General features: G+C 61.8%; 88 protein-coding genes, 3 tRNA genes, 1 other RNA gene and 1 CRISPR repeat array (2 of these 93 only partly in view). Of the genes, 57 read left to right on the top strand and 35 right to left on the bottom strand.

Annotated elements, in window-relative coordinates:
* On the bottom strand, positions 1-472 hold the 5' portion of the coding sequence (locus tag ACEW7X_RS12730) for a hypothetical protein (RefSeq protein ID WP_415358499.1). Its footprint begins 8 nt before the window's first position; the window shows 472 of its 480 coding nt (coding positions 1-472); the start codon lies at positions 470-472; its stop codon lies beyond the left edge, outside the window.
* Between the two features lie 326 nt (positions 473-798).
* Here ACEW7X_RS12730 and ACEW7X_RS12725 point away from each other — a divergent pair.
* From ACEW7X_RS12725 to rfaE1, 8 genes are all read left to right on the top strand, one after another.
* Positions 799-874: transfer RNA gene (locus tag ACEW7X_RS12725), tRNA-His, on the top strand.
* Positions 875-1,357: 483 nt separating this feature from the next.
* Positions 1,358-1,678 (top strand): H-NS family nucleoid-associated regulatory protein, encoded by a 321-nt coding sequence (locus ACEW7X_RS12720; RefSeq protein ID WP_068366493.1) that lies wholly within the window; start codon positions 1,358-1,360, stop codon positions 1,676-1,678.
* Positions 1,679-2,109: 431 nt separating this feature from the next.
* Positions 2,110-2,739, top strand: coding sequence for an L-threonylcarbamoyladenylate synthase (locus ACEW7X_RS12715; RefSeq protein WP_130486628.1), 630 nt, complete (start codon positions 2,110-2,112; stop codon positions 2,737-2,739).
* 158 nt (positions 2,740-2,897) lie between these two features.
* The gene (dapA, locus tag ACEW7X_RS12710; protein WP_068366487.1) at positions 2,898-3,803 is read left to right on the top strand and encodes a 4-hydroxy-tetrahydrodipicolinate synthase; all 906 of its coding nucleotides are present in this window, start codon (positions 2,898-2,900) and stop codon (positions 3,801-3,803) included.
* Between the two features lie 19 nt (positions 3,804-3,822).
* Positions 3,823-4,974: an outer membrane protein assembly factor BamC gene (bamC, locus tag ACEW7X_RS12705; protein WP_068366484.1), complete on the top strand. Its 1,152-nt coding sequence runs from the start codon at positions 3,823-3,825 to the stop codon at positions 4,972-4,974.
* Between the two features lie 204 nt (positions 4,975-5,178).
* A complete protein-coding gene (locus ACEW7X_RS12700) occupies positions 5,179-5,502 on the top strand; it encodes a LapA family protein (protein WP_127774973.1) in 324 nt (107 codons plus the stop codon).
* Between the two features lie 60 nt (positions 5,503-5,562).
* Positions 5,563-6,807, top strand: a complete 1,245-nt coding sequence (gene lapB, locus ACEW7X_RS12695; RefSeq protein WP_134838762.1) for a lipopolysaccharide assembly protein LapB — start codon at positions 5,563-5,565, stop codon at positions 6,805-6,807.
* On the top strand, positions 6,804-7,742 hold the full coding sequence (gene rfaE1, locus ACEW7X_RS12690; RefSeq protein WP_068366475.1) for a D-glycero-beta-D-manno-heptose-7-phosphate kinase: 939 nt from the start codon (positions 6,804-6,806) through the stop codon (positions 7,740-7,742). Before lapB ends, rfaE1 begins: the two co-directional genes overlap by 4 nt.
* Positions 7,743-7,870: 128 nt before the next feature.
* Here rfaE1 and ACEW7X_RS12685 read toward each other — a convergent pair whose 3' ends face one another.
* Entirely contained in the window at positions 7,871-8,962 is a 1,092-nt protein-coding gene (locus tag ACEW7X_RS12685; RefSeq protein WP_068366472.1) for a branched-chain amino acid aminotransferase, read from the bottom strand.
* A 663-nt stretch (positions 8,963-9,625) separates the two neighbouring features.
* Between ACEW7X_RS12685 and ACEW7X_RS12680 the strand changes: the two genes are divergently transcribed.
* Together ACEW7X_RS12680 and cysM are read left to right on the top strand one after the other, a co-directional pair.
* Positions 9,626-9,871 (top strand): ComEA family DNA-binding protein, encoded by a 246-nt coding sequence (locus ACEW7X_RS12680; protein ID WP_420177280.1) that lies wholly within the window; start codon positions 9,626-9,628, stop codon positions 9,869-9,871.
* 281 nt (positions 9,872-10,152) lie between these two features.
* The gene (gene cysM, locus ACEW7X_RS12675) at positions 10,153-11,058 is read left to right on the top strand and encodes a cysteine synthase CysM (protein WP_068366467.1); all 906 of its coding nucleotides are present in this window, start codon (positions 10,153-10,155) and stop codon (positions 11,056-11,058) included.
* A 111-nt stretch (positions 11,059-11,169) separates the two neighbouring features.
* Here the strand turns inward: cysM and mltB are convergent, their stop codons facing one another.
* Positions 11,170-12,393: a lytic murein transglycosylase B gene (gene mltB / locus ACEW7X_RS12670; protein ID WP_068366464.1), complete on the bottom strand. Its 1,224-nt coding sequence runs from the start codon at positions 12,391-12,393 to the stop codon at positions 11,170-11,172.
* A 10-nt stretch (positions 12,394-12,403) separates the two neighbouring features.
* Between mltB and ACEW7X_RS12665 the strand changes: the two genes are divergently transcribed.
* The 7 genes from ACEW7X_RS12665 to ACEW7X_RS12635 all read left to right on the top strand — a co-directional run bounded on the left by ACEW7X_RS12665 (position 12,404) and on the right by ACEW7X_RS12635 (position 20,058).
* The gene (locus ACEW7X_RS12665; protein WP_068366462.1) at positions 12,404-13,330 is read left to right on the top strand and encodes a histone deacetylase family protein; all 927 of its coding nucleotides are present in this window, start codon (positions 12,404-12,406) and stop codon (positions 13,328-13,330) included.
* A gap of 170 nt (positions 13,331-13,500) precedes the next feature.
* The gene (locus ACEW7X_RS12660) at positions 13,501-14,250 is read left to right on the top strand and encodes an electron transfer flavoprotein subunit beta/FixA family protein (RefSeq protein WP_068366459.1); all 750 of its coding nucleotides are present in this window, start codon (positions 13,501-13,503) and stop codon (positions 14,248-14,250) included.
* 2 nt (positions 14,251-14,252) lie between these two features.
* The gene (locus tag ACEW7X_RS12655; RefSeq protein ID WP_068366456.1) at positions 14,253-15,182 is read left to right on the top strand and encodes an electron transfer flavoprotein subunit alpha/FixB family protein; all 930 of its coding nucleotides are present in this window, start codon (positions 14,253-14,255) and stop codon (positions 15,180-15,182) included.
* 340 nt (positions 15,183-15,522) lie between these two features.
* Positions 15,523-16,350: a 3-deoxy-8-phosphooctulonate synthase gene (kdsA, locus tag ACEW7X_RS12650; RefSeq protein WP_068366453.1), complete on the top strand. Its 828-nt coding sequence runs from the start codon at positions 15,523-15,525 to the stop codon at positions 16,348-16,350.
* Between the two features lies 1 nt (position 16,351).
* Positions 16,352-17,074, top strand: a complete 723-nt coding sequence (gene kdsB / locus ACEW7X_RS12645) for a 3-deoxy-manno-octulosonate cytidylyltransferase (RefSeq protein ID WP_068366450.1) — start codon at positions 16,352-16,354, stop codon at positions 17,072-17,074.
* Between the two features lie 18 nt (positions 17,075-17,092).
* Positions 17,093-17,677 (top strand): hypothetical protein, encoded by a 585-nt coding sequence (locus ACEW7X_RS12640; RefSeq protein WP_153044037.1) that lies wholly within the window; start codon positions 17,093-17,095, stop codon positions 17,675-17,677.
* Between the two features lie 194 nt (positions 17,678-17,871).
* Positions 17,872-20,058, top strand: coding sequence for a TonB-dependent copper receptor (locus tag ACEW7X_RS12635; RefSeq protein ID WP_083969331.1), 2,187 nt, complete (start codon positions 17,872-17,874; stop codon positions 20,056-20,058).
* 123 nt (positions 20,059-20,181) lie between these two features.
* Here ACEW7X_RS12635 and ACEW7X_RS12630 read toward each other — a convergent pair whose 3' ends face one another.
* The 6 genes from ACEW7X_RS12630 to ACEW7X_RS12605 all read right to left on the bottom strand — a co-directional run bounded on the left by ACEW7X_RS12630 (position 20,182) and on the right by ACEW7X_RS12605 (position 26,648).
* Positions 20,182-21,666, bottom strand: a complete 1,485-nt coding sequence (locus ACEW7X_RS12630; RefSeq protein ID WP_068366444.1) for an ABC transporter substrate-binding protein — start codon at positions 21,664-21,666, stop codon at positions 20,182-20,184.
* Between the two features lie 27 nt (positions 21,667-21,693).
* Positions 21,694-22,599, bottom strand: a complete 906-nt coding sequence (locus tag ACEW7X_RS12625) for an ABC transporter permease (RefSeq protein ID WP_083969330.1) — start codon at positions 22,597-22,599, stop codon at positions 21,694-21,696.
* Entirely contained in the window at positions 22,596-23,546 is a 951-nt protein-coding gene (locus ACEW7X_RS12620; RefSeq protein WP_068367670.1) for an ABC transporter permease, read from the bottom strand. Before ACEW7X_RS12620 ends, ACEW7X_RS12625 begins: the two co-directional genes overlap by 4 nt.
* A 206-nt stretch (positions 23,547-23,752) precedes the next feature.
* Positions 23,753-24,988, bottom strand: a complete 1,236-nt coding sequence (locus tag ACEW7X_RS12615; RefSeq protein ID WP_068366442.1) for an MFS transporter — start codon at positions 24,986-24,988, stop codon at positions 23,753-23,755.
* Positions 24,989-24,992: 4 nt separating this feature from the next.
* Positions 24,993-25,616: an isochorismatase family protein gene (locus ACEW7X_RS12610; protein ID WP_068366439.1), complete on the bottom strand. Its 624-nt coding sequence runs from the start codon at positions 25,614-25,616 to the stop codon at positions 24,993-24,995.
* Positions 25,617-25,757: 141 nt separating this feature from the next.
* On the bottom strand, positions 25,758-26,648 hold the full coding sequence (locus ACEW7X_RS12605; protein ID WP_068366436.1) for an AraC family transcriptional regulator: 891 nt from the start codon (positions 26,646-26,648) through the stop codon (positions 25,758-25,760).
* A gap of 277 nt (positions 26,649-26,925) precedes the next feature.
* On the opposite strand from ACEW7X_RS12605, the gene ACEW7X_RS12600 reads away from it, so the two are divergent.
* Both ACEW7X_RS12600 and ACEW7X_RS12595 read left to right on the top strand, forming a co-directional pair.
* Positions 26,926-27,573, top strand: coding sequence for a peroxiredoxin (locus ACEW7X_RS12600; RefSeq protein ID WP_068366433.1), 648 nt, complete (start codon positions 26,926-26,928; stop codon positions 27,571-27,573).
* A gap of 253 nt (positions 27,574-27,826) precedes the next feature.
* Positions 27,827-28,687: a M23 family metallopeptidase gene (locus ACEW7X_RS12595; RefSeq protein ID WP_068366430.1), complete on the top strand. Its 861-nt coding sequence runs from the start codon at positions 27,827-27,829 to the stop codon at positions 28,685-28,687.
* A 19-nt stretch (positions 28,688-28,706) separates the two neighbouring features.
* On the opposite strand, the gene ACEW7X_RS12590 is transcribed toward ACEW7X_RS12595, so the two are convergent.
* Positions 28,707-29,510 (bottom strand): alpha/beta hydrolase, encoded by an 804-nt coding sequence (locus ACEW7X_RS12590; protein WP_193755130.1) that lies wholly within the window; start codon positions 29,508-29,510, stop codon positions 28,707-28,709.
* 510 nt (positions 29,511-30,020) lie between these two features.
* Between ACEW7X_RS12590 and ACEW7X_RS12585 the strand changes: the two genes are divergently transcribed.
* From ACEW7X_RS12585 to ACEW7X_RS12540, 10 genes are all read left to right on the top strand, one after another.
* Positions 30,021-30,425 (top strand): hypothetical protein, encoded by a 405-nt coding sequence (locus ACEW7X_RS12585; RefSeq protein WP_068366427.1) that lies wholly within the window; start codon positions 30,021-30,023, stop codon positions 30,423-30,425.
* 170 nt (positions 30,426-30,595) lie between these two features.
* Positions 30,596-31,012, top strand: coding sequence for a 50S ribosomal protein L19 (gene rplS / locus ACEW7X_RS12580; protein ID WP_068366423.1), 417 nt, complete (start codon positions 30,596-30,598; stop codon positions 31,010-31,012).
* Between the two features lie 524 nt (positions 31,013-31,536).
* On the top strand, positions 31,537-32,799 hold the full coding sequence (locus ACEW7X_RS12575) for a class I SAM-dependent methyltransferase (RefSeq protein WP_068367666.1): 1,263 nt from the start codon (positions 31,537-31,539) through the stop codon (positions 32,797-32,799).
* A gap of 535 nt (positions 32,800-33,334) precedes the next feature.
* Positions 33,335-34,381, top strand: coding sequence for an ABC transporter substrate-binding protein (locus ACEW7X_RS12570; protein ID WP_083969328.1), 1,047 nt, complete (start codon positions 33,335-33,337; stop codon positions 34,379-34,381).
* A 149-nt stretch (positions 34,382-34,530) separates the two neighbouring features.
* Positions 34,531-35,388, top strand: a complete 858-nt coding sequence (locus ACEW7X_RS12565; protein WP_068367661.1) for an ABC transporter permease — start codon at positions 34,531-34,533, stop codon at positions 35,386-35,388.
* Entirely contained in the window at positions 35,385-36,671 is a 1,287-nt protein-coding gene (locus ACEW7X_RS12560; protein WP_068366420.1) for a quaternary amine ABC transporter ATP-binding protein, read from the top strand. The genes ACEW7X_RS12565 and ACEW7X_RS12560 overlap by 4 nt, the downstream gene beginning before the upstream one ends.
* Positions 36,672-36,750: 79 nt before the next feature.
* Positions 36,751-37,497 carry a spermidine synthase gene (locus ACEW7X_RS12555; protein ID WP_068367660.1) on the top strand — a complete coding sequence of 249 codons (747 nt, stop codon included), beginning with the start codon at positions 36,751-36,753 and terminating at the stop codon, positions 37,495-37,497.
* A 288-nt stretch (positions 37,498-37,785) separates the two neighbouring features.
* Positions 37,786-38,754, top strand: a complete 969-nt coding sequence (locus ACEW7X_RS12550) for an ABC transporter substrate binding protein (RefSeq protein WP_127774954.1) — start codon at positions 37,786-37,788, stop codon at positions 38,752-38,754.
* A gap of 116 nt (positions 38,755-38,870) precedes the next feature.
* A complete protein-coding gene (locus tag ACEW7X_RS12545) occupies positions 38,871-39,761 on the top strand; it encodes an ABC transporter permease (protein WP_134838753.1) in 891 nt (296 codons plus the stop codon).
* 1 nt (position 39,762) lies between these two features.
* Complete coding sequence (locus tag ACEW7X_RS12540; protein WP_068366411.1) at positions 39,763-40,557, top strand: ABC transporter ATP-binding protein; 795 nt, start codon at positions 39,763-39,765, stop codon at positions 40,555-40,557.
* 210 nt (positions 40,558-40,767) lie between these two features.
* Here ACEW7X_RS12540 and ACEW7X_RS12535 read toward each other — a convergent pair whose 3' ends face one another.
* Positions 40,768-41,994: a phospholipase A gene (locus tag ACEW7X_RS12535; RefSeq protein ID WP_068366408.1), complete on the bottom strand. Its 1,227-nt coding sequence runs from the start codon at positions 41,992-41,994 to the stop codon at positions 40,768-40,770.
* A 297-nt stretch (positions 41,995-42,291) separates the two neighbouring features.
* On the opposite strand from ACEW7X_RS12535, the gene ACEW7X_RS12530 reads away from it, so the two are divergent.
* Positions 42,292-42,368 (top strand) — tRNA-Arg (locus ACEW7X_RS12530).
* A 15-nt stretch (positions 42,369-42,383) separates the two neighbouring features.
* The gene (locus ACEW7X_RS12525) at positions 42,384-44,075 is read left to right on the top strand and encodes an NAD+ synthase (RefSeq protein WP_068366405.1); all 1,692 of its coding nucleotides are present in this window, start codon (positions 42,384-42,386) and stop codon (positions 44,073-44,075) included.
* 87 nt (positions 44,076-44,162) lie between these two features.
* On the opposite strand, the gene cls is transcribed toward ACEW7X_RS12525, so the two are convergent.
* The 3 genes from cls to ACEW7X_RS12510 form a co-directional block, all read right to left on the bottom strand.
* Entirely contained in the window at positions 44,163-45,626 is a 1,464-nt protein-coding gene (cls, locus tag ACEW7X_RS12520; protein ID WP_068366400.1) for a cardiolipin synthase, read from the bottom strand.
* A 293-nt stretch (positions 45,627-45,919) separates the two neighbouring features.
* The gene (locus ACEW7X_RS12515) at positions 45,920-48,124 is read right to left on the bottom strand and encodes a TonB-dependent siderophore receptor (protein ID WP_420177279.1); all 2,205 of its coding nucleotides are present in this window, start codon (positions 48,122-48,124) and stop codon (positions 45,920-45,922) included.
* Positions 48,125-48,143: 19 nt separating this feature from the next.
* Complete coding sequence (locus ACEW7X_RS12510) at positions 48,144-48,647, bottom strand: ester cyclase (protein WP_167731905.1); 504 nt, start codon at positions 48,645-48,647, stop codon at positions 48,144-48,146.
* Between the two features lie 342 nt (positions 48,648-48,989).
* Between ACEW7X_RS12510 and ACEW7X_RS12505 the strand changes: the two genes are divergently transcribed.
* The 3 genes from ACEW7X_RS12505 to ACEW7X_RS12495 all read left to right on the top strand — a co-directional run bounded on the left by ACEW7X_RS12505 (position 48,990) and on the right by ACEW7X_RS12495 (position 51,155).
* Positions 48,990-49,931, top strand: coding sequence for a LysR family transcriptional regulator (locus ACEW7X_RS12505; protein ID WP_420177278.1), 942 nt, complete (start codon positions 48,990-48,992; stop codon positions 49,929-49,931).
* A 280-nt stretch (positions 49,932-50,211) separates the two neighbouring features.
* A complete protein-coding gene (locus ACEW7X_RS12500; protein ID WP_130486654.1) occupies positions 50,212-50,616 on the top strand; it encodes a hypothetical protein in 405 nt (134 codons plus the stop codon).
* A 14-nt stretch (positions 50,617-50,630) separates the two neighbouring features.
* Positions 50,631-51,155, top strand: coding sequence for a Fur family transcriptional regulator (locus ACEW7X_RS12495; RefSeq protein ID WP_068366385.1), 525 nt, complete (start codon positions 50,631-50,633; stop codon positions 51,153-51,155).
* A 273-nt stretch (positions 51,156-51,428) separates the two neighbouring features.
* Here ACEW7X_RS12495 and ACEW7X_RS12490 read toward each other — a convergent pair whose 3' ends face one another.
* From ACEW7X_RS12490 to urtA, 9 genes are all read right to left on the bottom strand, one after another.
* Positions 51,429-53,852, bottom strand: a complete 2,424-nt coding sequence (locus ACEW7X_RS12490) for a PKD domain-containing protein (protein ID WP_420177277.1) — start codon at positions 53,850-53,852, stop codon at positions 51,429-51,431.
* Positions 53,853-53,946: 94 nt separating this feature from the next.
* Positions 53,947-56,721 (bottom strand): TonB-dependent receptor domain-containing protein, encoded by a 2,775-nt coding sequence (locus tag ACEW7X_RS12485; RefSeq protein ID WP_420177276.1) that lies wholly within the window; start codon positions 56,719-56,721, stop codon positions 53,947-53,949.
* 118 nt (positions 56,722-56,839) lie between these two features.
* Positions 56,840-57,832, bottom strand: a complete 993-nt coding sequence (locus ACEW7X_RS12480; protein ID WP_420177275.1) for a FecR domain-containing protein — start codon at positions 57,830-57,832, stop codon at positions 56,840-56,842.
* 10 nt (positions 57,833-57,842) lie between these two features.
* Positions 57,843-58,337: a sigma-70 family RNA polymerase sigma factor gene (locus tag ACEW7X_RS12475; protein WP_068367653.1), complete on the bottom strand. Its 495-nt coding sequence runs from the start codon at positions 58,335-58,337 to the stop codon at positions 57,843-57,845.
* Positions 58,338-58,492: 155 nt separating this feature from the next.
* Positions 58,493-59,191, bottom strand: coding sequence for an urea ABC transporter ATP-binding subunit UrtE (gene urtE / locus ACEW7X_RS12470; RefSeq protein WP_068366375.1), 699 nt, complete (start codon positions 59,189-59,191; stop codon positions 58,493-58,495).
* Between the two features lie 106 nt (positions 59,192-59,297).
* Positions 59,298-60,173 (bottom strand): urea ABC transporter ATP-binding protein UrtD, encoded by an 876-nt coding sequence (urtD, locus tag ACEW7X_RS12465; RefSeq protein ID WP_130486658.1) that lies wholly within the window; start codon positions 60,171-60,173, stop codon positions 59,298-59,300.
* Positions 60,166-61,302, bottom strand: coding sequence for an urea ABC transporter permease subunit UrtC (urtC, locus tag ACEW7X_RS12460; RefSeq protein ID WP_130486659.1), 1,137 nt, complete (start codon positions 61,300-61,302; stop codon positions 60,166-60,168). The genes urtD and urtC overlap by 8 nt, the downstream gene beginning before the upstream one ends.
* On the bottom strand, positions 61,299-62,966 hold the full coding sequence (gene urtB / locus ACEW7X_RS12455; RefSeq protein WP_130486660.1) for an urea ABC transporter permease subunit UrtB: 1,668 nt from the start codon (positions 62,964-62,966) through the stop codon (positions 61,299-61,301). The genes urtC and urtB overlap by 4 nt, the downstream gene beginning before the upstream one ends.
* Before the next feature lie 260 nt (positions 62,967-63,226).
* Positions 63,227-64,489, bottom strand: a complete 1,263-nt coding sequence (gene urtA, locus ACEW7X_RS12450; protein ID WP_068366366.1) for an urea ABC transporter substrate-binding protein — start codon at positions 64,487-64,489, stop codon at positions 63,227-63,229.
* A 473-nt stretch (positions 64,490-64,962) separates the two neighbouring features.
* On the opposite strand from urtA, the gene atzF reads away from it, so the two are divergent.
* The 3 genes from atzF to ACEW7X_RS12435 are packed head-to-tail and all read left to right on the top strand — an operon-like array spanning position 64,963 to position 71,220.
* Positions 64,963-66,801 carry an allophanate hydrolase gene (gene atzF / locus ACEW7X_RS12445; protein ID WP_420177274.1) on the top strand — a complete coding sequence of 613 codons (1,839 nt, stop codon included), beginning with the start codon at positions 64,963-64,965 and terminating at the stop codon, positions 66,799-66,801.
* A gap of 17 nt (positions 66,802-66,818) precedes the next feature.
* A complete protein-coding gene (gene uca / locus ACEW7X_RS12440; protein WP_257740332.1) occupies positions 66,819-70,454 on the top strand; it encodes an urea carboxylase in 3,636 nt (1,211 codons plus the stop codon).
* A gap of 4 nt (positions 70,455-70,458) precedes the next feature.
* A complete protein-coding gene (locus ACEW7X_RS12435; RefSeq protein WP_153044036.1) occupies positions 70,459-71,220 on the top strand; it encodes a GntR family transcriptional regulator in 762 nt (253 codons plus the stop codon).
* Positions 71,221-71,603: 383 nt separating this feature from the next.
* On the opposite strand, the gene ACEW7X_RS12430 is transcribed toward ACEW7X_RS12435, so the two are convergent.
* Positions 71,604-71,680 (bottom strand) — tRNA-Met (locus ACEW7X_RS12430).
* A 332-nt stretch (positions 71,681-72,012) separates the two neighbouring features.
* Between ACEW7X_RS12430 and ACEW7X_RS12425 the strand changes: the two genes are divergently transcribed.
* From ACEW7X_RS12425 to ACEW7X_RS12400, 6 genes are all read left to right on the top strand, one after another.
* Positions 72,013-74,094, top strand: a complete 2,082-nt coding sequence (locus ACEW7X_RS12425; protein WP_202969511.1) for a TonB-dependent receptor domain-containing protein — start codon at positions 72,013-72,015, stop codon at positions 74,092-74,094.
* A 211-nt stretch (positions 74,095-74,305) separates the two neighbouring features.
* A complete protein-coding gene (locus tag ACEW7X_RS12420; protein WP_420177273.1) occupies positions 74,306-78,463 on the top strand; it encodes a cobaltochelatase subunit CobN in 4,158 nt (1,385 codons plus the stop codon).
* Positions 78,460-78,978 carry a MotA/TolQ/ExbB proton channel family protein gene (locus ACEW7X_RS12415; RefSeq protein ID WP_068366349.1) on the top strand — a complete coding sequence of 173 codons (519 nt, stop codon included), beginning with the start codon at positions 78,460-78,462 and terminating at the stop codon, positions 78,976-78,978. Before ACEW7X_RS12420 ends, ACEW7X_RS12415 begins: the two co-directional genes overlap by 4 nt.
* Positions 78,979-78,981: 3 nt before the next feature.
* Positions 78,982-79,305 (top strand): DUF2149 domain-containing protein, encoded by a 324-nt coding sequence (locus tag ACEW7X_RS12410; protein ID WP_068366344.1) that lies wholly within the window; start codon positions 78,982-78,984, stop codon positions 79,303-79,305.
* A 281-nt stretch (positions 79,306-79,586) separates the two neighbouring features.
* Positions 79,587-80,117 carry an RNA polymerase sigma factor gene (locus ACEW7X_RS12405; RefSeq protein WP_068366342.1) on the top strand — a complete coding sequence of 177 codons (531 nt, stop codon included), beginning with the start codon at positions 79,587-79,589 and terminating at the stop codon, positions 80,115-80,117.
* A 105-nt stretch (positions 80,118-80,222) separates the two neighbouring features.
* Entirely contained in the window at positions 80,223-81,263 is a 1,041-nt protein-coding gene (locus ACEW7X_RS12400) for a FecR family protein (RefSeq protein ID WP_167731902.1), read from the top strand.
* Between the two features lie 51 nt (positions 81,264-81,314).
* Here the strand turns inward: ACEW7X_RS12400 and ACEW7X_RS12395 are convergent, their stop codons facing one another.
* The 5 genes from ACEW7X_RS12395 to ACEW7X_RS12375 all read right to left on the bottom strand — a co-directional run bounded on the left by ACEW7X_RS12395 (position 81,315) and on the right by ACEW7X_RS12375 (position 90,880).
* Positions 81,315-82,040, bottom strand: a complete 726-nt coding sequence (locus ACEW7X_RS12395; protein ID WP_420177272.1) for a hypothetical protein — start codon at positions 82,038-82,040, stop codon at positions 81,315-81,317.
* Between the two features lie 537 nt (positions 82,041-82,577).
* Positions 82,578-84,740, bottom strand: coding sequence for a hypothetical protein (locus ACEW7X_RS12390; RefSeq protein WP_257740337.1), 2,163 nt, complete (start codon positions 84,738-84,740; stop codon positions 82,578-82,580).
* Positions 84,741-84,745: 5 nt separating this feature from the next.
* Positions 84,746-86,248, bottom strand: coding sequence for a porin family protein (locus ACEW7X_RS12385; RefSeq protein ID WP_068366335.1), 1,503 nt, complete (start codon positions 86,246-86,248; stop codon positions 84,746-84,748).
* A gap of 159 nt (positions 86,249-86,407) precedes the next feature.
* On the bottom strand, positions 86,408-87,226 hold the full coding sequence (locus ACEW7X_RS12380) for a hypothetical protein (protein WP_257740338.1): 819 nt from the start codon (positions 87,224-87,226) through the stop codon (positions 86,408-86,410).
* A 228-nt stretch (positions 87,227-87,454) separates the two neighbouring features.
* A complete protein-coding gene (locus ACEW7X_RS12375) occupies positions 87,455-90,880 on the bottom strand; it encodes a TonB-dependent receptor (RefSeq protein ID WP_257740340.1) in 3,426 nt (1,141 codons plus the stop codon).
* 284 nt (positions 90,881-91,164) lie between these two features.
* Here ACEW7X_RS12375 and ACEW7X_RS12370 point away from each other — a divergent pair, with 284 nt between their 5' ends.
* Positions 91,165-91,377, top strand: coding sequence for a hypothetical protein (locus tag ACEW7X_RS12370; RefSeq protein WP_257740342.1), 213 nt, complete (start codon positions 91,165-91,167; stop codon positions 91,375-91,377).
* A gap of 111 nt (positions 91,378-91,488) precedes the next feature.
* Here ACEW7X_RS12370 and ACEW7X_RS12365 read toward each other — a convergent pair whose 3' ends face one another.
* Positions 91,489-92,046 (bottom strand): DsbA family protein, encoded by a 558-nt coding sequence (locus ACEW7X_RS12365; RefSeq protein ID WP_253596349.1) that lies wholly within the window; start codon positions 92,044-92,046, stop codon positions 91,489-91,491.
* Positions 92,047-92,155: 109 nt separating this feature from the next.
* On the opposite strand from ACEW7X_RS12365, the gene ACEW7X_RS12360 reads away from it, so the two are divergent.
* From ACEW7X_RS12360 to cas2e, 9 genes are all read left to right on the top strand, one after another.
* Entirely contained in the window at positions 92,156-92,698 is a 543-nt protein-coding gene (locus tag ACEW7X_RS12360; protein ID WP_253102546.1) for a flavin reductase, read from the top strand.
* A gap of 208 nt (positions 92,699-92,906) precedes the next feature.
* Positions 92,907-95,516 (top strand): CRISPR-associated helicase Cas3', encoded by a 2,610-nt coding sequence (gene cas3 / locus ACEW7X_RS12355; protein ID WP_253596342.1) that lies wholly within the window; start codon positions 92,907-92,909, stop codon positions 95,514-95,516.
* The gene (gene casA / locus ACEW7X_RS12350) at positions 95,513-97,060 is read left to right on the top strand and encodes a type I-E CRISPR-associated protein Cse1/CasA (protein ID WP_253102542.1); all 1,548 of its coding nucleotides are present in this window, start codon (positions 95,513-95,515) and stop codon (positions 97,058-97,060) included. The genes cas3 and casA overlap by 4 nt, the downstream gene beginning before the upstream one ends.
* A 1-nt stretch (position 97,061) precedes the next feature.
* Positions 97,062-97,583, top strand: coding sequence for a type I-E CRISPR-associated protein Cse2/CasB (gene casB / locus ACEW7X_RS12345; protein ID WP_253596334.1), 522 nt, complete (start codon positions 97,062-97,064; stop codon positions 97,581-97,583).
* 13 nt (positions 97,584-97,596) lie between these two features.
* Entirely contained in the window at positions 97,597-98,730 is a 1,134-nt protein-coding gene (gene cas7e / locus ACEW7X_RS12340; protein WP_253102538.1) for a type I-E CRISPR-associated protein Cas7/Cse4/CasC, read from the top strand.
* A gap of 2 nt (positions 98,731-98,732) precedes the next feature.
* Entirely contained in the window at positions 98,733-99,395 is a 663-nt protein-coding gene (cas5e, locus tag ACEW7X_RS12335; RefSeq protein ID WP_253102536.1) for a type I-E CRISPR-associated protein Cas5/CasD, read from the top strand.
* Entirely contained in the window at positions 99,370-99,981 is a 612-nt protein-coding gene (gene cas6e / locus ACEW7X_RS12330) for a type I-E CRISPR-associated protein Cas6/Cse3/CasE (protein WP_420177271.1), read from the top strand. The genes cas5e and cas6e overlap by 26 nt, the downstream gene beginning before the upstream one ends.
* Before the next feature lie 3 nt (positions 99,982-99,984).
* Positions 99,985-100,899 carry a type I-E CRISPR-associated endonuclease Cas1e gene (gene cas1e, locus ACEW7X_RS12325; protein ID WP_264622975.1) on the top strand — a complete coding sequence of 305 codons (915 nt, stop codon included), beginning with the start codon at positions 99,985-99,987 and terminating at the stop codon, positions 100,897-100,899.
* Positions 100,899-101,198, top strand: a complete 300-nt coding sequence (gene cas2e / locus ACEW7X_RS12320; RefSeq protein ID WP_253102530.1) for a type I-E CRISPR-associated endoribonuclease Cas2e — start codon at positions 100,899-100,901, stop codon at positions 101,196-101,198. The genes cas1e and cas2e overlap by 1 nt, the downstream gene beginning before the upstream one ends.
* A 62-nt stretch (positions 101,199-101,260) precedes the next feature.
* Positions 101,261-105,382: direct repeats of the CRISPR family, unit length 29 nt; unit sequence GTGTTCCCCGCGCATGCGGGGATGAACCG.
* 434 nt (positions 105,383-105,816) lie between these two features.
* Here the strand turns inward: cas2e and ssrA are convergent.
* From ssrA to ompA, 5 genes are all read right to left on the bottom strand, one after another.
* Positions 105,817-106,180, bottom strand: a transfer-messenger RNA (tmRNA) gene (gene ssrA / locus ACEW7X_RS12315).
* A gap of 100 nt (positions 106,181-106,280) precedes the next feature.
* Complete coding sequence (locus ACEW7X_RS12310) at positions 106,281-107,219, bottom strand: DMT family transporter (RefSeq protein ID WP_068366284.1); 939 nt, start codon at positions 107,217-107,219, stop codon at positions 106,281-106,283.
* Between the two features lie 89 nt (positions 107,220-107,308).
* Positions 107,309-107,989, bottom strand: a complete 681-nt coding sequence (locus tag ACEW7X_RS12305) for an HAD family hydrolase (RefSeq protein ID WP_238591267.1) — start codon at positions 107,987-107,989, stop codon at positions 107,309-107,311.
* On the bottom strand, positions 107,986-108,714 hold the full coding sequence (ubiG, locus tag ACEW7X_RS12300) for a bifunctional 2-polyprenyl-6-hydroxyphenol methylase/3-demethylubiquinol 3-O-methyltransferase UbiG (protein WP_134838728.1): 729 nt from the start codon (positions 108,712-108,714) through the stop codon (positions 107,986-107,988). Before ubiG ends, ACEW7X_RS12305 begins: the two co-directional genes overlap by 4 nt.
* A gap of 162 nt (positions 108,715-108,876) precedes the next feature.
* Complete coding sequence (gene ompA, locus ACEW7X_RS12295; RefSeq protein ID WP_068366279.1) at positions 108,877-109,488, bottom strand: outer membrane protein OmpA; 612 nt, start codon at positions 109,486-109,488, stop codon at positions 108,877-108,879.
* A gap of 493 nt (positions 109,489-109,981) precedes the next feature.
* Here ompA and gyrA point away from each other — a divergent pair, with 493 nt between their 5' ends.
* The 4 genes from gyrA to ACEW7X_RS12275 all read left to right on the top strand — a co-directional run.
* Positions 109,982-112,699: a DNA gyrase subunit A gene (gyrA, locus tag ACEW7X_RS12290; RefSeq protein ID WP_415358508.1), complete on the top strand. Its 2,718-nt coding sequence runs from the start codon at positions 109,982-109,984 to the stop codon at positions 112,697-112,699.
* Between the two features lie 6 nt (positions 112,700-112,705).
* Positions 112,706-113,836, top strand: coding sequence for a 3-phosphoserine/phosphohydroxythreonine transaminase (gene serC, locus ACEW7X_RS12285; RefSeq protein WP_134838727.1), 1,131 nt, complete (start codon positions 112,706-112,708; stop codon positions 113,834-113,836).
* The gene (gene pheA, locus ACEW7X_RS12280) at positions 113,829-114,932 is read left to right on the top strand and encodes a prephenate dehydratase (RefSeq protein WP_068366269.1); all 1,104 of its coding nucleotides are present in this window, start codon (positions 113,829-113,831) and stop codon (positions 114,930-114,932) included. The genes serC and pheA overlap by 8 nt, the downstream gene beginning before the upstream one ends.
* A 79-nt stretch (positions 114,933-115,011) precedes the next feature.
* Positions 115,012-115,343, top strand: the beginning of a protein-coding gene (locus ACEW7X_RS12275; RefSeq protein WP_420177270.1) for a prephenate dehydrogenase. Its footprint extends 580 nt past the window's final position; 332 of the gene's 912 nt are visible here — the first part of the coding sequence; its start codon is at positions 115,012-115,014; its stop codon lies off the right edge, out of view.

Genomic DNA, 115,343 nt, shown 5'->3' with positions numbered 1-115,343 from the left:
GTGGGCAAGCGCCCAGGCGTTGTGCCTGATGCCGGAAGCTCAGGTTGCCGCTGCCGGTCAGGAAATTGGGTGCGGTAGCCACGACCTGGATTTCATTTTTTCCTAGCCGTTGTACCAGATAGCTGATTTGCATGGCGGGCACGGCAATGCCCGGCATGATCTGCATGGCAGGGCATTGGCTGCTCAATTCGGCCCGGTCCGCCGTATCGCTTTGTACTTGTATGGCGCATTGCGGCGCATTTTTCTGGATTTCCTGCATGGCGCGTTCCAGCGAGCGGGCAATGTCAACGCAGCGGCGCTGGTCCTGGTCAGGAATGACGGGCTGGCGTGGCTGAGTGGTCATGGTCCAATGCCACAAGCCGTTTTCCAGTCCCTGGAAAGCCTGGAGATCGGCAAATGGATATTGGGCGGCTTGCCCCTGGCTGCTCAGGACAGCCAGGGAAGCAGCGACGGCGAATTGGGAGAGTTTCATGAGGCTCCTGACTGAAATAGGAAAAATCGTGGTGATTGGAGGGGCGTGTTCGCCTTGTTACACCGGCACCTTGCCGCACGCCGTACGTGATCTGGAACACGCATTGTGTCCGGTAAGGATGCGAGGCATGCCATTTTTCGGGCGGCTGGTCAGTGGCTTAGTGTGCCGGCGCAGGCCCTGGTTCCCTGGCGCGTGCCGGATGTGCGCTTCATCAGGGCGAGGGTTTCCGGGGTTGGCGCATCGTGCAGCATGCTGAAAATAATGCGACATGCGACTGTAGTATTTGCCAAAACCAAAAAACGTGCTATAGTTCTGTTTCTGCGGTGGTGGCCGTAGCTCAGTTGGTAGAGTCCCGGATTGTGATTCCGGTTGTCGTGGGTTCGAGCCCCATCGGCCACCCCAGATTTCCAAGCCCTTGCATAGTCAAGGGCTTTTTTGCGTTATTTTCCCATATCTATCCGGCCATTCGGCCCAGGCTTGTTGCCTAATTCTTTCATTTCCCAGTCAAGGTTTCATTGAATTGTCGGCTGCGCTAATTGTTTGGCGGTCGTCGGCAGTTCGCAATGGCCATTCTTGTCATATGACATGTTTTATGCCTGGGAATGAATCTCATCTCGCTTTGCGCTGCAACATCGCCCCCCGATTATTCTCAGCCTGACTTCCGGAGGGTTCTATTCTGGACGTCTTTCGACTATCTATGCAGGCCATTTGTTCATATTTGGCAAGTGTTGAGAGACAACAGATAGCGCTGATTGTTTCGGATGCTTTCGATTGTCTCTGTTTGAATAAGGACTGTCTGGTTTTGGGTGGAATTGCGTACCAAGCTTAGTAGTTGTTTATGCTAGAATAAAATCCTCGTTAACTTACGTGTTGATTAATACATATATGGCTACCTATCTCGAACTCAAAGCACAGGCAGAGAAACTGCTCGAGGAGGCCGAGCATCTGCGTCGGCAGGAGATCGCTGTCGTGATTAACGATATCAAGGCCAAGATTGCTGAATATGGCCTGAGCGCCGCTGATCTTGGTTTTGCCAATGTCGCTTCCGCCCGCAAGGCAACTGCTGGTCGCAAAGCCGAACAAACGGCTTCTGTGGTGCGCTATCGCGGACCGAACGGTGAACCCTGGTCCGGTATGGGCCGCCAGCCCCAATGGTTGAAAAATGCACTGGCTGAAGGCAAGAACAAGGAAGATTTCCGGGTGTAAGGAATTTGCTTTCTTTAGCAATCCTTCCCGCCCGCTGCATCACAGTCCAGGCAATGGCAGGTTTTATCACTGCCCTGGAAAGCCCCTCTTCGTAGAGGGGCTTTTTCTTTTCTGGCGTTTTGCGTAGAAGGGTGTTCAGAGTTTCTTGACTGTTCTTGAGGCAATGTAGGTGGATTCTCCATTTTTTGGTATTTCCGAATCTTTGAATATGGGAATTTTCTTGAATTTATTGCACTGCAATGACGCAGGGTTTGTCGCAAAAGGTGACTAGGTATTCATAAATGATGGGCAAATGGATAGGCCCTGAAAAAACCTGCAATAAACGTCTTTGAAGTGCTTTATAGGTGCTGTTTGAAGCACGCTGCGTTGCATCTCGTGCACAGAGTTGTGGTAGATTGGAAGAACTATTTAATGGCTCAGTATTCAGGAATATGGCACAAATTTTTTCTGTTCATCCCCAGAATCCCCAGCCCCGCCTGATTGCCCAGGCTGCCGATTTACTGCGTAATGGCGGTTTGCTGGCAATCCCGACGGATTCCGGTTATGCCGTCGTGGCGCGCCTCGACGATAAATCCGCAGCCGATGATTTACGGCGCCTGCGCGGTTTGACCGACAAACATCATCTGACATTGCTGTGCCGTGATCTTGCGGAAATCGGGCATCTGGCCAAAGTCGATAATTCACAGTATCGACTGCTGAAGGCCGCCACGCCGGGTCCCTGGACTTTCATTCTGGAAGCCAGCCGCGAAGTGCCTCGGCGCGTGTCCCATCCTTCGCGCAAGACCATCGGCATACGCGTGCCGTCGCATACGGCAGCGCTGGCGCTGCTGGAAAGTGCGCAGACGCCGCTGATTTCCGCCTCGTTGATTCCCCAGGGCGAGACCGATGCACTGACCGAAGCGGAAGAAATAGAAGCGCGCTATTCCCACCAGCTGGCCGGCATCATCGACGCCGGTGTCTGCCCAAGTTTGCCGACTACGGTAATAGATATGTCGGGGGCGACGCCGGTGATCGAACGCCTGGGGCAGGGGGATCCGGCAACATTGGGTCTTGCCGTCTGATTGCCAATTTTCTATGCTGCGTTCCTGCGCGCCAGTCCCTGATGGGCTGGTGCGCGCCGGTTTGCGCTCTTTTTTGAAATTGCCCGGCCGGCATCCGTTAAACTCAGTAGTTTGATACGTTACCGTGGCCCATGCCGGGCACGGCTGGAGCTTTCAAAATGGCAGAGAACGCGACTGCATCCCAGAACCCGGTCTTCCGCGGTAGTCTGGTCGCGCTGGTGACGCCCATGCATGCCGACGGCAGCCTGGATTACGAGACATACCGCGCTTTGATTGATTGGCATATCGCCGAGGGCACCAATGCTCTCGTGGTTGTCGGGACTTCTGGCGAATCCCCGACCGTGAATGTGGACGAGCACGCGGAATTGATCCGCGTGGCGGTGGCCCATGCCGCCGGACGCATCCCCGTCATCGCGGGTGTTGGCGCCAACTCCACCCGCGAAGCCATTGAACTGGCCAAGCATGCCAAGGCCGTCGGTGCGGATGCAGGCCTGTCCGTTGTGCCTTATTACAACCGTCCTTCCCAGGAAGGTCTGTATCAGCATTTCCGCTCCATCGCCGAAACCGTCGATCTGCCTACCGTTCTCTATAACGTGCCTGGCCGCACGGTTGCCGACCTGAGTAACGATACCGTCCTGCGTCTGGCGCAGGTGCCCGGCATCATCGGTATCAAGGACGCCACCGGCGATATCGGCCGTGGCGCGTTGCTGCTCAACGAGGTGCCGGCAGGCTTCCAGGTATTCAGCGGTGACGATGCCACGGCCGCCGCCCTGATCCTGCTGGGGGCATCCGGCAACATTTCTGTCACGGCAAATGTGGCGCCGCGCGCCATGAGCGAACTGTGTGCTGCCGCACTGGCCGGAGATATTGCTCGGGTTCGTGAACTAAATGGACGTCTGGGGCGTCTGAACAAGGCATTGTTCGTAGAAGGAAACCCCATCCCCGTCAAGTGGGCCATGGCCGAACGTGGTCTGATCCCGCCTGGCTATCGTCTGCCGCTGGTTACCCTGTCGCCGGAGTATCACTCCACGGTGCGGGACGCCATGCAACGAGCGGGCCTGTAATTGAATGAAGAGGTTGCGAATGAATAAAGGCCGATTGGCCGTCCCGGCATTGACCCTCGTTGTCCTGCTGGCAGGTTGCAGCAGTGTCAATGAATTGCTGGGCAACGAAGAGTCCATCGACTACAAGGGGGCTGGCGCCAACCGGACCAAGCCCCTCAGTATTCCTCCCGACCTGACCCAGGCGGCGAGCGATCCGCGCTATCAGATGCCGGCTTCCGGCTCCACGACGTTTACCGAATTCCAGCAGCAAGGCGCTGAAGCGGCGGCACAGGCCAAGCCTGTGGGCCCCAACGTGCTGCCGGAGTTCCCCGGCTTGCGCATTGTGCGTGATGGCGATCGCCGCTGGCTTGAGGCCGACGCGCCTCCCAGCGAGCTCTATCCGCGCATCGTGACTTTCTGGGAAGAGCAGGGTTTCCCGATCGCCAGCAACAATCCGACCGTCGGCATCATCCAGACGGGCTGGGCGGAGAACCGTGCGAAGATTCCGGAAAGTGGTCTGCGTAATCTGTTGGGCCGCATCATCGACCAGGCCTGGGACAGCGGCGAGCGCGAGCGCTTCCGTACCCGTCTGGAGCGGGTGGATGGCCGTACGGAAATCTTCATCAGCCATGACCACATGTTCGAGCGCCGCATGAACTACGATGACTCCCGCATCACCTGGGAGGTCGGTCCGGAGTCGCCCGAACTGAATGCCGCCATGTTGTCGCGCATGATGGTCTATCTGGGGGGCGGCGACGAAGAAGCCGTCAAGAAGGCAGAGCAGGCCAAGGCCGAGCAGGCAGTCGTTGACCGTACCGGAGAGATTCAGCCGGCAGCCGTGTCGCTGACCAGCGGCGCAGACGTGCTGGAAGTGCCCGAGCCCTTCGATCGCGCATGGCGCCGTGTGGGCATGGGGCTGGATTCTGCCGGTTTCACGGTAGATGACCGCGATCGCGCAGCGGGCGAGTACTTCGTGCGCTATGCCGACATCGACAGCGGCATGAAGAACGAATCGGCCAATTTCTTCACGCGCCTGTTCCGCACTTCTCCTGATCTCGACGTACAGGTCTATCGCCTGCGCCTGCAGCAGGTCGGCGACCTGACCCAGGTCTACGTTGTGGACGACAAGGGCGAAAAGGTGTCCGATGGCGCTGCCCGGCGTCTGCTGACGGTGCTCAAGGATAAGCTCTGATCCTGAACGCCAGGGCCGCCAGGCCTTGAAAGAACGCCGCCTTGCCTTGCCGGCAAGTGCGGCGTTTCTGTTGGTTCTGCCCGGGTCTGGCATGGGCACGGGGAGGTCGCTTCAGGGTTGCCCCGTAGCAGGGCGAATGAAGAAACCCCGGCATCCATAGCAGATTACAATAAACAGTACCCCATCCATTGCGGAGCTTGTCTCATGCGCTATTTCGTCTGGTTCCTTCGTGCGCTGGTTTTCATCGCGGTATTGATGTTCGCGTTGAAGAATACCGAGCCTGTTGCCGTGAAATTCTATGGCGATTACGTGGCTGACCAGGTGCCGCTGATTGTCGTGATGCTGGCCGTGTTCGTGCTTGGCACGCTGTTTGGCCTGTTGCTGATGGTGCCGGCTGTGCTGCGCAACCGCCGCGAGGCGGCCCGCCTGCGGCGCGAACTTGAAAAAGTGCGGGAAATCGTCGCTCGCGACCATGACCAGCAAGCTGTCGTTGCGCCGGAAACCGTCGCACCGCTGTCGCCGTTGTAATTGCCCGGCCGCCGCGGCGGCCCGGCTTGTTGATATGTATTTTTCTGGCGGATTCTTCGCGTGAACTTCGAACCTTGGTGGCTCATTTTCGTGCCTGTCCTGTTTGGATTGGGCTGGGTGGCGGCGCGTGTGGATATCCGGCAAATGCTGCGCGAGACGCGCCAATTGCCGGATTCCTATTTTCGTGGGCTGAACTTCCTGCTCAACGAGCAGCCTGATCGCGCCATCGACGCATTTGTCGAAGTCGCCAAGCTCGATACTGAAACCATAGAGCTGCATTTCGCGCTGGGGAACCTGTTCCGCCGCCGTGGAGAGATCGAACGTGCGATCCGCGTGCACCAGAGCCTGCTGTCGCGGGCAGACCTGCCTGCGCTCCAGCGTGAGCAGGCCCTGTACGAACTGGCGCAGGATTTCCTGAAATCCGGCATGCTGGACCGGGCCGAAGAAGCCTTCCGGCAATTGCAGGATACGCGCTACGCCCAGCAGGCGCTGCAAGCCCTGATCCGTATCTATGAAGCTGGCCACGACTGGCCCAAGGCGATTGAAACCGTGCGCATGCTGCGTGCGATGACCAATGAACCGGTGCCCGAACTGGCACACTATTATTGTGAACTGGCGCAAATGGCCTTGCAGGCCAAAACGCCGGATCTGCTGGGCGCCCAGGAAGCGCTGGATGCGGCGGAAGCCGCCTTGCAACGGCAGGGCGGGGAAGATGGCACCGTGCAACGGGGGGCTGCTGCGGCCGTGCGTGTCGCCATGCTGCGCGCCCAGATTGCCGCGCGCCAGGACGACGCCAAGGCGGAGCGCCTGCACCTGGAATCCGTATTGCGCGAGCATCCCGCGTATGCGGGCCTGGTGGCCGAGGCCCTGTTGCAGAACTATCGCGCCGCCGGGCAGGCAGCCGAGGGCTTGGCACAGTTGCAGGCGCAGTATGTCAGCCAGCCGTCTCTGGACCTGTTCAATATCGTATTTCGTGAATTGCGCGCCCAGCAGTCCGAAGGCACGGCATGGAGTTTTGCGCGCAGTGCATTGTCGCGCCGCCCATCTTTGCTGGGCCTGGACCGCCTGCTGGAAATCGAGCTGGCCGCAACCAAGGACGCGCCTGAGGGTTCCGTGGCCGCTGTCATCGGCGGCCAGCATGAAGACCTGGCGCTGCTGCGGACGTTGATTCACAAGCATACCCAGCGGCTGGATCGCTATGGTTGCACCGCCTGCGGTTTCCAGGCCCGTCGTTTCTATTGGCAGTGCCCGGGATGCAATGCCTGGGAGACATATCCGCCCAGGCGCCTGGAGGAGGCGCAATGAACGTTTTTCCTGTCGATGCAGTCAAGCGTGCGCGTATTCTGATCGTTGGCGATCTGATGCTGGACCGCTACTGGTTTGGCGAGGTCGAGCGTATCTCGCCGGAGGCGCCGGTACCCGTGGTGCGGGTGGCGCGGCGCGAGGACAGGCTGGGCGGTGCTGCCAACGTGGCGCGTAACGTTGCGGCGCTGGGCGCCCAGGCTTGCGTGGTGGGCGTGGTCGGCGAAGATGAACCCGGCAGGCGCATCGCAGGCCTGCTGGACGAGGCCGGGATTGCATCGGCGCTGGTTAGAACGCCGGACTGCCCGACCACGCTGAAGCTGCGCGTGCTGGGCCGGCAGCAGCAACTGCTGCGCATAGATTTCGAGGAAACCCTGGGCGTGTCGGTGTTGCGCGGGATTCGGGATCAGGTCGATACGCTGCTGGCCGGCTATGACGTGCTGGTATTGTCAGACTATGCCAAGGGGGCGCTGGCCGAGGTGGAAGTTCTGATCGAACGAGCCAGGGCTGCGGGCGTTCCCATCCTGGTGGACCCCAAGGGTGACGATTTTTCCCGCTATCGCGGCGCTGACCTGGTGACGCCGAACCGCCAAGAATTGCAAGTGGTGGCTGGTGCCTGGCGTACCGAAGAAGACCTGACGCGGCGAGCGCAGGCGTTACGCCAGCAGCTGGGCCTGCGTGGCCTGATGCTGACGCGTTCGGAACAGGGCATGTCCCTGTATACGGATGAGGGCGAGGACCACGTGGCCGCCCAGGCGCACGAGGTATTCGATGTCTCGGGTGCCGGGGATACCGTCCTCGCTACCTTGGCGGTCATGCGCGCTGCAGGCATGGACTGGCACCAGGCCATGCGTTGGGCCAACAAGGCTGGTGGCATTGTCGTGGGCAAGCTTGGGACGTCCATCGTGACTGCCGAGGAGATGGCGGCAGCTGTCTGATCCCTTGGCCAGCCAGGCGAGCAGCTGGCAAATAGACAAACGCAAAAATTGAAACGGCCGGCCAGCATGATTGCTGGCCGGCCGTTTTATTGCCGGCAGGGCCGGCGAGGCAATGCGATAGCGCTGCCTTAGATGGCGACGGGGCGAGCCCAGCCTCGGGTGTCGGCGACACGGCCGCGCTGAATGCCGGTCAGTTCTTCACGCAGGCTTTCCGTCAGCGGGCCGGTCTGGCCGTCGGCGATCTTGAAGCTGCCGCCGGCATAACGCACTTCGCCAATGGCGGCCACAACGGCAGCTGTACCGCAGGCGAAGGCTTCCTTGATCTTGCCGCTGCGGGCATCAGCTTGCCATTCCTCGAAGGAGTAGCGCCGTTCCTCGACCTTCAGGCCGCGCGCGCGGGCCAGTTCGAGCAGCGAGGCGCGGGTGATGCCGGGCAGGATGGTGCCGGCCAGCGGCGTGGTCAGAAGGCTGCCGTCTTCCAGGACGAAGAACACATTCATGCCGCCCAACTCTTCGATCCAGCGGTGTTCGGCAGCATCCAGGAAGACAACCTGGTCGCAGCCGTTATCGTAGGCTTCTGCCTGCGCCACCAGGCTGGCGGCGTAGTTGCCACCGCATTTGGCCGCACCGGTACCGCCTTGTGATGCACGCGTGTATTCCGTGGAAACCCACACCGACACCGGCTTGGCGCCGCCCTTGAAATAGTCGCCCACCGGCGAGGCGATGACACAGAAGGTGTAGTGATGGGCCGGGCGCACGCCCAGGAATGCTTCGCTGGCGAACATGAAGGGACGCAGATACAGGCTGCCGTTGCCGCCGGGGATCCAGTCCTTGTCGGTCTGCACCAGCAGTTCGACGGCTTCCAGGAAGGTTTCCTCGGGCAGCGTGGGCATGGCCATGCGTTCGGCCGACAGGTTGAAGCGGCGCGCATTCTGGTCCGGGCGGAACAGCGTGATCTTGCCTTCGGGCGTGCGGTAGGCCTTCATCCCTTCGAAAATTTCCTGTGCGTAATGCAGCACGGCCGCGGCGGGGTCCAGCAGGAAGGGTTCACGCTTGCGTACTTCGGCCTTGTGCCAACCCTTGTCCTGCGACCACTCGATGGTAACCATGTGATCGGAAAAGACGGTGCCGAAGCCGCCTTGGGCCAGCAGGGCTTCACGCTCGGCGGCAGGAGTGGGGGTCGGGTTGGGAATATGCGTGAAAGACAATGCAGCGGACATGTTGTTCTCTGATAAACGAACCCCGCGCAACGGACGAACCATTGCCGGCGGAGGTAGCACACGAGGATGGGTAGCTAGGTAATCTCGCGGCGAAGGCGGTAACTGGCACGCTGCGCAGGTGTCATGAGGCCGCCATCCCGTAGTTCATACATGATAACCATTGTTGGGCGCAATGGCGTGGACATTGTGTCATGGGCATGGGGCCAACGGCTTGCACGCCGGTTTTTCCCCATGACCAAACCCGTGCCGCAGGGCTGTCGCCGGCGAGCTGCGGCGGTGCATGATGTGCTCTGACGCAGGCCGATGTTTCCAGCCTGCGCCGCGCCCTGGCCGGGCTTGCGCGGGCCAATGGCGCTTGGCGCTGGGGGCAATCCTGCCCCGGCACGAGACGGCAACCTTGACGGAGAGGATATGAACCCATTTCTTGCGCCTGCACTGGCATGGCGAACATTGCGGGATAGACCGGATGCAGCCCGGGTGCCGGCATGTTGTAGCAGGGCCACGGGCCGGCCAGGGCCGGATGCCGGGCAGGAGGTTGGGGGCGGGCAGCGGCCTGCGCCGGCCACCCAACAACCGGACAAGCAGGCCAGGGCGTGGCGCCGTGGCCTGGCCTGGACGGCGCTGGCGGTTTCCGGTGCCTGCGCAAGTTTCGCCGCTGGCGCTGTGGATGCGAATTCTGCGACCGTGGCGGAGCTGATTTCGGTGCGCGGCATCGGGCCGAAAACCGCGTTGCTGATCGTTCGAGAGCGTGAGCGTGGCGGTGCTTTCGAGTCCTTGTCCGATCTGGCGGACCGGGTTCGGGGAATAGGTCCCAAGCGGGCCCGGGCCATGCAGGCGGGCGGGCTGGAGGTTCATGGGCAACCAACCGGCGCTGCGGGTAGCGGCGTGGCGGCAGGTAGCGGCAGGTAGCTGTAGGGGGCAGAAGGGGCAGAAGGGCGGGGCGGTGTCGGGGAGGATCACCAGAGGGTGCCTGGGTTGCTCGGGGCCGCCAGGAGGGGGGCGGCCGCGCGGAAAGCCTGTTGTGAAGGGGGCGCTTGCGTGCGCCTGGGGCGATAGGCGTATGATGGCTGTTTTTTCTACGCGGATGCCCTGGCGCTTTGCGCCGCATGACGCACCCTGTCAGCAGGTGTCTGGCCCGGTGGTGCGCCGTGCCTGTTCCGAGGGCGCAGGCTCGTGATTTCCGGTGGCTTATGAAGAACTACCCTACGATTGAAGAAACCGTTGGCAATACCCCGCTGGTCAGGCTGCAGCGCATTCCCGGTGATGCCATCGCTGCGCGCGGCAATGTGCTGCTGGCCAAGCTGGAAGGTAACAATCCCGCTGGTTCGGTCAAGGATCGTCCAGCACTGTCCATGATCCGCCATGCCGAGGCGCGTGGGGATATCCGCCCTGGCGATACCCTGATCGAGGCCACCAGCGGCAATACCGGCATTGCCTTGGCGATGGCGGCAGCCATGAAGGGCTACCGCATGATCCTGATCATGCCCGACAACTTGACGGTGGAGCGGCGCGCGGCGATGACCGCCTACGGGGCGGAGCTGATCCTGACGCCTGCCGACCAGGGCGGGATGGAATATGCACGCGACCTGGCGCAGTCCATGCAGAGGGAAGGCAAGGGCAAGGTGCTGGACCAGTTTGCGAACCCGGACAATCCGCGGGCGCATATCGACACGACCGGTCCGGAAATCTGGCGCCAGACCGACGGGCAGGTGAGCCATTTCGTCAGTGCGATGGGCACTACTGGCACCATCATGGGGGTCTCGACCTACCTGAAGAGCCAGAATCCAGGGATACGCGTGGTGGGTGCGCAACCGGCGCCCGGTTCGCAGATCGCCGGCATACGCAAATGGCCGGAAGCCTATCTGCCTGCCATCTACCAGGCGGATCGCGTCGATGAATTTGAACTCATCGAGCAGTCTGCGGCGGAAACCATGGCACGCCGGCTGGCTGCCGAGGAAGGCATTTTTGCGGGGATTTCATCCGCCGGCGCATTGATTGCCGCGTTGCGGGTGGCCGAAAGGGTCGAGAACGCGACGATCGTGTTCATCGTCTGTGACCGGGGCGACCGCTACCTCTCCACTGGCGTGTTCAACTGACACGCTGCAGGCATGCCGGGCAGACCCCGGCGTGCCTCTCGTATGGCGCTTTTCGCACGGCCTTCAGGCAGGCCGCCGAGCAGCATGCTCAGAAAATCCGCCAGGTTGCGTTCACGGTTGCTTCAGCAGCGCCTGTGACAGGTCGCTCACGGCAGTGGCGTAGAAATAGCTTCGGTTGTATTGCGTCAGCGCGAAGAAGTTCGGCGTTGCAGTACGGAACTCGGTGACGCCGCGGGCTTCATCCTTCAAGTCTATGACACCCAGCGGGTGCTGCAGCCAGGCGGCCTGGGCGGACGCGCCCGGGGCCAGGCTGGCACCTGCTAGTTGCAGCGATTGCCAATCCTGGCGCGGTACCAGGCCGCCATCCGCCAGCGTTTGCGCTTGTTGGCTCAGGCGTGCGGGCGCGAACACGGGCAGTCCGGGCACCCAGCCGTGCTGGCGCAGGAAATTGGCCACGGACAGGATGGCATCGGTGCTGTTGTTCTGCAGGTCGACCAGGCCATCGCCGTCACCATCCACTGCGAACTTGAGGATGCTGGTCGGCATGAACTGCGGCATGCCCATGGCGCCGGCAAAAGAGCCGCGCGGGGCAGCCGGGTCCTGACCCGATTGATAGGTCCAGAGCAGGAAATCGGCCAGTTGTTCCTGGAACAGGCTGGCGCGTTCGGGCCGGTTCGGGTCGGGGTAGGCGAAGGCCAGCGTGGCCAGCGCGTCCAGCACGCGGAAACCGCCAGTCTGTTCACCATAGAGGGTTTCGACACCGATGATGGCGGCGATGACGTGTCCGGGAACGCCGTATTCCGTTTCAGCGCGTTGCAGCGCAGCCCGGTTTTCCTCCATGAAGGTGCGTCCCTTGCGGATGCGGATGGGTTCGACGAAACGTCCACGGTAGGTAGTCCAGCTGCGCACGACAGGCTTGCCGCCGCGCGTGGGGGCCATCAGGCGCGCCACTTGCGGATGGTATTGCGCTTCGGCCATGGCGCTTTCGGCCCATTCGGCAGGCAGGCCGCGCGAGCTGGCGGCGGCGTGGGCGAAGGCAGCCCCGGTTTCGGGAGAGAAGCCGCCAGGGATGCTGGGAAAATCAGGTAGCGGGCCAGGGGCGGCGAGCGGTCTGGCAGCAGGTGCAGGCGCGGCCGCCGGAGCGGGCGGCGCAACCGTGTCGGCCGGACGCAGGGGAAGCGGCTGAACGCCGTCCGCGGTGATGCGGGCGGCCTGGAAGGCTTGCGGCGCGACGCCGGTGGCGGGGGCGCTGGCGATGGAGCTGGCCGTATTGGCGCAGCCCGCAAGCATCATGGCAAGAAATCCCAGTTGCGGGAAACGCGAGGTGGCGAACATAATGAACCTTATGGAGACACTATATATTACCCACCCCTCAGGCTGGCTGCATGAGATGGGGCCGTATCATCCCGAATGCCCCCAGAGGCTGGGTGCGGTTTCCGACCAGTTGCTGGCCAGTGGGCTGATGACCTGCCTGCGGGAAATGCAGGCGGGGCCCGCCAGCGACGAGGCGCTGGCGAGCGTGCATGATCCGGCATATATCGCCCGGCTGCGCGACATCACTCCGTCCGAAGGCTATGTGCGCCTGGACCAGGATACGCAGATCAATCCCTACACCTTCAACGCTGCTCGCCATGCTGCCGGCGCCGGCATCGCCGCCGTCGACGCGGTGATGGGGGGCGACGAAAGCCACGTGGCCTTTTGCGCCGTGCGTCCGCCGGGGCATCATGCCTTGCCGGACCAGGCCATGGGCTTCTGTTTCTTCAACAATATCGCCGTGGCCGCCCGCCATGCGCTGGATGCGCATGGCCTGGAACGCGTGGCGATCATTGATTTCGATGTGCACCACGGCAATGGCACCGAGGCCATGTTCGCGGGCGACGGGCGCGTGCTGATGTGCGGGTTCTATCAGGAAGCCCTGTTTCCTCACCGTGGCGAGGCGCCGCAGGCGCCCAATATGTGCAACGTGCCGCTGCCTCCCTGTAGCGGGGGCGACGCGGTGCGGGAACTGGTTGAAACACAATGGTTGCCGCGCCTTGAGGCCCACAGGCCGCAGTTGCTGCTGATCTCCGCCGGATTCGATGCCCATCGTGAAGATGACATGGGGGGCATGAAGCTGACGGAAGCGGACTTCGCCTGGCTGACCCGCGTGCTGGTTGACGTGGCCGACAGGCATGCGCAGGGCCGCATCGTCAGTATGCTGGAAGGCGGCTACGAGTTGTCCTCGCTGGGGCGCAGCGTGGTGGCGCACGTACGTGCGTTGTCGAAGCTGTAGAATCGCAAGGTTTGGGCCTGACAGGCCCAGGTGTGGCGCGTTTCCCGCATGGCGGGCTGCAAACGCAGAGTATCGGCGCGTCCGCCGTGTCGTAAATGAAGGACGCCGGCAATGGGGCCGGCATGCTGCGCGGGGAAGCCTGCCCGTTTTGATTTTTTGGAGATTGCTGGATGAAGGTTCTCGTACCCGTCAAGCGTGTCGTTGACTACAACGTCAAAGTACGCGTGAAGTCCGACCAGTCGGACGTCGATATCGCCAACGTCAAGATGTCGATGAATCCCTTCGACGAAATCGCCGTCGAAGAGGCCATCAGGCTGAAAGAAAAGGGCACGGCGACGGAAGTCGTCGCGGTATCGTGCGGCGTGGCCCAGTGCCAGGATACGCTGCGCACGGCGTTGGCCATCGGCGCCGACCGTGGCGTGCTGGTGCAGACTGACGTCGAACTGCAGCCGCTGGCCGTGGCCAAGCTGCTCAAGGCCGTGGTGGACAAGGAAGCGCCGCAACTGGTGCTGCTGGGCAAGCAGGCCATCGACGACGATGCCAACCAGACCGGCCAGGCGCTCGCGGCGCTGCTGGGCTGGAGCCAGGCCACTTTCGCAAGCAAGGTAGAAATCGACGGCGAGCGCGCCATCGTTACCCGTGAGGTCGATGGCGGCCTGGAAACCGTTTCCGTCAAGTTGCCGGCCATCATCACGACCGATCTGCGTCTCAACGAGCCGCGCTTCGTGACTTTGCCCAACATCATGAAGGCCAAGAAAAAGCCGCTGGAAACCTTGACGCCCGACGCACTGGGCGTGGACCCCACGCCGCGCCTGAAGACGTTGAAGGTATCCGAACCCGCGCCGCGCAAGGCAGGCATCAAGGTGTCGGATGTGGCCGCGCTGGTCGATAAACTCAAGAATGAAGCGAAGGTGGTTTGAAGATGGCTATCCTGGTAATTGCTGAACACGACAACGCCCAGCTGAAGGGCGCGACCCTGAATACCGTGGCGGCGGCAGCTGCCATCGGCGGCGATGTACACGTGCTGGTGGCGGGCTCCCAGGCGGCGGAAGTGGCTGCGCAGGCGGCCAAGGTGGCTGGTGTCTCCAAAGTGTTGCTGGCCGATGCGCCGCAACTGGCCGATGGCTTGGCTGAAAACCTGTCGGAACAGGTTCTGGCGGTGGCCGGCGGCTACAGCCATATTCTGTTTCCGGCAACGGCATCGGGCAAGAACGTGGCGCCGCGCGTGGCCGCTCGGCTGGATGTGGCCCAGGTGTCGGACATCATCGCGGTCGAATCCGCCGATACGTTCCAGCGCCCCATTTACGCCGGCAACGCGATTGCCACGGTGCAATCGGCTGACACCGTCAAGGTGCTGACCGTGCGCACCACGGCATTCGATGCCGCGCCTGCGGATGGTGGCAGCGCCGCCGTTGAAACCGTGGCTGCGGTTGCCGACAGCGGCCTGTCGCAGTTCGTGAACCGTGAAGTGGCGGCCAGCGAACGCCCGGAACTGACGGCTGCCACAGTCGTCGTGTCTGGTGGCCGTGGCCTGGGGAGCGCCGAGAATTTCAAGCTGCTCGAACCGCTGGCCGACAAGCTGGGTGCAGCGCTGGGTGCCTCGCGTGCCGCTGTCGATGCGGGTTATGCGCCCAACGACTGGCAGGTCGGGCAGACCGGCAAGATCGTCGCGCCGCAGCTTTATGTCGCGGTCGGTATCTCCGGCGCCATCCAGCACCTGGCAGGCATGAAGGATTCCAAGGTGATCGTGGCGATCAACAAGGACCCGGAAGCGCCGATCTTCGGCGTGGCTGATTACGGAATCGAAGCGGATCTGTTCCAGGCCGTGCCTGCGCTGACCGCAGCGCTCTGATGTTTCCGTCTGCCGTGCCGGGTGTCCCGGCCGGCAGGCAGGCGGCAGGCGAAGCCTGCTTCCCGGCGCCCCATGGCCTGCCGACACAGGCAGCCATGGGGCGTTTTTTCGCCCGGTATCAGGCCGCAGGGCATGGGCCAGGCGGGTGAGGGCAGGCATTGCTGTCCCGCTTGCCTGGCAGCCTGCCGCAAGCAGATGGCAGGATTCCATGCCTGTTGCAGTGGGGATGCTTGGGAGCAGCTGGCGCTCTCGGGTATCATCTCGGCTTGCCGAATATGACTTTTGCGCGACTATCATGACCGCTACTACGCCCCCGATCGCCGTTGAAATCATCCCTGGAATGGTTTGCGCCAATGACAGGCCCTTCGTACTGTTCGGCGGCATCAATGTGCTGGAGTCGCGCGACCTGGCATTCCGGGCTTGCGAGGCCTACCAGACGGTGACTGCCAAGCTCGGCATTCCCTATGTTTTCAAGGCCTCGTTCGACAAGGCCAACCGTTCTTCCATCCATTCTTTCCGAGGGCCAGGCTTGCACGAAGGCCTGGAGATATTCCGTGGAGTCAAGGAACGCTTCGGCGTGCCGGTGCTGACCGACGTGCACGAGCCCGAGCAGGCTGCGGTGGCCGCCGAGGTGATTGACGTGCTGCAACTGCCCGCCTTTCTGGCGCGCCAGACCGATCTGGTCGTGGCGCTGGCCCGGACGGGCCGGGTGGTCAATATCAAGAAGCCGCAGTTCCTCAGCCCGACGCAGATGGCGAACATCGTGGAAAAATTCCATGAGGCGGGCAACCAGCGCTTGCTGGTCTGCGAACGCGGCAGTTGTTTTGGCTACGACAATCTGGTGGTCGACATGCTTGGTTTTGGCGTCATGAAGAAAGTGACGAACAACCTGCCGCAGATTTTCGACGTGACTCATGCGCTGCAGCAACGCGACCCCATGGGCGCGGCATCCGGTGGCCGCCGCGAACAGGTTGCTGACCTGGCGCGTGCGGGCATGGCGATCGGGCTGGCGGGCCTGTTCCTGGAAGCGCATCCGGACCCGGCACAAGCCAAGTGCGATGGCCCCAGCGCGTTGCCGCTGGACCAGCTGGAACCCTTCCTGGCCCAGCTCAAGGCGCTGGATGATCTGGTGAAAGGGTTTGCGCCCCTGAACATTGCCGGAGCTTGAGATGCGTATCGCCATCGTCATTCCGGCGCGCTACGCGTCGTCCCGCCTGCCGGGCAAGCCGCTGCTGGATATTCACGGCAAGCCCATGGTGCAGCATGTCTACGAGCGCGCCAGCCAGGCGCGCGGGGTCGATCATGTCGTGGTGGCGACGGACGATGCGCGTATTTTCGATGCCGTGCGCAGCTTTGGCGGCCAGGCGGTCATGACGCGTGACGACCATCCTTCCGGTACCGACCGCCTGGCGGAAGTCATGGCCAAGCTGCCGGCCGAGGTCTACATCAATGTGCAGGGCGACGAGCCCATGATCCGGCCTGGCGACATCGAGATCCTCGCCGATGGCATGCGCGCCGATCCGGCGATTGCCGTCGCTACGCTGTGCCATCCGATCAGTGTGCAGGACGCCGAGGACCCGAACCAGGTCAAGGTTGTCCTGGCGGACAACGGCGACGCGCTGTATTTCAGCCGTGCCCGCATTCCTTATGTACGGGATGCGGATACGGCAGTGACCTATCTGAAGCATATCGGCATCTATGCCTATCGGCATGATGTATTGCGCGATTACGCGCGTCTGCCGCGTCCTGTCATGGAGCGTGCCGAGCAACTCGAACAGTTGCGCCTGTTGGCAGCCGGCCTGCGCATCCGTGCCTGGCAGGTCGAGGCCGTCGGGCCAGGGGTGGACACCCCCGAAGGCCTGGAGCGCGTCCGGGCGCTGATGGCGGGGTAAGTCTTGCCGCGCCTGCCGATGACCGACGCCAGGGCTGGCGGCCTTGCCGCTGCGCCCCTATCCAGCCGGGTTTCGCGGCGTGGCGGGGCGCGCAAGGCATTGGGCCGACGGTCACGGCCGGTATCGGCATTGCCGCTGGCACGCCTGGGCATCATGCTGCTGTTGCTGGCGCTGATGTGGCTGCGGGCCATCATTCCCAATGGCTACATGGTGGACCCCGCCGCTGCACGTGCGGGCCATTACGCCCTGATGCCATGCCCGGCGACAGGATGGCGCTGGCCGGTGGATGCGCCCCAGCCCGGCGCGGCCGGTGGTGAAAATGGCCATCATGGCCGCCACGGTAGCCATGCTGACCATGGCGGCGGTGAACCTCATCTCCAGTCCCGCGATGGCAAGGGCGCTGACATCGAACATATCAGCGTGGATTGCCCGACGGGCATCATGCTGTCCCAGGCGGTGGCGCCTGCGCTCTGGTGGCCGCCTGTGCTGGCGCTGGTGCCCGCCATGGTGCGCCCGCTGCCGCGCCAGCTTCCCGCTCGCATTGCCTATGGGCCTGTATGTGGCCCCCCCGTTGGTTCCCAGGCGCCACCTCTCCTTTCATAGTCCTGACCAGTCTGCCGTTCCGCGTTGCCGGGCCGCCCGTTGCCTGGCCGCAGCCGGCAGGAATTCCCAAAAGTTGAATTTTCTACGCATGGCTGGCGTCCCGCAGCCCGTGCGGAATACCGCTTGTGTGTTCCGCAGGGAAGGCGTTCGCGCTGCCGTGCGTGACAGACCATGAAAGGTTTTCAATGTCAGCAATGATCCGCGCCCAGGCGCAGCTTTCCACGTTTTCCGTTTATTCCTCAGGGGCCGCACAGGCCGCCCGCCGGGGCCAGGCCGGCCTGGCCCTGCATGTGTTGTGCGCCGCGCTGGCGGCGGCCTTGCCGATGGTGGCGCAGGCCGACAAAGTGGCCGATGGCGGCCGCCTGGCGCCGGTCGTGATCACGGCTCTGCCGCCCAGCTCACCGCTGGTGATCGAGACCGATCCCAAGATTCCGCGCCAGCCCCTGCCGGCAGCCGATGGCGCCGATTACCTCAAGACCATTCCCGGATTCACGGCCGTGCGCAGCGGTGGCGCCAATGCCGATCCCGTATTGCGCGGTATGTTCGGTTCGCGCTTGAACATCCTGGTCGACGACACCACGATGCTGGGCGCATGCCCCAGCCGCATGGATACCCCGGTGTCCTATATTGCGCCGGAAAACTTCGACGAACTGGTTGTGGTCAAGGGGCCGCAGACCGTGCTGTGGGGCCCAGGCGCCTCGGCTGGTACGGTGCGATTCGAGCGCAGCAAGCCGGTTTTCACAGAAGAGGATGCGCCGGTGCGCTTCGAGGGCAGCGTGGTGGGTGGGTCCTGGGGGCGCAACGACCAGAATGCCGACCTGATCGCCGGCAATGAGCACATCTATGCGCGCGTGGCGGCCAACCATTCGCATTCCCAGAACTACAAGGACGGCAATGGTGACGAGGTTCCGTCGCGCTGGGACAAATGGAACGTGGACCTGGCCGTTGGCCTGACGCCGGATACGGACACCCTGTATGAATTGACTGCCGGCGTTGGTGATGGAGAAGCGCGTTCGGCCGGGCGCGGTATGGATGGCACACGCTTCAAGCGCGAAAGCATAGGCTTTCGCTTCGAGAAGGAAAACATCACGCCTTGGCTGGAAAAGGTCGAGGCGCGGGTCTATCACAACTACGCCGACCACGTGATGGACAACTACAAGCTGCGTGATCCGGACCCCGCCAGTTCCATGCCCATGGCCATGGCAAGCAATGTGGACCGGACGACCAACGGCGGCCGGGTGGCCGGTACCTTCCGCCTGGCAGAGACCGTCAAATTGACGTCCGGGTTGGATGCCAGACACGATACTCATCGTGCACGCAGCGCCATGGCAATGGGTAGCGGGGGCCATGGCGGCATGGGCGGTCACGGCAGCAGCATGGGGTCAATGAGTGGCATGGGCGGCATGTCGGTGGATTACCAAAGCAAGCCGCGTGTCAAGGATGCCGCGTTCGACAATATCGGCGTTTTTGGCGAGTTGCGCTGGGAACTGGCCGACGAACGCCGCGTCATCACCGGCCTGCGTATCGACCGTGCAGAAGTCAAGGATTACCGCACGACGTCGCCGACCTATGGCGACAAGCGCAGCAAGACCTTGCCTTCGGCATTTGCCCGCTACGAGGCGGACCTGTCCAGCCTGCCGGTCAGCTGGTATGTCGGTTTGGGCCATGTGCAGCGCATGCCTGACTACTGGGAACTGTTTTCGCCGACAATGGGCCCGGCGGGCAGCGTGAACGCTTTCTCGGCCATCAAGCCGGAAAAGACCACGCAACTGGATGTCGGCGCGGATTACCATGGCGACAATTTCGACGCATGGATTTCCGCCTACGCCGGCCATGTGACGGATTACATCCTGTTCGACTATAACGTGCATGCCATGGGCGGCGGCCATGGTGCGGCCAGCCGTGCGGAGAACATCAATGCCCGCACGCTGGGTGGCGAACTGGGCGCGGGCTACAACTGGACGTCCGCCTGGCGCACGGAAGCCAGTCTGGCCTATGCCTGGGGCCGCATGAGTGGCGGCGGCGCCTTGCCGCAGCAACCGCCGCTGGAAGTGCGCCTGAGCGCCAGCTATGACGATGGTACGTGGTCGTTCGGGGCGCTGTGGCGCCTGGTGGCCAGCCAGAACCGTTATTCCGACGGCCTGGGCAACGTTGCCAGCAAGGATTTCGGCGCGACGCCCGGCTATGGCGTGCTGTCGCTCAATGGCGGCTATGCCATCGACAAGCGCTGGCAGCTGAATGTCGGTATCGACAACTTGCTGGACAAGACCTATCACGAGCACCTGAACATGGCCGGCAACGGCGCCTGGGGCTATTCCGGCACGACGGCCATCAACGAACCCGGCCGTACCGTCTGGGCCCGGTTGGGCATGAAGTTCTGATGCCAAGGCTACGGGCGGGCCGATCCGGCCCGCCCTAAAGAAAACAGGCCCGGCGCGTTTTTGCGCACGGGCCTGTCTTGTTCATGGCGTTGGCGGGCGGCGCTGTCGCCTGTGCCGGGAGCTTCAGTCCTGCCAGCGCCAGGTGGCAAAGTCGGTAATGAAAACCGGCACATCCTTGCGCATGCCGCTCAGTCCCTTGCGGGCGATGCTGATCCATTGCGGTTGGTACAGGAAGGCGGCGGCGGCATCCTCGGCCAGTTGGCGTTGCGCGGCCTGCAGGGCGCTCAGGCGCTGGTTCTCGTCGGCGGCCGAACGCGTGTCCTGGTAAATCTGCTGGAAGGCCGCAGAATCGTAGCCGGTGTAGTAGTCCGGGTTGGCAAAATTCCCGAGGTCCAGCGGCTCGACATGCGACACGATGGTGAGGTCGTAATCGTGTGCGCCGCCGTAGACATTGGCCAGCCACTGCGCCCATTCGACGTTCTTGATGCGGACCTGGATGCCAGCCTGGGCCAGCAGGGCGGCGATGATTTCCCCCCCCTGGCGTGCGTAGGGCGGCGGGGGCAGCAGCAGGTCCAGGCGCAAGGGCTGCGCGACACCGGCTTCCTGCAGGAGAGCCCTGGCCTTGGCGGGATCATAGGGATTGATACCTGTCGTATCGACGTAGCCGGGCGTGCCCGGCGTATAGAAGCTGCCGATGGGCAGGCCGTAGCCGTCAGCTGCGCCTTCGATGACGGCATCGCGGTCGATGGCGGCAAGAATGGCGCGGCGCACGCGTACGTCATCAAGCGGCGCGCGGCGCTGGTTGATAGCCATCATGGTTTTGGCTCTGGAACCGCCGACCACGATGTCGAAGCGGGAATCCTGCTGCAGCCGGGGCAGGCTGCGCGAAGCCTGGATGCGCGGGAAGGCGTCGATATCGCCGGCCAGCAGGGCGGCGGCCTGCGCGGCCGGATCGCTGATGAAGCGTATCGTCACTTCGTCCAGGGCAACCTGGGAAGCATTGCGGTAATCCGGCCACTTCTTCAGTTGCAGGCGGCTGCCGCGTTGCCATCCCGCCAGCTGGTACGGGCCGGTGCCCGTAGGCTGGGTGGCATTGGTGCCGGCGCTGCCGGGTTCGACGATGGCGGCGGTCATCATGCCCAGGCGGAAGGGCAGATCGGGGTCGGCCTGCGGCAGGGTGATTTGTACGGTCAGCGGGTCCGGGGTGTCGATCTGCCACTGCGAAAAATGGCGCCTGTCCTTGTTGGTGCTGTTCTCAGCACCAGCGCGTTCAAAGGCATAGCGTACTGTCTGCGCATCCATGGCTGCGCCATTATGGAAGCGCACGCCATCGCGCAGCCGGAACGTGTAGGTCCGGCCGTCATCGGAGACTGTCCAGCTTTCGGCGAGCAGCGGCGTCACGCTGCCGTCTTCCTGGATTTTCGTCAGGGTTTCGTAGATGTTGTAGAGCGTGACGTCGGCAATGGTTTCCGCCGCGTTGGCAGTCGGGTCCAGCGCAGGGGGTTCCAGCGTCATGCCTATGGTCAGGCGCTCCGGGGCGGATAGCGCGAGTGCCGGGATCGAACCCAGGGTGCCCAGGACACAACCCAGCAGCAGTTTGCGTAGCATTTCAAGTCTCTCCGGTTTCTTGTTTTGTCATGCCAGGGGACGGCGTCGCACAGGCGCCAGCCGTGGGTCCAGCGCGTCGCGCAGGCCGTCACCCAGCAGGTTCAGCCCCATGACGGCCAGCACAATGGCGGCGCCGGGATAGAACGCGAGTTCCGGCGCCGTGAATATCATCGACTGCGCTTCACTCAGCATTCTGCCCCAGGATGGCGCAGGCGGCTGCACGCCCAGCCCCAGATATGAAAGCGCGGATTCGGCCAGGATGGCAATGGAAAATTGCAGCGTGGCCTGGACAATCAACGGCGAAGCCAGATTGGGCAGCACGTGGCGTAGCGCGATATGCCATTCGCTGCGTCCGGCGGCGCGTGCGGCGGCGATATATTCCATTTGCCAGATGACCCCGGCCGAGGCGCGCGTGACCCGAGTGAACGTCGGGATCATGGCCAGGGCGATGGCAAGGATTGCGATGTCCAGCCCGGGGCCGCTTTCCGATGCGGCGGCCAGGATTGTGGCCAGCAGGATGGCGGGAAAGGCAAAGCTGAAGTCTGCTGCCCGCATGATGATTTCATCCAGCCAGCCGCCGCGCATGGCGGCCAGCAGCCCCAGCAGCGCACCCGCCAGCAGCCCCAGGGAGACGGAAATGGCGCCTGCCAGCAGGCTGCTGGCGGCGCCGGCCATGAGCAGGGAAGCGATATCGCGCCCCAGCGGGTCCGTGCCCAGCCAGTGTTCCAGCGAAGGGGGCAGCAGCCGATGCTTCATGAAAATGCCTTCGACCGGCCAGGGCGTCCAGATTTCAGCGAGCAGCGCAATGCCGACGAACAGCACGACCAGCACCGCGCCGGCGACGAAACGGGGCTGGCCCAGCAGCCGGCCGGCCAGCCCGCGTTGGCGCCGCCGGGGGGGGAGTCCCGTGGCAAGCAGGCGATGGTCTGTCATGTGCTGGCCCTCCGCCTGCGCGGGTCGGCCAGGCCGCAGGCCAGGTCTGCCAGGAAATTGACACAAATGACCATGAGCGCCAGGAACAGGACGGCGTTGCGCACGACTACCAGATCCCGGTTGGCGATGGACTGCAGGATCAGGCGGCCCAGGCCGGGCAGATTGAAAACATTTTCGATCACGATGGCGCCGGCCAGCAGGTGGGCGAATTGCAGGCCGGCGATGGTCAGGATGGGAATCAGGGCATTGCGCAGCACATGGCGGGCGACCACCTGGCGGCGGGGCAGGCCTTTGGCCATGGCAGTGCGTACATAGTCTTCGCGCAGCACATCCAGCACCGCGGCACGGGTGATGCGGGCCAGGACGGCGGCCTGTACCAGCGCCAGAGCGATGGCGGGCAGCACCAGGGCTTGCAGCGAGGCAAGGGGGGCGTCCTGCCAGCCAGGGAAGCCACCGGCCTGGAACCATTGCAGCTGTACGGCAAAGATGATGATCAGCAGAATGCCCAGCCAGAATCCTGGGACGGCCAGGCCTAGCTGGCAGATGCCCATGACCAGCAGGTCGCCACTGCGGCCATGGCGCAGCGCGGCGTAGATGCCTGCGGCCAGGGCCAGCAGAATGGTCAGGGCCATGGCGGCCAGCGACAGCGGCAATGTCAGCGCCATGCGCTCGGTGATCAGGCTGGCAACGGGCACGCCATAGGCATGGCTTTCCCCGAGGTTGCCGGTGGCCAGGCCCGACAGCCATTGCAGGTAACGTTGCCAGGCGGGCAGGTCCAGACCGAGATGAGTGCTCAGGGCGGCCACGGCCTCGGGCGGCGCGTCAGGCCCCAGGCGCATCTGGGCGGCGTTGCCGGGCAGTACCTCCAGCGCCAGGAAAATCAGCAGGGTGGCGACAGCCAGCGTGGCCAGCAGGCCTGCCGCCCGTCGCGCCAGATAATGTTGCATGAGGCGGATCAGATGGCCGCGGGCGTCCACGGCGCCGCCATGCCGCCCGCGCTGCTGCGCGGTGCCGGGCTAGCGGGAAAACAGGGCCGGGAGAAGCTCACTATCGCCATCCTTGGACGGAAAAGCGCAATATACCCTTTCGGGCGAGCGGGGTGTTGGATGGCGGCCGGCCCGCGCCGGTGCCGGCCGCAGTCGCAGATCGGTCGTCAGCCGGCCTGGCGCAGCTTGCGCGGCGCAGATTCCGCCAGGAACAGGCTGATCAGCGCGCCGGCCGCAATACCGCCGAAGGCGAAGTACAGGGTGTATTCGATACCGTATTGCTGGGCGATGTGGCCTGCGATGGCGGGCGCAAAGCCGCCACCGAAAATTTCACCGACGCCGCAGACCGCACCGATGGCAGCGGCGACCAGGCCCGGTGGCGCGGCTTCCATGGCCACCGGGCCGGTGAACAGCGCCAGCAGTCCCAGGCAGAAGAAGGACACCACGAACAATGCGGCAAACAGTTGCCACGGCGTGGCGCCGATCCGGGTGAAGACCAGCAGGGCCATGGCGCCGCCGATAAAGGCCAGTACGGCGGCAAGCCGCCGGCCGATGAGGTCGGACGCCCCGGGTACCAGGAATTCACCCAGGAACCCGCCGAAACCCACGGCTGACACGATCCAGCCCATCTGCGTGCCATTGAGGTGCAGATAGTCGATCAGATAGCTGGGCATCATGGCACCGATCACGAAGATGCCGGTCATGGCGCAGAGAATGCCCAGCATGGCAAGCACGACATTCCGTGAGCGCAGCAGATCGGACCAGCGTACCGGGGCAGGGGAAGGCTTGGCCGTGGGCGCCGCCGGTATGTTCGTCCGCGCACCGGGTTCGCGGATCACGCGATACAGTCCCCAGGCAACCAGCAGGCCAGGCAGCGCTGAAACCAGGAAGACATAACGCCAGGACGGCATGATGACCAGCAACTGGGTGGCGATGATGGGGGCGAAACCCAGCCCGAACAGGGCGAAGGCGCTTTGTTGCAGGCCCTGGTTGAGCCCTCTGCGGCGCGGATGCGAAGCTTCCCCGGCCGCTGCGACGCTAGCGGGGCAGAACGCACCCTCGGAGATGCCCATGGCAACGCGGATCAGCAGCAGGCTGGTCAAGCCGCCGGCCAGGCCAGAGATGCTGGACAGCAGGGAAAAGACGATGGTGGAAATCACCAGTACCTTGCGTCTTCCGATTTGATCGGCCAGGCGACCCATCAGAATGGCGGACACGCCCCAGGCGATGCCTAGCGCCCCGATCAGGTTGCCCAGGTCCTGGTAGCCCAGCCCGAGGTCTTTCATCATGAAGGGAAACAGCGGCGCGAGCAGCCAGCGGTCCAGTCCGATCAAACCGAAACCCAGTGCCAGCAGCGAGACGGATTGCCACTCATAGCGGGTGTCGAAAGGAGTGTTTTTCATGTTGCTACTCCCTGGCCAGTGCCCATGCCAGGGCGTCGGCTGAAACAACTTGTCCGAAGGCGGATTCGATGGCGGTTTGCGTGGCCTGTTGCGAGGCGTCGTCGAACCCGCCGGTGGCGTCACCGACGAAAGCGACCTTGAAGTCGCGCATGAAGGCGCTGCGGGCAGTCGATTCGCAGCAGACGCTGGTGACGGTCCCGATGATGATCAGGGTGTCGATGGCGGCGTTACCGCGCATGGTGCGGATCAGTGTTTCAAGATTGGTGTTGTAGAACGCGTCGTAGCGGTGCTTCACGATGATGGCGTCGCCGGGGCGAGGCGCCAGCTCTTCCACGATTTCCGCACCGGCGGTGCCTTCGCGCAAGCCGCTGCCTGTCAGCTGTGGATGCATCTGGGTTTCGATGGGGGAAATGTCGAAGCCGTCATACAGCACGTGACGGGTGTAGGCGACCGGCACGTCGTGGCGGCGGCAGCAGTCCAGCACGGACTGCATTGCGGGCAGCCGTTCGCGCGCGGCGGCCACTTCCATGACGGCCCCTGCCCGGACGAAATCATTCTGCATGTCGATGACCAGCAGCATCGAGCGGCTGGGAACAATAGGCCAACGCAGGGAATTCTCGGTACGCATGTGTCTCCTCCGGAAGATCAGTGAATTGTCCGAAGGAGTGTATGGGCCGCGCCGGGCGGTCCGCCCGGCGGAAATTGCGCTATTCCCGACGATATTGCGCGCTTTGGGCCTGACCGCGGGCCTGAGCGCGAGTCTCGGTCTTCAGTTCAGGCGGCGCCAGGCGGCCGGGCTCATGCCTTCATGGCGGCGGAACAGGCGCGCCAGGCTGTCCGGGTCCTGGTACCCGACGCTGGCCGCGATGCGTTCCAGCGGCCAGTTCGTGGCGCCCAGCAATTGCTTGGCGCGCGCCACGCGGCGCTGCAGCAGGTAGTGATAGGGAGAGACGCCGGTAGACGCCTTGAAGCAGCGGGTGAAGTGGAATTTGGTCATGCCGCAGTCCTGGGCCAGGCTGTCGAGTGAAAAATCCTCGGCCAGACGCTGTTCCAGTACTTCCAGCGCCTGCTTGAGCGCCCTGGCGTTCAGGCGCGGTGCCTGGCGCCCGGCACCGCGTTCGTCGTGGCGGCGCCATTGCTGCGCCAGCGCGTTGAGAATGGTGACGCAATAACTGTCGGCCAGCAGCCGGGGGCAGCCGTTGCGTCCGGCCTGTTCGGCAAACGCGATGATGCTGGCATACAGGAAGGGGTTGGCAAAGCCCTTTTGCGCCAGCATCCACAGGCCGTGCTCAGCGTTGCCGACTTCCAGCTGCTCGAAGTAGTCGAAGACGCTTTGTTTGTCTATCGACAGGAAGGTCACGCGCGCTGCGCCATCCTTGACCCAGCGGAACGCGGTATCAGGGGGAATGACATGCACCGGGTGCGGCGCGCTGCTGAAGTGATCATGGTAGCCCCAGCCCAGGTCTACCATGGCGGTGGACAACTGGTATTCATGGGAAGCCAGCATCACCAGCTCGGGCAAGGCCGGGCTTTGCAGGTCGTGGGCGACGAAGCGGCAGGTCGTCAGGCGCGCGCCGGCGTCCGGGCGCGCTGTCTGGGTTTCCAGGCGGTAGGCGGCGTTGGCGGCGATCAGGTCATGGAATGAGGCGGCGGTCGGCATGCGGAAACCTCATGCAAAAGAAAGTATTTCAAGCGATACCGGGCTGTCTTGCCATCGGGGTTTGCGCTTGCGCCCAGCCTCGGGCAGGTGCCGTGGGCGGACGGGCAGGCTGCGCCGGTCCATATTTCAATATTTGGATAAACCAGATCGAAATAGCATAAAGTTATATGAAAAACTTATTTCCCCCAACCGGGATGCCGGTGTGAAAATCAATCCATCACTTCCGTGATGCCGCCGTTTCTGCCGCAGGCATCGCCATCATCGCAAGAGGTTATTCATGAGCAATACTTTGAGGCTGGGCGATATTGCCCCTGATTTCGAGCAGGATTCCTCCATCGGCCGCATCCGTTTCTACGATTACCTGGGCGATCAATGGGGTGTGCTTTTCTCCCACCCTGCCGATTTCACGCCGATCTGCACGACCGAGCTGGGTTATACCGCCAAGCTGGCGGACGAATTCGCCAAGCGCAACGTGAAGGTGCTGGCCCTGTCGGTTGATGGCGTGGATTCCCATGGCCGCTGGATCGACGACATCAATGATACACAGGACACCACGGTGAATTTCCCCATCCTGGCTGATGAGGACCGTAAGGTTTCCACCCTGTATGACATGATCCACCCGAATGCGAACTCCACGCTGACGGTGCGTTCCGTGTTCATCATCGACCCGAACAAGAAAGTGCGCCTGACGCTGACCTACCCTGCCAGCACCGGCCGCAACTTCAACGAAATCCTGCGCGTGATCGACTCGCTGCAACTGACGGACAACTACAGCGTTGCCACGCCGGTGAACTGGCAGGATGGCGACGACGTGGTGATCGTGCCCTCGCTGAAGGATGAGGAAGTCATCAAGCAGAAATTCCCCAAGGGCTACAAGGCCGTCCGTCCCTACCTGCGCCTGACGCCGCAGCCGAACAAGGACTGATGCTTTTTTGGGTAATGCAGTGATTGTTGTCGTACAGTGATTTCTCCTTTCAGGAAATCAACGGCCTGCCCCTTATCGGGCAGGCCGTTTTCTTTTGGGGCACCGTGCCGGCTGACAGGCTGATGCGGCCTTTGCTTTTTCTTGCAGCGCCGCCGTGCCGTGCTGGCCCAGCGGGCCAGGCGCGGGGTAACCTGCGTGATGCAGCGCATGCGCTGCACAAGCTGCTGTTTGAATGGAATCAGAGGAGAGATGAATGTCCGGTATGTCAGATCACCTGTCTGCGCGCCGCCGCCTGGTAGCGGCCGCGCTGATGCTGCCTGCTTGGGGCGTGGTCCTGCCGGTCCTGGCGCAGCCGGATGACCGGCGGGTTGTTTTTCCGGCTGCGGTGCAGCAGGGAGCCCTGGTGATCGGCCGTGTGCCGCCTGGCAGCCTGGTGCAGTATGGTGGACGACAATTGCGGGTGACGCCCTATGGTTCGGTGGTATTTGGCATAGGCCGCGATGAGCGCGGCCCCGCACAGGTATCTATCACCCTGACGGATGGCTCCGCCCAGCAAGCGCAGATTCGCGTCGAGCCGCGAGATTGGCCGTTGCAACACGTCAACGGCGTGCCGCCTTCCACCGTGGAGCCGCCGCCCGCGCTGGCGCGCCGCATACGTGAAGAGCAGGAGCGGGTCGTGGCGGCCAGGGAGCGCGACGACGAGCGCGCCGATTTCGCCCAGATTTTCATCTGGCCGGTGCAAGGCCGCATCAGCGGCCGCTTCGGTCGCGCACGCGTCTACAACGGCAAACCGGGTTCACCGCACTCAGGCATGGATATCGCCGCACCCAGCGGCACGCCGGTCAAGGCGCCGGCAGCGGGCATCGTGACATTCGCCGACCCGGACCTGTACCTGACGGGCGGCACGATCCTGCTGGACCATGGCCATGGCGTCAGCTCCAATTTCCTGCATCTGTCGCGTCTGGACGTCAAGGTCGGGCAACGCGTGCAGCAGGGCGAAGTCATAGGCGCGGTCGGTTCCACGGGGCGTTCCACCGGCCCGCACCTGCACTGGGGCATGAACTGGTTCGGGGTCAGGGTGGATCCGCAGCTGGTGCTGGAGCGCCAGCGCTGATGGCGGCTGGCGGCCGGGCTCAGTCGCCAAAGGCAAATGCAATGGCGCGGCGCGCGCCATGCATCAGCATGTCGAAATGATCGTGATCGGCCGCGATGATGCTTTGCACGGTAACGCCGGGGTTTGCAGTGGCCAGCAGTGCGGCAGCTTCGCTGACATGGCCGACCATGGCGCGCCGTTCCAGGTGCGCCAGGCGCTCCGGGGGCAGCGCGGCCGCAGGAAACTGTTCTTCGCGTCCGACCGTCAGCATGATGCGCGCCACTTGGCCGGCCGGCAGGCGTGCGGATTCGCGCAGCCTGCGCATGGGCAGGGCATCGCTGAACCAGAGGGAAGGGCTGGCGGCCCAGTAACGCTGGAAGTGCGCGGGGGCCGTGCATAGCGTATCGACGGTGAACAGCCCGCCATAGGAAAAACCGAACAGCGTGTGGCGCGAGGCATCCAGGGGAAACCGGGCGGCAATCAGCGGCCGCAATTCTTCCACCAGGAAGCGGCGGAACGCGGCGGCGCCGCCGAATGCCGGCGACAGCAGGTCGCCCGGCGCACCATCCGGCTCAGGGGTGTAGTCGCAGGCCCTGGCGTCTACGTCGAAGTTGCAGGCTCCGGCATGGGCGACTGCAATGGTCAGGCCGGCAGGCATGGCTGGCGGCGCGGGCCGGCGCGCTTCCGGTACATGGCGGACGGCGCGTCCCAGGGATGCGCTGGCCAGTGGAAAGCTGGCGCTGCCATCCAGCATCCAGAGCGTGGGATAGCCCGTCGCCGGCGCAGGTTCGCCAGGCAGGCCGATCAGGATGCGGTACTGCCGGCCAGTATGTGCAGAACGCATTTCAAATTGCAATGCCGCGGACAGCGTGGCGGCTTCCCATTGCGCGGGCAGGCCGCTTGCGGCCGGGACATTTGGCCGGGAGGCAGGGGCGGATGAAGCTGGGGGGCTAGGCGGCATGGCAGGCGAAGGTTCGGATGGGGCGGCTAAGGGCAGTCGGGAACAGCTTCGGTTGGCGGGCCGGCGGTTGGCCGCTGCTGGCCTGGCGGGCGCTGCCTGCCAGGCGGCAGTCAGGTGTTGCATTGCTACCGCACCGGCGCGCAAAAACGCTTGCAGAAAATACTGTGTTTTTATACAGTATCAATCAGCAGGCCGGATTTGCTCAATTGCCAGGTAGGTACAGATCACCGATTACCGATCACAGGGCAGTTGCGGCGCCAGGGCTTGCAAGCCCCCCAAGGCTGCAACAGGGGGTCCAGGCGTAACCGTGTCCACGAAAAGCGTTCACGGGCATCGTGACAACAATATTCCGTTGGCACGACCTCAAGCCAGTTTCCTTGCCGGAGCGATCCCATGTCCAGTTCAGCACTTGTTTCCCAATTCGATTCTATCGCGTTCCCCTTGTCCGGGGGCGTGAGCAGTAGCGGCGGCGCAAACCGCCGTCCTGTCGCCCGCCAGGCGGCAGCGGTGCGTCCCGTTGCCACGACGGCTCCCGTTGCACCTGCTGACCGCCAGGTTGCGGCGGGTCAGTCGTCCGGTGCCGTCGCCGTGGCCCCGGTCGCCGTCTGCATGCCCGTCGACAGGGCGGTGGCGGCAGGAGAGCTGGCCGCAGCTGTGTCCATGGGGGGAACCCAGGCATTCCGTAGCATCGCTGGAACGGTGAGCTTCCGGCAGAAATGCGTGGACGTCGTGCTTCTGGGCATGTGGGCCGCCTTGATCCCCGGGTTCATGTGGCTGGGGCACTATGCCGGCTTTTGAGGGCGACTGCCTGGTTTTCAATCTTGGCGGCCATGCAACGGTGGAGGCAGGAAACCAGCGTAAGTGGCTGAATCTGGTGTAGAATAACTGGTTTTTCAACGCATCCTCTGCCGGGGTTCAGCAGTTCTGTTCCTATAACATCCCCGAGCATGATGGTTCTGGAGCCCTAAATGGCCAACATCATTGAAATCATCGAGCAGGAAGAAATTGCCCGCCTGTCGGCTGGCAAGGTATTTCCTGATTTCGCCCCTGGCGACACCGTCGTGGTCAACGTCAACGTGGTTGAAGGCACGCGCAAGCGCGTCCAGGCTTACGAAGGCGTCGTGATCGCCAAGCGCAATCGTGGCCTGAACTCCGCTTTCATCGTGCGCAAGATCTCGTCCGGTGAAGCTGTGGAACGTACGTTCCAACTGTACTCGCCGCAAATTGCCTCGATCGAAATCAAGCGCCGTGGCGACGTTCGCCGTGCCAAGCTGTACTACCTGCGTGAGCGTTCCGGCAAGTCGGCTCGCATCAAGGAAAAGCTGGTGCGCAGCAACAAGCGCCAGGCTCAAGCGCAAGCCCAAGCCCAAGCAGCTGCCGAATAATACCGGCAACTGGTTTGAACGGCCTGGAGAGGGAAACCTCTCCAGGCCGTTTTTCTTTGCCTGGTGCGGTGTCAGCTCCCGCTGTTGTGCTGCTTTCTACCCCTCGTCTGCCAAAGACAGGCGGGGCAATCGTCATAAGAAAAATGGTGCTCACGGCCAGCCGCCTTGTGGCAAGGCGGCTGGATTTCCGGTGGATGTCCAATTGTTTCAGCTTTGTCTTTTATTTTCTAAAAAACCGAAGGATCGCTGATCAAGTGGTTTGCCAAGTACTGCTCATAACGTTTATAACAGTCTGATCACAGGCTTGGATACTCGCTCGGCTTCATGGCCGGATCGGGCATGTTCCTCCGGCCGTGACCAAACGCCAATGCGGAACCTTGCGGTTGATGGCGAGGTCGAGCACGGTGGCTTATGAGGTTTATGCTTCCCTGAATGGCTGCGGAGACAGTCCCGCCATCAGGCTGGAGTGCCTCACAATGGTGTGCCGCCATTGCGGCTGGGATCATTCAGCTTGGGAGATATTGGTGAATCCACTGTTGTCCAAAGTCAGTTCGATTCTGGAAAATCTTGCCACGCCGGTGCAGGTCAATATGCCGGGCGGCGAGAAACTGGGGGCGTCTGACCCCAAGGTAGTGCTTACTATCAATGACAAGGCTGTCCTGGCGCGCCTGGTGTCTGGCGACATCGGTATCCTGGGGCAGGACTATGTCGAAGGCCGGGTGGATATCCAGGGCAGTATGCGCGACATCATGGCGGCGGCGGCAGAGTTGCTGCCCGGCTCGCCGGTCGAGGCGGCGCGCGGCGGCCTGTTTACGGATCTGGTGCGCCGCCTGCTGTCAGTCTGGCGCCACTCCATCGAACGTGACGCCAAGCAAATCGAGTTCCACTATGACCTGTCGGACGATTTCTATGGCCTCTGGCTCGATCCGCGCCGCGTCTATTCCTGCGCCTACTACGCCAAGCCTGAAATGACGCTGGCGCAGGCCCAGGAAGCCAAGCTGGATCTCATCTGCCGCAAGCTGCGCCTGCAGCCCGGCGAGCGCTTCCTGGACGTCGGCGCAGGCTGGGGCGGCCTGTTGCTGTGGGCGGCCGAACACTATGGGGTGGAAGCCGAAGGGATCACGCTGTCGCGCAACCAGCATGCCTATGTGAATCGTCTGATCGAAGAAAAGGGGTTGGGCAGCCGGGTGCGGATGTCATTGCTGGATTACCGCAAGCTCGATACCACTCGCCCCTACGACAAGATTGCTTCGGTCGGCATGTTCGAGCACGTAGGCCGGGCGCAGCTGAGCAAGTATTTCGAACGCCTGGCACAACTGATTCGCCCGGGCGGGCTGGTGATGAATCACGGCATCACGGCTGGCGGTTTGTATAACGCCGAAGTTGGCGGTGGCATGGGTGAATTCATCGGTAAGTACATATTCCCGGGGGGCGAGCTGACTCACATCAGCCATGTCATCGAAAGCCTGTCGGCGGGTGGGCTGGAAATGCTTGATACCGAGAATCTGCGGCCCCATTACGCACGCACGCTGTGGGCCTGGAGCGACGCTCTGGAGCAGCGCCTGGATGAAGCCTCGAGTATTCTGGCAGGCGAGCAGGGGCAGCGCTCGTTGCGTGCCTACCGGCTGTACCTGGCCGGATGTGCGGCAGGCTTCGAAAACGGCTGGATTGCCTTGCATCAGGTCGTGGCCCAGCACCAGCCCCGCCGGGGCCGGGCTGACGAGCTGGATTATCCGGCAGACCTGGCCTATCCGTGGCGCCGCGACGATATCTACCGGGAGGCCTGAGCGTCTGCCTGCAAGGCTATTTTCTGACCACGTGCCTAAGCGCAAGCCCCGGACTTCAGGCCGGGGTCGAGCGAGGCAATATCCATACGGCGCCGCAGGCGCCCCTATATCGTGGCGGAGAAGCTTCGGCCTTTAGGCCGAAGTTCTTCACGGGGGCAAGCGTGTTTTCACGCGCTTTTCTCCGGCTTGGACGGGCCTGGAAACTCCCGCGGTTTCCAGGCCTTTTTGTTGCCGGAATCCGGGCCAGCGGGACGGTCTGCGTCTCAGGGTTTTCCTGGATTATTTGGGGTTTCAGCCATTTTTGGTTAAAATGCCCCCTTCTTCATTCAGTTTGATGTCAATTTCGTTGTATTCGTTTTGGCTTTCCATGACGAAAAACGATCCCTTGTGGAGAGCCACTGCCTGGCTCCCCGTCAAAATGTCGGTATGTATTGGCGGTCTTGCCCGTCTTCCGCACACCTTCCTTATCTGCTAAATGGCGCGTTGCTGCTTCTAGTCGGCGGCACCGCGTCCAAGACCCTTAAGGAGGCGAATCATGAGTATTTCCCGTCGTTTCAATTCTGCTCGCAATGTGGCGCGCAATCAGCGCAGCACACTGCTGGCGGGTGCCGTCCTGCTGGCGCTTTCCGGTATTGCCGGGACAGCGCAGGCGCAATCGGCCCCTGAATGCGAAGTCAGCCGTCCGGTCAATTTCGGCGGCATGAACTGGGAGTCCAACCTGGTGCTGGTCGATGTGCAGCGCTTTATCCTCGAGCAGGGATATGGCTGCAAGACCGATGTGTTGCCTACGGAAACCTTGCCCGCGCTGGCGGCGCTGGAACGTGGCGACCTCGATGTGAATACGGAAATCTGGCTCAACAGCGTGGCTGAACCCTGGACCAAGGCGGAAAGCGGCGGCAAGGTCAAGCGCGTGGGGGAGCTGTACATGGGCGGCGAGGCCTGGTACATCCCGCGCTATACGGCCGAGCGCTATCCGGAGTTGAAGTCGGCCGCAGACCTGCCGAAGTTCAAGGACAAGTTCGCGGACCCCGAGGAGCCCGGCAAGGGCCGATTCTATGGCTGCCCGGCCGGCTGGGGCTGCGAAGTCGTGAGTTCCAACCTGTACCGCGCGCTGGGCCTGGAAGACAGCTTCACGTTGTACTCGCCGGGCACCGGCGCGGCGCAGAAGGCGGCGCTGACGTCGGCCTACAAGCGCAAGCAGGACATCGTTTTCTACTATTGGTCGCCGACTCCGCTGGTCGGGGCGATGGACCTCGTGGAACTGGAGTTGCCGCCCTATGACAAGGCCAAGCACGAGTGCCTGACCGCTCCCAAGTGCGCCAACCCCGAGCCCAGCGCCTATCCTGAAAACCCGGTCTTCACCGGCTTGAATGTGGCTTTTGCCGAGAAGGCGCCAGTCTTGACGGAATTCTTCACCAAGATGTCCGTACCGCTGCCGGTGATGAACGCCACCCTGGCGCATCTCGAGGAAACCGGCGATGACGCTGGCGACGTGGCCCAATGGTTCCTGAAAAACCATGGCGATGTCTGGAAGCAGTGGGTGCCCGAAGACGTGGCCACACGGGTGCAGGCTGCGCTCTAAGCCAGTCCTGAGCACGCGCGGCGCGCGACCGTCGCAGCCGGACAGCCAGGCTGTCCGGCGCTGCGCCGGGCACGCCTGCGCCGGCCATTTCCTCTCATCACAACATGCCGGGGGCGCACGCGTTCCCGGCATGCTTAATGGTGCACATCATGTTTCCTGAATTGATCCCCGCGCGCGATTTGCGGCGCGCTATCGACGGTTTTGTCGAAAATCTTGTTTCCCGCTATGCGGATACGCTGGAGACCTTGTCCAAGCCCTTCCTGCATGTACTGGTCTGGCTTGAGCAAGTTCTTCGCGGCACGCCCTGGTGGGTGGTCGTGTTGGCGGTCATCGTCATTGCATGGCTGGTCAGCCGCCGGCTGGTTCTCAGCATTTCCATGGGGGCGCTGCTGTGCGTGATCGGCCTGCTCGGGCTGTGGGATGCCGGCATGCAGACCTTGTCGCTCATGATCATGGCGGTCGTGACCTCCGTCATCATAGGCATTCCGCTGGGCATCATCATGGCACGCGTCAATTGGCTGCGCAGCGTCATGATGCCGGTGCTGGACGTCATGCAGACCATGCCCAGTTTCGTCTACCTGATCCCGGTGGTCATGCTGTTCGGCCTGGGCAAGATTCCTGCCATTATCGCGACGGTGATCTATGCGGTGCCCCCGCTGATCCGCCTGACCGACCTGGGCATCCGCCTGGTAGACCAGGAGGTCCTGGAAGCGTCGCGGGCGTTCGGCGCCAATTCGCGCCAGCAATTGTTCGGCGTGCAGCTGCCGCTGGCGCTGCCCAACATCATGGCCGGTATCAACCAGACCACGATGATGGCCTTGTCGATGGTGGTGATCGCTTCCATGATCGGCGCCCGGGGCCTGGGCTATGAAGTCCTGCTGGGCATCAACCGCCTGGAAGTGGGGCGCGGCCTGTTGGCCGGCCTGGGTATCGTGGTGCTGGCCGTGCTGTTCGACCGCATTACGCAATCGTATGGACAGCGAGTGCGGCAAGGAGGTGCGCGATGAGCAAGATCGAAGTCAAGGGTATCTACAAGATTTTCGGCTCGCACCCCAAGAAATGGCTGGCCGAGGCGCAATCCGGCATCAGCAAGGAAGAACTGCTCAAGCGCAGCCGCCATACGCTGGGCCTGAGGGATATCAGCCTGTCCATCGAAGAGGGCAGTATCTACGTGATCATGGGCCTGTCGGGGTCGGGCAAATCCACCCTGATCCGCCATTTCAACCGCCTGATCGAACCGACGGCGGGCCAGATTCTGGTCGATGACGTCGATGTCATGAGCCTGGGCAAGCGCGAGCTGGAACAGTTCCGGCAGAAGACCATGAGCATGGTTTTCCAGCGCTTCGGCCTGTTCCCGCACCGCACGGTGCTGGAGAATGCCGCCTATGGGCTGTCAGTGCAGGGCGTGGGGCGGGCGCAGCGCGAAGAAAAGGCGCGCTACTGGCTGGAGCAGGTGGGCCTGGCCGGGTTCGAGGAACAATACCCGGACCAGTTGTCCGGCGGGATGCAGCAGCGTGTCGGGTTGGCGCGCGCGCTGGCGACAGATGCAGAAATCCTGCTGATGGACGAGGCATTTTCCGCGCTGGACCCGCTGATCCGCCGGGAGATGCAGGACCAGCTGTTGCAGTTGCAGTTGAAGCTCAACAAGACCATCGTGTTCATTACCCACGACCTGGACGAGGCGCTGCGCCTGGGCAACCGGATTGCCATCCTGAAGGATGGCGAACTGGTCCAGGAGGGAACGCCGGAGGATATCCTGCTCAACCCCGCGACGGATTACGTCCAGGCCTTCCTGCAGGACGTCAACCGCACCAAGGTTCTCAATGCCAGCCATGTGGTCAACCCGCCGCGCCTGACGCTCACCATGCGTTCGCAGCCGGCGCATGCCCTGCAGCGCATGAAGATGCTGGACTATGAATATGCGCCGGTGCTCGATGGCAAGCGTCTCGCAGGCATCATTCTGCGCGAGCGCCTGGATGAGGCCATTGCCGCGCATGCGCGTGACATTTCAGCCTACACTGGCGATATGACCTCGGTGCCGGCGACGGCGGGGCTCGACGAAGTCTTGAGCCGCATGCTCGACAGCAATGACCCCGTTGCTGTTACGGGCGAGGATGATGAATTCATAGGCATGCTGTCGCGCAAGAAGGTAGCGGAACTGGTGGCCCCGATCGTGGCCGACGCCCAGGAGGCTGCCGCGCAAGTGCAGGACCCGGCATTGGACGAAGCGGTGCCACCTGCCGAGGGTGGTACGCCGCCGGACGCTGGCGATCGCGGTGCGACGGCCTGAGCCTGAAACAGGAGAAGTATTCGTGGCAGCAGTAAACGGGCGCGGCGCCAGCCGCGCACGCAAAGGCGCAGATCGCCGCATGTATGACGACCCCACCTTGTCCGAAGAGGATGGCATCCGCTACCTGCATTTCGGTACGGAATGGATACAGGGGGCGATGGCGGTGGACCGGCCTGCCGAGCTGGTGCTCGAATATACCCGGCAGATGATGGCTTGGCTGCTGTTTCTGGAGCCGCCGCGTGACGGCGCCATCGGGCAGCTGGGCCTGGGGGCAGGGTCCTTGACGCGGTTTTGCCTGAAGCAGACCCGCAGCCGCCTGACGGTGGTGGAATGGAACCGCATGCTGCCCATGATGTGCCGTCTGTATTTTCGCTTGCCGGATGCAGCGCGTCTCAATATAGAGATCGACGATGCCGAGCACTGGGTGGCCGACCCGCTGAACGCGGGCAGCTGCCCGGTCCTGATGGTCGATCTTTACGATGCCGATGCCCAGGGTCCGGTACGGGATTCCGTCGAGTTCTATGGCAATTGCCGCCGCGTGCTTGGGGATACCGGCGTGCTGACGGTGAATCTGTTCGGGGCGCACGAGAGCTTCGCGCCCAATATTGCCAACCTGCGGGAGGCCTTTGATGGTCGGCTGCTGCTCCTGCCTGAAATCGACGCGGGCAACCGCATTGCCATCGCCTTCAGCGGTCCTCCCCTGGAGGTGGATGCGCAGCGCCTGCTGGCGCGCGCCGAGACGGTAGAGTCGAGCTACGGCCTGCCGGCGCGGCGCTGGGCCCGGAGTTTGCTGAGCGAAGCGCAGGACGGCATCCTGCGTGTCTGATCTGGCGCGGGCCGGGGGTTTCCGGCGTGCATGGGCGTCCTGGCGGCGCCCTCGCAGCGCTGGCGGGGCGCGTCATGCAATGGCATTTTGGTGGTGAGGAAGTGCAGCGTTATCCTTTTATTGGGTGTATTCCTGCGTCAAGTTATCCATCCAAGCATGATGCCTGCAATTTCGCTATATATTGGTCTGGCGATTTGCGCAACCTGCGTATTCCATAATTCACCGATATAGGTCTGTGCGGGTTACTATTTCCCCACTTTCACAGGGCTTTTCCGGGGGAATCTCGTTATGTTGCATATCAAACGTACAGTCCTGGCCATGGTCGCCGCCGCTGGCCTGGCAGCTGCCGCACCGTCGTTCGCACAGCAGAAATCCGTTGCTTTGGTCACCATTGTCGAGCACCCTGCGCTGGACGCGGTGCGTGATGGCGTCAAGGATGCGCTGGCCAAGGCCGGTTATGAGGATGGCAAGGCGCTCAAGTGGCAATATCAGAGTGCGCAGGGCAATACGGCCACGGCCGCCCAGATCGTGCGCAAGTTCGTGGGTGACAAGCCCGACGCCATCGTTGCGGTCGCGACGCCAGCGGCGCAGGCTGCCGTCGCCGCGACCAAGAATGTCCCCATCGTTTATGCCGCCATTACCGATCCGGTCGCTGCACAGCTTGTGCCCAGCTTTGATGCCTCCGGCAATAACGTGACGGGCGTGTCCGACAAGCTGGACCTGTCGCGCCAGATCGACCTGATCACCGAAATCGTGCCCGATGCCAAGCGCGTGGGCATCGTCTACAACCCCGGCGAAGCCAATTCGGTGGTGGTCGTGCAGGAACTGCGCGAATTGCTTGGCCAGCGCGGCATGACGCTGGTCGAAGCCGCGGCGCCACGTACGGTTGATGTCGGCGCAGCCGGCCGCAGCCTGATCGGCAAGGTCGATGTGTTCTACACCAACACCGACAACAATGTCGTGTCCGCCTTCGAAGCCTTGGTCAAGGTGGCCAACGATGCCAAGATCCCGCTGGTTGCTTCGGATACCGACAGCGTCGCGCGCGGTGCCATCGCAGCATTGGGTGTGAATTACCGCAAGCTGGGCGAACAGACCGGCGAAGTCGTGGTGCGTATTCTCAATGGCGAAGCCCCCGGCACCATTGCATCGGCCGTGCCGCAGGACCTGTTGCTGTACGTGAATCCGGCCGCTGCCGTGAAGCAGGGCGCGCCCCTGTCGGAAGCCTTCATCAAGAAGGCCGACCAGGTAGTGCAGTAATCCCTGCTGTCTAGCACCGGCTGCGGCCGGTTCGCCGGAGAAATGAATGCGCCAGCGTCGCGCTTATGCGCGGCGCTGCGGATCAGTAGTGCCGGCACATTCTCTCGCGACGCATCATGTCTCTCTTCTCCTTGATGGGTGCCCTGGAGCTGGGCCTGATTTTCGGTCTGGTGGCGCTGGGTGTCTTTATTTCCTTCCGTGTGCTGCGCTTTCCCGACCTGACGGTCGATGGCAGCTTCCCGCTGGGCGGTGCCGTTGCCGCCACCCTGATCAGCGCAGGCCATGATCCCTTCGTCTCCACCCTGGCGGCGGCGGGTGCCGGCGCCCTGGCTGGCATGATGACCGGCTGGCTGAACGTGCGCCTGAAAATCATGGATCTGCTGGCCAGTATCCTCATGATGATCGCGCTTTACTCGGTCAATCTGCGCATCATGGGGCGGCCCAATGTGCCGCTGATCCTGGAACCAACGGTCTTTTCCATTCTGCAAACGGACGTCCTGGCGGATTCCTTCATGCGGCCGTTGCTGTTGCTGCTGGTGGTTCTGGTCGCGAAGTTCGCGCTGGATGCCTACTTCAGCACGCATTCCGGCATGGCGATGCGCGCCACGGGTTCCAATCCCCGCATGGCGCGGGCCCAGGGCATCCGTACCGGTGCGATGATCATCGGCGGCATGGCATTGTCGAACGCGCTGGTGGGTCTGGCGGGGGCGCTGTTTGCGCAAACCCAGGGCGGCGCGGACATCTCCATGGGCGTGGGCGTCATCGTGATCGGTCTGGCGGCGGTCATCGTGGGCGAAAGCCTGCTGCCTTCGCGCAAGCTGGTGCTGGCGACGCTGGCGGTGATTCTGGGGGCGCTGGTCTACCGGCTCTTCATCGCCCTGGCGCTCAATAGCGACTTCATCGGCCTGCAGGCTCAGGATCTGAACCTGGTGACTGCTGTCCTGGTTACGATTGCACTGGTATTGCCGCGCCTGAAGAAACGGCGTTCCGGCAAGGGAGCACGCTGATATGTTGACGGTAAAAGACTTGCGGCTGACCTTCAATCCGGGCACGCCGATAGAAACCAAGGCCTTGCAGGGGCTGAGCCTGGACATTCCGGCAGGCCAGTTCGTGACGGTGATCGGTTCCAACGGGGCGGGTAAGTCGACCTTCCTGAATACGGTATCGGGTGAACTGTCGGTAGACGAAGGCAGCATCCATATCGGCGACCAGGACGTCACACGCATGCCTGTCTGGACGCGTGCGACCCAGGTGGCGCGGGTGTTCCAGGACCCGCTGGCCGGAACCTGCGAAGACCTCACCATCGAGGAAAACATGGCGCTGGCCCATCGCCGCGGACGTGGCCGGGGCTTTGCCCGCGCGGTTGATACTGCCGGGCGTGAGCTCTACCGCGAACGCCTGGCTACCCTGGGCCTGGGCCTGGAAAACCGCCTGACCGATCGCATCGGCCTGTTGTCTGGCGGCCAGCGCCAGGCTGTCAGCCTGTTGATGGCGGCGCTCCAGCCGTCGCGCATCCTGCTGCTCGACGAGCATACGGCAGCGCTGGACCCGCGCACGGCAGACTTCGTGCTGCAACTGACGGTACGCATCGTTGCCGATTACGGGCTGACCACGATGATGGTGACGCACAGCATGCGCCAGGCGCTGGATGTCGGCGACCGCACGGTGATGCTGCACCAGGGCAAGGTGGTATTGGACGTATCGGGCGAAGAGCGCCGTGGCATGGACGTGCGGGACTTGCTGTCCATGTTCGAGCGGGTGCGTGGCGAATCGGTGGACGACGACGCTTTGTTGCTGGGATAGGCCTGCCGCGTCCGTGGCCCGGCCATGTCCGGCATGGGGCGGCGTCGGACGCGGGAGATAGGAAAACGCCAGGCTCGGTATATTCCGGCCTGGCGTTTTTGTTGGGAGGCAGCGGTGCAGTAGCGTTGCAGTGCGGGCCTGTCCGGATATGTCTCCGGGCAGTGGCCGGTGGCAGCGTGGGCGCAGCCCCGGGAACGAGGCTGCCCAGGGTCATGGCACGATAGAAATGCCCACGCGGAATTGCGATGACTGGCGTTCGTTGTAGCCCAGCAGGGTTTCGCCGTAGCCGTTGAAATACTGCACGAACAGGTAGCCGTTCATGTCGGGCCAGATGCGTTTGAGCGGCCAGGAGGCATCGACCTGGGTGGCGCGGCGGCTGTGGCTGCCCTGGCGGTACAGCAGATGCATGATGATGCCGTTGTCCTGCGCCCAGCGCAGGCGCCAGTCGACCCGTCCGGCATAGCGGCGGAAGTCATGGTTTTCCTCTTCGACGCCGAAGTACTGCTTGAACCTCGGCTGGAAGGTCAGCAGATTGCTGCCGAAGCGCAGGTGCGCAATAGGCTGGATATAGAAATCATTGAGCGAGCGCGATTCCGGGCCATCGCGGCCGTTGGATGCGTGCTCTGCGCCGGTGGCAAAACCCAGGCCCCAGCGCGCATCATCGGATTGCACCAGCCGTTCGGCCCGCCAGAACAGGCTGGGGTTGTAGGTGGTGTCGATAAAAGGCTTGGATTCACCGGACAGGTCCCACATCGCCGTCTGGGTATAGCCCAGGAACAGATTGTCCAGCAGCAGATTGGGTTCGCTGCGCGGGTTGAACAAGCGGTAGCGGAAGCTGAGCTGGAAGCGGGAATGGAAACCGCCACGGCTGCCGAAGGCGAAGTAGAGCGGTTCATAGGCGGAAAACGCGCTGAGGAAACGCTCGGACGCGCTGGGCACCGGTTGCGACGGAGCATGAACGGCGGCGCTTTCCAGCGGCGCCGGGCCATGATCGACCGAAATGCCACTGGGGGAGGCCGCCAGCAGGTTGCCGGTCTGCACCACGGGCACTTCCTGCAAGGGAACGTTGGCCGGCGTGGCCGCTACCCGGCTTTCCTCGATGGGGTCGGTATCCAGCGCCAGCAGTGCCGGGTAGCCTTCCACGGAAATGGCCTGCAGGCCGGTCAGCGACGCCGGCACCTCGGTTTTCCAGAAAACGCGGGCATAGCCCCCTACCGGCAGGCTGATGGTGCCGGGCCGTCCGTCCAGCCTGGCCGTCGTGCGGATGATCTCGCCCTGGGGCGAACGCCATTGCAGCACGATCAGCTCGGGGGCGATCCAGGAGGTCTTGTTCTTCTGGTCGTTGAAGAACAGGCCTTGCACGGAGATGGGTTCGCCGCTGACAGCCTGCGGACGATCCAGCGAGAAGGTCAGCCCGGCATGGGCCACGGCGGACATGCCCAGCCCGAGCAGACAGGCGAACCAACGCAGGTGCAGGTGCGACCATGGGGCGCGGCGACGTGGGCTGCTTGGGCGGCTTGGGAGGTTGCGGCGGAAAACGGGTAGGGGCGGGGCCATGATCGGGCGGAAACGAGGCGATGCGATATGAGGATTGAATCCGATTTGCCTGGGCCTGTCGATAGCCGCTGTACTAAAAATGTGAGTAAAGCGTGCTGCCCGGCGCCGCCTCGGGGGCAGCGGCGCGCCAGGATTCGCAAGGCTGCGCCGCTCGCGTTAGAATACGGCCCTTATACCGTCCCCGTAGCTCAACCGGATAGAGCACTCGCCTTCTAAGCGAGGGGTTGCGTGTTCGAGTCACGCCGGGGGCGCCATCACAGGTGGTCCTGATGACGTTACGTCTTTCCCTGGTCCAGCTCGACTATACGGTCGGCGATTTCGACGGCAATGCCCAACTCATGGCGCAAGCCGTCGCAGCGGCCGGACCAGCCGATCTCATCGTTTTTTCCGAGCTTTCACTGTCCGGCTATTATCCCGCCGACAAACTGGACCTGCCGGCTTTCCGCGCAGGCCAGGCGCGTGCGCTGGAGCAGCTGGCGGCCTTGTCCCGTCAAACCCATGCCGCGCTGGCGTTCGGCATGGCCACGCCCAACCAGGGACCGGGCAAGCCCTGGTTCAATAGCCTGGTGGTGCTGCAGGCAGGGCGGGAAGTCCTGCGTTACCACAAGCAATTGCTGCCGGACTATGACGTGTTCAACGAACAGCGTCATTTCGAGCCCGGCCCGCGCCAGCCGGCGGTGCTGGAACTGGCCGGCGTGAAGGTGGGGTTTCTCGTGTGCGAGGATGCCTGGCACGATGCCACCGGCCTGTATGAGCGGGACCCGGCGCAGGATTTGCGGGATGCGGGGGCGCAAATGGTGGTCAGCATCAACGCCAGCCCTTCGAGCGTGGGCAAGCAGGCCCAGCGCGACGGCCTGTTCACCGCCCTGAGCCGCCGCCTGCAGTTGCCGCTGGTCTTCGTGAATCAGGTTGGCGGCAACGATAGCCTGGTGTTCGATGGCGCATCATTCGTGGTTGACCCCGCCGTGGGCGTGGTGGCGCGCCTGCCCTGGTTCGAGCCTGCGCAGGAAGGCCTGGTGTTCGAACCGGGCCGGGGTTTTTCCAGCGAGGCAGGCATCCTAGCCACACCCTTGGCCTTGCCCGAACTCAACGACAGTCGTTTCTATTATCAGCAGATCCTGCTGGGATTGCGGGGCTACCTGCGCAAGATAGGCGTGCGCAGCGTGGTAGTCGGCTGCTCGGGCGGTATCGACAGCGCACTGACCCTGGCCCTGGCCCGGGACGCGCTGGGCGCGGAAAACGTGCAGGCGGTTACCATGCCCTCGCGCGTTTCCACGGCGGGCAGCGTGTCGGATTCCGTCGATCTGTGCCGCAATCTGGGCATTGCGCTGCACGAATTTCCGATCGCGCCGCTGGTGGAGGCCTATGGCACGGGTTTCCAGGCCGCTTTTGCGAGCGAGCTCGCAGGCTTGTCGCTGGAAAACCTGCAGTCGCGCGTGCGCGGAACCATCCTGATGGCGTTTTCCAACCGCCATGGCCCCTTGCTGCTGACCACTGGCAACAAATCGGAGGTGGCGGTGGGTTACTGCACGCTGTATGGCGATACCAACGGCGGCTTGAACCTGATCGGGGACTTGTACAAAACCGAGGTGTTCGAGCTGTCGCGGGAATTCAACCGCATCCATGGCGCCGAGATCATTCCCGAAGCCATCATTACCAAGGAGCCTTCGGCAGAGCTGGCCGAAGGCCAGCGCGACAGCGATTCCTTGCCACCGTATCCGGTGCTGGATGAAATCCTGAAGTGGCATATCGAGGGTGAGGCGCTGCGTCCGCAGGAACTGGCTGCCGCGACCGATTTCGTGGAACGCCTGATGCAGGAAGCGGGGGGCGCGGAAACAGTGGCGCGGGTGCAGCAACTCGTGGCGCGCGCCGAGTTCAAGCGGCGGCAGGCGCCGCCGATACTGAAGTTGCGTGGCCGCGCTTTCGGCGCGGGCTGGCAGATGCCGGTAGCGGCGCGCTGAACGGGCCATGTGGGTGCGCTGCCTGCATGGCGGGCAGCGCACCGGGCATTGCGCTGGGTACGACAGGGCCTATCGCAGGGCCGGGTGTTACAGATACGGCGAGGCCAGCCAGATGATCTTGTTGCGCAGCCGGCTGAGAAAAGGCTGGCTGTTGAGGTGTTTCAGCGTGACCAGCGTGGCAGATTCGATCTGCGACTGAATGCGTTGCTTGATCCAGTCGGCCGTATTTCGGTCGTAGATTTCCACATCCATTTCGAAGTTCAGGCGCAGGCTGCGTGGGTCCATATTCGACGAGCCCACGTAGGAATAGACGTCGTCCAGCGTAATCAGCTTGGAGTGATCGAAGCCGCCATTCGAGCGCCAGACGCGGCAGCCGTTGGCGATGACGAGGTCGATTTGCGCCTTCATGGCGTAATCAACCAGGCGCAGGTTGTTCTGGCCGGGAATCACGATATCCACGGCAACGCCACGGCGCGCCGTGGTGGCCAGCGCACCGATCAGGGCGGGATCAGGCAGGAAATACGGGGTCTGGATCATGACGTGATGCTGTGCGGCGGCCAGCGCACCCATGATCATGCTGTGGTTGCTTCCCAGGGCCTGATCCGGCCCCGAGGGCACGCAGCGTGCCGGTACATAGCCTGGCGTGGGAATGACGGGGAACCAGTCGCACTGGGTGTCGTACAGGGATTCGCCGGTGGTGAATTCCCAGTCATGCGCAAAGCCGTACATCAGTTGCGACACGATGGGCCCTTCCAGGCGGAAGTGGGTATCGCGCGCCATGTTGTCGCCGCCATAGCGGTGGGTAAAGGCTTCGCGGATATTCATGCCGCCGGTAAAACCTAGGCAGCCGTCGATCACCAGTATCTTGCGGTGGCTGCGCATATTGGCATAGGCCAGGCGCAGGCCCAGACCGGTGCTCATGAATCGTGCGTGCGGGACTTTGTGCTGGGCAAAGATCCGGGTGATGGGCGGGCGCGAATACTTTTCGCCGACGGCATCGACCAGTACGCGTACCTGTACGCCACGCTGATGGGCATCCACCAGCGCCTGGGCGAGCTCCACGCCGACGCGGTCATGGTCGAAGATATAGCTCTGCATGGCAATGCAGGTCTTGGCGTTGCGTATCGCTTCCAGCATGGCGGGATAGGTACTGTCGCCACCCGGCAGTATCTGTACCAGGTTGCCGTCGAGCAGGGGGAATTCGCTGACGCGGTCGCCCAGGGTTTTCTGGCCCGCCAGGGCCACGCCGTAGGTATGGACCAGATCGACATCGCTGGGGCGCATGTCGGGATAAGCGTCCAGGTGGGTTTCGCTGCGCTGTTGCGAAACACGCTGCTCGCGCACCCGGTTGATTCCGGCAATGATGTAGAGCAGCGTGCCGAGGATAGGAGAAAGCATGACCACGCCGACCCAGCCGATGGCGGCGCGCGCATCGCGCTTGTTCATGGCGATATGCACGGCTGCCGCAAGGCTGATGATCAGCGAGACGACAAAGATGATGTGCGGCCAGTATTCCTGGAACAGGTGTTCGAGCTGATTCGTGCTGGTCACGGGTCGGTAGGCTTTTTGAGGATGTGTTGGTCGGAATGCAATATGAAACAATGCTTATTGTCGCTGATTTGACAACGATTTAGGCATTTCCGATCCTGCCAGGCCGGGGCGGCGGATGCCCTGCGTCTCGCAACGGCGTGCGTCAGGGGCTGGATCAAGCCCGCCATAGTGCCCGTATCGCCGCGCCGGGGGGCGGGCGCCGGGCCGTGCGGCGTGGGCGGGGCGACAAGGATTGTCATATTCCCCGGGCGCCTTCAGGGCGCGCCGGGGCCGTCAGCCAGAGGGCGATGCTGTCAGTGGCGGTAGTTCAGCGTCAGCATGGCGTTGCGGGGCTCGCCATACAGCACCTGGTTGTAGAAGCCGCTCATGACGGCATACTTCTTGTCGAATAGATTGTTGATGTTGAGCGTGGCGTCCAGCTCGTGCGTGATGGCATAACGCGCCATCACCGAGGCCAGTGCATAGGAAGACTGCTCGGTCACGGCGGCTCCCGCCGGGCTGGTGGCCGTCTGGTAGAAGCGGCTTTGCCAATTGAGACCGGCGCCCAACGTCAGTTTCCACCAGTCTCCAGGCAGCTGCCAGGTGGTGAACAACCTGGCCGTGGTGCGCGGCAATTGCGTGCTCAGGCGGCTGCCGTTGGCATCTGCAGCGGTGAAGTGCGAGACTCCTGCGTACAGGTTCCAGCCCGGTAGCGGCTCACCCTGGATGTCGATGTCGAAGCCGCGCGATTTCGTGCCGCTGGCAGCGTAATAGGCTTGTGTGCCGTCTGGCAGCATTTGGCCTGCGTCTATCTGGGCCACGTTATCCATGCGGATATCGAACAGCGCGATGGCAGTGTTGAGCCGGCCACCCAGATACTCGCTCTTCAGGCCGATTTCACGATTCTTCCCCTTGGTGGGCGACAGCACCTGATTGTCGCGGTCTCGTGTGGTTTGCGGATTGAAGATTTCCGTGTAGCTGGCATAGATGGAATGCTGGGCGCTCAGGTCGAAGACCAGGCCGGCATAGGGCGTGAATTTGCCGGTTTCCTTGTTGTGGAAGGCCTTGCCGGCTGCCGTCTGGCTGATTTCGTAGCGGTTCAGCCGCCCCCCGGCGATCAGTTTGAGACGCTCGCTCAGCGAAAAGCGCGCCACGCCATAGATGCCGCGCTGGCGGGTTGTCGTATGGGTGAGGGTGTGCGGCTGGGCGCCGAAATCAGGGCGAGGATAGTTGCCGTTCCAGTCGTTGAAATTACCGATGGGCGTGGCGGGAAACACGAAACCGGTGCTGTTGTCATCTGCACTGCGGCGCGAGTTCATCATGCCCAGCGTCAGTTCATGGCGGCGGCCCAGCAGTTCGAATGGGCCGGAAATCATGGCATCCAGGCTGTTCTGACGAGTCTGTCCGTCGCTGGCCAACGCGACCGGCAACAAGCCCTGCCCGGTATCGCGATCCGGGTAGCCCAGGCCGGAAAACAGCTGGGCATGCGAATGGCTGCGTTGCTGGTTGAATGACAAGCGGGCGTTCCAGCCATGGCCCAGCTCCTGCTCCAGTGTGGCGAAGGCGGTGCTGATGCGGTTGTCCCAGTGGCTCCAGTCGGCGGCTAGCGTTTTCGAGCGGCGCCAGTCGGCCTGCGTGCCATCGCTGTACCAGCTTGGCACACCTCCCCAGGTCGTGCCCTCGGGCTTGATGTTCTGGTAGTCATAACCAAGGCTGAGCAGCGTCGTATCGCTCAGGTCGGCTTCGATGATGCCATAGAAGGCCTGTTTCTTCTGCTGATACAGGTCTATGAAGGAATGGCGGTCCTGGTAAGCACCGACCACGCGCATGCGGATGCGTCCGTCTTCGACCAGCGGGGTGGACAGGTCAGCCATGCCCCGGTAATTGTCCCAGGAACCGGCGCTGGCGGAGAGTTTGGCGGCGAAGTCCCGTCGGGGCCGCTTGCGCACCAGATTGATCGAAGCGGACGGATTGCCGGCGCCGGTCAGCAGGCCGGTGGCACCACGGACGACTTCGATACGGTCATAGAACGCGGTATCGAGAAAACTGGCGCCGTCGAGAAATTCGGTCGGGATGCCATCGAACTGGAAGCTGTCGATGGAGAAACCACGGGCGTGGAAACTCACACGTTCGCTGTCTAGCGTTTGTGACGAGATACCCACGGTTTGCTCCAGCGCCTGCTGTACCGAGCCCAGTTGCTGGTCATCCAGGCGCTGGCGTGTCATCACGGTGACGGATTGCGGGGTTTCGCGCAGTGAAAGCGGCAGGCGGGTGGCGGCCGATGTCTGCCGCACGGTATAGGCGCCGCTGCCTTCCGTGGCACTGTTGTCTTCCGTGGCGGTGATGACAATCGCATCCAGCGTGGCCGGACGGGCCCCGGCAGGGTCAGGAGGCATGGGTGGGCGGGTGTCCTGCGCACCGGCCACCGCGCTGAAAAGGCAGGTCGCCAGGGCCAGCGCCAGTGCGGTGGGCTGGGGCTTGCCGCAAGGGCTGGAAAACAGGGGAGGGGGGGCAATCATGATCATTGTCGCTGCAGTCTTAGTGGGCCAGTTGCTCGCGCATGGTCAGGCCGTTGTAGTAGTCGGCCAGTTGCACGATGCGCCCGTGTTCCACGCGGACGAAACTGGCGCCGCGCAAGCTGACGGGGCGGGAAGCGGCGGGTTTGCCGTCCTGGGCAGGAAACTGTGCGGTACCGCTGAATTCCCATTCGAAGGCCAGTTGCTCGCAGGCCTGCACGGGCGTGCCCAGCACTCGCCAGCGCAGGTCGGGGATCAGCCCGGTCAGTCCCTTGACGACATCGAGCACTACCTGGCTACCCTGGCGTGTGGTTGCGGCGCTGGTGCTGAAGTAGCTGACCTGGGCATCCAGCGTGGTGCCGGCCGCCAGGACATCGTGTTCATTCCAGGCGGCGATGTACTGCTGCACGACAGGCCAGGCTGGCGTGTCGCAAGAGGTCGCCAGTGCCGGGGCAACGGGCAGGAAGGCGGCCAGCCACAAGGCAGGGCGGATGACACGGGCGAGACCGGCGCGGGAACTTTGCATCAGGATCTCCAGATGGACAGGAAACAGTGCCTGTGCCCGCCGGTATTCCTGCATGCCTGGGATCGGTACAGGGCCTAGCCGTGAAGCATGGCGTCTTACCGGGACCGGAAGTGCTGCGGCACGGAAATGGGCGGGGGGCAATTGCTGCAAACGCAGATGAAAATGATTCTGCTGCGCATGGATTTGGTGGTAAATGCCGGCGTCTGCATTTCAGAAGTGCGTCTTGCGCAATGATGACTCCTAGCTTTCCACGCAGGCGTCATGCCGGTACGATTGCGGCATACGCAATGAGGCCGGCATGTGCGTTGCCGTATGCCGGGCCGCAATGAATAGGGAAATGCCATGGAACTTCCTGACCTGAATTTGCTGGTTGCGCTGGATGTCTTGCTTGAGGAGGGCAGCGTGATCGGCGCGGCCCGGCGGATGAATCTGAGCGCGCCAGCGATGAGCCGCACGCTGGGACGCATCCGGGAAGCCCTGGGCGACCCGGTATTCGTGCAGGCAGGCCGCCGCCTGGTCCCCACGCCACGGGCGCTGGCCTTGCGCGAACAGGTCCGGCTGGCGGTGGAGCAGGCCGGACTGGTGTTCCAGCCTGCCACCGGCGTGGACCTGAAAACCCTGGAGCGTCGTTTCAGCGTGCGTGCCAACGACATTTTCGTGGGTGCCCACGCTGGCCGCCTGCTGGATGTCATGGCAAGGGAGATGCCGCGCGCCATGTTGCGTTTTGCGCCGGAAGAAGATGACATCGACGATGAAGCCCTGCGCAGCGGACGCATCGACCTGTTCATCAGCGCGGCGCGCAAGCTGGCGCCGGAGATCTGCGAACAATCATTGTTCACGACATCGGTGATAGGTGTGGCGCGTGCCGGTCACCCCATCTTCGATGATGAAATCACGCCGGAGCGGTTGACGCGCTGGGGGCATATCGGTGTGTCGCGGCGCGGGAAATCCACCGGTCCGATAGACAGCGCGCTGGCGGCCCTGGGCTTGCGCCGGCATGTGGCGCTGGTCGTGCCCACGCCATATTCCGCAGTTTTCGCCCTGCGTGATTCCGACCTGCTGCTGCCGCTGCCCGGTCATCTGGCGCACGGCGCCCTGGCGGCAGGCCTGAAAATCCGGCTGTTCGATCTGCCGATTTCGCTGGCGACGGTACCCATCACCCAGGCTTGGCATCCGCGTTTCCAGAATGATCCGGGGCATCAATGGCTGCGCCGGACCATTCGGGCGCTGTGTACCGGAGACGATGCCTCGGTTGCCTGGCAAGCCCGCTCACCGTTGATCTAAAGATTGCGTTTGATGCAATCATGAATTTAAGAGATGTCACTTTTCCGCATGCATGGCCGGGCATACATTGGGCAGGCCAGTCATGCCAATCACCGTGATTTCTTGCTTGCGCTGCAACCCTGGCGCAGTGTCAGGACGGCGGGAGGCCAGGCTGGTCCCGTCCGGCGCGTTGCTGGCCCGGCCCGGCTGTCATCGGGTCTCTGAGGGTTGGCAGTGCGTCGGGATCAGCCGCTGTCACAGGGCGTGACGCGCGGCAGTCTGACTACAGGAAAATCCGGCCATGGCGTTCGATTCCAACTCTTTCATCATTCACGATGTCCAGGCGTTTCCGTACATCGTCTTCCGTAACGAGGCGGCCAAGCCCGGCTATGCCGGCCAGTGGCAAACCGAAATGGATGCGCTGGTGGCCAGCGGCCTGCCGTTCGTGATCGTGTACGACCAGCTCAGTCACGAGGAAGAACATGAGGACCGCAAGGTGCGGGCGCTCTGGCTCAAGCACAACAAAGAAGCTCTGGGCAAGGTATGCCTGGCGCTGATCAGTATCGAGCCGGATGAGCAAAAGCGTGAAAACGTGCGCGCCTTTGCTGCAACGGCGCAAAAGGCATTCGGTATCCGCCAGGAAGTGCTTGCCACCCATGAAGCCGCCAGGGAAATTGCAGACAGCCTGATTGCTTCCGCGCTTTAGAACAGGGGGCGCGCATGTATACGGAAGACCTGACAGTGGCGGACGTTCCCCACGAGAGCGGCTTGACTGCCCGAACCAAGGCAAGGGCCAGGACGGTGCGCCAGGATGAGCCGGCGCTGTCGCGTTTGCGCGACCTGCGCCTGCGGCCGACCATGGCGCGCATTGCGATCCTGCAGACCATGGAGGCCGTGGCGCCGGAGCCGCTGGCTGCTGAGGAAGTCCTGCGCCATCTGTTGCTGCGTAACGTGCGTACCGGCCTGGCCAGTGTCTATCGTATCCTGCGCGAGCTGGAAGAGCGCGGCATTGTGCGGCGTGAATATCGCCCCAGCCGCAATGGCGCCAAAACGCTGCACCGCCTGGTGCAACAGCATATCGACCGCCAGCAGGACAGGCTGATGTGTGTGGAGTGCGGTGGCACGGTCATCCTGGATGCGCCTGGCCTGCGCGACCAGCTGTTGCGGTTGGCGGATGCCCAGGGCTTGTCCCTGGCTGGCGGCCCGCTGATCATCCAGACCGTATGCGCAAGTTGCAGCTTGTGATTGGTTGCACCGCGGTTGCCAAGCTGAAAGACCCGAATGGGTGCTACTGGCGCCAGTTCGTATGGAAGATGGGGGCACGGTGAACCCGTCGTGCCAATGAGGGTGAAAAAGCCGCACCGGCCGGTCATGGCAGGTGCGGCTTTCGGGCGCCAGGCACAGCCTGCTGTCAGGCTGCGTTCCGGGATGCCAGGCTTCAGGCCGGCTGCAGCCTGGCCGCCTGGGTCAGCCCAGTACCAACAGGACTCGCATCAGCAGGCCGGGCCGTTCGGTGTGTCATTGCTCCGGGGCGCATTGCGGCCACGGCGTGGCGCCATTGTTGAGAATGGCGCCGCGCCAATGTTCATAGACGAAGGTCTGTTCCGGAATCTCCTTGACGCGGAACGTCCAGCGGAAACCCTCATACAGCGTTTCGTCGTTGCGCAGGCAATTGAAGAGCGGGCTCATCAGCTTGACTTCCACGGTGCTGCCTTGGGGAATGACCTGGCCTTCGGTCAGTCCATCGAAGTAGGGCGTCAGGCGGGAAATGTTGCCATTGAGATGCTCGCCGCGGACGTCCACGATGGTGTAGTTTCCATTCATGGCCGTCAGCCGGAATGTTTTCTCGGCCATCGGGGCGGTGCCGGGCTGGCTGCTGCCGCCACCGTAGTTTTCAGGTACCTGGCGGACATACGGCCAAGGTTGCAGGGCGGACTGCTCACTGGCGGAGCCGGGCGAAAAGATGTCTTCCAGGACGATGCCCCTGGCGTTGCTCAGGGAATCAATGGCGATCGTGAAATCGTAGTCCGGCAGGTCGGCAATACCGTCACTGATCTGATAGCGGAACACATACTCGCCTGGCACACTGAAGGTCTCGGACGAGGTTTTGCATAGGCCGCTGTTGCGGTTGTTGCCGTGGTTGCCGCCCTCCGGCTTGCTGATCAGGGTGCGATGGGTATAGATGGTGTCGCCGTCGGGGTCAATCACCACGGGGGAGAAGGGGATGATCATGCACGGCAGCAGCTGGTACGGGGTAGTATCCCGCAACTGCGTATGCTGGGTACGGTAGGCGATCCGGCGGATTTCCGGCGGATTGTTCACGAGCTTGGCAATGGCCTGGGTCTGGGCATAACTGCTGGAGCGCATGCCGCGGTCATCCTCGACTTCCAGGCGCACGGTATAAACGCCCGGTACATCAGGAATCAGTCGGGCACGGCGGTATTCGCGGGATTCCGGTTCGATTTCCGCAACCAGCGCAGCCTGGCTGCCATCCGGTTTATCAAACAGCGACCAGTGGAAGCTAAAGGGGTCGCCGTCGGGGTCACTGGCGCTGGATGCCAGGAACAGCATGGGCTCGTTGACCAGCACGGATGCTGCAATGGGTTTGATCGTGCCGGCCGAGGGCGTATTGTTGACACCGCCGATTTTGGCAGTGACGGTGGCGGTCGAGACGAGCTCGTTGACGCCATCGGAAACCGTCATGCGGACGGTATAGTCGCCAGCCAGATCCAGCTTCTGAATCTTTTGATAGGTAGGCATGCCGGAGCCAGGAAGTGCCTCGACCAGCGTGGCAGTGCTGCCTTGTGGGATAGTGATCAATTCGGCCCTGATCAGTTGTATCGGTTCGCCTTCCGGGTCATAGCCTTCGAACATGAAGTTCGCGCGGCCGCCAACTTCCTGTTCGCCGACGCTGCTGGACGGATAGTAGCCAGTGCCGACCAATTGCCCTGCCAGCGGCAGGTTCTTGCCGGGGAAACTGTCAGGTTTCACGACCGTCACTTTGACTTTCTGTATCGCGCTTTGCCAGTTGCCGTCATAGACAAAGAATTCGAGCAGGTAGTCACCGACGGCGGCCGGCGTGAAGCTGGGACGTGCCGAATTCGCATTCGCCAGTTCCGGCAAAGGCGAATAGGCCGGGGCCGCCCCGTACTGGGCGAAACGCCAGCGGTATTGCAGGGGTTGCTGATCCGGGTCATAGCTGGCGCTGCCGTCGAGCCTGGCGGTTTCGCCGAGCTTGATGGTGATGTCTTCAGCCACGGCAACGGGCGGCGCATTGCCCGAGGATACGGTGACTTCCACGCGGGCGGGCTGGCTGTCCTTGCCGTTGTGGCTGACCACCAGCTGCAGGATGTAGCTGCCGGCGATATCCAGGTGCAAGGTGGCATTGCCCGAGGTGTAGTCGGAAATATTGCCGGCGCTGCCTTCGGGTTTTTCCAGCAGCGTCCAGAGGTAGCTCAAGGCGCCGGAGGAGCCGGTGGGAGCCAGGCTGGCGGTACCGTCCAGGCCCAGGGTGGCGGTGCCCAGCCGGACGCTGTATTGCGTCTGGGTGATGGCGACCGGTTCGGTATTGTTTGCCGTAATGACGACGCGGGAGGGCTTGCTCGAAGCAGTCCCATCATGGACGATCAGGTCGGCCGTGTAAGTGCCCGGCAGGTCGGCAGTGAAGCTGGGCGCCTGCGTGTTGTCGCCGTTGAGCGATGCCGTGCTGCTGGTCGGCTTGCCCGCCAGCGTCCACTTGTAGGACAGGCTGCCTTGGTTGGGAGAGCTGCCGGAACCCCGCAGGGTGACGATATCGCCCATGTTCACGGTCTGACTGCTGCCTGCATCGGCAACCGGCAGGCTGGTTTCGGTCGGCGGGGAGGAATCGCTGCCGCCGCCGCAAGCGGCGAGAAACAGGGCGGTGCCCAGTCCAGCCGCAAGATTGCGTAGTGAGAATTTCATGGTGGTGAACTTCCTATGCTGAAAAGTCACGCCCGGCAGGCCGGACGCGGAATGAAAGCGCGCTTGCCCGGGCGCGCTGGAATGGGGATCGGGTTCAGAAGGTCATCGTCATGCCCAGGCGCGCCGTGCGTCCCGGCGCAGGCACAATGCCAAGGCTGAGCGCGTCGAGGTAAAAACGGTCCGTCAGGTTGTCGATGGTGAAATCCACGCTGAACTGGTCGGTGACCTTGTAGTTGGCGTAGAGGTCGAAGAGCCGGTAGGAGTGCCAGAGCACGGGAGCGTTGAAGCCGACCTGGGCGTTGTAGCGTGGCACCTGGTTGCGTTCGCCCATGAAGATGGCGCGCAGGCCGAGATCCAGGCGGCGGTCCAGCAGGCGCGTTCCCAGCGTGACGCTGGCATGCCAGTTGGGCGGGATCATGTTGCTGATATAGCTTTGGGCAATGCCGTAATTGGTGCAGTAATCCCGCACGCGGCTGCCGACGTTGCACACTTCGATGCGCGTGTAGCGCGTGGCGCCGAAGTGGGTATAGATCATGCCCAGGTCATAGCTGCCGGACAGTTCCAGGCCCTCGAAACGGACCCCCTGGATATTGCGCATGCGGAAAAAACCATAGGAGGCGCCTTCTTCCCACATATTCGGTATCGTGCGTGTGAGATAGTCCTTGGTGTGGTTGCGGAAGTAGGCGAATTTTAGGCGCAGCTTGTCGTTGCTGCGCAGCAGGCCATCCCGCATGTAATTGATACCGACTTCTTTGTTCTTGGTGTGTTCGGGTTTGAGGTCTATATCCAGGGCGGGCCCGACAGACCAGCCGGATGTGGTTTCGAACAGGCTGGGCATGCGCAGCGCCTCGGCATAGCGGCCGTAGAACTGCAAGCCGTCGATCGGCTCCCAGACCAGGCTGAACATGGGGGCCGAGCCGCTTTTCCGGTTCTTGTAGAACACGGCATCGCATTCACCATCGCCATCGGCATCGTTGCAGTACTGGCTGTTTTCGGCCACAGGCAGGGCATTGTTGTCCTCGGAACCGAACCAGGTCTGGCGGATGCCGGCATTGAGAGTGACGCTGGGCAATACCGTCCAGGCCAGGTTGCCGAAGGTGCTGGCTTCCCAGCGTTTGCCCGAGCGCGCGCCACCATAGAAGCCGGTGTAGCTGCCCTCGGCGACATCGGTATTCATTTTTTCCTGTTGCCCGGCCACGCCATATTCAAGCTTGATCCCGCCCAGGACATCGAATTGCATGGTGTTGCTGATGTCGCCGCCCCAGCGCCGGTAGGTTTCCTCCCGATGCGTGTTTTTTTCGATATCTACGCTATAGATTTCAGGCGTATTGATATCGCTGCGGTTGTCGGTGTGCCAGAGATTGGTATGCAGTGATATCCAGTTGTTGTCCTGAGGTTGCCAGCGGTGGCGCAGGGCATAGGTGTCCTGCTTTACCTGGCTGGGGATCCACTGGCGAGCCTGGCCGAAGCCCTGGATCTGGGAGGGCATCATTTCGCCGAAGTCGCTGGAATAGCGCAGGTAGCTCAGGTCCAGTTCGCTGGCATCGTTCAGGTAGATATTGCTCTTGAGCAGGAAGGATTTGCTCTCGTACTGGGTATTGGGGATACGTTCTCCGGCGCGAAAGCGCGAGACGCCTTCGATGGAAACCGGCGTTTCCCAGTACCAGCCTGCGAACTGCTTTTCGCCCTGCTTGATATACGGGGACGGGCCGTGGCGCCCGGCGTAATAGTTGCCCTGCTTGCGCTGCGCATAGGCGGCAACCAGGTCGATGTGTTCCAGCCGCTTGGCGATGGCAATGCTGCCGGCGAAGCTCTTCGGGCGGTAGGTGCCGGGCCGGTCCATGCCGTCGTCAGGGGCGAAGCTGTCCGGCATGGTGTAGTCCTCGGAGCAATAGCTGCTGATCCGGCAATCGGAACGGTAGGCGTTTTTCTCCAGGAAGTAGCCAGCATACGTGCCGGGGTCGGGGGCGGAACCGCTGTTGTTGCCTGTGGCGCTGCCGCGCACGCGCATGCCGAAGCTGTCGCCATCGGGAACAATATCCTCTGCATTGATGGTACGCATGCTGACCAGCCCGCCGGTGGCGCCCGTGCCTTGGGCGGACATGGTCGGGCCTTTGTCGATCTGGACGCTGCCTATCAGGTCCGGATCGACATAGCTGCGCGAGGCGACCCCGGCATAACCGCGGTATACCGTGGTTTCCTGGCGTGTGCCGTCAATCAGGACCGGCACCCGTCCCTGGCCCTGCATCCCGCGCACATTCACGTCCAGGCCGCCGCTGTTGCGGTTTTCCCCGACCAGCACGCCAGGGATGCCGCGAAAGATATCACCGACGGACAGCCCGCGGGAACGCTCGATATCTTCGCGGTTGAGCACGGCCTGCGAACCTGCGGTGCGGTAGGGACTGTCGCGCAGGTCTTCCTCGCGCAGGGCAGTGACCTGGACGGTATCCAGTTCCACTACGTTGGCAGCTTTTTTCAAGGCGTAGCCGTTGGGGCGTCGTTCAAGTACATAGCCGCTGCCGCGCAGCAGATGGTCAAAGCCTTCCCTGATGGTATAGCTGCCTTGCAGGCCGGCGCTTTGCAGATTGTCCAGCTGTGCCGAATCGAAGGAAAGCAGGACGCCCGACTGCGCAGCATAGCGGGCCAGGACTGTGCCCAGCGGCCCTGGCGCGAGCCGGATGTCGCGTTTTTCGCTTTCAGCATGCGCTTGTTGCGCCGCGCCTTGCGCCTGCGCGGCATCCGGCAGCTGGCCGATGATCAGCAGGCAGGCCAGGCAGGCCAGGTAGATGGCACTGGGCGTGTTGCCATGGCGTGCAGGAGGCGCGGACACACGCAAGGAAAGGGCCGGGCGGGGTACGGAACGCAGCATGGTGGTTTTTCGTCGCAAGAACTGGAAGAAGATGACCCCCCATCCCCGGAACGGTGATGATGGAGGCTCTTACTTGTTCTATCGGGCGAGATTGAAAAACCGCGCAAAAAAATTTGTATCAACTGCGGCCGAGGACGATCCAGTATCGGGTACGACGCGTGATGCGCAGTTGCAGGGTGTCGGCCAGCAGGGCCAGGCTGGCGTCTGTATCGCGCAAGGAAAAGGACCCCGAGGCACGCAGGCCGGCAATTTCGGGCTGAACCTGCAACAGGCCGGGGCGATAGCGCCCGAGCTCTGCCAGCAGGGTGTCCAGGCGCATACCGTTGGCCACCAGCAGACCATGGCGCCACATCAATGCGTCCGGCGTCGCGTGCCGAACGGCGCCTGGCGTGCCGGTGCGGCTGAAGTCCATGGCCTGGCCGGGTTCCAGTACGATAAAGTCCCGGGTTTCGCCATGGCGCCTCAGGGCGACCCGGCCTTCGTGCACCGCCACTTCGGTGCGGTCGGCATGTTGGCGGACCACGTAGCCGGTACCCAGCGCACGTGCGGTACCTTCCCGGGTTTCCACCAGCAAGGGGCGTTGCAGCGGGTCGGGTTGCCGGGCGGATTCCAGGAAAATTTCGCCTGCGCGCAGGCGTATGCGCCGTTCCTGCGCGGTGAAGCGGATATCGACAGCTGTGTCGGTATTCATGACAAGCAGCGAGCCGTCATCCAGCCGCTGTTCGCTGATTTCGCCCAGCCTCGTGTACCTGTCGGAAACCGGTTGCCATGGCCCGCCCGCGAGGCCGTCCGCATGGTAGCGATAGGACAGCCAGCCCAGGGGGGCGGCCAGGGCCAGCATGCCCAGGCCGCGCATCATGCGGCGCCGGCCCTGGGATCTGGAAAGGGCCATGGCCGGCAGGACCTGCGGCTGCACCTGGGCAGGAATCTGGTTGAAGATTGCCATCAGCGCCTGCACCCGCGACCATGCTTCCGTATGCTGCGGGCTGCGTTGTTGCCAGGCGCGCAGTGAGGCAGTTTCGTCGGCGCTCAGCGCACCTTCATCGAAACGAGCCAGCCATGCGGCGGCTTCGTTCAGGATGCGAGGGTCGATGTCGGTATCCGAAGCCATGTCGCCAGCGTCAGGAGGCAGCCAGGGACAGGCAGGCCAGATAGGCGCGCTGGACGTGGCGCTTGACGGAGGTTTCGGCCATGCCCAGGCGTTCGGCGATTTCCGCATGTCGCATGCCATCGACACGCACCATCAGGAAAATCGTGCGGGTGCGTTCTGGCATGGCACCCAGCATGGCGTCGATGCGCATCAATGCTTCGCGTACCAGCAGGATGGATTCGGGCGAGGGCGCTTCCGCTTCCGGCTGCGCAGCCAGTGCTTCCAGATAGATGCGTTCGACTTCCTGGTGGCGCCAGTGGTCGATAAGCCTGGCCTTGGCGATGCGCACCAGCAAGGCGCGGGGGTTGTCGCCAATGTCCACTCCGCCCTTGCGTATCAGCAGCTGGACAAAAGTGTCCTGCGCGAAGTCGGCGGCATCGGCGGGCGTGGAGACCCAGCGCCGCAGCCAGCGTTCCAGCCATCCATAGTGACTATCGTACAGGTGCGCAGCCAAGGTACCATTCATGGAAGCCAGACCAGACATGAGGTTAATATTAATTCTCATTGTTGTCTGGAAATGGGGGGAGATGCAAGCATTTTCCCGCCACGTGCAGTAGTTGGCTCAGTACAGGATGCAGCTTGCGCGTCATCAGCCCCCGGTTGCCCAAGGTCTTCAGGGTGCTAGACCGCCAGCAGCATGCGCACGTCTTCGGACCCCATTTCCGTATGCGAACCGTGTGCCGCGACTTCGCCACGGTTCAGGACGACGAAGCGGTCGGCCAGTTCGTGGGCAAAGTCGAAGTACTGTTCGCACAGCAGAATGGCGATGTTGCCGCGTTGCTTGAGCAATTGGATGACCCGGCCTATGTCCTTGATGATGGAAGGCTGTATGCCCTCGGTGGGTTCATCGAAAATGATGAAGCGGGGTTCGGATACCAGCGCGCGGGCAATGGCGAGTTGCTGTTGTTGACCGCCGGACAGGTCGCCGCCGCGCCGCGCCAGCATGGTTTGCAGCACCGGGAACAGTTCGTAGACATCTTCGCGGATACGCCGGGCCTTGGCCGCAGGAAAGCGTGCCATACCCATCAGGATATTTTCTTCCACGCTCAGGCGCGCGAAGATGTCGCGTCCTTGAGGCACGTAGGCCATGCCCAGCCCGGCGCGCTGGTGCGGCGCCAGCCGCGTGATGTCCGTGCCATCCAGCAGGATCTGGCCCCGGGCGATGGGCAACACGCCCATCAGACACTTGAGCAGTGTGGTCTTGCCGACGCCATTGCGGCCCAGCAGCGCCATGCACTCGCCGCTGCGAACGTCCATGGAGACGCTGCGCAGCGTGTGGCTGCTGCCATAGTATTGCTCGATTTGCTTGATTTCCAGCATGTCACTCTTCCTTTTCCTGAGGGGCTCAGGCGCGCTGTTCGGCGTGTCCGGTTTGCGGGCGGCCGATGCGGCAGATGGCGCTCTCAGGGCTGCAATGCTTCCGTTATTAACGCCCCAAATACACCTCAATGACCCGCTCATCGTTCTGTACCTGGTCCATGCTGCCTTCCGCGAGTACCGAGCCTTCGCTCAGGACCGTGACGTTGCCGCCCTGGGCAATTTGCGTGACGAAGTCCATATCGTGCTCAACTACCATCAGCGAGTGCTTGCCCTTGAGTGTGTTGAACAGTTCGCCCGTGCGTTCGGTTTCAGCATCGGTCATGCCGGCTACGGGTTCGTCGAGCAGCAGCAGTTGGGGTTCCTGCATCAGCAGCATGCCGATCTCCAGCCATTGTTTCTGTCCGTGCGACAGCAGGCCGGCCTGGCGCGCATAGGCCTGTGTCAAGCCAACGGTTTCCATGACTTCGGCAATGCGGTCTGCCTGTTCGCTGGTCAGCCGCGACCGCAAGGTCGGCCAAACACGTTTGTCGGCCTTCATGGCCAGTTCGAGGTTTTCCAGTACGCTATGCGCCTCGAATACCGTGGGACGCTGGAACTTGCGGCCTATGCCTATGTTGGCGATTTCGGTTTCGCTGAGCTTGGTCAGGTCAATGTTCTGTCCGAAGAAGGCGCTGCCGCTGGTGGGCCGGGTTTTGCCAGTGATGACGTCCATCATCGTGGTTTTGCCCGCGCCGTTGGGGCCAATGATGCAGCGTAGTTCACCGACGCCGATATACAGATTCAGGTCCTTGATGGCGCGGAATCCGTCGAATACCACGTTGATATTCTCCAGGTAGAGAATGACGCCATGAGTGGTGTCCACGGTATTACCGGCCGCGGCGGCGGGCAGGGCGCGGCTGTAGCTGGCTTCGCCGCCGGGGTGCAGTTCGGAGCGGATGTCCGGTTCTTTGACGGAGGCTTGCGTCTTGGGTGCATCAATCATGGGCCTGCTCCTTGCGCCGGGCCGCCAGTTTGCGGGCCAGGCCGACCATGCCTTGCGGCAGGAAAATTGTCACGATCACGAAAAGCGCGCCCAGTGCGTACAGCCAGTATTCCGGCATGGCTGTGGTGAACCAGGTTTTCAGACCATTGACGGTGCCAGCGCCGATGATCGGGCCGAAGAGCGTGCCACGGCCGCCGGTGGCAACCCAGATCACCATTTCAATGGAATTGGCCGGGGACATTTCGCTGGGGTTGATGATGCCTACCTGCGGCACGTAGAGCGCGCCGGCCAGGCCGCACAGCATGGCGGAAATGGTCCAGACGAAAAGCTTGAAGCCCAGCGGTTCGTAGCCCAGGAAGCGCACGCGGCTTTCGGCGTCGCGCACGGCGGTCAGTACCCGGCCATAGCGTGATTGCGTCAGCAGACGCGAGAGCACCAGGGCGGCGAACAGCACGGCCAGGGTGATCCAGAACAGCCAGGCGCGCGTGGCTGGCGCGGTGAGGTTGAAACCCAGGATGCGCTGGAAGTCGGTGAAACCGTTGGTGCCGCCAAAACCGGTTTCATTGCGGAAGAACAGCAGCATAGCGGCGAACGTCAATGCCTGGGTGATGATGGAGAAGTACACCCCCTTGATGCGCGAGCGGAAGGCGAAGTAGCCGAACAGGAAGGCCAGCAAACCGGGGACGGCCAGCGCCAGCAGCATGGCCCACCAGAAATGCTGTGTCATGGACCAGTACCAGGGGTATTCGGTCCAGCCGAGGAAGGACATGAAGGCGGGCAGGCGGGAGCCGCCTGCGGCAGCGGTTACTTCAGCAGTGCTGCGCATCAGGTACATGCCTTGGGCATAGGCGCCCAGTGCGAAGAAAATGCCATGCCCGAGCGAGAGGATGCCGGCGTAGCCCCACACCAGGTCGAGCGCCAGCGCGGCCAGGGCGTAGCACATGAACTTGCCCAGCAGCGCAACCGTATGCGCTGGCACATGCAGGGCATGGCCGGGGGCAAAGAACAGGTTCAGCAGCGGCAGGATGGCCAGTATCGCGGTGGCGATGGCCAGGGCGGTCCAGGCCTTGGCGGGGAACAGCGGCTGGCGGTTGAGCGCCAGCAGGGTATCGCGGTGGCGCTTGTTCATTCCACGCTCCTTCCTTTGGGGGCGAACAGCCCTTGCGGGCGCTTCTGGATGAACAGCACGATCAGGACCAGGATGGCAATCTTGGCAAGGACCGCGCCGGAGAAGGGTTCGATGAATTTGCTGATGCTACCCAGACCGAAGGCGGCAATCACGGTGCCTGCCAGTTGGCCTACGCCACCCAGTACCACCACCATGAAAGAGTCGATGATGTAGGATTTGCCGAGGTCGGGGCCGACGTTGCCCAACTGTGAAAGCGCGACGCCGGCCAGGCCGGCGATGCCTGCGCCCAGGCCGAAGGTCAGCATATCGACGCGGCCGGTGGCGACGCCTACACAGCCGGCCATGCGCCGGTTCTGCGTAATGGCGCGCACGAACAGGCCCAGGCGGGTGTGGTTCAGCAGCAGCCAGACGAAAGCCACCACCAGCAGCGAGAACACGATGACGGCCAGGCGGTTGTAGCTCAGTACCAGACCATTCATGATTTCCTGGCCGCCGCTGAGCCAGCCTGGGTTGGCCACTTCAACGTTCTGCGCGCCGAACAGGCTGCGCACGGCCTGCATCAGCACCAGGCTGATGCCCCAGGTCGCCAGCAGCGTTTCCAGCGGACGGCCGTAGAGCCAGCGGATGACGGTGCGTTCGAGCACCATGCCGACGCAGGCCGTGATGACGAAAGCCACGGGCAGGGCTGCCACCACATACCATTCCAGCCATTGCGGAGCGAATTGGCGGAAACCGGATTGCACCAGGTAAGTGGCGTAGGCGCCTATCATCAGCAGTTCTCCATGCGCCATGTTGATCACGCCCATCAGCCCGAAGATGATGGCCAGGCCCAGCGCTGCCAGCAACAGGACGCTGCCCAGGCTGATGCCGTAGAACAGGTTGCCCAGCCATTGCACAGTTTGCAGGTGGCGGTCGATGGCGGCGACGGCTTGCTGCGCAGCGCGGCGCACCTCGGCGTCGGGTTCGGCCCAGTTGCCGTTGTGTTGCACCAGCATGCCGGCGAGCACGTTGCGGAACGATGCGTCGTTGGCGGCAGTCAACAATTGCACGGCATGTAGCCGGGTCGCGGCGTCAGGGCTTTGCAGTTCCAGATTGGCTTGCGCGACAGCCAGCGCCTGCTTGACCTTGTCATGGCCTTCGCTTGCCAGCGCCTGCTGCAGCATGGGCAGCAGGCTGGCATCGGTGGTGTTGCGCAGTTGTTGGGCGGCAGCCAGCCGGGTGGCCGCGTCGGGCGCGTACAGCTGCCCGGTGGCGAGCGCGCCGGAGAGGGCGCGGCGCAGCCTGTTGTTGATGGTAATGCGGCTGGCATCGACGGGCAGCGGCTCATGCGCGCCGGTCAGGGCATTGATGGCCGGGTGGTTGGCTGCAATGCCAGTGTTGTCGGCGCCACTGTCTATGATCCAAACGCCGCCATTTGGCGTGCCGCGCAGGCGGCCGTCGGCCAGTGCCTGCAATATCGCCAGGCTTTGTGCATCGCCGGATTTGCCCAGGCGGTCTATGGCTTCCAGGCGTTCGTTGTTGTCGCCCGAAGCCAGTTGGGCCAGGCTTTCGGTAGAGACGGCAGCCTGGGCTGGCGCGGAGACTAGCAGCAGGCAGGCCAGCAAGGCCAGCACGGCTGCCAGCCAGGCAGGCCGGCTTGATGCGTGGAACAGGGTAGGAAACATAATGGATGCCCTGGTGTGTAGTCGGTCTGTCTTGTTGCCATGTCGGCGGTAAGACTCTTCGGCCAAAAAGCAGAAGCCGTCCGGCCTCGCTGCCCGTTTGCTGCGAGAGAAGCGGGGTTCGGCCCAGGTTCATGGCCAGTAAGTTTGAGGCCCATTGATCCTGGGGGAGCCAGGCCAGGCAATGACGCGCTGTCTGGGGAGGGGGCGAGGTCTGCGGCCCCTGGGGGCTGGTGGCCTCGCCGTTCCTGCAACGGTGCGGCTTACTTGGCCGGCGCCGTGTCCGGCTTCTTGTCGTTGCCGGGCAAGTAGGGACTCCAGGGCTGGGCACGGATCGGGCCGTCGGTTTTCCACACTACGTCGAACTGACCATCGTCGCGGATTTCACCGATGAATACTGGCTTGTGCAGGTGATGATTGGTTTCATCCATTTTGATGGTGAAGCCGTCAGGCGCCGCGAAGCTCTGGCCACCGATTGCTTCGATGACCTTGTCCACATCCGTGCTGCCTGCTTGCTCGACCGCCTGTTTCCACAAATTGATGCCGATGTAGGTAGCTTCCATCGGGTCGTTGGTCACGACAGAGTCGGCCTTGGGCAGGTTCCTGGCCTTGGCATAGGCTTTCCATTTTGAGATGAAGGCTTCGTTGGTGGGATTGTCCAGCGATTGAAAGTAGTTCCAAGCTGCGAGGTGACCGACCAGCGGCTTGGTGTCCACGCCGCGCAGTTCCTCTTCGCCCACGGAGAAGGCGACAACCGGCACGTCGGTGGCCTTCAGGCCGGCATTGCCCAGTTCCTTGTAGAAGGGGACGTTGGAGTCGCCGTTGATGGTAGAGACCACGGCTGTGGGGCCGCCCGCCGCGAAGCGTTTGATGTCGGCGATGATGGTCTGGTAGTCCGAATGCCCGAAGGGCGTGTACACCTCCATGATGTTCTCGTCGGTGATGCCCTTGCTGTTCAGGAAGGCGCGCAGGATCTTGTTGGTGGTGCGGGGGTAGACGTAGTCCGTGCCCAGCAGCACGAAACGCTTGGCGCCGCCGCCGTCTTCGCTCAACAGGTATTCGACAGCGGGAATGGCCTGCTGATTTGGGGCCGCGCCGGTGTAGAACACATTGCGTTCCAGCTCCTCGCCTTCATATTGCACCGGGTAGAACAGCAGGCCGTTGAGCTCCTTGAACACCGGCAGCACGGCCTTGCGCGAGGCGGAGGTCCAGTTGCCGAATACCACGGCCACTTTTTCCTGCCCCAGCAGTTCGCGTGCCTTTTCCGCGAAGAGCGGTTCGCTGGAGGCAGGATCGACCACCACGGCTTGCAGTTTTTTGCCAAGGACGCCGCCATTGGCGTTGATTTCGTCAATGGTCATCAGCGCTACATCCTTGAGCGCGGTCTCGGAAATAGCCATCGTGCCTGTGAGCGAATGCAGGATGCCGACCTTGATGGTGTCTTCGGCATAGGCGTTCAAGGACAGCCCGGAGGCCGCCAGGAGGGTCGCTACGGTCAATTGCTTGAGGATCGTTCTGCGTTGCATGAGAAAGCCTTCCCTGAAAGAGGTTGGATTGCTGCGGGGCGATGGCAGGACGCCACCTGCAGTCCATTCAGCAAGATCCGTGCCAGATTTCGGATCGCCATGGAGGCTCAGGCGTCGGTCAGCGCAGGCGTGCCTGCGGCAAGGCACTTTCAGGGGAACACCGTGGGGCGGCTTTCTGGGTAATTCGAAGAGATTCTGCTGCCCTTTGCGGCAGGAACGCAGGCACCATCCCGACAGTTTTTTGATAGAAAAAGGTGCGCGACGCACCATTGTGGGATGCCTAAAGGGGGAGGGCAGAGAGGTGCCTGTCTCGTGGCGAACCGCCAGGGAAACTGCGTGTGCGACCTCTTTTTCAGTATCGGATTTTCATATTTATCAGTGTCTTATGGGGATATCGGATAGCTGCGTACGAGTGTGATGGCACGGATATTGCTGGGTGATGCTTGCTTGTATACCAATAAGGATTCCACAGCATGATTTCCTGCACATCCTCATTTCCTTCCCGTGGCTGGACCCTGGCGCAGTGGCGGCATGCCTATATCGAACAGAATGCGGATGCCAGCGAATTATTGACGCAGTTGCTGGCCGCCCTGACGGCGGGCGATGCCGCCTGGATTGCGAAGGCTTCGGCAGAGCAGTTGGCACAGCAGTTACAGACGCTGGCAGCATTGCTGCAGGCGGCTGGCGGTGACCGCAGCCGCCTGCCTTTGTATGGCGTACCGTTTGCCGTCAAGGACAACATTGATGCGGCAGGCTGGATGACGACTGCCGCTTGCCCGGCATTCGCCTATCTAGCCCGGCAGGATGCCTTTGCCGTGGCTCGCCTGAAGGCGGCGGGCGCGATTCTGGTGGGCAAGACAAACCTGGATCAATTTGCCACCGGCCTGGTGGGGACGCGTTCCCCCTTTGGCGTCGTGCCCAACAGTTTCGATCCTGCCTACATCAGCGGCGGTTCGAGTTCCGGTTCTGCGAGTGTGGTGGCACGCGGCCTGGTGCCGTTCGCGCTGGGAACCGATACGGCGGGTTCCGGACGTGTGCCGGCCGCATTCAACAACATTGTTGGCTTCAAGCCGACCAAGGGCTGGGTGGGCAACACCGGCCTGGTGCCTGCCTGCCGTACCCTGGACTGCATCAGTACTTTTGCCTTGACGGTAGAAGACGCGGCGCTGGTGATGCGCAGCATGGCCGGCTATGACGCTGCCGATGGCTACGCGCGCCAGCGTCCTGTCACCGCGCCAGTGCGGTTTCCGGCTGTGCCGCGCCTGGCGGTGCCAGATCATCTCGAATTCTTTGGCGATGAACAGGCTCGGTCGAACTTTGCCGAAGCACGGCAGCAGCTGCAGCAAATGGGGGCAGTGCTGGAAGAAATTGATTTTTCCCCCTTTTCGGAATTGGCCGGGCTGTTGTACCAGGGGCCATGGGTCGCGGAGCGCTTCGTGACCGTTGCGGCTTTGTTGGCTCAAGAGCCGTCTGCATTGGACCCGGTGGTCGCAGGCATCGTGGGGCAGGCGGGGAATTATTCGGCGGCCGATGCCTTTCGCGCCGAGTACCGCCGGGCGGACCTGGCACGGCGTATCCAGGACAGCCTGGCCGGCTTCGACGCATTGGTGGTTCCCAGCACGCCTTCGATCTACACCATTGAGCAGTTGTGCCAGGAGCCGGTACGCCGCAACTCGGAATTGGGTATCTATACCAATTTCACCAATCTGGCCGACCTGAGCGCGCTGGCTTTGCCTGCTGGCCTGCGTCAGGACGGTCTGCCCGCGGGCATTACCTTGATTGCACCCGCCTGGCATGACTGGGCCTTGGCAGATTTCGGCAGGCGCTGGCAAGCCCAGGCTGGTGTCCTGCCGGGTGCGCCTGGCGTGGTGGCGCAGCCTGTACCGCGACCGGACAGCCCAGCTGCCTGGCTGGAGGACGAAGGCGAAATCATTCTGGCTGTCGTGGGCGCGCACCTGCGCGGCATGCCCTTGAATCACCAGCTGACCAGCCGTCAGGCGCGTTTCCTGGAAGAGACGCAGACCGCAGCAGGCGACTACCGGCTGTATGCGCTGCCTGGCACGGTTCCTCCCAAGCCTGGCCTCAAATATGCGCCAGGCCAGGGCGACGCCATTGTGCTGGAACTGTGGGCGTTGACGCCGCATGCCTTTGGCGAGTTCGTGGCCGAGGTGCCGCAGCCTTTGGGCATAGGCAACGTCATGCTGGCCGATGGCCGGGTGGTCAAAGGCTTCATTTGCGAGCCTGCCGCGCTGGACGGTGCGACCGACATTACTGCTTTTGGCGGCTGGCGCGCCTACTTGCAAAGCCGCTGAACCCGGGGGAGTTTTTCATGTTTACCAAAGTCCTGATCGCCAATCGCGGCGAAATCGCTGTCCGTGCCATCCGAACGCTCAAGAAACTGGGTGTACTCAGCGTCGCCATTTATTCCGATGCCGATCGCAATGCCGCGCATGTTCAATTGGCTGACGAAGCCATTGCCCTGGGGGGCGATAAACCAGCAGAGAGCTACCTGGATATCGCCAAAGTGCTGGAGGCTTGCCGCCGCACCGGCGCGCAAGCAGTGTTTCCCGGTTATGGCTTTCTGTCCGAGAGTACCGAGTTCAGCGGCCTGTGCGAAGCCGCAGGCATTGTGTTCATTGGCCCGACGGCGCAGCAGATAGAAGCATTCGGCCTGAAGCATCGGGCGCGGGAACTGGCAGCGGCTGCAGGGGTACCCATGACGCCGGGCACGGGTTTGCTGCAAAGCCTGGAAGAGGCCGTGCAAGCGGCCGAGCGCATAGGTTATCCCGTGATGCTCAAGACCACGGCGGGAGGCGGCGGGATTGGCCTGACACGCTGCAACGATGCCGAAGATCTGGCGCGCGCCTATGAGAGTGTGCAGCGCCTGGGCGAGACGTTTTTCCGTGACGGGGGCGTGTTCCTGGAGCGTTTTGTCGATAACGCCCGCCATGTGGAAGTGCAGATATTCGGTGATGGATTGGGGCAGGTGGCCGCGCTGGGCGAGCGCGATTGTTCCGTGCAGCGCCGCAACCAGAAGGTGATCGAAGAGACGCCGGCACCCAACCTGCCTGCGGCGACGCGGGAAGCGCTGCTCAAGGCGGCCACGCTGCTGGGGGAGTCAGTGCAGTATCGCAGCGCGGGCACGGTGGAATTCGTCTATGACAGCGCCCGCGACGAGTTTTATTTCCTGGAGGTCAATACCCGTCTGCAAGTAGAGCACCCTGTGACCGAAGCGGTGACTGGCCTGGATCTGGTGGAGTGTATGCTGCGTGTGGCAGCTGGCGATGCCCTGGACTGGGAAGCCCTGCGTCGCGTACCGCAAGGCGCGGCGATAGAGGTGCGCCTGTATGCGGAAGACCCGCAGAAGAATTTCCTGCCCTCGCCGGGCACGATCACCGATGTCGCATTTCCGCAGGATGCCCGCGTGGATGGCTGGGTCGAAACCGGTACAGAAGTGGCCCCATTCTACGACCCGATGCTGGCCAAGATCATCGTGCATGGCAAGGATCGCGGCGCAGCGCTGGCACGCATGCAGCAGGCGCTGGCGCAGACGCGTTTGCATGGCATTGCCAGTAATCTGGACTACCTGCGCCAGATCATTGCCTCCGAGGTATTCCAGGCCGGGCGTGCCACGACCCAGTTTCTGGGCAGTTTCGACTTTCGGCCGCACGTGATTGAGGTGCTGGAAGCGGGCACGGCCACCAGCGTGCAGGATTGGCCGGGCCGCGAAGGCTATTGGGATATCGGCGTGCCGCCTTCCGGCCCGATGGATGACTTCGCTTTCCGCATCGCCAACCGCCTGGTGGGCAATGCTGACGAGGCCGCAGGTCTGGAATGCACGCTCAACGGCCCGGTACTGCGCTTTCATTGTGATGGGGTCATAGCGCTGACGGGCGCGAATACCCCAGCGACGCTGGATGGCGATGCCTGCCCCATGTGGCATGCCTTTGAAGTCAAAGCGGGGCAGGTGCTGCGGCTGGGCAAGGTGCTGTCGGGCTGCCGGACCTATGTGGCAGTACGCAATGGCCTGGATGTGCCGCTTTATCTTGGCAGCCGTTCCACTTTTGCGCTGGGACAGTTTGGCGGACACGCGGGCCGGGTGTTGCGCAGCGGCGATATGCTGGCCGTGTCCCAGCCTGAATTGCCGGCCTGCTCGACACCGGCGCCTGTGGGGCCGCCACAGCGTCTGGAGGCCCAATTGGTACCGGTGTATCGCAGTCATTGGGATATTGGCGTGCTGTATGGCCCGCATGGTGCGCCGGATTTTCTCAAGCCCGAAGCGCTGGACATGTTCTTCGGCACGGATTGGCAGGTGCACTACAACTCCAACCGCCTGGGCATCCGTCTGGTTGGCCCCAAGCCGGTCTGGGCCCGCAGTGACGGCGGTGAGGCTGGTCTGCATCCGTCCAATGTGCATGATTGCGAATACGCCCTGGGCAGCATCAATTTCTCTGGCGACACGCCGATCATCCTGACGCGCGACGGCCCCAGCCTGGGCGGCTTTGTCTGCCCCGTCACCATTGCCAGGGCAGAGTTGTGGAAAGTCGGGCAGGTCAAGCCTGGCGATACCATCCGATTTCATCCCCTCAGCTACGAGCAGTCCGTGACGCTGCTGCTACGCCAGGAAGAAGCGGTGGCGACGCTCAGGGCGCCGCAGGAAGGCATTGCCAGCCTGCCGGTGCGTCAGGCGGCAGCACTGGCCTCTACCATCGTGGCCTGCGTGCCGGCCCAGGGGCATCAGCCCTTGATTACCTATCGCCAGGCGGGCGATAGCTACCTGCTGCTTGAGTACGGGGAAAACGAACTGCATATATCTTCTCGGCTGCGCATCCATCTGCTGATGCAATACTTAAAGGTGCAGCCGATTGATGGCGTGCGGGAACTGTCGCCAGGGGTGCGCTCCTTGCAGGTGCGCTATGACGGGCTGGTGATCGCCCAGGGAGAACTGGTGCGGCGCTTGCTCGCGATCGAAGCCTTGCTGCCTGACGTCAATACTGTCAAAGTGCCGACGCGCGTGGTGTATCTGCCGGTGGCCTGGGAAGACAGCGCCACCCTGGGTGCCGTCGAACGTTACCGCGAAACCGTGAAGGCCAAGGCTCCCTGGCTGCCCAACAATGTGGACTTCATCCAGCGCATCAACGGACTGAAGGAGCGCGAGGATGTCCGGCGCATTTTCTTTGATACCAGCTATCTGGTGATGGGCCTGGGCGACGTGTACCTGGGGGCGCCTTGCGCGGTGCCGCTGGACCCGCGCCACCGCCTGCTGACGTCCAAGTACAACCCGGCGCGCACCTTCACGGCGGAAGGTACGGTAGGCATCGGCGGGGTCTATATGTGCATTTATGGCATGGATTCTCCTGGCGGGTATCAGCTGGTGGGGCGCACGGTACCGATCTGGAACAAATTCCTGAAGAACCCGGTATTTCATGCTGGCGAGCCGTGGCTGTTGCGTTTCTTCGATCAGGTGCGTTTCTACCCGGTGGAAGAGGCCGAGCTGAATCGTTTCCGGGAGGATTTCCGTGAAGGCCGGGCGATGGTGCGGATTGAAGAGGAAATCTTCGACTATGCCGAGTACCGTCGCTTCCTGGAGGACAACCAGGAAGATATCGCCGCCTTCCAGGCGCATCAGGCCAAAGCCTTCCGCAATGAAGTGGCCCTGTGGCAGGAAGAGGACATCGCCGCGATCGAGCCGCCAGCGGCGGAAACTGCAGAAATCGTACTGGAAGAAGGACAAGTGCTGGTCGAAGCCGATTTGTCCGGCAACATCTGGAAAATCCAGGTGGAGGCGGGTCAGATCGTGCAGGCCGGTGACACGCTGGTCATCGTGGAGGCCATGAAGATGGAGATCCATGTGGCAGCGCCCGTCGCTGGCGTGGTCGATGAGATTTTCTGCCAGTCAGGCAGGCCAGTGGACAGCGGCGACGCATTGCTGGTGCTGTCGGAACGGCTGGTGGCGGAGAGGTGAGCAGATGGCGGCGTCACAGGGGCTGCGCTTGCAGCTGAAAATGCACCAGGACGCCTCGTTGGCGCCCAGTCTGGCCGAACAGGTGTACGAGCATGTGAAAGCCGGACTGTTCGATCTGGCGCTGCTGCCTGGTGATCACTTCACCGAATCCGATGTGGTCAGCGCGCTTGGGGTGAGCCGCACGCCTGTGCGGCAGGCCTTGCAACAACTGGCCCGGGAAGGCTTCGTGCGTGTCAGCCAGCGCCATGGCTGGCAGGTGTGCCCGTTCGACTTCGACCGTTTCGAACAGCTCTACGATGTGCGCATCATTCTGGAACTGGCCGCGGTGGAACGTCTGTGCCAGCAGCCAAGCCTGGGCACCAATAGCCTGCTGCAGGAACTTGACAGCATCTGGAGCGTGACGCCGGAGCAGCGTTTGCCGGCCAGCCGTGAGGTCGCCTTGCTGGACGAGGAATTCCATTGCAGGCTGGTGGAGGCGACCGGCAACCAGGAACTGGGGGCCATGCATAGGGATGTGACCGACAAGATCAGCATCGTGCGACGCCTGGATTTCACCAAGCAGAACCGGGTGGCGGCGACCTATGCCGAGCATGCTGCAATTTTGCAGGCCATACTAGCGCGACGGGGGGACGCGGCCAAGTGCTTGTTGCGCACGCATATCGAAGCCAGCAAGGCGGAAGTTCGGAAGATTACTATCCATCACCTGCAATCGGCGCGCAAGATCGGCCTTGGTCAATTGGCCTGGAGCCGTTGGCTAACGGAGTAGCCTGGTGCCTGCCTGGCGGGCAGCGTATTGTCTGTACCTTGCCCTGGTTCTTGCCGTTTTTCTCAGACGCGGGCATGAATGCCGTTCTCTATTCATCTGGGAACTATCTCCATCCCGGACATCGCCTGGAGGAAGGAGAGGTGGCGGGGATATTGTCAGGCGGGGAGTGTTCTGGAACACGCCTTGACCGCCCGGGTGTTCCTCGCGTATGCGGGGATGAATATGCGGGGATGAATCGACGACTCACTGTCGCCGGTGACGGAGGTTTGCGTCAGCAGGGGCGGCTAGAACCGTCGTGCTTATCCCGCGCCGTGCTTATTCCGGTTAACCGTTTTTGAAAATAAAAATGCCCTGATGCGTAAGCATCAGGGCATTTCTGTATTTGGTTGCGGGGGCAGGATTTGAACCTACGACCTTCGGGTTATGAGCCCGACGAGCTGCCAGACTGCTCCACCCCGCGTCTGAAGAATTAAATATAACCTATTTTTTTCGATGTGCGCAAGTCTTTTCTGTGTTTTTTCTATAAAAGACGGATTTTTGTTCTTCGCGACAGAATTTCGCCGGAATTTTGCTCACTTAGTGAGCAATTCCAAGGGGACGGGGCCACTTGGGTTGACGGCTTTCGTCCATCCAGGGCTTGTGCCCTGGGGGCCAGGCTCTGCGATTTGGCATCTTTTGACGTCACGCTGCCATATGTTTTGATATATCATTTCAATTTATTTGATTTGATATATCATTCCAGTTTTTGCGGGCCGCTATCCGGGCGGCCTGAGCATGCCTGACGGGGTTTCCATGTTTTGCCGCAATTTCCTGCCCGATCCGCTGCCAGAGGGCAGCGAACGATTCCTGGCGCATGCCAGTGTGACAGGCGGAGGCGGCGAGAGCCGCACAGGGCTGGGTGGTTGGGGAGCACCTGTCTGGCGCATGTTGCCCCTGGCGGCCGTGCTGTCCTTATTGTGCGCCCAGGCGCATGCGCAGGCAGTGCCGCTACGGCCTGCTGCCGCGCCGCAGGTGGCGGCCTTGCAGCCGGTGGTTGTGACGGCGACTGCCGGGGAGCGCAATCTGGCCGATGTGCCAGCCAGCGTTAGCGTCGTGCAGGGCGCGGCACTGCGCGAGCGGCCGGTGCTGGATCTGGCCGATGCCCTGCGCGGCACGGAAGGTATCAATATCCAGAGCGCGGGGCTGGGGAGGCGGGCAATTTCCATCCGTGGCATGGATGCCGCACATACCTTGTTCCTGGTGGATGGCAAGCGTATCAGCGCTTCGTCTTCCGGGATTTCCCATTCGGATTACGAGCTGGGCTGGGTGCCGACCGAGGCGATTGAACGGGTGGAGGTGGTGCGCGGCCCCTTATCGTCGCTGTATGGATCGGAAGCCTTGGGCGGCGTGGTGAATGTCATCACCCGGACCGCGACCGATGAATGGCAGGGTTCCCTGTCATCCTATTACGTGAAGCCTGCCCACGACACGGGCGGCGCCCAGTTCAAGACAGGCCTGTATGCGGGCGGCCCGCTGGTAAAGGATGTGCTGGGCCTGAGTGTCTGGGGGGAGTACCTGCGCCGCAATGCGCTGGAGGATGGCAGCAATCCCGGTTTGAGCCTGTTGGACAGGAATGTCGCACGCAGTGGCAACGCAGCCTTGAGCTGGACGCCGGACGGGCGGCAACGTATTGACGTCACGGCTGGTGCGGGCAATGAGGAGCGCGACGGCGTGCGTGGCACGACGGCAGCCAGTTATGAATCCGACGATACCGTGCGGCGGCGGCACTATTCTGCGGCGTACCGCGGCGATTGGAGCTGGGGCAGCAGCGACGTCAAACTTTATCGCTCCACCCTGTACCGGGAAAACTGGCGCAGCGACGGCGGCACGGCAACCGGCCCCAACCGGTTTGTCGATACCGTGGCCGACGCCAGCCTCAAACTGGTCCCCTGGGCTGGGCATACCCTGACCCTGGGTGGCACGGCGCGTCGCGAGAAACTCGAGGACCCGACCGTCAATCGTGCGGGTCGTCTTTCCATGCAGCACTACGCTGCATTGCTGCAGGATGAGTGGCGCTTGAATCGGCAATGGGAACTGGTGCTGGGCGGGCGCCTGGATTGGCACGAGGAGTTCGGCCGTGAGGCCAGCCCGCGTGCGTACGTGCTGTACCACTTCAATGACGCGCTGACATTCAAGGGGGGGATCGGCAAAGGCTTCAAGGCACCGACGCTCAAGCAGCTTTCGCCCGAATATGAGTCGCGCGCAGCCATGGGTGGGCGCGGCATCATTCGTGGCAATCCGGACTTGCAGCCGGAAACGGCGGTGTCCTTCGAGGCCGGACTGGACTATGACGGCGGCGGCTGGAATGCCAATGCCATGGTATTCCAGAACGATGTCAAAAACCTGATCGAAACCCAGCGTGCCGCCAGTTGCGATATCAAGGGGCTGACCTGCCTGTACTACCAGAATGTCGCCAAGGCGCGTATCCGCGGCCTGGAACTGGGGGGAGGCGTGGACCTGCCGTGGCAAATGCGCCTGGATGCCAACTACATGTGGCTGGACCCGAAGAACCGGGAAACTGGCGAGACCCTGGCAGACCGGCCAAGGCACAGCGGTGGCGCGACGCTGGCCTGGTCGCCGCTGCCGGCCTGGACTGCGCGGTTGCGCGCGGAAATCGTTGGACGACAGTACAACTCGGGCAGCACGCCACGCACCGAACGTCCGGGCTATGCCTTGTTGTCGCTGTACGCAGATTACGCCATCAACCGTTATCTCACCTTGCAGGCGGGTGTGGAAAACCTGGGTGACCGCAGGCTGGCCGCCGAAGACGCGACGAGCTATTCCCTGGCTGATGAGGGGCGGCGCTACTACCTGGGTATGAATGCGAGGTTCTGAACGCATGCCTGCCTGGACGAAATACATTGGGAGCCGGATGGGGCGTGGCTCAGGATGTCACGCCGGTTGCGGAATCAGCCATGGAATCGGACGTGAAAGTGGGCTTGAAAGACGGCCCGACATAGGGTTTGAAAGCGGGCTTGAAATTGCTTGTTTTTGCGCGGGCCGCATGAGAAATGGTCTGGATGCTTGGCTCCTGGCGTTGCTGTGTTTGTTGGCAGTCAGCCTGGGCGGCCTGGCCGGACAGGCCCGGGCCAGCCAGCCGGGGGCCGGCCACGAAGTTGTTCAAGGCGGTGTGATTGGGCATGGCATGCCGCAACCGGCGGCAGGGGATGGCGCAGAGGCCGCAGCAGCTCGCCCCATGGTGCGCGTATTCAGCAACAGCTTTGTGCCCAACGGCAAGTTCGAACGCATGCTTCCTCTGGCGGCAGCGGCCGGCGTCCAGCTGGAACATGTCAATGTTGAGTACGCCACAGGGACTGCCGCCAACTGGCTGGCGAATGCCGATCTGGTGGTGCTGGATGTCCCCAGGCCGGCAGACCGTGCGCAAGTGGAGGCCTCGCTGGGCGAGGCCTTGCATACGCCGGGACGGCGCTGGCTGGCCGTAGGGGGCGGGGCGCCGGGGCAGAGTGGTCTGGATGCGGGCGCGGCGCGGCGCCTGGCGGCCTATTATGCCGCGGGCGGCGCTGCCAATTTTGAGCATTTCTTCGGCTATGTCAGGGCAGCCTTGGCGGGCGGTGATACCAGTGCTTTCCCTGCTGCGCAGGCACCGGCAGGCACCGGGTTTTATCATCCTGCGGCCCCCGGGGTATTTTCGACGCTGGAGGCGTATCTGGCCTGGGGCAAGGCCCGCTGGCAACCGGGCAGCGGCGTGGTGGCTTTCCTGACGCATGCCGGCGCGCTGGGCGATCTGCAGACCGATGCGCTGGATGTGCTGGCCAGCAAAACCGAAGCTGCCGGCATGGTGCCCGTCATATTCTGGTTTGATGCCGAGCACGAAACCTTGCCGGAGGTACTGGGGCAGGGGCGAGTGGATGCGCTGGTGAATCTGGGGCATTTGCAGGATGGCAAGGCGCGCAGCGCAGATTTCCGGGCGCTGGATATTCCCGTCTTGCAGACCACCACTTTTCGCCAGGAACCTGGCGAGGCCGACTGGGCGCACGCTGCCAGTGGCATGCCGCCGCGCACGCTGGCGATTTTCCTGGCGGGCCCGGAAGGTTGGGGCATGATGGACCCCATTGTTTTGCGGGCCTCGGTACAGGGGGAGCAGCGTTTGCTGCCAGAACAGGCTGATGCCCTGATCGGCAAACTGCAGGGCCTGGTGGCGCTGCGGCAGTTGCCGGCAGCCGGCAAGAAGCTGGCTTTGCTGTTCTGGAACTATCCCCAGGGCGAGAAAAACCTCGCAGCGTCGCACCTGAACCTGCCGCGCAGCGTGGCGGCGCTGGCGCGCGGCCTGAATGCAGCGGGATATCAGGTGACAGTACCGGGTGAAACCGAGCTGATCGAGCAGGCGCAGCAGATGCTGGGCGCCCTGTACCGCCAGGTACCGCTGGAAACCTTGCTGCAGCAAGGCCTGGCAGACAGCTATCCGGTACATGCCTACCGGCAATGGCTGCGCCGCCTGCCAACCGCGCAGCGTCAGGCGCTGCGGCATTGGGGTGATCCTGGCAAGCATTGGTCCGTGCGCATGGTGGCGGGCGAACCGGCATTCATCATCCCGCGCCTGCAGCTGGGCAATCTCACGGTCATGCCGCAGATGCCGCGCGCGGCGGAAATGGGCCAGCATTACCATGATACGGCCAGTGCGCCGGACCATCTCTATCTGGCCGCCTATCTGTATCTGCGTGAGCGGCTGGGCGTGCACGCCATCATCCACATGGGAACGCATGGCACGCAGGAATGGCTGCCCGGCAAGGACAGGGGGCTGGCAGCGACGGACTTCCCTTTTCTGGCGGTGGGTGACGTGCCGGTGTTTTATCCCTATTTGCAGGATAACGTCGGCGAAGCCATGCAGGCCCGGCGCAGAGGCCGCGCCGTCATCATCAGTCACCAGACGCCACCGTTCGCCCCCGCCGGTTTGTACGACACCCTGTCGGACCTGCACCAGCTGATCCACGAATACCAGCAACTCGATGAAGGGGCTGCGCAGGCGGTGGCCCGCGACAAAGTGCTGGCCGCTGCCGAGGCCAACCACATGGTGGCAGACCTGGGCTGGGATGAAAACCGGGCGCGGTTGCATTTCGAGGATTTTGTGCAGGAACTGCATGATCACCTGCACGAGCTGGCACGCGCGGCCATGCCGCTGGGCCTGCATACGTTCGGCGAGCCGGCCGAGCCGGAGCATCGCCTGATGACCGTGATGCAGCAATTGGGTGAGCCCTTCTATCGTGCGCTGGGCCTGCAGGATGACGAATGGCTGGCGCAAGGGCATGTTCCAGGTGTTGCTGCTGCCGTCGGCGCTGCGGCAAACGGGCAGCAAAGCCGGCAGGATGATGCGCTGACAGGAGAACTACCGCAGCAGGCAGTCGCCGCATCGGTGGCGACCGGGATGGATACCTTGCAGCAGTCGCTGCCCTACCGTTTTCTGCAAACCCATTTGCGTGCGCCGGTGCAGGATGACGGGCCGGCAGCGGCGCCCGGCCCGGAACCCGCATTGCAGGAACAGGTGACGCGTGCGCGCCAGCTGGACCGGGCACTGGAAGATACGCAGGAAATCGAAGCCCTGCTGGCCGGACTGGCAGGCCGCTTCGTGCTGCCGGGCGCAGGCGGAGACCCGCTGCGCAATCCGGATATCGCCAGCGGCCGCAATCTCTATGCCTTCGAGGCGGACCGCATTCCCAGCCCGGCGGCCTTCGAAGCAGGCGGCGCCGCCTATGCGCAGCTGCTGCAGGCTTATGCAGCCAGCCATGAGGGTGCCGTACCGGGCAAGCTGGCATTCAGCCTGTGGTCCTCGGAAGCCATTCGCCACCTGGGAGTCACGGAGGCCCAGGTGCTGCATGCGCTGGGTTTGCGGCCGGTCTGGGGGCGCGGTGGCCGGGTGGAAGCCCTGGAAATCATTCCAGCCCATGAACTGGGCCGGCCGCGCGTGGATGTGGTGGTGCAGGTGACCGGCGTATACCGGGATCAGTTCGACGGTTTCATGCGCCTGCTGGCAGAGGCCATGGAGCGCCTGGCGCAACTGGACGAGCCAGGCAACCAGGTGGCTGCCAATACCCGTGCCGCGCAAGCTCGTTTGCTGGCTGCCGGCGTCACGCCGGAACAGGCGCGGCAGGGCGCGCTGCTGCGCATTTTCGGCAATGCGCCAGGCGCCTATGGTACCGGCGTGCCGCATCTGACCCTGCGCGCGGATGCCTGGGAGGACGAGTCGGCTCTGGCGCAGCAGTTCATGCAGAGCAGCCAGTATGCTTATGGCACGGCTGCCTGGGGGGATGCCAGTGGCGGCATCCAGGTGCTGCAAACCCAACTGGGCGGCGTGCAGGCAGTGGTGATGTCGCGTTCATCCCATTTGCATGGCGTGCTGTCCACTGACCACCCCTTTGAATTCATGGGCGGGCTATCGGCGGCCATTCGGCAGATAGACGGCGCCGCGCCGCAATTGCTGATTTCCGACCTTCGCCAGGGACAGCCGCGCACGGCCAGCCTGCAACGTTTCCTGTCTGATGAGATGCGGGTGCGCTACCTCAACCCTGCCTGGATAAAGGGCATGCAGGAAGAGGGTTACGCCGGTACCCTGGCGGTGCTCGAGGCAACGAACAACCTGTATGGCTGGCAAGCCATGGATGCCTCCACGGTACGCGCGGATCAATGGCAGGCCATGTTCGATACCTATGTTTCCGATACCCGCGAACTGGGTATGCAGGAATGGTTCGAGCGCGACAACCCGCACGCCCAGGCGCAGATGCTGGAGCGCATGGCCGAAGCAGTGCGCAAAGGATACTGGGACGCGCCGGCAGACACGCGCCGCAAGCTGGCCCAGCGCTGGCAGGCGCTGCAACGTGATTTCCAGGTTCAGGCCAGCGCGGCGGTAACCCAAGACTATCTGGCGGACCTGCTGGCGGGTTTCGGCCTGCAGGATGGTGCAGCGCCATCGGAGGCTGCTGCAACAGCGGCAGGGCAGGCGGCCATGCCACAGCCGGAAGCGGATCAGGGTCAGGAGCCAACGCCATCGGTGCCAGTGACCGGGCAGGAGCTGCAGCCTGTGGCGGACATGGCGGACGCGCAGCAGCTCGCGTTGCTGCAGGGCGCGATCGCGCTGGCAGTGCTGCTGCTGTTGGTGGCTGGCGCCTGGCAGTACCGCCATGCCAATCAGCGTCCGCGCATGACCCGATCCGGCATTCACGCAATGACAAAAGGACATGAAGAAAAATGATGGGTGCGCCTAGCCTGGAAACAGGCCTATATGAAATTTCCAGGGTATTGCTGTGGCCGGTGCTGGTGCTGATTCTTGCTGCGCTGGCTTATTCCTTGTTTGCCTTGGGTGGCTTCCTGGCCGAATGGCTGGCGCGCCTGCGTGGCCGGCATCAGTCGTTGTTGCGCAGGCGCTGGGAAGCACAGGAACAGCAATGGGCCACGGACGATATGGAGCTATGGATCATGAAGCGCCTGGAGTGCCTGCGGATGGTGTCACGTGTGGCGCCGATGCTGGGGCTGATTGCCACCATGATTCCCATGGGGCCGGCCTTGCTGGCCCTGGGCAGTGGCGATACGGCGACAGTGGGAAGGAATATGGTGGTGTCGTTCGCAGCAGTGATCCTGGCGCTCGCCGGCGCCAGCATCGCGTTTTTTCTGTTGACGATCCGGCGCCGCTGGTTGCTGGAAGAATTGCGGGAGATCGAGAAAAACGGCAAGCCGCATAGTGCTGCCGGCGCTGTAGGAGAGGGTTGAGCGATGCGGTTTCTGGAATCCGACGACGCCGATGATCCCATTTTGTCGGTCGTCAATCTGATAGACCTATTCCTGGTTGTCATCGGCGTTCTGATGGTAGTGATCGCAAGCAATCCGCTCAATCCCTATGCCAGCGAGCATGTCGTGGTGGTAGAGAATCCCGGCGAGGACAATATGCGCATCACCATCAAGAATGGCCAGGAACTGCAACGTTACGAATCTTCCGGAAAACTCGGAGAAGGTCAAGGTATGCGAGCGGGCGTAACTTATAGGCTGGATGATGGGCGCATGATTTACGTGCCGGAGGGCGATGCCGCGCAGCCTTGAATGTCCAGAGATGGCCCATGGACAGCAGGGCGGATAGCGGGTGTGATCCGCGCGGAATTCAGGGGGAAAATAGTGAGCGTGGACAGCGGGCAACAATCTTGAGAATTCTCTCAAAATCGGATGTCCCATTGCATGATATGATAATGATTATCATACTTCTTGCCGCTGTTCCACTTTGCTTCAGGCTGGCGGCCAGACTGTCGGAGCGCGCCGGCAATTGTTGATTTTCTGCCGATCCATCCAATTTTTTCCTGGCGGTACTGGCGTATCGTGGGTACCAGATGAACAATGTCGTGGAAGAATTGCTGGCCTGCTACAACAAGTTGTGCAGGCATCTGGCGCGTGAGCTGCGTGATCCGCATACTGCCGATGACATTGCTCAGCACAGCTTTGAGAAAGTCTATGCCAAGATGATGCGCGAGGGGGCGGGGGCGATCGAATCGCCGCAGGCCCTGCTGTTCCACACCGCGCACAATATCGTCATCGACTTCATCAGACAACGCAAACATCAACAGGATTACCTGGAAGCCAGCCTGGTTGCGGCTGAAGCCATGCCGTGTCATGCGGCCTCTGCGGAGACCATCGTCATGTATCGCCAGTTGATGGAAAAAGTCGTTGCCAAGCTGGAAAGCCTGCCTGGTCGGCGTCGTGATGTTTACGTGCTGTTCCGTGTGTATGGCTATTCCAGGGCGGAAATTGCACAACGGCTGGCCATTACCGAGGCAGCGGTTGCCAAGCATGTCGTGCGGGCTACACTGGATTGCGCTGCCGCGTTGTCTGAATTGCGGGCATTGGCCGGGCCGGAGTGTTAGTCTGCCGAAGATGAAAGCCCTGCGGAATTCCTGTTGCTCCTATCGGTCATGCCGCCCTGAATGGCGGCCTGTTGGTGTTGCACGGCCTGCATTGCGGGGTGCGCCGTGAGTGCGGCAAGCACGCGGCCGGCTCCGCCATCCGAACGGATGATCGCGCACGCGCTACGCCTGATCGCAACCGCAGCGGTAGCGCCTGACGACGAAGCTCAGGCGGCGCGCCAGCAATTGCGCTTGTGGGTGGCCCGCTCCGAACGCCATGCCATGGCACATGCCGAAGCGTTGCGGCGCTGGAAGATGCTTGATCAGATCGGGACCGGTTTGCGCGATCAGTTCGCGGAACCCGCGCCACGCCGGCCAATACAACCAGGGTTAATGTTTGCCGCGACGCTGGCGCAGCCCGGCCGCCGGAAATTCCTGGCCATGGCGGCCGCAGGCCTGCTGGGCGGCGCTGCCATACTGGCCTGGCAGCATTCCCTGCGAGAATTCAGCCGGCGCTATCGCACCCGGATCGCGGAATCCTTTGCTGTCGAATTGCCGGACGGCAGTCAGTTGTATCTGGATGCCGACAGTGAAATCCTGGCGGAAATGTATGCCGGCAAGCGCGAAGTGGCTTTGCAACGAGGCCGGGTTCGTTTCGAGGTGACGCCAGATGTGCAGCGGCCATTCATTGTGCCGCTGCGCATAGGCGAAGTTGAGGTCGTCGGCACGATTTTCACGGTCACCGACCGCGGTGAGAGCGTACAGGTGGGGGTATCGCAGGGACATGTCCGCTGGCGTCCGGATGGATACTGGCCCTGGGGGGATGGCGGAACCGTAGACCTGTATGCCGGCGACCGTCTGTCCGTTCGTACCGGCCAGGCGCCAGCGGTGGATAGGCGTGTCGTGATACCGGGTGGGCGCGAAGACAGCTGGCGTGACGGCTGGCTGGTCTTCGATAATATGCCGCTGCTGGAAGCCTTGCCTGTGCTGAATGCCTATCTGGTCCGGCCATTGAAGAGCCTGGACCCCAGGGTTGGGCAGCTGCGCCTGACTGCCCGGCTGCGTGCGGACGACCCCAAGGCCTTGCTGGCTGCCTTGCCATTGATTCTGCCAATCCGTGTGGAGCCTGACGCAGAACGCAACGCGCTGCTATTGCGGTTGCGTTAAATGTGAGGTTGCGGTGAATACCGGGGCATCAGGCTGAGGGCATGGGGCTTGTCAGCTGTTGAACACCGCTTGTGGTGATTCAGCATGCATGACGGACAGTAGCCAACGTTGCAATTGTTCCACCGAGGCGCGGTCCAGCTGTTGCTGCAAGTCGGTGGGCAGGCAACCGAAGCGTTGCTGCAACTGGGCAGTGAGGGCTTGCGACAGCCCCTGTTCTATGCCTTGTTCCAGGCCACGATGCAGCCAGACGCGTTCGACGCTAGAGATGTAGGCCACGTTTTCCTCCTGTTCCAGGCGTTCCAGAGATTGGGTGAATGCAAGTTCCTGTGCAACGGGAAGACGCAGGACATGGTCGATGAACAGGAACAGCTGCCGTATCTCGGTTTCCGAGTACTTCAGTTGATAGAGCCGGCGCACCAGCCGGATTTTGCTGTGCAGCCGCGTGCGCGCCGATGTAGGGCGTTTGGCCGCTTCCAGTTCGGCCAGCAGTACCATCGCAAAAGGGTTATGCCCGGCCTGTGCCTGCAAGGCTTTTTCCTGGCCGGCCCAATCTTGTAAATGTATCACTGGTGCGGCATAGAAAAGGGTCAGAAAATTGCCATTCAGGGGGGCACGGCGGTGTTCCAAACAACGGATTTTTCTGGAATTCTTGCTCTTGGTGACGATAGCGAATTGCACGATGTCGTGTTTGGGGTACCGCGCTTCCAGGCGGCAGTAATAGCGGAACATGCGTTGGTGGAAATCACGTTCCAGGCGTGCCTGGATTTCCGTGTGCATCAATAGCAGCACCGGGCCGTGCCGGGTGTGCAGTTGCGCGAGCTATGTCCACATAGAGCCGGTCGCGGTAAAGACTGCCGCCGATGCGGCGCAGTTCCTTGTCCATGAAAACCGGAGCCGTGCGCCAGTCGATCAAATCATGGAATTCCGGCCAGAAAAGTGCGGTGCAGGGTTGCAGCCAGGTTTCCAGGGCATCTTTCCAGTGGCCGTCCGAGTCGGCACACAATGAGCTTGCCGGTAGTAGGGCCGATGCCGCTTCCGGTCTATCGGAAGACGGCGGAACCGGCATTTGCGCGGCACTGCGCGTTGGGCCGGGCCGGCAACTGCGGCGTGAGCGGGCAGGCCGGCACATGGCCTGCTGGGGAATGGCTGGCAACATGGGAAACAGCGGGCGGGTTGACGACCCTCACAGCATGCGCGGCTGGCTTGTGTCTGCCAAGGGCAGGCGTGACGGAAACGTCACGCTTTTTGAATCTGAGATCCCAAACGAGTGCATGCCGATTATGGCAGGCACTCGTTGTCGCGCCGAATACGAGCTCAACGGGTGGACGACGGCCTGCCAGCCTGCCGCATGGCCGGTCGTGCCGCCAGCAGCGCCAGCAGCGCCAATCCCAGTGGCCAGCCCAGCGGGCCGCCGCCCGAGCCGCTGTCGCCGTCATTGTCGGTGCCGCCAGGGGTTTCTTCTTTAGCGTCGCCCACCTGCAAGCTCACGGCATCGCCATACACACGGCCTTGGGCGTCACGGCAGTCCAGCTCGTAGGTATAGCGGCCATTCTGCGCCGGCTGCAGTTGCAGCTTGCCCGACACGCCCTGCGCGCCGTTAAAACTGCCATCGCTGCTGCGGGCCTGGCAACTCAGGCTGTTTGTGCTCCAGCTGAGTTCGGCGCTTTGTCCGGCCTGAATGCTGGCCGGGTTCAGCGTCAGCATGGCCGGAATCGTGAGATCCAGGGCAAAGAAGGAGCCGCCGCCGCGTTCACTGCTGGGTGTGTAGCGGCTGGGGTCGATATCGTCGCCGCCGCCCGAGCGTGCGTAGCCCCCCCAGCGGTTGGCGCCCAGCAGGGTATGGATATGCCTGCCGTCCGCCTGGGTCGTGACGGGGCCGCTGCTCAGGCCTATTGGGTGCGTGCCGTCCAGAATGGCCATGCGGTGCACGATTTCAAAACTGGCGTCATCCTCTTCTGTCGTGGTGTGGCTGGGTTTGACCCGGAAGATGGCGCCGTAGTCTTTCACTGAGTCTAGTTCGCCGGTTTCCGTATTCCTGGCATTGGCCACGCGATTGGCTGCCGTCCCGTAGAGCCAGCCATCCTTGGCCAGCACCATGGGGCCGTAGGGGCGGAAGGTGTTCGTGTTCAGGTCGCCCGTGATGCTGCCATCGGACGCAGCGGTATTGAACACATGGACATGTTCAATTGTTCCGCCAGGGCCCTCGGCCTTGTTGTACCGCCAAAGCACTTTATCTGTTGTGCCGTAAAGATAGTCGCCGACTTCGACCATGCCATTAGGGGCAGGTGTTATCAATCCGCTGGATTCGAATACTGTCTGGCCATCACGTGCGCGCGCCAGGCTTTGCAGGAAAGTGATTGACGGCGCATCGGTGCCGTTCAGTTCCGAGGTGCGAACCGCCAGGATGGCAGCGCCAGCGGAGTCATCCATGGGGATGCTGGCGTTGGGGTAGGTGCCTATCCATTTTGTGGCTTCGTTAACGGTTTCAGAATTGAAGGCGGTATAAGTGTTGCCTCCGCCCACCAGCACATAAAGCGTCCCGCCATGGTCTGAGCTGTGGACGACTGCATGAGTATTGCTGCCGTTGGGCCAGTATTCGTAGGTAACTGTAATTGAGCCTGCAGGTGGGAAATACAGGGCGCAATCTACAGGGGCGTAATTGTTGGCCATATCCAGGCACATTGTTGGGTTCGGCAAGGGAAAGGCCCATATGTGGTCTGGTACGACAGGAGGAAGCGATGCGTCAGGCACCTTGGGTGTGGTTACTGATTGCGTCGATATGAAAATAGGAGAAATGTGTTGTTCCGCATTCAGCTGGAATAATCCTGAGTTCCATGCGGGAATGTAAATATTTCCTTGGGAATCCTCTGCCCAGGTGGTGCCAAAAACACCAAGTTCTATACCGCCCACTTGATAGTTCGGCGAGAACTCCAGCGCATTATCGACTTCCAGTACGTCAGGGGCGGGTTGCCCGGGTGTCCACTTCAGGATGGCGCTGCGTTGTTCTGGCCGGCTCCATTCCAGCTGATTGTCCAGTGGCCGTTGATAGGGCCGCCAGCCATAAATCGTACCTGTCGCAGGGCTGACATACTCCAGCATGGTGCCGCGGCCCAGATCCTGGCCCTGGATGTCGCTGGCATCAAGGGTCTGAAAGGCGGCTGTGGGGGCTGCCGTGCCGACGAAGAGACGCCCCCAGCGCTGCAAAAAGGCCTTGCCGTCCTTGCCGCCGTTGATCACGCTGCCATACAGCTTGCCCTGGCTGTAGAGCAGCATCCCAGGCTGAGTGCCCGGCAGTTGCGCTGTATTGAGAATGCCTAATGTGCGGTAGCTTGGGGCTGCGCTGGAGGCGGCCTGCGCTGGCACCAGTGCGGCTTGCAGGCCGGCCCACAGAATCAGCGGCGTCAGCAGCGTGCGGGCTATCTGCTGGCGTGGCGCTGGCGCAGCGGTTTGGATGGGGAAATAGGAGCAGGTCTTCATGACGGTCAGAATTGTTTTTCGAATTTCAGGGAGACTTCGTTCTGGTGGTAGTCGAGCATCCAGTCTATGGAGCTGCGCAGGCGGGTGTGCTTGAAACTCAGGACAGGGGTGAAGCCGGCCAGCGCCAGGGCATCGGCCTTGAGCGTGGCCATATAAATGCGTTCCTTGTCGTAGTGCTCTGCACTCAGGAACGGTCCATCGAAGCGCCGGTTGCGCTGCATGCCCATCAGTGTGGTGCTGAAGCTGTTGCCGAATTGCTGGTACAAGCCCAGGCGCGCGCCTTTCTGGCGGTAGCTATCAGTCGGGCTGTTGTCGGTTTTGAAGCGGGTAAAGTCCACGCCGCCGAATAGCAATGTGTTGGGGGTGAAGGAGTAATAGCCTTGCAGGCCGACATACGCCTGGCGGCCGTCCATGCGCTGGGCGATGTTCTGATCCGTGTAGCGGCGCAGCTTGTGTTCGGCCTGCAGGCTCAGGTTGGCTCTGGGCAGGAAATTGTGCCCCCATTCGCCGCGCAGGCCATAGACGCGGTAATCGGTACTGGCATCCTGGCGGTGCAACTCGCCGACCAGCAGGCCGGCCAGCGTGTCGCGCGCGCTCTGGTAGGCGTAGCCGGTATGGACGGAAACGTGGTCGTCCGAATATTCCCGGTAATTGTTGTAGTGCTGGCCATAAGCACTGCTGCGGAACGTCAGGTAATGATGGCTGCGCAATTGCCAGTTCTTGTTGGCGCTGAATTCGTAGGCGGGGCCTCGGGCGCGGATGGGCTTGGGGAGACGGGTGACGATCAGCAGAAAGGGCGGATTGCCGCCAGGGTTGGACATTAACTGGAAGATTTCATTGCCATTGCTTTGATTGATATTGTGGTTGTCCACCATACCCAGCGAGATATAACCGTTCCAGGCCTGGCGCAGGTCCAGCGCATTCAGATAAGCGGTGATGCGCTGTGAGAGTCCGGCGGGCAGCGGCGCGGCCTGCAGGCTGGAAAAGAACTGTTGTGATTCACGGTCTTCTTTGTCCAGGAACAGCAGCTGCGCCAGATCCAGCTGGGCGCGGGTGAAGGCGGGGTCCAGGTCCAGCGCGGCACGGTAGCGTTCCTTGGCTGCGGCGAAGCGGCCTTCTGCCTGCAACAGGCCGGCCTCGACAAATGCCGCCATGGCGGGTTTGTGTTCGGGCAGGCCAAGATAGAATTTTTGCAGCGTGCGCACGTCATCCCAGCGCTGCAGGTTGATGCTGATGAACAGCGCCCGGCCAAGGTCTTGTTCGCTATAACCCAGGCGCAGGATCTGGCCGTTGTATTCCAGGCTTAACCCGTTGACTTCCGGTTTCAGCGTGAAGGATTCGGCCGTGTCGGCCGCCGGAAGGATGGCCTGTTCACGTTGTTGTGTCAGCGCACGCGCCTTGTCGAAGATCAGGCGCTGGTCATCTTCGATATTGGCGCTGACGGGTTGGGCATGCGCCAGCGATAGAGATATACCGAAAAAAAGGGTAAGACCGGATAGCAGGCGCAAAACGGGAAGGTGTTTGAACCTTACAAGTCGCAACGAGGTGGGATAAGCAGGAAAGGCCAAAGCAGTATCTGTGCGTGAGTAAGACAGAAAACAAAGGCACAGGCACACTTGAAGTGGGCCTGTGCGTAGAGAACTAACCCACGGAATGTGGGTTAGCGCTTACTCGAACTTGGCCGAGCCGCTGGCGCCACCGTAAGCTGTATTCAGGTCAGCATTGCCGGCAAATGTGGCATAACCTGCCAGGATTTGTGCTTGATCACCGTAGAAGAGACCGGTAGTCACGCCGTTGTATTGGGTGGTGCCCTGTACGCCGATAACAAGGCCGCCACCCGCAGTACCATAAGAGCCCGAGGCTTTGTCGATCTTGACATTGACAAAGGCGATTTGCTTGTTGCCCGAAGCGTTGCTGATGCCTCCATTCAGCACGGAAGTCGTGAAGTTGGCGCTCAGCGAGCCGATCAGGAAGGAATCGGTTTGTGTGCCCGCTCCATTGACGTAGTTGCTGATGCCGCGCACGTCATACATGACGGTTCCGGTTTTGGCGGAAATATCGCCGCTGCCTTGCATGCCGGTGTAGAACTGGGCGCGGTCCCACGTGGTGGGCTGGTAGATGGCCGGGTCATAGACCCACGAGCCGAAGTAAACCTCGTTCTCGTAGTAGCCTTGCGCGCTCTTAGCGCCATCGACGATGCGGCCCATCGTCGTGTAAGGAGATCCTATACTGATTTTTTTAATAATGAAATTGCCTTGTGCCGTAGTGCTAATTGACGTACCCGTTTCATAAAGAGTATGGGTGCGCAAGTTCATTATTGTTGGTATGCCCATTAGGCCGTGGCCAGGAGTGGTGTAATTAGCTACGCCAACTAAAGAGCCATTGATTGAGTCATCGCCTATGACTTGATATGGACCAGACTGTGCGTATGCACATGTCGTAGTAGACAGGATAACGACCGCAGCGAAGATAACGGACTTTTTCATGCTGTTCACCTTAAAAGTGAGTGTGGGAAACTGGCGTTGGCCAGGTACAGCAGGCAGCGTGTGTCATGGTGCGGTTCCATTCGAAAATCCAGCGTGAGCAAGGTGCAGGTCTGTCGTCGGCAGCGTTTCTTCCGTGTTTGGATGAAACGCTGCATGGGGTAGCGTGTGGCCTGGAGTCTTGGTCAAGGCGTCTTAAAAACTGGGTGCGTTTTTCATTGGCATGTCCGTTCAGAATTTCATCGTGGCGCTGAGCCTGACGGCGCGGCCAGGCGCGGGCATCATGGTGCGTGTCAGCGGGTCCAGGTAGTAGCGGTCGCTCAGGTTGGTGCCGACGACTTCCATGGCGTAGTGATCGTTGAAGCGGTAGCGCACATAGGCGTCGAAGACGGCTACCGGGTGCCACTGGATAGGGCGGTTGCCTGCTGAGACTTCCGGCCAGCGCGCGCCTTCGATATTGGCAAACTCGGCTTCCTGGGTCTGGTTGCGGCTGCTGTGGTAGGTCAGGCGGCCGCCGATTTCCAGGTCATCATTGAACCAGCGTGTGCCCAGGTCGGTGGTGATGGAGTAGCGCGGCCCGACCATGCTGCGCAGGAAACCGGTAGGGAAACCGCCTTCTATGCATTCGGGAATACGGCCATAGAGCGGGTCCAGCGCCAGGGCTTCACCTTTGTCGCAGACTTCCTGGCTGAGGTTGTAATTGCCGCCGACATTGAAGAACCAACGGCCGGTGTCCAGGCGCCCTTGCAGTTCCAGGCCCGAGGTTTTCATCTTGTCGAATTGCCAGAACAGGTTGTCGTCGATGCGGTCGATGATGTTCTTGACGGTGGTGTGGTAATAGGAAAAGCGGATGTCCGCATGCCGTGCCGATGGCAGGTAAGACGTCAGATTGTGGGCATAGCCGACTTCGATGTTGGTGGCGCGCTCAGGCTTGAAACTGCTGGCGAAGGGGGCGCCAATATCTGCGGCGCCTTTGGAAAAGCCGGAAGTGTCTTCGAAGATGCTGGGCATACGCACACTTTGGGCGTAGCGGCTGTAGATGCGGCTGTTATCTGTCAGGCGGGCGCTAATTGAAAAGACGGGGGCCCAAGCATGGCGCTTCTTGTTCTTCTCGATCAGTGCGCGCAATTCTTCCGGACTGGTCAGCCTGATGCTTTTTCTGGAATGGCGGAAGGCACTGATTTGTTGTTGTAACTGCTTGACCTCAATGGGAGCGGCATCCGGGTTCAAGGGATCTGCGTAGTATTCGACCGTACCGTTGTCGGCGTCATAAGTGCCATTGGTAAAGGGGTTGTCCTCGGCCTCGAATTTGTAGCCTTCCGTGCTGCGCTTCCATTCAATAGGGACATGAGCGACCCAGATTGCCTGACCGCTCAGAGGATCTGTCACCTGTTTGACTTCGTAGGGAATGCCTTGATGTCCGTAAGTATTGTCGGTATCAGGATATTTGGTTCGCAACGCCGCATTGAGTTTGTTGCTGGCTTCAGTCGCGATGGCATTGTTGCCTTCCTGCTTGGCTTTTTCATAAAGTGCTTTCAGGGTGGCCATTTCCTTGTCCAGGGGAACCAGCCAGGAGGAAAAGAGACCGGTACTGTAGGATTTGCTGTCGGAGCCAGTAAACGGCCCCCAGCCCCTGTTTTCAAGCATTGCGTCCACTTCAAAATCGGTAGAGGCATAGCTCACATACCGGGCGCCCGCATTGACGTCCAGCCAGGACAGCGGCTGCCAGCTGAAGTTGAAACCGAACTTGGATTCACGGCGTTTGCCGTCGCGCGGGCGGGCCTCGAATTCACCGCCATGGGTGTAGTAGTTGTAGTGGGGGTCGGGCTTGAGCCGTTCATGCTGGAAATCGGCGCTCAGCAGCAGGCTGAGGTTGTCGCGCAGGTTGATGTTGTTGTCCAGGCGGATACCGATGCGGTTCTCGGTGGAGCGCATCTTTGACTTATTGACGAGGCGGCCATCTATGTTCGGGTTGGGTAGAACGGGTGTGCCGGTGTAAGGCGTACCGGTATTGCTTTCGTGATATTCCTTGGAGCGTTGATAGGCATTCCAGGCATCATCCTGTTCATAGGGCTCCACCGCGTAGCCGCCAGAACTGTTCGTATCCGATTTGGTGCGTGTCGCCCAAACCTGGGCTTTCAGGTCTATCCAGCGGTTGTTGTCGGGGTTCCAGGCGTAGTCCAGGCTGAAGGCCTGCTGGTCCACTTCCGCCAGCGGCCATTGCGGCAGGCCGCCGTCTTTTTCCAGCTGTGCCCAGTTCAGGCGCGAGGGCATGATTTCGCCGTTTTCGATGATGGTCTTGCGATAGCTGAGGCCCAGACGCTGTTCCTGCGGCATCAGCAGATTGGCTTTCAGCAGGAAAGAGGTGGTGTCCATCGAGGTGTTCATGACCTCGGTGCCCGGCAGCGCCACGCGCGCAATGAAGGGGGCGAAGGGGCTGCGCCAGGGGTTCAGCGAGGTGCTGGTGTTCGGGGCGGCATCCATATATTTGTCCGCGCCCTTGGTGCCCGAGTAGTAGTTGCCGCGCCGGCGCACGGCCGTGGCCGCCAGGATTTCGTATTTTTCGCCCTGCCAGGCCAGCGCCAGCCGGGCGGCGGCATCTTCCATGTTGAAACCGCTGCGGCCGCTGCGTTTGGCGTCGCTGGTCAGGTTGGTCCATTTCCAGCTGGAAGCGAAGGTTTCCCAGTTGCGGTGCGCGCCAGGTATATCCCGGTAGTCCGTGTTGTAGATGCTGTCATTGATGCGGGGCTTGGTGGCGTTGTTGCCGGTTTCCAGCTTGAGCTCGGCACCGAAGGATTGGCCATCCTTGATGATGTCGTCTGCGCGCAGCGTGGTGATGGCAATGCCGCCGCCTATGCCGCCATGCGGCATGTCACGGCTGAGCGTCGGGCCTTTTTCGATGGCGACGGAACTGATCAGCGCAGGGTCGATGTAGTTGCGGTTGTTGGCACCGAAATAGCCGCGATAGACAGTGACGGCCTGTTCCGTGCCGTCCACGGCCACCGGCACGCGGCCCTGGCCCTGGATATTGCGGATGTTCGGGTCCAGGGCAGCGCTGTTGCGGGCTTCGCCGCTGAATATCCCTGGCGCGCCCTGGAAGATGTCTGCCGGCGAGGTGGCGCGGTAGGTATCCAGATAGGCTCGGTCCAGGTAGATATTGGTGATGTCCTTGTCGTAGACATTCTGGTGACCCTGATCGTGGCGGTTGGCGCCGATGACCGTGACTTCTTCCAGGGTGGTGACGGCATTGTGGCCCTGCTCACTGGGTTTGATGATGGTGAGGACATCCGGCCCGCTGGCCATGGCCTGCAGGCCGCTGTTGGCCAGCGCACGGCTGACGGCCTGCTGCGGGGTCATGGCGCCACTGATGGCAGGCGCCTGCAGATTGGCCAGTATTGCGCCATTGGCAAATATCTGGATGCCGCTGAGGCGGGAAATCTCGGTCAGAGTATCGGTCAGTGGCTGGGCGGGCAGGGAGAGTTCCAGGGTGCCATGGATGACCGTACTGTCTTGCGCATAGGCCGTGGAAGGCAGGGTATGGCCGCCCAGCAGTGCGGCGATGGCAAGGGAAATAAGCGTGTGGCGGAAAGCCGGGATCGAAGGTGATACCCGGACCGACGAACGGCTTGCCGGCTGGCTGTATTTCCTGTGTGACATGTTTTTATTTTTTCCTGGCGTAAGCATGGGAGAGGCCTGGGGCAGGTCGAAAAGCGTCAATCCCGACAGGGTCAAAGTTCAAGTCAAGGATGCAAATCTTAAAGAAAGTCATTCTTTTTTATTGCCCATCTGTAGCAGTAGACGGGTAGCGATAAAAAATGGAGACACCTCAGAGAGAATTAATGCGTGGCATACTGTTTTTATATTTTATTTTTCTTAATTAATATGCCAAGCCTTGAGGAGTGGGCAGCGCAACACTGTGACGCACGGCGGTGATTGATTCGATGTTTAGGTATATCGAGAGTGGCTATTCGATATCAGGGGAGGGCGGTCCGACCGGTGGCGAAGGCACGGGCAATCCTGGCGGTAATGAGTCTGGCACTGAAAATACCGAAGGCCAGGAAGCCTCGTCCGGTGGTGGCGGTGGTGCCGTCGCTTTGCTGCTGCTGCCCCTGGCCTGGCTCGGGCAGCGTCGTGACGGCCTGAAGCGCGCCTGAGCGCCAAAACGGTTTGCGATACTGGGTACGTTGGATCGCTGTTGGCACATCGCTGCCGGCGCGTGTCTGTTGCTGTAGATGCCGCCTGCGAGGCGGCATCCTTTTTTGTGCTCAGCCCAGCAGCGCCTGGACCCAATCTTCCACCGGGTCACCGCTGCCCAGTTTGGGCTGGATCAGGCCATCCACCATGAAAGTGGGCGAGACATGAATGCCGTTCTGGCGCGCATATTTGGCGTGCCATTTGATTTCGGTTTCCAGTTCCGGGAATTCGAAAGCCTCGGCCAGCGCCAGGCCGCTGTAGGCTTCGATGCGCCGGATGATGTCGCGCGGCGTGGCGTCCATGTTCGGCCCCTTGCAGTGGCCTTCGAATTCGAATTCCTCACGGTGTTCGCCGACGACCTGTAGCACGCGTTTGGCGTTGTCGCGTCCGCCTTCCAGCAGGGAGGCGGCAAGAATGCAGCGGGTGATCACACCCGAATACATATGCCAGGGCTGCGATTGCAGCCGGAGTTTCACCGTGATCCGGTCTGCGCCCGCCTGGGCCAGCAGCGTATCCATCTTGTTGAACGCCCGGACTGAAAAAGGGCAGGTGGGTTCCAGGAACATTTCAAAAATCTTGTCACCATGGCCCCAGGAGAGCGGGTCGGCCTTGCGTGAGGTGACAGACATTTCATATTCTCCGTTGAATATTGGTTCATATTAAAAGCTAAAAGCGGGCTGCCATGTTTTTGCTGCGAGGCGAGTTGGCAGAACAACAGGTCGGGAAAGAGGAGGGGGCATGCAGGAAATTCAATTGTCCAAGGCATTCACGCTGATTGAACCTGGGCCTGTCGTGCTGGTGACGACGTGTGATGGCGAGCGGGACAATATCATGACCATTACCTGGACCATGGTGCTGGATTTCGTGCCGCGCTTTGCGTTGGCAACTGGAGTCTGGAACTATTCCTATGCTGCGCTCGAAGCCAAGCGTGAATGCGTGCTGGCGATTCCCTCGGCCGACATGCTGGATACCGCAATCGGCATTGGCACCTGCTCGGGCAGCGAGGTAGATAAGTTCCGGCGTTTCGGGTTGACACCCGTACGTGGCCGGCATGTGGGAGCCGCGTTGATCCAGGAGTGCATGGCGAATATCGAATGCCGGGTGGTTGATATCGTTGCCGCGCATGGCATCGTTGTGCTGGAAGGCTTGGTGGCGTATGTGGATGACAAGGCCGGTACGCGGCGCATGCTGCATGCGGTGGGGGACGGGACGTTCATCGTTGATGGCAAACACATGAATCGGCGTGAACAAATGCTGTCCAAGCTGCCGGATGGAGTGTGAGCGGCAACTGATGTGAATCGACTGATTGTTGCTATTCGTATATTCTCATAGCGGGCACATGTGTTCTCCTCAGTGATCAAAATGATGGTAAATCATAGGTATGGAGCAATAGAATATGGCGGGTTCGGAAAATCCACTACGGTTTTCCTCCATTCCCGTCGTAGCCAGGACGATATGGGCCAAAAGTGGAGTGGGCGGAGGGCATAGCTTGCTGGCACATATGCTGGATGTTGCGGCCACTGCTGAAGCCATTCTGGATCAAGAGCCGGCAGGCTCTGTGGCATGGGTTGCTTCGGTGTTTGGTTTGCCCCGAGAGCATTGCCAGCGTTGGATTGCGGTTCTCGCGGGGCTGCATGATTTCGGCAAGGGCATACCGGGGTTTCAGGAAAAATGGCCGGACGGAGTGGCAAGAGATAAATCCCAGGGATTGACGTTTCCGTCATTTTCCTGCGGGGTTACGGATCACGCGTGTGCGACAGCGGCACTGCTGGGAAAACTGTTGCTTGAGTTGACCGATACGGAGGCGCGTTGGGTTCGGCATGTTCTTCAGGCGATCAGCGCGCACCATGGTTTCCATTTCAAGGTAGCAGAAATAAATAATGCCCGGCCCATCAGGGAACCTGCTGAATGGGGTAAAGCCCGTCATGCGATCCTCCAGGCTTATTGGCAAATACTGGCACCGGAAGGGAGACCACGTCAGGACGAACTGAGCCTGCCTGCCGTGAATTGGCTGGCAGGCATAACCAGCGCTGCCGACTGGATTGCCTCCAATCCCGAGTGGTTTCCGCTGGGTGAACGGCATGACGATTTGCACGCCTATTACGCGCACGCCAAAGTATTGGCTGCAGATGCATTGGGCCGAATTGGCTGGAGTCAGGTGCAGAAGTTGCAGGACGAACCTGCAGCGTTGGATACCCTGCTGTCGCGCATTACACAGCGCAAAGACATGCGCGCCAGACCATTGCAACAGGCTGGCGAGCGGCTGCTGAATGGCGCGAAAGGTCCATCGCTGATGCTGGTCGAGGCGCCAATGGGGGAGGGCAAGACCGAGTTGGCATTTCTCTGTTACTTGCGCCTGCAGGCTGCCAATGAGCATCGTGGGCTGTATGTCGCTCTACCGACTCAGGCTACCGGTAATGCGATGTTCAAACGTGCGCAGACTTTCCTTGCCGCCTTCGCCACCAATCCGTTGGACGTACAGCTTGTCCACGGTGGTGCTTCGATGAACGAGGACGCACAGCACTTGCGCACAGTGCACCTGCGCGGGATCAACCAGGACAAAGGCGAAGCCCTTGCGGCGTCGGCATGGTTTTCCCAACGTCGGCGGCCACTGCTGTCGCCCTACGGAGTGGGAACGATCGACCAGGCGTTGTTCTCGGTGCTCAACGTCAAGCATCACTTCGTGCGTCTGTGGGGGCTGGGCAATCGCGTCGTGGTGCTCGACGAAGTCCACGCTTATGACACCTACACGTCCGGGCTCATTGTGACGCTGTTGCAATGGCTCAAGGCCTTGGGCAGTTCGGTGGTGTTGATGAGTGCCACTTTGCCTAGGGCGCGACGGGACGAACTGCTGGCTGCCTGGGGCGTTGAGCTCGGGGCTGTGCCGGAACTGGCTTATCCACGCTTGTTGTTGGTCGATGACCATGGTGTGCATGGCGATCATTTTTCCGCGCGCCCACTACCGCCGATCCAGTTGGCCAGACTGGGAGAGGACGTGGAAGAACTTGCCGACCAGGCTGGAAACTTGCTCGCTGCTGGTGGCTGTGGGGCAGTGATTGTTAATACCGTCGATCGTGCCCAGACCTTGTATCGCCTGCTGCGTGAGCGGCTGGAGCCGGATATCCCGCTGTTACTGTTCCATGCACGTTATCCGATGGATGAGCGCAGTAAGCGGGAACAGGACGTATTGTCCAAATTCGGGCCTGCGCCAAACAGTGATCGTCCTGGTCGGGGCTTGCTGATTGCTACTCAGGTGGCCGAACAGTCGCTTGATCTTGATTTCGACTTCATGCTCAGCGACCTGGCGCCGATTGATCTATTGCTGCAACGTGCGGGTCGCCTGCACCGCCACGCGGATCGTCAAAGGCCACAGCTTCACCGTGAAGCACGGCTGTGGGTAGCAGGGTTGGAACCAACGTTTCCCGATCTGAAGGCGACGGCCTGGGGTTTTGTCTATGACCCTTACATCCTCGGGCGCACCTGGGCGCTGTTGCAGAACGAAGAAACACTGACCTTGCCCGACGATATTGATCGTTTGGTACAGGCTGTCTATGGTGGTGAGCCATTGCCCGAAAACCTGAGCGAAAAAGTGCAGAACGCCATCGAGATTGAGGCCTATGGCGAGTACCGTGCCAAGGTGAACAAGGAAAGGCAGCAATCGCTTAACATCGCCATTGATCCTTCGGCTGAGCCCCAGTCTGCCTATATCGACAAGCCTCGAGGCAACGACGAGGATGATTTGCTGGGCCTGCGTAACAGCACCCGTCTGGGTCGGGAAACCATCACGCTGGTGCCAATTGAGGTAGACGAAGGCGGTTGGCGTGTACTGGAGGAGGTAGTCTCGCCGGATCAGCAGCTTGACGACGCATGTGCCCGGTTCTTATATGGGCGCCAATTGCGCCTGTCGCGTATGGCCGTGGTCAAGCATTTTCAAGGTATGGATCTGCCGGTAGCTTTTGCTGAACATCCCCTATTGCGAAATTTCCGTCCGCTGCCGCTAACGCAGGGAGGATATGATCTCCTGGGCATACGGCTGCGCCTGGATGCGGAATTGGGGCTGGTTTATGAAATCGAAGACTCGAACGTGAGTGGTGGATGAACAAGGACTTCAATCTATTGGATGAACCCTGGCTGCCAGTGCGCTTGGCTGATGGGCGCATTGACGCGTTGGGACTGCTGGATGTTTTTCGCCGCAGTGGCGAAATCACAGCGTTGGCTGACACTGCGCCCCCCAATCTGGTGGCGCAATATCGGCTGTTGCTGGCCATTCTGCATCGCGCACTCACCCTCGCCTTGCCGGAAGGATGGAAGGACAGGGATCGTGCCCGATGGTACCGCGAGGGGCTGCCCGTCGAAGCTATCATCGAGTATCTGGAACACTGGCGCGAACGCTTCTGGCTGTTTCATCCTGAATATCCCTTCATGCAGGTGGCGGCCTTGGCTGAGGCGGAGGAGACGAAGGACAAGAAAAAGCCATGGACACAGATCGCGCTAGCCAGTGCCAATGGCAACACCCCAGTGGTTTTTGACCACGCTTGTGACGCTATACCGACGGCTATTTCACCAAGTAGCGTGATCGGTAATTTACTGGGTTTTTTACAATTCACGCCTGGCGGCTTGGTCAAAACCTTACGTGACTCAGACAAAGCCGGCGCGCTCGCTAACACCGCTGCGGTTCTTCCTGTCGGAATCAACCTGACGCAAACGTTGGTGTTGTGTCTTCATCCCTGGCGTGGCAGTGATGACGCTCCTGCCTGGGAGCGTGAACCTTTGGCCGTGTCACAACTGCGCGCTGCGCCGGTTCTGGCGACAGGTCCGAATGACCGTTACACTCGCCAGAGCCGTGCTGTATTGCTATTGCGAGAAACGGATGGTTCGATCCTGTGGTTGCATTTTGCTGCGGGTTTCGCTCTGGAGGAGGATGCCAATTCTCCTGACTCTATGGCCAGCTTTCGTGTAGGAAGCAACGGCCCGGTGAGACTGAGCTTTGTTGCTGGGCGGGCTTTATGGCGAGATTTGCCGGCGTTGGTGCCAAACCCTTCCGGGACCAGTCAGCCTGCGGCGGTGCTGAGCTATGCGCTTGCCTTGCATGACCAGCTCGACCCTTTTGAATCGTCATATCAGCCCTTGCTGATCGCTGGGTTGGCCAGCGACCAGGCCAAGTTGCTACGTTGGCGTTCGGAAAGCATTGTGTTGCCCGTAGCCTTGCTGGAAGATGCGGACAAAGCCCGTTATCTGCGCGAACTGGTGGAAAAGGCTGAAGACCTGTTCAGTGACCTGCGCAAGCTGGCTGTGCGCATGCTGGCCGAGACACTTCCAGATGCAGGCAGCAAGGACACTTACACCCGGGCACGCAGCATACTTGATGCCAGTCCCTTCACTACCCGCTACTACGCCACGGCCGAGCGCACTTTGCCAGAATTGCTGGGCTTGCTGGGCGAAGGTGATTTCGAGCAGGCGACCGAGCGCTGGCATGCCATCCTGCGCAGCAGTGCCCTGGTAGCCTGGGAACAGGTCTCTATTGGCCTGGGCCGCTCGTCCCGCGCCCTGCGGGCCGATGCCAGATGCCTGCCCCGTTTCCACGGCCTGCTCAACAAGCATGTGCCGGTTATTGAACCACCCGCGACTGCCAAGGAGGCTTGACGTGAGCGAACACGCGGAAAGATTCATCGAAAACCTCAAGGCCTTGCGCGAACGCGATGCCGGCGCCATAGCGGTGCTGCGGCATAGCCTGACTTTTGAGCCTGGCGCTTATCCGAGGGCATTTCCCTATGTGGAACGATTTGTTGGGGCTGAGCGTTCGGCCAGGAATGTTTGGCGGCTGGCTCTGTATGCCGTAGCTGGGTTGTTTGCACGGCATCCCGAACAGCAGAACCGCAGTTTTGCTGCCGCCTTTGGCGAATTGCTGCGTAAGCGTGAGAGTCCGAGTATCGAAAAGCGCTTCATTGCCCTGCTCGAAGCCGATGCCGACAACATCCTCGATTACTTGCGCCAGGCCATCAGCTTGCTGGCGGCTGATGATATAGGTCTGGACTATGTCCGCTTGCTGGACGATCTTGCCGTCTGGATGAACCCGCATGCAGACCGGGATCGTTTGCGCCAACACTGGGCACGTGATTTCTACCGCGCCGCCGAATTCAACACCGAATCTGATATCGCCTCGTAAATGGAAAGCCCTCATGAGCACGTTCATCGAATTTCACTTGATCCAGAATTTTGCCCCGTCCAATCTCAACCGCGACGACACCGGCGCGCCGAAAGATGCCATCTTCGGTGGCCAGCGCCGGGCGCGGGTGAGCAGCCAGTGTTTCAAGCGGGCCACCCGCCTTGCGGCAGCCGAGCATGATCTGGTGCCAGAGGCGTATCGCGGGATCCGAACCAAGAAGCTGAGGAGCTTGTTGCTCGAACAGTTGGCCGAGCGAGATGTCAATGAAGCCGCAGGCAAGATCGAAGTTGCCTTGGGGGCGGCTGGCTTGAAACTCAAGGATAATGGCAAGACCGAATATCTGTTGTTCCTGGGCCAGAACGAAGTGGCGGCGTTTGCGGCATTGATTGACCAGTACTGGGATGAACTGGCCGTGGGCAGCGAGAAAAAGAGCAAGAAAGACGCCAAGGCCGGCATTCCGCCTGAGATCGTCAAGAAGGCCAAAGCCTTGTTGGATGGAGGCAAGGCCGTGGATGTGGCCTTGTTCGGTCGTATGTTGGCCGACCTGCCGGCGGTCAACCAAGATGCAGCCTGCCAGGTGGCTCATGCCATCAGCACTCATCGTGTCGAACGTGAGTTCGACTATTTCACTGCCGTAGATGACAAGGGTGGCGAGGATGAAACCGGGGCAGGCATGATTGGCTTGGTGGAATTCAACTCGGCCACTTTTTACCGCTATGCCGTGCTGGACGTGAAAAAACTGCTGGAGAACTTGCAGGGTGACCGTGAGCTGACACTGGCGGCAATCGAGGCCTTCACGCAGGCGCTGGCACGTGCCATTCCCAGTGGCAAACAAAACAGCTTTGCGGCGCACAACCCGCCCGAGTTCATCGGTGTTTCCTTGCGCCACGCCACGCCGCTGAACCTGGCCAATGCCTTCGAGCTGCCGGTCAAACCCAGATCCGACGTTTCCCTCACTGCGCAGTCGGTCGCTGCGCTGGCCAATTATGAAGACAAGCTCGCTTCCGTTTACGCCACGCAGCAGGATCAGTGGTTGTACCTTGATCTTACCGGCCGTTGGCCACAGGACAAGGGCGAAGCGCAGATGTCCCTGGTTGAATTGGCGCGTCGTTTGCGGGAACTGGTTGCTGCCAGTTTGGGGGAATGAAAGTGGCTACCTTGCTATTGCGTCTGCAAGGACCTATGCAATCGTGGGGTACCACCAGCCGTTTCGACGAACGTGATACGCAACTGGAACCGTCTAAGTCCGGCGTGATCGGCCTGGTTTGCGCAGCATTGGGGCGTGACCGTAGTGAGCCGGTGGAGGATCTGGCCACGTTGCGTATGGGTGTGCGCGTGGATCGTGAAGGAGTGCCGATGCGGGATTACCAGACCGCGACTGGCGTCATCAACGCAACGGGCAAGGTGGAAAAGGATCGTACTGTGGTCAGCCCCCGCTTTTATCTGTCCGATGCAGTATTCCTGGTAGGGCTGGAGGGTGATCGCACCTTGCTGGAAAGTATCTACGAAGCACTGCGCCAACCTGTCTGGCCGCTGGCGCTGGGGCGTAAAAGTTTCGTACCGTCGATGCCGGTGCATTTGCCTGAGGCCCTGCTTGATGTCAGCTTGGCGCAAGCACTGTTTCAATGGCAGGCCTTGGTGGGTGATGGAAAAGAGGCGCGGCGGTTCGTGTTGGAAGATGCTTCCGAAGGGGCAATCCGGCTTGATCAGCCGGTGGCTCCTTTTGCCGAACGACGTTTCGGTCCGCGTTTTGTGAAAACCCTTGTATTACCAGCAGGAGGCGAGCGTGCATCTGACCCGGTTATGGCTTGACCCGCTCGCACCGCAAGCGCGGCGCGACCTGGCCGATCCTTATGACATGCACCGTACCCTTGTGCGAGCTTTCGCGGATGACGTCTCTCTACCACCGCCGCGCTTTCTCTGGCGACTGGAAACGTCGGCGGCTTGGCGGGATCCACAGTTGATTGTGCAGTCTAGTGATTCTGGGGACTGGGCCTATTTGGACGCCATACACGGCTATTTGAAAAAATCGCCGGAAATCAAGTCCGTGGCGCTCGAAAGCCTGCTCCGTCGCGACAGTCGATACCGTTTCCGGTTGTTGGCAAACCCCACAGTGAGCCGCGAAGGCAAGCGCTTTGGCTTGGCGTCGGAAGACGCACAACTGGCTTGGCTGTCCCGTCAGGGGGAGCGGCTGGGTTTCCACGTTGAAATGGCATTGGTTGCTGCCAGTGATCTGCTCGTCATTCGTAAAGGAAAGACGAAGATTCAATTACAGCGAGCCTTGTTCGAGGGAATTCTGCAGGCATTTGATGTCACAGCGTTGACTGCTGCTGTTCAGGCTGGTATCGGCCCGGGCAAGGCATTCGGTTGTGGCCTGTTGAGCTTGGCGCGGGTCTGAAGCATGCTTCCTCCACTCAAGCCGCTACCGATGAAGGACCGCGTGTCAATGATCTTCATCCAGTACGGGCAAATAGATGTCATTGATGGCGCGTTTGTTGTCATCGACAAGAATGGCGTGCGCACGCACATTCCCGTTGGTTCGGTAGCCTGCATCATGTTGGAGCCGGGCACGCGGGTTTCCCATGCGGCAGTCAACCTGGCGGCGACCGTTGGTACGTTGCTGGTCTGGGTAGGGGAAGCCGGCGTACGCTTGTATTCCAGCGGCCAGCCCGGTGGTGCTCGTGCAGACCGGTTGTTGTACCAGGCAAGGCTTGCCTTGGATGATGACCTTCGTTTGAAGGTCGTGCGTAAAATGTACGAAGTACGTTTCGGTGAGCCAGCGCCGGCGCGGCGTAGTGTGGAGCAACTGCGTGGAATTGAAGGTGCTCGGGTTAGGGCTACCTACAAACTGTTGGCACAGCAGTACAAGGTGAATTGGCAGGCACGTAATTACGATCGCAACCAATGGGATGCGGCCGACATCCCAAACCGTTGCTTGTCGGCTGCGACCGCGTGTCTGTATGGCATCACCGAAGCTGCGGTCCTGGCAGCAGGTTACGCGCCGGCGGTGGGATTCATTCATACCGGCAAGCCACTTTCCTTCGTGTACGATATTGCAGATTTGTACAAATTCGAAACAGTGGTGCCATTGGCTTTTCGTATTGCCTCCAAGTCACCGATTGCTCCGGAACGTGAAGTCCGCATGGCTTGCCGTGATCTGTTTCGTTCGGAAAAGCTGCTGGGCCGTATCATTCCATTAATTGAGGAAGTGCTGGCCTCAGGTGGCATCTCCCCGCCCGAAGCGCCGCCTGAATCCGTCCCTCCGGCCATTCCCAATCCCGATGGCCTGGGTGATGCAGGGCATCGGAGCCGGTAATGTCATTTTTGGTTGTCGTCACTGAGAACATTCCTCCCCGTTTGCGCGGGCGGCTGGCCATCTGGTTATTGGAAGTGCGCGCTGGCGTTTATGTTGGTGATGTTTCCAAGCGGGTAAGGGAGATGCTCTGGCAACAGTTGGAGGCTGGGTATGAAGATGGCAGCGTGGTAATGGCGTGGGCGAGTCCAACCGAGTCAGGTTTCGACTTCCAGACGCTAGGCGCTAATCGTCGCAGACCGATTGACTATGACGGTTTGAGGTTGGTGGCGTTTGATCCACAGATGGAATCTGATCTTTAACAAAATTCGGTAGTTTTTCTATTGCCATATTTGTCTTTATGGATCAATGGCTTATATTTGGTGTGTTCCCCGCGCATGCGGGGATGAACCGACCCTCTCCCTGACCGGCGTGGCTCCTGTCCTGTGTTCCCCGCGCATGCGGGGATGAACCGTCTACGCCATCCACGCGAAGTATCTCACCACCGTGTTCCCCGCGCATGCGGGGATGAACCGACACCACGAAACACTAGCGATAATTCATGGCCGTGTTCCCCGCGCATGCGGGGATGAACCGCCGCTAATGACGTTTGCTGCCGTCTGCGGCTTGTGTTCCCCGCGCATGCGGGGATGAACCGCCCCTCAAACACATCGACAACCTGCGCGAGATGTGTTCCCCGCGCATGCGGGGATGAACCGCGCTCCCACAGCATCTCGTCGGCCTAGTCACCGTGTTCCCCGCGCATGCGGGGATGAACCGGCCGATGGCCGGTGGTCTATTGACCGCCTGAAGTGTTCCCCGCGCATGCGGGGATGAACCGTCTGCTCAAGCGGAGTGCCATCATCGACACCCGTGTTCCCCGCGCATGCGGGGATGAACCGGTGATCGGTCCGTATAACACGCCCTATGTGTCGTGTTCCCCGCGCATGCGGGGATGAACCGCTGATTCTTTTCGTTCTCACACTCACGCTGCGGTGTTCCCCGCGCATGCGGGGATGAACCGCAACAAACCTGCGCGACACCATCACCCCGAAGGTGTTCCCCGCGCATGCGGGGATGAACCGTCAGCTGCCGGACGGCGACCCGGCTAAGTCTAGTGTTCCCCGCGCATGCGGGGATGAACCGGTGGACCCCTAGAACGGGCCAGCACCAGGACGTGTTCCCCGCGCATGCGGGGATGAACCGTCAGATACGTCCTGCCGTCATGCTCGCGGGTGGTGTTCCCCGCGCATGCGGGGATGAACCGCTTACGTATTCACCGAATCCGGGAATTTCAGCGTGTTCCCCGCGCATGCGGGGATGAACCGGCCAAAATTGCCAAAAATAATGGCGATGCGACGTGTTCCCCGCGCATGCGGGGATGAACCGTATTACCGCCGCAGTCCGGCCAGGAGCGTGGCTGTGTTCCCCGCGCATGCGGGGATGAACCGTACTCACTCAACCCCCTAACCGTCTCATACCCGTGTTCCCCGCGCATGCGGGGATGAACCGCAGCATGAGTCGGTGCTTGTCCTTCGGGACTTGTGTTCCCCGCGCATGCGGGGATGAACCGCCGCGCTGTATCTTGACGCCTGGAAGTGGGCAGTGTTCCCCGCGCATGCGGGGATGAACCGTACATTGGCGCAGCGCTGGCTGATGAATCACCGTGTTCCCCGCGCATGCGGGGATGAACCGTCGAACCAAATGAACGCCGACGACCTCATTGCGTGTTCCCCGCGCATGCGGGGATGAACCTCGAACCAAATGAACGCCGACGACCTCATTGCGTGTTCCCCGCGCATGCGGGGATGAACCGAAAACGCAGGATGCGCGACCGGAGGCATTCAGGTGTTCCCCGCGCATGCGGGGATGAACCGCTGGCCGAATCGAAACTGGTTGACTATCTCACGTGTTCCCCGCGCATGCGGGGATGAACCGACAATCCTAGCGACTGTTTTCTCCCCTGTGCAGTGTTCCCCGCGCATGCGGGGATGAACCGACAGTCCTGTCCAGAAACTGATCGACGGCTTGGTGTTCCCCGCGCATGCGGGGATGAACCGCGCACAATCCATCCAGATCGGCAATACTTATGTGTTCCCCGCGCATGCGGGGATGAACCGAAACCTCACGCGGGAAGCCGCGCTACCGTTTCGTGTTCCCCGCGCATGCGGGGATGAACCGCAAGCCAGCAAATCGCTGACCAATCTCGGCATGTGTTCCCCGCGCATGCGGGGATGAACCGGATCAGTGCCGGCGTCTTCTCACGCTGCTTCGCGTGTTCCCCGCGCATGCGGGGATGAACCGGCAGGGCGAACGGATTGGATTAGTCGATATGGGTGTTCCCCGCGCATGCGGGGATGAACCGACATAGCCCCTATTCTTTTCGTCTGTAATTTCGTGTTCCCCGCGCATGCGGGGATGAACCGTCGCGGTAATTGACGATTTGTGCCAGGTTCCAGTGTTCCCCGCGCATGCGGGGATGAACCGCGCCAACCTGTCCGGCAGCAGCCAGCGCATTTGTGTTCCCCGCGCATGCGGGGATGAACCGTTCGCATTATGCATGGCGGGGAGAAATACGTAGTGTTCCCCGCGCATGCGGGGATGAACCGAAAATAGACGCCGGGCCGCCCAGCGCTGAAACGTGTTCCCCGCGCATGCGGGGATGAACCGGCATGGCATACATGATTGACATGCTGGGCCACGTGTTCCCCGCGCATGCGGGGATGAACCGGAACATTAAGCGAGACGAATTCACTATTGTTCGTGTTCCCCGCGCATGCGGGGATGAACCGCGGGCATGTGGTATGTCACAAAAGAATTAGATGTGTTCCCCGCGCATGCGGGGATGAACCTGCCCCTGGCGGGTTTAGTTGAATAATAGTCCCGTGTTCCCCGCGCATGCGGGGATGAACCGGCCAATATTTTTTGATGACTTCTTTTGCGTCCGTGTTCCCCGCGCATGCGGGGATGAACCGTGGCTGGCTCCAATCGGATAAGATTTAGATTCGTGTTCCCCGCGCATGCAGGGATGAACCGTGACCCTGGCGGGTTCAATTGAATAATAGTCCGTGTGTTCCCCGCGCATGCGGGGATGAACCGCCTGGGCCCCACCCCAGGCCGGAGCGCTTCGCGTGTTCCCCGCGCATGCGGGGATGAACCGGCTATCCGGGGGCGTGCGCTGGGGCAAATATCGTGTTCCCCGCGCATGCGGGGATGAACCGGAGAACGGTAATGGCTGAGAACCAGTGGATGAGTGTTCCCCGCGCATGCGGGGATGAACCGTTGCTTGGTGATCTGGTTGCGGCGCTTGGCGGGTGTTCCCCGCGCATGCGGGGATGAACCGCCTGCCCTCGATCAGCTTCTTGTAGCCGAGTAGTGTTCCCCGCGCATGCGGGGATGAACCGCCAACTTAGCGCCAGCGCAGCTATTTTGTTGGGTGTTCCCCGCGCATGCGGGGATGAACCGAAAATCCAGTCCATCATTCCCCCTTTGCCGCAGTGTTCCCCGCGCATGCGGGGATGAACCGGCCGAACAATTCGGCGGCTGTCGTCATCTCGGGTGTTCCCCGCGCATGCGGGGATGAACCGGCTTACCGAAAAGGAAACCGCCATGTGGTTCAGTGTTCCCCGCGCATGCGGGGATGAACCGGCAGAACGTCGCGGAAATGGTTGTTGGATTCAGTGTTCCCCGCGCATGCGGGGATGAACCGACTATCTCGATCTGGTTCGCCTGCCGCTTTACGTGTTCCCCGCGCATGCGGGGATGAACCGATAGGGACTCGGGATGTCCATCTGTTTCCTTTGTGTTCCCCGCGCATGCGGGGATGAACCGCGACAGCGTTACATAGAGGCTGTAAAGATTGCGTGTTCCCCGCGCATGCGGGGATGAACCGGCTGGTGGTGGACGGGAGAAACCATAGGCCAGAAGTGTTCCCCGCGCATGCGGGGATGAACCGTAAATCATCGCGGCTGCACCCATCAATTGCAATGTGTTCCCCGCGCATGCGGGGATGAACCGGTCGAATGGCACAATCGGGGCGCACACAATAAGTGTTCCCCGCGCATGCGGGGATGAACCGCGGCTTGGAACATGGGCGATTGGGGATGGACTGTGTTCCCCGCGCATGCGGGGATGAACCGCTCTACGCCCACCCGCCCCGCGCCCAGGCTGAAGTGTTCCCCGCGCATGCGGGGATGAACCGAAACTGGATATTCTGGAGCTGTCCAGGATGAGGTGTTCCCCGCGCATGCGGGGATGAACCGGCGCGACGGACTGCTGATCGGAGGCTGCTATGCGTGTTCCCCGCGCATGCGGGGATGAACCGCTGATCGAGCGCGGGCTGATGGTTGCTCATGAGTGTTCCCCGCGCATGCGGGGATGAACCGTCCATCCGCGCGTCCGGGTGAATGTGAACGCTGTGTTCCCCGCGCATGCGGGGATGAACCGGCGCCGGAATTGGCTTGCAACGGCTTGGCCTGGTGTTCCCCGCGCATGCGGGGATCACTGGAAGCTGTCGGCGTTGCAGAAAGAGAAGCTGCGCCAGTACCTAGCCCGGTCGCCCGTATTGCAGGCGCTGTATTTTGCCAAGCAACAACTTAATGGATTTCTGGTGATGATGCGCCTGAAGGAAATGTTCTCACGCAGGGCGTATGGATTCAGAAACTTTGAGAATTACCGCATGCGGGTCTTGGCCTAGTGCGGTTGGAATGGTGTGATCAACCGGGTCTGATGAATCACCGTCCCCCGTTTATGGGGTAGAGCCGTGGCCTTGAGAACGCTCGCGTGACCACCAGAGAAAACGGAGAACAGAGAGGCGACGGCGGGGGCGAAAACGCCGCCTTCGCAGGGGTGGCGCTCGCGAGGCAATGCCCGGAAACCGCGCCAACACTGGGGGGAACAGACAAAAAAAAACCAACCGAGAACGGTTGGTTTTTTAAATAGTGGTGGAGCCGGCGGGAATTGAACCCGCGTCCGCAAGCCCTCCGCAGGCAGTTCTACATGTGTAGTCGATAAATTTTAAGTTTTAACCTTGGATCATGCCTATCGACAGGCCCTTCCTTGGCGATTCACTGGATTTAAGATCTGGCTTCGTGACCCAGACAGACCCGATTCTTTGTAGATGACGCTGCTCCAGGTTTTACCCTGGCTGACCCAAAGACAAATCAGTGCAGCGGCTCACCGCTTAAGCGGCCAGAGCGAAACGCTCGTCGTTGGCGTTTGTAGTTTTCCAGTGGATTTACGAGCGAACTGGTGCTCGACATGCCCTGCTCTGTTTCATGACCCACGTCGAATCCGGATCGGCCCCAGAGGTAGTTAATTCTACGCGTACATGCTGGCTAATGCCAGCATTATGTTTCAAACAGGTGTCTCCCGTGCGCAACCGCATGGCACCAGCCTCTGTGGCGTCATGACTGTGCTGCCGGCGCCTTGCTGTCCGGCGCGCCTGGGCGGTTGCGCCAGCGGCGCGGCTTGAGCTCGCTCACAATGATGCCCAGTACGACCAGGCTGCCGCCCAGCAGCGCCAGCGCAGGCAGGCGTTCGCCGGCAATGCGGCCGATCAGCCCGGCCCATACCGGTTCGCCAGCATAGATGATGGCCGCCCTGGCGGGATCGACGAAGCGCTGCGCCCAGTTCATGACCAGCTGGATCAGGGCGCTGGCCAACCCCAGGCCGCCCGCGCACAGGAGCAGCGTCCAGGAGAACGGCGGGATGCGGGTTTCTCCGGCAAGCGGCATGAGGGCGAACGCCGTGACGGAGGCCGTGGCCAGTTGCACGACCACTACGCGGCGCAGGTTCACGCTCCTGGAGAAATGGCTGATGAGCACGATTTCAACTGCCACCGCAAAGGCGCAGAAAATGGTCAGCCATTGGCCTTGGTTCAGGGTAATGGCGCCCGTGTTGTTGCCGGTCAGCAACAGCAGGCCGCTGAAGGCCAGCAGGATACCCAGCCAGGTCATGAGGCGTGGCGCTTTGCGCAATAGCAGCCATTGCAGCAACAGTACCAGGGGCATGTAGAGCGCGGTCAGGAAGGCGGATTCGCTGCTGGTGATGGTTTGCAGGCCCAGGGTCTGGGCGCCATATCCCAGCGTGATGGAAATGCCGATGACGACGCCGGCCCGGATGTCGCGCCAAGTCATGCCGCGCAGCGCGTTCAGGGAAATCAGCCCGACGGCCAGGGTGGCGGCGGCAAAGCGGCAGCCGACGAAGAACATCGGGGTGCTGCTGCCCAGGGCGTACTGGACGGCCAGGAACGTGCCGCCCCAGATCATAGTGATGAACACCAGGGCCAGTTGCGGCGCGAGCGCAACGGCACGGCTGGGCCGGGAAACGGCGGAGCGAGGCATGGTGAGGGTGGCGCGCAGGCGCGTTTGGTAAGAGGAGGCTTGGAGGGAATAAGCCCCGGCGCGGCAGCGACGCCGGGGCAGGCCGGTGCCTAGCGGCGCGGCAGCAGTTCCAGTACTGCGTCCCAAAGTTCGTCGGGATGCCCGACATAGAGGTCGGCGCCCCAGTTGCGGGCCTGTGCCGGGTCGCAGTAGCCGAAGCCGACGGCGATGGTGCGCGTTCCGGCTTCCCGGCCAGCGATGATGTCGCGTTCGTCATCGCCGACATAGATGGTGTCGGCAGCCTGGTAGCCCGCCAGCCGGATCGCATGTGCGACGGGTTCGGGATGGGGCTTGGCGTAGGCGCAGGTATCGCCGCAGACAGTCGCCGCGCTGCGGCGCATCAGGTCCAGGTATTCGATGATGGGCAAAGCCAGGCGTTCGACCTTGTTGGTGACGATGCCCCAGCCCAGCCCGTGGCCTTCGAGGTTGCCCAGCAGCTCGGGGATGCCGGGAAAGAGGTCGGTGCGTTCCGTCATGCAGGCGGCGTAGTCGGCCAGGAATTGTTGCCGCGTAGGCTCGAATTCCGTGTCGCTGCGTTCCAGGCCCAGCGCGACGCGCAGCAGTCCGGGCGCGCCCTGGGAGGCCACTGGGCGCAGTGCTTCATAGGGCAGGTCTTCCAGCCCGCGACGCCGGCGCTGCTTGTTGGCAGCTTCCGCCAGATCAGGTGCCGAGTCAGCCAGGGTGCCATCGAAGTCGAAGAGAACCAGGCCCTGGTAGGTCATTTGGTTCATTTGGTGGTTGCCATCATGTAATTGACCGAGGTGTCGCCGGACAGGCGGTAGTGCTGGGTCAACGGGTTGTATTCCATGCCGCGCATGCTTTGCGCCGTTAGTCCGGCGCGGCGCACATAGGCGGCCAGTTCGCTGGGCTTGATGAATTTGTCGTGTTGATGCGTGCCGCGCGGCAGCAGCTTGAGCACATATTCCGCGCCGACGATCGCAAACAGGAAAGACTTGGCGTTGCGGTTCAGCGTGGAGAAGGTCGCCAGGCCGCCGGGTTTGAGCAGGGTGGCGCAGGCTTTCACGATGGAAGAGGGGTCGGGCACATGCTCCAGCATTTCCATGCAGGTCACGACATCGTAGCTGCCGGGTTCACGTTCGGCCAGCGCTTCGACAGCGACGGATTCATAGTCAACCTTGATGCCGCTTTCCAGGCTGTGCAGGCGCGCCACCTGAAGCGAAGCGTCAGCCAGGTCTATGCCTTTGACCTCGGCCCCCTGGGCCGCCATGCTTTCGGCAAGAATGCCGCCGCCGCAGCCGACGTCGAGAATACGCAGGCCATTGAGGGAACCTCCTGCCTGTTCACGTATCCAACCCAGACGTAGGGGGTTGATTGCATGCAAGGGCTTGAATTCACTTTCGGGGTCCCACCAGCGGGAGGCGAGGGCGCTGAACTTGTCCAGTTCGGCCTGGCTGACGTTGTGATGCTCGGTGGCAGGCTTGGATGTGGTGGTCATGGCACGGAAAATGTCAGTGAAGAGGGCCCTGGCCCTGCATCGTTAACAGGTTTGCCTGGTTCGCTGCCGGCGTGCCCGGCTGCGCATGGGCAAAAAAAAGGGTTCCGAAACCGGAACCCTTTCATTGTAAGCCGTCAGCCAGAAAACTGGCTGCCTGGCTTATTAACGGCTGTAACGCGTACCGACGATTTCGATTTCCACGCGACGGTTCTTTGCGCGGCCTTCACGGGTACGGTTGTTGGCGATAGGATCAGCCTTGCCCTTGCCTTCCGTGTAGATACGGTTGGGGTCGATGCCTTGCTCAACCAGGTAGTTCTTCACGGACTGAGCGCGGCGCTCGGACAGCTTCAGGTTGTAAGCGTCAGGACCGGTCCAGTCGGTGTAACCGACGGCGATGATGGTTTCCAGGTCGATAGCCTTGGCTTGAGCAGCGACTTGGTCCAGCAGCTGACGGCCTTCTGGCTTCAGGTTGGCTTTGTCGAAGTCAAAGAAGGTATCGGCGTTGAAGACAACCTTGGTCGCGACAACGGCAGGGGCGGGCTTGGGAGCCGGGGCCGGAGCCGGAGCAGCTTCAGCAACGGGTACACCGTCGCAGCCGGGAACGCCGGTAGCAGGCGTCCAGAAGGCATCGCGCCAGCACAGTTCGCCGTTGACGTTGCGCCAGACTTCGCCGGAGCTGTTGCGCCAGTTGTCCACATTCTGAGCGGAAGCGGCGCCAGCGGCCGTGACGGCGGCGAACGCAAGCGCCAGAGCGAATTTGGAGGGCTTGTTCATATTTCTCCTCGTTAAGCTTGAAGCTGAATAAGTGACTTGCAGCGAATCCCCCGCCACAATCAGGAAGCGGGGCCAGTATAGCAATGCAAGGCTTGTTTGGCGCATTCATTGCTGGGGGCTTCCTGCGTGCCTGAAGTCAATCTTACGGTGATTTCGTCGCTTTCGTCTTGCGGCGTGGGGCGATTGACCTTTCCTTTGTGGATTTCTGGCAGTTGGGCCATTTTTCTTGTTGGTTTTTGGCAACAATGCCCAGGGGGATGGGTGTCAGCCGGCTTTTGCGCCGGATTGCACGCGGTGTCAGGTGGAAAACCATGGAATTTGGCCGCCAATGCTAGAATGGCCTGTTTAGTCCGCCATGCTTTCGTGCGTGTGTACGAGGCCTGCCCGCCAGCGCTGTTGCGATGGCGCGGGATAGTGCGGCGCCATTCCCATTCCGGGAGCGCTGCGCTGCATGCCGGTGGGCAGTAACTGATTTTGGATAGCCGCCACAACTATGGATTCCTTCGCCAAGGAAACACTTCCCGTATCGCTGGAAGACGAAATGCGCCGCAGCTACCTCGATTACGCCATGAGCGTGATCGTCGGACGGGCACTGCCTGATGTGCGAGACGGCCTCAAGCCTGTGCATCGCCGTGTGCTGTTTGCGATGCATGAGCTGAACAATGACTGGAACCGCGCCTATAAGAAGTCTGCGCGTATCGTCGGGGACGTCATCGGTAAATATCACCCTCACGGTGATCAGGCGGTCTATGGCACCATCGTCCGGATGGCCCAGGACTTCTCGCTGCGCTACATGCTGGTGGATGGCCAGGGCAACTTCGGCTCCATCGACGGCGATGGTGCGGCTGCCATGCGCTATACCGAAATCCGCCTGGCGAAGATCGCCCATGAGTTGCTGGCCGATATCGACCAGGAAACCGTGGATTTCGGGCCTAACTATGATGGCAGCGAGCAGGAACCGCTGCTGTTGCCGTCGCGCCTTCCCAACCTGCTGGTCAACGGCAGTTCCGGTATTGCCGTCGGCATGGCGACCAATATCCCGCCGCACAACCTGTCTGAAGTGGTCGAGGGCTGCCTTTATTGCCTGGCCAACCCGGAGTGCTCGGTCGATGAGCTGATGGAGCGCATTCCTGCACCGGATTTCCCTACCGGGGGCATCATCTACGGCATGTCCGGCGTGCGCGAAGGTTACCGCACGGGCCGTGGTCGTGTGATCATGCGCGCCAAGACTCACTTCGAGGACATGGAGCGTGGCAACCGCCAGGCCATTGTCGTCGATGAACTGCCCTACCAGGTCAACAAGAAGACGCTGCAGGAACGCATTGCCGAGCTGGTCAACGAAAAGAAGATCGAAGGCATTTCCGATATCCGCGATGAGTCCGACAAGGACGGCATGCGTCTGGTGATCGAGCTCAAGCGTGGCGAAGTGCCTGAGGTTGTGCTGAACAATCTCTACAAGAACACGCAGCTGCAGGATACCTTCGGCATGAACTTCGTGGCGCTGGTCGATGGCCAGCCCCGCCTGCTGAACCTGAAGCAGCTGGTGCAGTACTTCCTGCTGCACCGTCGTGAAGTGGTGACGCGCCGCACGGTGTTCCAGCTGCGCAAGGCGCGCGAGCGCGGCCATGTGCTGGAAGGCCTGGCAGTGGCGCTGGCCAATATCGACGAATTCATCACCATCATCAAGGCGGCGCCCACGCCGCCGGTGGCGCGCCAGGAACTGATGGCGCGTACCTGGGATTCCTCAGTGGTGCGCGAGATGCTCGCGCGTGCCGATGGCGAAACCCCGGGCGGGCGCGAAGCCTATCGCCCCGAAGGGCTGGAAGCGCAATTCGGCATGCAGGCCGACGGCCTGTACCGCCTGAGCGAAGTCCAGGCTCAGGAAATCCTGAACATGCGCCTGCAACGCCTGACCGGGCTGGAGCAGGACAAGATCGTCGGCGAGTACCGCGACGTCATGCTGCTGGTGGCGGATTTGCTTGATATTCTTTCGCGTCCTGAGCGCGTCAACCAGATCATCGGCGACGAACTCCAGGCCATCAAGGCTGAATTCGGTGCCAAGGACGAGCGTCGTTCCACCATTGAACACAATGCGACGGAACTGGATACCGAAGACCTGATCACGCCGATGGATATGGTGGTGACGCTTTCTGCATCCGGCTACATCAAGAGCCAGCCGCTGTCCGAGTATCGCTCGCAGCGTCGCGGCGGGCGTGGCAAGCAGGCGTCGGCCACCAAGGAAGACGACTGGATCGACCAGCTCTTCATTGCCAATACCCACGACTTCCTGCTGTGCTTCTCCGACCGCGGACGCGTCTATTGGTTGAAGGTGTGGGAAGTGCCGCAGGGCTCGCGCAATTCGCGCGGCCGCCCCATCGTCAACATGTTCCCGCTGGCTGATGGCGAGCGCATCACGGTGGTGCTGCCGGTCAAGGCGTTCAGCGAAGACCACTACGTTTTCATGGCGACGTCGCGCGGCACGGTCAAGAAGACCCCGCTGTCGGATTTCTCCAACCCGCGCAAGGCAGGCATCATCGCGGTCGACCTGGATGAGGGCGACTACCTGATCGGCGCCGACCTGACGGATGGCAAGCATGACGTGATGCTGTTCTCCGACGCTGGCAAGGCAGTGCGCTTCGACGAAAACGATGTGCGCCCGATGGGCCGCAATGCCCGTGGCGTGCGCGGCATGATGCTGGAAGACGGCCAGCGTGTGATCGCGCTGCTGGTCGCCGAAGTGCTGCCGGAAGAAGGCGGTGAAGTCGTGGCCGAAGTCGATGGCAGGTTGCAGCCCAGCGTGCTGACGGCAACCGAGAATGGCTATGGCAAGCGTACGTCCATCGTCGAGTACACGCGCCACGGGCGCGGCACCAAGGGCATGATCGCGATCCAGACCACGGCTCGCAATGGCAAGGTGGTGGGCGCAGTGCTGGTGCAGCCCGAGGATGAAATCATGCTCATCACCACTGGCGGCGTATTGGTGCGCACCCGGGTGGCAGAAATCCGCGAAATGGGCCGCGCCACGCAAGGCGTGACACTGATCAGCGTGGATGATGGCAGCGTGCTGTCCGGCGTGCGCCGGGTCGCGGAAAGCGACGCGGACGAAGCGGAAGAGTTGGAATCGTTGGAAAACGGCGCGACTGATGGCCAGGATCCGGCCGGACAGGCGCCTTCGGCAGACCCGCAGGCGGGCGAAGAAGCAAAGGAGTAAGGCGAAATGGCCAGACCATGGAATTTCTCGGCAGGACCTTCGGTATTGCCTGAAGCGGTGCTCAAGCGCGCCGCCGAGGAAATGCTTGATTGGCATGGCAGTGGCATGTCCGTCATGGAAATGAGCCACCGCGGCAAGCAGTTCATCCAGATCTGCGACGAAGCGGAAGCCGACCTGCGCACGCTGCTGTCGATCCCGGAAGAGTACGGCGTGGTATTCATGCAGGGTGGCGCGACGGCGGAAAATGCCATCGTGCCGATGAACCTGATCAATCTGCGCGGCACCAAGTCTGCGGATTACGTGCTGACCGGCCAGTGGTCGCGCAAGTCCTTCAAGGAAGCGCAGCGCTACGGCGATGTTCAGGTCGCTGCGGCCAGCGATAGCGCGACCGTGCTCGGCGGGGTCGAGCAGGCAGCCTGGACCTGGGTGCCGCAAGCCCGGGATTGGCACGTCCGCCCCGAGTCTGCCTATGTGCACCTGTGCAGCAATGAAACCATCGGCGGCGTCGAGTTCGTCGACTGGCCCGAGCTGGCCAGCCTGGGGGCGCCGGATACCGAACTGGTGGTCGATGCGTCGTCGCACTTCCTGTCGCGCCCCATGGATGTGTCCCGCGCCGGGCTGATCTACGCCGGCGCGCAGAAGAACGCCGGCCCGGCTGGCGTGACCGTGGTGATCGTGCGCAAGGACCTGCTGGGCCATGCGTTGCCGATTTGTCCGTCCGCGTTCGACTACGCGAACGTGGTCGAAGCCCGTTCCAGTTTCAACACGCCTCCCACCTATGGCATCTACATGCTGGGCCTGGTGTGCAAGTGGTTGCTGGAGCAGGGGGGCGTGGCTGCCATCGAGCAGGCCAATATCGCCAAGGCCGACCTGCTGTACTCCTATCTGGACGGCACCAGCTTCTATCGCAACCCGGTGGAAAAATCAGTGCGTTCGCGCATGAACGTCCCCTTCGTACTGCGTGATGCCTCGCTGGATGCGGCATTCCTGGCCGGGGCGCAGGAAGCCGGCTTGATGCAGCTCAAGGGTCACAAGAGCGTCGGCGGCATGCGTGCCTCCATCTACAACGCGCTGCCCATCGAAGGCGTGCGCGCGCTGATCAGCTACATGCAGGAGTTCGAGCGTCGCCATGGCTGATGAGTCGCTTGCCGCAAAACTGCGGCCCTTGCGCGAAGGCATAGATGCCATGGATCGCGAGATCCTCGGCCTGGTATCGCGCCGTGCACGCCTGGCCCAGGAAGTGGGCAAGGTCAAGGAAGCCGCAGGTGCCAAGGGCGATGATGGCCAGGTGCTGCGCCCCGAGCGCGAAGCGCAGATCGTGCGCGCCTTGCAGCGGGCCAACGACGGCCCCTTGCCCGATGAGGCCGTCGCGGCCATCTGGACGGAAATCATTTCCGCCTGTCGTGGCCTGGAACGTACGCTGACCGTGGCCTACCTCGGGCCTCAGGGTTCGTTTTCCGAACAGGCGGCGTTTGGCCATTTCGGCCATTCGGCCCAGGGCATCCCGTGCCCCAATTTCGACGAAGTATTTCGCTGCGTCGAGGCAGGGCAGGCGGATGTCGGCATGGTTGCGGTCGAGAACTCAACTGAAGGGGCGGTCAACCGCACGCTGGATCTGCTGTTGCATTCCCCGCTGAAGATCTTGGGCGAGCATTCGTTGCAGATCCGCCACTGCCTGATGGCGCGTGACGGCATGGATGCGGTCAAGCGCATCCTGGCGCATCCCCAGGCGCTGGCACAGTGCCAGGAATGGCTGAATCGTGAATACCCCGGCGTGCCGCGGGATGCGGTTTCCAGTAATGCGGAAGCGGCGCGCCTGGCGGCCGCCGACCCGTCGATTGCCGCGATTGCAGGCGAGAGTGCGGCCGAAGTCTGGGGGCTGGCGGTTGTGGCCGCAGGCATCCAGGACGATGCGCAGAATCGCACGCGTTTCCTTGCCATCGGCAAGCGCGATGCCGAACGCAGCGGTGGCGACAAGACCAGTCTGGTCTTTGCCGTGCCCAATCGCGCTGGCGCCGTCTATGACATGATCTCCCCGCTGGCGCGCTTTGGCGTGTCCATGACGCGCTTCGAATCGCGCCCGGCCCGCACCGGCCAGTGGGAATATTATTTTTACGTGGATGTGCAGGGGCATCGCGCGGATGAGAATGTCGCCGGTGCGCTGGCGGCATTGCAGGAACGCGCTGCCTTTTTCAAGATCCTTGGTTCTTATCCCGCGCAGCAATTGGCGTGACGATAAGGGGTCGGCATGGCCGGCGCCGGCCAACCCGGTCGCGGGCTTCACTGATGCCTTGATGGGAAGCTTTGCAACGATGAACTCACCGCTTGCAGCGGATGGAAATGGGACCGGTGTCTGCCAGACACTGGCTGTCGTTGGCGTCGGCCTGATCGGCGGCTCTTTTGCGGCCGGCCTGCGTGCTGCCGGGCGGGTTGGGCGGGTGCTGGGCGTGGGGCGCCAGCGCAAGTCGCTGGACGAGGCGCTGGACCTTGGCCTGATCGACGCAGTTGCCAGCCCTGAGCAGGCGGCGCGTGAGGCCGACATTATTCTGCTGGCCACGCCGGTGAGCGCCATGGGCGTGATCCTGGGGAGCATGAAGGATGCCCTGTCTTCCCGGGCCGTGCTGACGGACGCCGGCAGTACCAA

Origin of the sequence: Kerstersia gyiorum (assembly GCF_048595715.1) — a bacterium.
GTDB classification, from domain to species: Bacteria; Pseudomonadota; Gammaproteobacteria; order Burkholderiales; family Burkholderiaceae_B; genus Kerstersia; species Kerstersia gyiorum.
Note: the sequence above shows the minus strand (reverse complement) of the source record. Positions and strands in the feature narration are given on the sequence as shown.

Coding starts and splice junctions, on each gene's coding strand:
- ACEW7X_RS12720 (WP_068366493.1), top strand. CDS start 1,358: ATGGCTACCTATCTCGAACTCAAAGCACAGGCAGAGAAACTGCTCGAG.
- ACEW7X_RS12715 (WP_130486628.1), top strand. CDS start 2,110: ATGGCACAAATTTTTTCTGTTCATCCCCAGAATCCCCAGCCCCGCCTG.
- dapA (WP_068366487.1), top strand. CDS start 2,898: ATGGCAGAGAACGCGACTGCATCCCAGAACCCGGTCTTCCGCGGTAGT.
- bamC (WP_068366484.1), top strand. CDS start 3,823: ATGAATAAAGGCCGATTGGCCGTCCCGGCATTGACCCTCGTTGTCCTG.
- ACEW7X_RS12700 (WP_127774973.1), top strand. CDS start 5,179: ATGCGCTATTTCGTCTGGTTCCTTCGTGCGCTGGTTTTCATCGCGGTA.
- rfaE1 (WP_068366475.1), top strand. CDS start 6,804: ATGAACGTTTTTCCTGTCGATGCAGTCAAGCGTGCGCGTATTCTGATC.
- ACEW7X_RS12685 (WP_068366472.1), bottom strand. CDS start 8,962: ATGTCCGCTGCATTGTCTTTCACGCATATTCCCAACCCGACCCCCACT.
- cysM (WP_068366467.1), top strand. CDS start 10,153: ATGAAGAACTACCCTACGATTGAAGAAACCGTTGGCAATACCCCGCTG.
- mltB (WP_068366464.1), bottom strand. CDS start 12,393: ATGTTCGCCACCTCGCGTTTCCCGCAACTGGGATTTCTTGCCATGATG.
- ACEW7X_RS12665 (WP_068366462.1), top strand. CDS start 12,404: ATGGAGACACTATATATTACCCACCCCTCAGGCTGGCTGCATGAGATG.
- ACEW7X_RS12660 (WP_068366459.1), top strand. CDS start 13,501: ATGAAGGTTCTCGTACCCGTCAAGCGTGTCGTTGACTACAACGTCAAA.
- ACEW7X_RS12655 (WP_068366456.1), top strand. CDS start 14,253: ATGGCTATCCTGGTAATTGCTGAACACGACAACGCCCAGCTGAAGGGC.
- kdsA (WP_068366453.1), top strand. CDS start 15,523: ATGGTTTGCGCCAATGACAGGCCCTTCGTACTGTTCGGCGGCATCAAT.
- kdsB (WP_068366450.1), top strand. CDS start 16,352: ATGCGTATCGCCATCGTCATTCCGGCGCGCTACGCGTCGTCCCGCCTG.
- ACEW7X_RS12640 (WP_153044037.1), top strand. CDS start 17,093: ATGACCGACGCCAGGGCTGGCGGCCTTGCCGCTGCGCCCCTATCCAGC.
- ACEW7X_RS12635 (WP_083969331.1), top strand. CDS start 17,872: ATGATCCGCGCCCAGGCGCAGCTTTCCACGTTTTCCGTTTATTCCTCA.
- ACEW7X_RS12630 (WP_068366444.1), bottom strand. CDS start 21,666: ATGCTACGCAAACTGCTGCTGGGTTGTGTCCTGGGCACCCTGGGTTCG.
- ACEW7X_RS12625 (WP_083969330.1), bottom strand. CDS start 22,599: ATGACAGACCATCGCCTGCTTGCCACGGGACTCCCCCCCCGGCGGCGC.
- ACEW7X_RS12620 (WP_068367670.1), bottom strand. CDS start 23,546: ATGCAACATTATCTGGCGCGACGGGCGGCAGGCCTGCTGGCCACGCTG.
- ACEW7X_RS12615 (WP_068366442.1), bottom strand. CDS start 24,988: ATGAAAAACACTCCTTTCGACACCCGCTATGAGTGGCAATCCGTCTCG.
- ACEW7X_RS12610 (WP_068366439.1), bottom strand. CDS start 25,616: ATGCGTACCGAGAATTCCCTGCGTTGGCCTATTGTTCCCAGCCGCTCG.
- ACEW7X_RS12605 (WP_068366436.1), bottom strand. CDS start 26,648: ATGCCGACCGCCGCCTCATTCCATGACCTGATCGCCGCCAACGCCGCC.
- ACEW7X_RS12600 (WP_068366433.1), top strand. CDS start 26,926: ATGAGCAATACTTTGAGGCTGGGCGATATTGCCCCTGATTTCGAGCAG.
- ACEW7X_RS12595 (WP_068366430.1), top strand. CDS start 27,827: ATGTCCGGTATGTCAGATCACCTGTCTGCGCGCCGCCGCCTGGTAGCG.
- ACEW7X_RS12590 (WP_193755130.1), bottom strand. CDS start 29,510: ATGCGTTCTGCACATACTGGCCGGCAGTACCGCATCCTGATCGGCCTG.
- ACEW7X_RS12585 (WP_068366427.1), top strand. CDS start 30,021: ATGTCCAGTTCAGCACTTGTTTCCCAATTCGATTCTATCGCGTTCCCC.
- rplS (WP_068366423.1), top strand. CDS start 30,596: ATGGCCAACATCATTGAAATCATCGAGCAGGAAGAAATTGCCCGCCTG.
- ACEW7X_RS12570 (WP_083969328.1), top strand. CDS start 33,335: ATGAGTATTTCCCGTCGTTTCAATTCTGCTCGCAATGTGGCGCGCAAT.
- ACEW7X_RS12565 (WP_068367661.1), top strand. CDS start 34,531: ATGTTTCCTGAATTGATCCCCGCGCGCGATTTGCGGCGCGCTATCGAC.
- ACEW7X_RS12560 (WP_068366420.1), top strand. CDS start 35,385: ATGAGCAAGATCGAAGTCAAGGGTATCTACAAGATTTTCGGCTCGCAC.
- ACEW7X_RS12555 (WP_068367660.1), top strand. CDS start 36,751: ATGTATGACGACCCCACCTTGTCCGAAGAGGATGGCATCCGCTACCTG.
- ACEW7X_RS12550 (WP_127774954.1), top strand. CDS start 37,786: ATGTTGCATATCAAACGTACAGTCCTGGCCATGGTCGCCGCCGCTGGC.
- ACEW7X_RS12545 (WP_134838753.1), top strand. CDS start 38,871: ATGTCTCTCTTCTCCTTGATGGGTGCCCTGGAGCTGGGCCTGATTTTC.
- ACEW7X_RS12540 (WP_068366411.1), top strand. CDS start 39,763: ATGTTGACGGTAAAAGACTTGCGGCTGACCTTCAATCCGGGCACGCCG.
- ACEW7X_RS12535 (WP_068366408.1), bottom strand. CDS start 41,994: ATGTCCGCCGTGGCCCATGCCGGGCTGACCTTCTCGCTGGATCGTCCG.
- ACEW7X_RS12525 (WP_068366405.1), top strand. CDS start 42,384: ATGACGTTACGTCTTTCCCTGGTCCAGCTCGACTATACGGTCGGCGAT.
- ACEW7X_RS12515 (WP_420177279.1), bottom strand. CDS start 48,124: ATGATTGCCCCCCCTCCCCTGTTTTCCAGCCCTTGCGGCAAGCCCCAG.
- ACEW7X_RS12510 (WP_167731905.1), bottom strand. CDS start 48,647: ATGCAAAGTTCCCGCGCCGGTCTCGCCCGTGTCATCCGCCCTGCCTTG.
- ACEW7X_RS12505 (WP_420177278.1), top strand. CDS start 48,990: ATGGAACTTCCTGACCTGAATTTGCTGGTTGCGCTGGATGTCTTGCTT.
- ACEW7X_RS12500 (WP_130486654.1), top strand. CDS start 50,212: ATGGCGTTCGATTCCAACTCTTTCATCATTCACGATGTCCAGGCGTTT.
- ACEW7X_RS12495 (WP_068366385.1), top strand. CDS start 50,631: ATGTATACGGAAGACCTGACAGTGGCGGACGTTCCCCACGAGAGCGGC.
- ACEW7X_RS12490 (WP_420177277.1), bottom strand. CDS start 53,852: ATGAAATTCTCACTACGCAATCTTGCGGCTGGACTGGGCACCGCCCTG.
- ACEW7X_RS12485 (WP_420177276.1), bottom strand. CDS start 56,721: ATGCTGCGTTCCGTACCCCGCCCGGCCCTTTCCTTGCGTGTGTCCGCG.
- ACEW7X_RS12480 (WP_420177275.1), bottom strand. CDS start 57,832: ATGGCTTCGGATACCGACATCGACCCTCGCATCCTGAACGAAGCCGCC.
- ACEW7X_RS12475 (WP_068367653.1), bottom strand. CDS start 58,337: ATGAATGGTACCTTGGCTGCGCACCTGTACGATAGTCACTATGGATGG.
- urtE (WP_068366375.1), bottom strand. CDS start 59,191: ATGCTGGAAATCAAGCAAATCGAGCAATACTATGGCAGCAGCCACACG.
- urtD (WP_130486658.1), bottom strand. CDS start 60,173: ATGATTGATGCACCCAAGACGCAAGCCTCCGTCAAAGAACCGGACATC.
- urtC (WP_130486659.1), bottom strand. CDS start 61,302: ATGAACAAGCGCCACCGCGATACCCTGCTGGCGCTCAACCGCCAGCCG.
- urtB (WP_130486660.1), bottom strand. CDS start 62,966: ATGTTTCCTACCCTGTTCCACGCATCAAGCCGGCCTGCCTGGCTGGCA.
- urtA (WP_068366366.1), bottom strand. CDS start 64,489: ATGCAACGCAGAACGATCCTCAAGCAATTGACCGTAGCGACCCTCCTG.
- atzF (WP_420177274.1), top strand. CDS start 64,963: ATGATTTCCTGCACATCCTCATTTCCTTCCCGTGGCTGGACCCTGGCG.
- uca (WP_257740332.1), top strand. CDS start 66,819: ATGTTTACCAAAGTCCTGATCGCCAATCGCGGCGAAATCGCTGTCCGT.
- ACEW7X_RS12435 (WP_153044036.1), top strand. CDS start 70,459: ATGGCGGCGTCACAGGGGCTGCGCTTGCAGCTGAAAATGCACCAGGAC.
- ACEW7X_RS12425 (WP_202969511.1), top strand. CDS start 72,013: ATGTTTTGCCGCAATTTCCTGCCCGATCCGCTGCCAGAGGGCAGCGAA.
- ACEW7X_RS12415 (WP_068366349.1), top strand. CDS start 78,460: ATGATGGGTGCGCCTAGCCTGGAAACAGGCCTATATGAAATTTCCAGG.
- ACEW7X_RS12410 (WP_068366344.1), top strand. CDS start 78,982: ATGCGGTTTCTGGAATCCGACGACGCCGATGATCCCATTTTGTCGGTC.
- ACEW7X_RS12405 (WP_068366342.1), top strand. CDS start 79,587: ATGAACAATGTCGTGGAAGAATTGCTGGCCTGCTACAACAAGTTGTGC.
- ACEW7X_RS12395 (WP_420177272.1), bottom strand. CDS start 82,040: ATGCACACGGAAATCCAGGCACGCCTGGAACGTGATTTCCACCAACGC.
- ACEW7X_RS12390 (WP_257740337.1), bottom strand. CDS start 84,740: ATGAAGACCTGCTCCTATTTCCCCATCCAAACCGCTGCGCCAGCGCCA.
- ACEW7X_RS12380 (WP_257740338.1), bottom strand. CDS start 87,226: ATGAAAAAGTCCGTTATCTTCGCTGCGGTCGTTATCCTGTCTACTACG.
- ACEW7X_RS12375 (WP_257740340.1), bottom strand. CDS start 90,880: ATGTCACACAGGAAATACAGCCAGCCGGCAAGCCGTTCGTCGGTCCGG.
- ACEW7X_RS12370 (WP_257740342.1), top strand. CDS start 91,165: ATGTTTAGGTATATCGAGAGTGGCTATTCGATATCAGGGGAGGGCGGT.
- ACEW7X_RS12365 (WP_253596349.1), bottom strand. CDS start 92,046: ATGTCTGTCACCTCACGCAAGGCCGACCCGCTCTCCTGGGGCCATGGT.
- ACEW7X_RS12360 (WP_253102546.1), top strand. CDS start 92,156: ATGCAGGAAATTCAATTGTCCAAGGCATTCACGCTGATTGAACCTGGG.
- casA (WP_253102542.1), top strand. CDS start 95,513: ATGAACAAGGACTTCAATCTATTGGATGAACCCTGGCTGCCAGTGCGC.
- cas7e (WP_253102538.1), top strand. CDS start 97,597: ATGAGCACGTTCATCGAATTTCACTTGATCCAGAATTTTGCCCCGTCC.
- cas1e (WP_264622975.1), top strand. CDS start 99,985: ATGCTTCCTCCACTCAAGCCGCTACCGATGAAGGACCGCGTGTCAATG.
- cas2e (WP_253102530.1), top strand. CDS start 100,899: ATGTCATTTTTGGTTGTCGTCACTGAGAACATTCCTCCCCGTTTGCGC.
- ACEW7X_RS12310 (WP_068366284.1), bottom strand. CDS start 107,219: ATGCCTCGCTCCGCCGTTTCCCGGCCCAGCCGTGCCGTTGCGCTCGCG.
- ACEW7X_RS12305 (WP_238591267.1), bottom strand. CDS start 107,989: ATGAACCAAATGACCTACCAGGGCCTGGTTCTCTTCGACTTCGATGGC.
- ubiG (WP_134838728.1), bottom strand. CDS start 108,714: ATGACCACCACATCCAAGCCTGCCACCGAGCATCACAACGTCAGCCAG.
- ompA (WP_068366279.1), bottom strand. CDS start 109,488: ATGAACAAGCCCTCCAAATTCGCTCTGGCGCTTGCGTTCGCCGCCGTC.
- gyrA (WP_415358508.1), top strand. CDS start 109,982: ATGGATTCCTTCGCCAAGGAAACACTTCCCGTATCGCTGGAAGACGAA.
- serC (WP_134838727.1), top strand. CDS start 112,706: ATGGCCAGACCATGGAATTTCTCGGCAGGACCTTCGGTATTGCCTGAA.
- pheA (WP_068366269.1), top strand. CDS start 113,829: ATGGCTGATGAGTCGCTTGCCGCAAAACTGCGGCCCTTGCGCGAAGGC.